Raw genomic sequence first — 111,552 nt, 5'->3', positions numbered from 1 at the left:
GGCGCAAGGAGATGTGACGCCTTACAGCGGGGCGGAAGTCGCTGACAACATAGCCGTCTTACGAATTGAAGACGAAGGCATTCACCTGGATCTGGAAATATACCCTCGGGACTTAACGGCCTTCGCTGCGACTCTGTCATCTGGAGAATGGTTGGAACCACAGCCGGAATTGGTCACATATGACGTTGCATCCGACAAAGGCCTTGAAGATTTCTTGATAGTTCGGGGCGACGGAACTCCGTTGCCATTGCAATTCCTGACTGCGGAGCGCCGCAAAAGGATCGACCGCGCATCTCCTCTTGCCGGAATGACCGATCCTATCACCGGCAGCAAAATTCCAGCACCTCCTAATGATCCTGAAGTAATCTACGTTAGAGCATTCTATGACTTTGAGGGCCTGAAACCCGAGAAGTTGATCATCCGCCCTCCGCTGGCCAAAGACGAAAACACTGCGGTATCGATTGGCTTCATGGTCTTTGATCGCGCCGTTCCGGTCACACGGTTCAGTTTTCTCAGCAAAGAATCGCGATTTACGATCAACTGGTCGGACCCCTGGTTTACTGCATTTGCTAACGCAAACCTCAACCGTTCAGCCCAAAGCGGGACGACATCCTATTTGTATGTCGCTCCACGCGAACTCCGCCACGAGGTCCTGATCCGGTCTCGTGATCTTGCGCCCTGGATCGATCAAACCCTGGGTACCGGATCAAATCTGGATCCTGCGTTACAGTCACAGATTCTTGCGGATGCACTGAACGAATTCGCAACCAAGAACCCAGTCGCCATCGAGGGCGAGCAGGTAATGCCTTCGAACGTGCGCGGTTCGTTCCTGACGCTCGGGGAACGCGGGTTTCAGGTTGTTGATGGCCCCTCAACGCTTAATGCTGATACGACGTTCATCGGCGTGATATCGTCTTATCCTATTCCAACTTTGCCAAAGGAGGCGTCTGTCACCTGGGACATGTTCGGCGATACGATCCACGAAGTTCCTGTGACGCTGACGGATGTTGCTGGTCCGTTCCTGGATTGGGCGACGCCTGAGAATGCCAAGATCACGTGGGAAAATCACCTGAAACGATATGCCGAGCCTGAGGTTTTTCGGGTGAAGGCTCAAGGTGTTGTGTTTGTGCCTCTGTGGACAATGTTTACCGTTGGCCTTTCAGCTCTGGTCGGCCTGATCGCCATACTAACTTCCCAGAAGCACCTGCGGGTCAGATTGGCCATGCTGTCAATCGGTTGTTTTCTTCTCGTTTTGGTATTTTGGAATTCACGATCCATCTCATTGATAAGCCCGACTTATGATCAAGCTGCAGATCATGTCGCTGCGGATGCTTTTTCCCAGCTCATAGCCAACGTCTATGTTGCAGCCCTCGAAGTGTCGCCAGAAAAACGCAGCGAAGCGCTAGCACCAATCGTTCTGAATGTTGACCTTGTTGAGGTGTCTGCAGAACTGGAAGCAAGCTTGGGGATCCGGGTACCCGGTGGGGGCCTCGCGCAGATCGCTGAGGTCACGGATGTCGTCATAGTAGACGGTGGATTGAATAGATACGGAGCGTTTGAAGGCGTTGCGCAATGGCGGGTCGACGCGCGCGCGGGCCATTGGGGTCATGATCACCGTCGAAGGGTGGAATACCGCGCAAGGGTCGAGTTCCGACCTGAGCGAGGTAGCTGGAAACTTAGAGCAATCACTGTGTTGGAGGCGCGTGCACCGGATGTCTAAGCGGATAAGCAGAGCTTTGTTGGTTTTTGTCACGACCTGCCTGATTGTGTTCGCGGTTGCGAGCCACGCGCATTTTCTACTGAACCTGAACGTTCGGGTGTTCCACGTTGAACACACCAGCGACGGGTTGCGTATCCATCTTCGACTGCCCATGCCTTACCTTGTCGCGGACAAAACGGGAGCAATTGGAACAGATGGCCTTCCGTCCGCTGCTCCGTTTACGACAAATGCCCTTGAGGACGGCAATATCGTGCATTTTGCCGACCCCGTTCAACTGGATGCTGACCCGCTCGGGCTTGGTCGCATCGCTGAGGCCGGAACAATTGTCAAAGTGCAAGGTCAACGCGCAACGGGCAACGTGGAGTCTGTGGCAATCCATCGGGTGGGCGAAGAACCGGGATTTGCGACGCTGAACGAGGCCCAACAGGCGGTGTATAAGGGATCAACCCTGCCGCTTGATCTGCCCGTATTTGTTGGCGATGTCATCGTCGATGTCATCATACGGTATGACCTGAAAACCGCCCCGTCGACCTATGCGCTGTCAAACGCTCTGGACCCAGGTTTGCCGGATCAGGAAATGACCGCGAACCTCATCCTCGATTACGGTTCCAGCGATCCACTTATCTTTCGAACGCGGGGCCTGATGGAAGACCCGGTCGAGGTTTCAAGGTCCAGTTTCGCAGGTATCGTGTCGTTCATTTGGGAGGGCGTGCGCCACATTCTCGAAGGCATCGATCATGTATTGTTTGTAGTTTGCCTTGTCATCGGCGCCCCTGAACTGCGCGCGCTACTCTGGCGTGTCACCGGGTTTACAGTTGGCCACAGCGTAACACTTTCGCTTGGCTTCTTTGGCTATGTTCCATCCGGTGCATGGTTTGTCCCTTTGGTAGAAACAGGTATTGCGCTCTCAATCATCTATGCAGCTGTTCTGGCCATAAAACGAGAAGATTCGGGACCAAGCGCCAACAGAAAAGTTTTCGTGGTGACCGTCCTGATGGGGCTACTTCACGGCCTGGGCTTTAGTTTCGTGCTGCATGAAATTCTGCAAGTGACGTCGCCCAATATTTGGCAGAGCCTATTGGCATTCAACTTCGGCGTGGAAGTTGGTCAGGTCGCAATCGTTCTGGTAACGTGGCCGCTTCTAAACGCGATTTCAAAATTTGGTCCAACTCCTGAGTTTACGCTCAGAGTTTCGATTGCAATCGGCTGCGGCGCAATTGCGAGTTGGTGGACATTCGAACGTGGGAAAGACTTTCTGGACTTACTTTCAATTTAGCCGGTTACGAACGACAGCTTTGGGCTGCGACCTGCCGACTGCGACTGCAGGAGACAGATAGCCTCGGGATGGCCGGTTTGGGCTCAATCTGCTTGTCCAAACTCTCCATAGAGAAAGTCGGCAACGAGACCAAAGCTACCTCTCAGGCTCCTTGCTGATCACGGTCGTCACAGTTCGAGTTGAGCGACTTTGAGTGAGAGCTATCGCGCCCAAAACCAGCGCGCAGGCCAGCGCCTGTGTACCCGTGATTACTTCACCGAATGCAAGAACGCCAACAGCAAACATCGTGGGTAGTTCAATACTTCCGACTACAGCAGTGCGCGCTGCCCCAATAATAGGCGAACAGATCGTGTAAATCAGTTGCGGAATTAGCGCCGTCACAAGGCCCAACCCGACAACTAGAACCCAGTCGTTCCCACCTTCTGGTAGAATTTCGCCGACCTCGGATGAAAGAATGAGAGGGGCAAGGCCAATGACCGACCCAAGCGAGACTGACGCCATTCTGGCTAAAGGCGCAATACGTGACAGGCGGTGCACGAGAACACATATGCCGAAGCCAAAACCGAAAGGTGCCGCTAATGAGACGAGAAGGATTGGAATTTGGTCCGGTGGCACAGATGCCGGAGAACCTGCGAATATCGCAGCAGCGACGATCAATCCAGCCGCAACAAAGCTGCGCCGCGTTGGTTGATCACCAAAAAGCGCCCATGCTATGGCAATCGTAAACACCGGATAGGTCATGTAGAGTACGCCAACCGTCGATGCAGGAACAGTCTCAAGAGCAGTAACATAGCCGACCCAGCCAAGACCCATCACTGCGCCCGCAACCATACCCCAGACGATTTCTCGCCACTTTGAGTGATGCATTACAAGTGCGGGCAAAAGGACAACCGCTGCCAAGATGTACCGATAAAAGGCAACCGCATAGGGAGCGAGACCCTGATCGGTGAGCCCACGGCTAAAATAGGGTACAAGGCCAAAACAGATGGATGCAAAAAGCACACCAACGACCGCAAGGGCATAGGGTATGGCGTTCCGCTTGGCTGAGGTTAGTTGGTTCATTGCTGACAACTAACACGCTATGCCGCGGTTGACATCGTCAAGACAAATGAACGGCAACTTTGTACGCGTTCGCGACCTGCTGCATGAGCGAAAGACCGAGGTGTGATCAAGGTCTGGTAAGGGCTCATCGCAGGTCCGCAATCGTTCTGTGAGCTTAAAGATCTAGCGATCAGTCTTGTGGCGAACATGGCAAAGAGCGAATGCTTGCTTGGAAGTCCTGGATAAATACTTGGAGAATTTTAGAGAAAATCTGTGATGTCTTTCGCACTTCGATAACGGATTACTTGCTGGCGATCTTCTTGCAAATTCGGATGATGTCGTCTGCCTCATGTTGAGTAAGGCCAATTTGGGAAAAGACTTCAGATGATATCCCGCAGCTTTTTATCCAGATGCTGCGTCCTGTTTCAGTTAGAGTGACAATCTTCTGGCGCTCGTTCCCGTCCCGCGTCTCACGCCGTAACAGATCTTTTTCCTCAAGGCGCCGCAACAACGGCGTCATTGTCGCTCCGGATACGTCAAGCCGATTTGCCAAAGTAGAAATGGAGACACCATCCTCTTCGGACAATGCCATCAAGACCAAATACTGGGTGTAAGTTAGTCCCTGGGCCTTCAGAAGTATCTGGTAAAGCTGCTCTATCTTGTGCGAGGCCGCGTAGACCGCAAAACACAACTGATTGTCTAGCCGAACATCTTCGTCGGTCTCAGGCTTTTTCGTCTTGGGCACGATGGCGACTTTCATTTTTGATCTCGGGCACCTTTTAGCATCTGAAGTTTTTACTTGCAAATAATTAGGAAGCTAAATATTAGCTAGCGAATAAATGAAAATGGAGGATGTAATGATCAGACGCAGCATTATAGCTATTGGCATTTCTGTGGTGGCGGCACCTGCCGTCGCAGAAGGTGACTTTGACTTTGAAAAGGGTTTCGCTGCCTTCGAAGACTTGTTTGGTGTGACTGAAGGTAAACGCCGCAATCACACCAAAGGATTTTGCGTTGAGGGCACGCTTACACCCTTAGACGAGACGATTGAAACGTACTCCAAGAGCACTTTGTTCACTAGTGAATCTTCGGTTATTGCTCGGGTGTCCCACAAGGTGGTAAGGTGAATCCAGCAGACGACAAATACGGGCTACTTGGGCTATCGATGGAGATCACGACGCCGGATGATGACCTGCACGTGATTGCCATGAACACCGAACACTTCTTTCCGGTGCCGACGAGCGAAGCGTTCATCGAACTACTGCGTGCCAAGGCCGCTGGAGCGGAAGCAACCAAGGCGTTTGCAGCCGCCAATCCTTCATTGAAGACCTACAGTGAGTATCATGGCGCGTTGGATAAATCGCTTCGACCCCATGAGGGTACAACCTACTACAGCGTGAATTCTTTCCTCCTTGTAAATGACGGGGTCAAGAAACTGCGATGCGATTCATTTCCGCCCATCGGGGCAGGAGGATATCGTTGTTGACACTCACCCCGACTTCTTCATTGAAAACATGCAGGCCAATATCGCCAACGGGGGCGTGTCCTGGGACATGGTTATCGTTCTGGCTAACGCTGATGACAATGTCGAAGATCCCTCTGTTCAGTGGACCGGCGATCACACAGAAATCGTTGCTGCGCGTTTCACAGCGAATGCTGCGATGACTGAGACTGACGGGCAGTGTGACGAGATCAACTTTGACCCGCTGATCTTGAGCGACGGCTTTGCGCCATCCAATGATCCCATGTTGAAAGCACGATCGTTGATCTACGCACATGGTGTGGGAAAACGGCTGTCTGAAAATAATAACTTCGAATCCACTGAATCAGCGGATCAATCGATTTCCTGTGATGCTTTGCGCTGCCGGAAATACGAATTCTCAATGAGCAAAATGCATAGGCAATAAAGCCATCTCAAAGAGGGTTTCCGGCCTGCTCGATAACTGATCAAGGAGGGCGTCATGTCACAGGCAGTAAAGCTGATCGACGCATTGAATGGAACGTTTGGCCGTCACAATGGCTATCGCGCGTCACACGCAAAGGGGTTTACAGCACAGGGGCGTTTCTGTCCTGCTGCGGAGGAGCCGAGAGTTCAAATCCCGATGTTGAACAATGAATGCAAGGCTACGGCGCGCTTCTCCGTTGGGGGTGGAAAACCGGGCATCAGTGACAAAAGCCCTACGGTGCGCGGGATTGGGCTGGAGATCGGAAATGGATCAGACTCTTGGGTTCTGACGTTAATTTCGAACCCGGTTTTCTTTGCCAACTCTGCTGCACAATTCCGGGCTTTTCTTGCCGCTCGTATTCCTGATCCGGACACCGGTGCCCCGGATCCGAAGTTGGTAGAAGCCTTTAATGAGGCAAACCCCAACACGGTGCCACACCAACAATATCTTAGGTCTGTTGCACCCTGCCGTTGTTATTCGTCTGAACAATACCACTCTGGTCATGCTTATCGGTTTGATTGGAGTGGAAGGGAAATCTGCCCGAATTCTGCTGGAGCCGGAGGGTGGGCGTTTGGCATTGAGCAAGGAAGAGATGGAAACCCTCTCGGATGATTTCCTTCATGACAGGTTCCTGGAAAAGCTCTGCGATGGTCCCGCCCGTTGGTCGTTGAAGTTGGTGATCGCGAACGCCGCTGACAATGTGTCTGATCCGACTGTGCCTTGGAGTGGGACACATACCATGGTTGATCTTGGGACAATTCAGGTTGAGCTACCTGATGATCGTTCTGAAAGCACCAAAAGGTGTTCGACCCAACCCGGATGCCTGAAGGAGTTAGGGCACCTGGATGATGTTTTTTCCTGCGAAGTGGAGCTTACGCGGAATCTGCGGCAAGACGATCCGTCTGAGAGGCGGGTTGAATATCTGTGGTACCAGTGTCCCCCTTTAATAGGTATTGACAATACCTATTAAAGGGGCAGAAAGGAGCCCGAAATGGAGTAGATTCTGATGACAGCTGCGATGGTTGCCAAACCACAGATGTTTGAAATTTCCGCTGAGGAAATTGAGATATTGGTTTGCCGGTTTTACGCGCAGATAAGGTGCATCCTGTATTGGGGCCCGTGTTCAATGAGGCCATTCAGGATTGGAAAGCGCACGAAGAAAAGATCGCTTCGTTCTGGCGCGGCGCGATCCTCAGGGAGCCCGGGTATTCCGGAAATCCAATGCAGGCTCATCTGGCGAATTCAGACATCCTTCCCGAGCATTTTCCTTGTGGCTCGATCTGTTTGGCGAAACGGCACATCAGGTTCTGCAGCCAGATACCGCTCAAGCTTTTACTCATTTGACCAACCGGATCGGTAAAGGTTTGACCTTTGGGATCGAGAACTTTCGTCGCGAGGTGGGTGCCCCGCCGGAGTTGTCATGACCATATCGGTATATTCAAAGCGCAGGTCATTACCGAGCCGCCAATCCAAGTCGTGAAACGTTGGTTGCGAGCGGGATGGCGCGATTTTAGAGCGAACCTTGAGTATTCGATATGTTACGGCATTGCGCTTGTTCTGTTGGGATGGGCATGTGTCGCGGGTCTTGTGTTTAGCGGTCAAGGTTGGGTTCTGCTGCCACTTTTGGCTGGTGGTGTGCTTGTTGGACCCATTGCCACCGTTGGTTTGTATTCGATCGCCAGCGGTGACACTGGACCCGCCGTCGCTAAGGGGCAGATTGCTCTGGTCGGCGCGATCCTCATGGTGTTTGCCCTGACTTGGATACGTGCCGCGACAGTCATGTTCGCCATTGTTTATGGTCTGCGCCCGTTCTCAGGCTTCGCTGACACTCTACTGCTGATGATCAGCACACCGTCCGGCTGGGCTTTATTAGTCTCTGGATCTTTGATCGGCGGATTGTTTGCATCGTTGGGGTTCGCTGTCTCAGCCTTTTCGCTTCCGATGCTTGTAGACCGCAAGATTGATGGCTTCTCAGCCATGGGGCTGAGTTTTAATGCCACCACTCACAATTTTCGTCTTTGCCTGTATTGGGGCAGTGCGATTACCGCGCTGACTTTGTTGGGGATTTTAACGGGCCTGCTAGGGCTGGCCGTAGTTTTCCCTTTGCTGGGATATTCAACCTGGCATGCCTATGCAGAGCTTTTCCATGGAGACGCACAATGACAGAAGCCCTTCCAGAAGGCGTGGTGCACTATGCGACTTCGCAATTCACGCACGACACTCTGCCAGAAAAATTGCGCAAGGATCACAGCACGAAAGCCGGTGTCTGGGGCCAATTGGCGGTGCAATCTGGCCAGCTTTTGCTGCGTCGAGACAACAAAGATGACTTGGTGTTGGCTGCGGGTGATACGGCGGTCTTTGCGCCCAGGAAACTCACTCTGTGAACCCCATGGGAGAGGTCGCATTGGAAGTGCGTTTCCACCGGCAGGAGCGGCCAGATGCTGAATAACAATACTGTCGAAAACGTTTTGGTCCTGTGTGCTCTTGCCATTGTTCTGATCGGCGGAGTGGCCATTCTTGGTTGGGGTGTACCTATCGCCTATGTGCTGCATGGCTGGATGATCGCCATCTTCGCCGGTTGGGGTTGATCTGGATGATCACCCGAATGAGTGAAGAAATCCGGGACATCCCGCTTGAGTATAATGACAAGGTCACGCGTTTCGGTGTCATAGCTGCTCTATTTTGGGCCTTGGTTGGTTTTACCGTCGGAGACATTCTAGCTTGGCAACTGGCCTTTCCGGCATTGAACGGGGATATTTTCTGGTCGAACTTTGGCCGGTTGCGTCCGGTACACACGTCTGCGGTCATTTTTGGATTTGGCGGCAATGCCCTAATCGCAACTTCGTTCTACGTGGTGCAGCGCACCTCGCGGGCAAGACTGGCCAGTGAATCGCTGCCTTGGATGGTGTTTTGGGGCTATAACCTTTCATGGTCCTTGCGGCGACCGGCTACCCCTTGGGGATTACCCAATCCAAGGAATATGCGGAACCGGAATGGTACGCGGATCTTTTGTTGCTGGTTGTATGGGTAGGGTACCTCGCGCTTTACCTAAAGACCCTTTCGCGTCGGGCAGAGCCGCATATCTATGTGGCCAACTGGTACTATCTGGCATTCATCGTCGTCATCGCGATGCTGCACACGGTGAACAACCTCTCGGTCCCCGTCTCCATCGCTTACCCCAAAAGCTACTCGCTTTTTCGGGGACGCAGGATGCCATGACGCAGTGGTGGTACGGGCATAACGCGGTTGGTTTCCTGCTTACGGCAGGGTTCCCGGGATGCTCTATTACTTCCTGCCTAAAGCTGTGAACCGGCCGATCTATTCATACCGCATGTCGATTGTGGGGTTCTGGGGATCACTTTTCTCTACCTTTGGGCCGGTTCGCATCACTTGCATTATACAGCCCTGCCTGATTGGGTTCAGTACCTTGGTATGACCATGTCGATCATTTTGCTGGTTCCCAGCTGGGCCTCTGTGTTCAACGGCATCCTTACGATCAACGGGGCTTGGGATAAAGTCCGGACGGACCCGGCGGTCCGGTTCATGATGGTCGCAATTCTGTTCTATGGGCTGTCGACATTTGAAGGTTCGTTCATGGCGATCCGCCCGGTAAACTCGCTAAGCCACTATACCGACTGGACGGTTGGGCACGTTCATGCCGGCGCCTTGGGTTGGGTCGCCTTCATCACCTTTGGTGCCTTGTACAAACTGGTGCCCTGGATATGGAAGCGGGACGGCGTATATTCCTTGCGGCTGGAGGCCTGGCACTTCTGGCTCGCCCTGAGCGGAACGCTGATTTACGTCGGCGCGATGTGGAACAGCGGCATCACGCAATCGCTGATGTGGCAGACCTATGATGCGGACGGCGCTTTCCTCTATTCCTTCCTCGACAGTGTGATCGCGATGCATCCCTACTATGTCGCCCGCGCGATTGGGGGCTGTTGTATCTGATCGGAGCCTGCATCGGTGCATACAATATTTACATGACTGTAAGTGGGCCGAAGAAGGCCCAAACCCGGGAAGCCGGACCATTGGTCCAGCTGCCAGCGGAGTAAGTCCCAATGAGCACTCAGCACCAAAACTCGAACGCCATTCACTTGGGTTTGCAATGGCAATCCTGATGGTTGCATCGATCGGTGGAATTGTCGAAATCGCGCCGTTGTTCACGATCGAAAACACAGTGGAAAAGGTCGAAGGTATGCGGCCCTACACGCCGCTGGAACTTGCCGGGCGTGACATCTATGTCCGCGAGGGGTGCTATGCCTGCCATAGCCAGATGATCCGCACCCTGCGGTCGGACATAGAACGCTATGGACATTACAGTCTGGCTGCCGAAAGCATGTATGACCATCCGTTTCAATGGGGCTCGAAACGTACAGGGCCGGACTTGGCGCGCATTGGTGGCAAATACTCTGACGCATGGCATGTGGCGCATTTGGAAGCGCCGCGAGACCTCGTCGAGGGGTCAATCATGCCGGGTTATGCGTTTTTGTCCGAGACGCGTCTTGCGACTGGACATTTACCTGCCTCGCTGAAAGCCCTCAGCCGGGCTGGTGTGCCCTATACGGACACCCAGATCGAAAACGCCGAAAAGGACGCCGCATGGCAGGCGGATGCTGAGCAGTACTTTGAAGGAGAGTTGCAGGCAAGTTACGGTGAAAACGTTCAGGTTCGGGATTATGACGGGCAACCGGGCAGGCTGACGGAAATGGATGCCCTTGTAGCCTATCTTCAGGTTCTTGGCACATTGGCCGATCTGGATTCGTTAAACCTTGAGGAGGTTCAGCGATGACACATGATACGGTTCTCGTTTTCTCCAAGACTTGGGGCGCAATCTACCTGCTGGCCGTCTTTTAGCTGCAGCTGTTTGGACCTATTGGCCCTCGCGCCGGAAGGTTTACGACGATGCCGCCCAATCCCCACTCGACAGCCGGGAGGATCAGCCATGTCGATGAAAAAGGATCCCGTTTCCGGCACCGATCTGACTGGCCACGAATGGGACGGTATCAAAGAGTTGGATACACCTGTTCCTTGGGCTGCCCGATGGGCGCTTTGGATCAGTATCATCATAGCAGCGCTGTATTGGGTGTTTTACCCATCTTTCCCGAGTGTGCGTGACTACGCGAAGGGGATGCTCGGCTATTCCTCGCGTGCAGAAGTTGCGACGGCACTTCAACAGGCGGATGCGAGTCGAGAAATGACATTCGCGCCTTTCGCGTCCGGGGATATAGAGAAGCTGGCCGCCGATCCGACGCTTGAGGCGCGATATGGCGCGTCGATTTCCAAGCTTTACGCCGACAACTGTGCGGCTTGTCACCGGAATGATCTGAAAGGGCAGGTTGGCTTTCCCGACCTGGTGGACCGTCATTGGCTATGGTCAGGCACGCCGGAAGAGATAGAGGCGACCATTCGATATGGAATCAATGCGCAGCATGACGATACACGGATCGCACAGATGCTTGCCTTTGGTGCGGATGGCATGATCGAAAATCAACAGGTTGAGGAAGTCACGGAATTTGTCTTGTTCCTCTCTGGACAGCAGCATGATGCGACGGCGGCCGAAGCCGGTAAATTGGTTTTTGAAGAAAACTGCGCGGCCTGCCACGGAGATGACGGCCGCGGGGGCTACGAGATCGGCGCGCCAGATTTGGGCGATGAAAGTTGGATCTATGGGGGCGACCGGGACGCCATCTATCACAGCATCCATTTTGGCCGACGGGGGGTGATGCCGGCGTGGGACGGACGTTTGAGTGACGCTCAGATCCGAATGCTGACACTGTACTTACTCTGGAATGCAGAAGATGTACCAAGCTGAAGAGAATCCACGATTCCGAAGGGCAATGTATCTGATGATAATGGTCCTGTTGGCCGGCTACATCGGGTTCAAGGCATGGCACCTGTCGATGGCATTCGAGGCCTGGGAAGGGCAGGCGATTGAGGGTGCCGTGCCTGGTGCAGCTAAATGAAAATCGTGGTTTTATACGATTTCAATTTGCGTATTAATGGTCTGAAGCCAGCGCATGACTAACTTCTAGCGCTCGGATCAGGTTTTTCATTCCGCGATTTCCTTCCAAAACATCCTGCAATGTCTTGCTGTCTAAGGCAGTAAAAACGCCTCCTGAGCTTCAGTCAGGATTGGCAGCAACCCACAGGCAGGCGTCATCACACAACAGCCGCCGTCTTCTTTCATACACTCAACCAAAGGGTGCCGCGTTCGGATTTTCGCAGCAGGCCGCCAATCGAGATCGCATTGGGAGGCAAGGCCATTCGCATTCCTCCGTTGCGTCCACGAACGGATTCTACGTAGCCCTCGTGTGTGAGCCACTGGGAGATCTTGGCCAGGTGATTGAAGGGCAAGTTTTGCATAGCCGCAATCTCGCGGGTCGACATCAACCCCTCTTCGTGGGTGGCAAGGTGGATCAGGATGCGCAGGCATAGTCGGAAAACTTGGTAATTTGCATAGTTATATCTCTCATAAAAAATAGGCTTTGAAAATGCCTATTTTGTTGACATCTTTCCGGTCTTTATAATAGGTATTTAAAATGCTTAATAAAGGAGATGGCTCATGCAGCCTGTTGTACTTTTGATCTCGCTGATCCTGATGGCAGCGCTGTCACTTGTCTTCTGGAAGGCCGCGCGCGCCTCGAACGGGGCGGAAGCAGGACCCAATGCCAACTCGAAGCGTGCGGGCTTGATCTGGGCAATGACGATAGTTGGAGTAATCGTGGCAGTCGGTTCATTGCGACCATGGCCGCACGCTTTGGCCAGTACAGACGATGCCATCACCGTTTCCATCACCAGCGGGCAGTGGTGGTGGGATATCGACACAGTTGAGATCCCTGTTGGAACGCCCATCAATTTTAGCGCCACGACCGAAGATGTTACCCACGGATTGGGCATTTACACTTCAGACCTCCGCCTTCTGACGCAGGTCCAAGTGATCCCCGGTTACATAACCGAAGTTTCTTACACGTTCGATGAACCCGGCACTTACCAAGTCCTGTGCATGGAGTTCTGCGGGGTGGCGCATCAGGACATGGTCAACGAATTCGAAGTCGTCGCGGTGGAGGACTAAATGAGCGCTGTATCTGAACTTGTCGCGGAAAAATCAATCGTCACTGAACCCCAGGCTGGGGCAGTCAAGCTTACCATGATCCTCTCAGGCGCGGTCTTTGCCTTGATGATGGTCTTTGGTCTGATCATGCGTGCTGCGCAGGGCCAATGGATCGAAGTGGATCCGGCTTTGTTTTACCAGTTGCTGACGGCCCATGGCGCCGGAATGGTTGGTACAGCTGCACTGTCTGGCGCCGCAATCATGTGGTATTTTGCGGGCGTCATATCGTTCTGACGGCTGGAATCTTTTGGGCTTTCCTTGCTTTGTTTCTGCTGGGCGTCGTCCTGATCTTAGGCTCGATCTTCATCGGCGGATATGGCGGCGCATGGACATTCCTGTTTCCCTTGCCCGCGATGTCAGGCGGAGCGTGGGAAGCCGGCGCGGCTGCTGCGTTCATGCTTGGATATGTTTCGATCGGCGTTGGCTTTCTGCTGTATTATCTGGAGCTCGGTCGTCAGATTCATGCCCGTTATGGCAGCCTTTGCGCGCCCTGGCTGGAACCTGATCCTAGGGCGAGAGGATAAAATCCTCCGCCGCCAACAATCATCGCGGCGGCGGCCGTGACTATTTTCAATTCGATCGGGATAATCCTAGGTGCCGCGGTGTTGGTGGCGAGCCTTGTCCACCTGCTGGTGCCGGGTTTTGAAGTAAACGCGCTGTTGGCCAAGAACCTGATCTATTTCTTTGGCCACGTTTTCATCAATGCCTCAATCTACATGGCCGTCACTGCGGTGTATGAAATCCTGCCGGAATACACCGGCAAACCGTGGAAATCGAACCGTCTGTTTGCGATTGCCTGGAATGCAGTTCTGATCTTCGTGATGGCTGTTTACTGGCACCATCTGCTTCAGGATGTGGTGATGCCACCCTGGATGCTGGTGGTCGGGCAACTGGTCTCATACTTCAGCGGCATTCCCCTCATCGCGGTCACAGCATTCTCTACGTTCCTCTATGTGCGAGGTTCGAAAATGACCTGGGATCTGACGTCCTCACTGCTGGTTCTGTCCGTGGCAGGCTGGTCGGTCGGCTCAATCCCCGCGTCAATCGACGGGATGATCAGTGTGAACAAAGTGATGCACAATACAATGTGGGTCCTGGGCATTTCCACACCTACCTGCTGCTGGGCGAAGTGGCGATGGCCTTTGGGTTCATGGCCTGGCTGGTCCGAGGCAAAACCATCGCCCAGATGAGCGGGTTGGACCGGGTCGCTTTTTGACCTACCTCGCAGGCGCCGCTGGGTTTGTGACGGTGTTTCTCTTCTCTGGTGCGGCTTCGATCCCGCGTCGCTGGGCAGTGCACTACGAAGAATGGCTGAACCACGACCGCATTGGCACCTTGTTCGGCGTGCTGGTCGTGTTGGGAACATTGCTCTTTGTTCTGCGCTTTGTACTGCGTTTTGGGCGGAGTGACAGCTGATGATTGCGCGCGCTCTTCCCTCGGTTCTGGTCGCGAGCATCGGCTTGGGAACTCTCTGGCATGCCACAGATGGAGGGCAGGCTTTCACCAGCGAAGCCGCTCGGAGATTGGACGTGGTGCGCACCGCGTCCAGTTCCAGCCCTGCAACTGGAAGACATGTCAGGTCAGTTGATGCCCCTGTTGCCGCAAGGGGAGGAGGTGGTTTTGGTCGAGTTCATCTACACCGTGTGCGGCGACATCTGCCAGATTGCAGGCGCAGACTTTGCCGAGATCCGAGATCAATTGGAACAGCGTGGAGAGCCCGTCCGGATGATCTCGGTCAGTTTTGATCCTAAGCGAGACACGCCCGAGCAGATGACGATTTACGGGGAAGCCCATGAGGCAGACGGAAAAATGTGGACCGTCGCGCGGCCGAGGCCAGAAGAGTTGCCGGCATTGTTGAAGCTTTTTGATGTGACTGTAATTCCCGATGAATGGGGCGGGTTTCAGCACAATGCCGCAATCCATGTGATTGACAGCGAGGGCCGCTTTTCGGCGGTGTTTGACACCGATGCGATCGACGCTGTTCTGACCCATTTGGAGGAGCGCAGCTCATGAAGTTGCTTGGCTTGGCCTTCCTGGCTTCTACCGAGGCCGTTGCACTTCGCTATGCGGTTGTTGAAAGTCCGATCCAGCATGTCCTGGTGCAGATGCCATTGTTGGTTCTGGCCGGGGTGTTGTTGGCTTGGAACAGGAAGGTCCGGCGTGAATGGGCTGTTCCATTGCTACTTGTGGCCTTGACCGTATTTCTGTTCTGGATGCTGCCTAGAAACGTTGATTGGGCGCTAACGCCGACAGGGAAATTGCCAAATATCTGAGCTTGCCTTTGCTGTTGGGGGCACCGCTGAGGTTGTCCTGGCCCTGGCTGGGCCCGGTGCTTTGCGGGTTTCTGAAGGCGAATGCGCTGTCGATGCTGGGTGTGCTGGGTTTTCTGTATACGCATGCGCCGGTCAGGATTTGCAACTCCTACCGGTCTCGGCTCAGAAGGATCTGGGCATGGCCTTTCTCTACCTCGCTGCATGCTTGGCCTGTCTCTGGGCTATCCGATCCTGTTTGGAAATCCAAGTGGCCAAAGGTTTAACGCGACCGGCTGCGCAAGCTGTGGAGTGTAATACGAAATGACCTATGCTGACACAGTCATTGGGTTCGCAGAACTGGCGCAAGAGAAAGGCGTCAACCTGCGTGCAGATCCAATTGCCTTTCTGATCCTCGCCTTAAAAGCCGGGGCGTTTGTTGGTGCCGGTATCTTGCTGATCCTTTCTGTTGGGCAGGGCGCGGATCCATCCATCCGTCCCATCGTCATGGGGGCCAGCTTCGGTATCGCCTTGACCCTTGTGGTTTTTGCAGGGGCCGAGCTGTTCACTGGTCACACCATGTACATGACGCACGGATTGCTGGCCAAAAGTATTGCTTGGTGGGATGCGCTGCGCTGCTGGTTGGTCAGTTGGGCAGGAAATCTGATCGGGGCCATATTGCTGGCGTTGCTGTTCGTCGCAGGCGGTGGTGGACTTATCTTAGGGGCAGGCGAAGAGGCTTTGCTTTATAAGGTGGCCATCAAGAAGATGCACGACACCGAGTTAGAGCTGTTCGCCAAAGCGATCCTGTGCAATTGGCTGGTTTGTCTTGCCTTGTGGTGTTCGGCGCGCGCAAAAGACGACGTTACCAAATGCATCGTCATCTTCTGGTGTCTTTATGCATTTATTGCTGCGGGGTTTGAACACAGCGTTGCGAACATGACCGTGTTTTCACTGGCGCTGATCTCAGATCACCCCGACAGCATCACCCTGGCCGGAGCCGCCCACAATTTGACGTATGTCACCTTGGGCAACGCATTCGCCGGTGCCGGGATCATGGGCTACGGCTACTGGCGAGCGGCTTCTAAACCCACGGTTAGGGGCGCCGCAGCACACGCGTCAACCAAACACCCTGTCTAGTGAGGGCGCGATCATGAGCGTGACACAACCTGTCAAAATCTCTGTCTCAAAAACAGACTGTCCCATGCCGAGCCTCTTTTGAGGCCGCCCACATTGCACTGATTGCGACTATCTCTGTTTGGATGGGCGCCGCAGTTGGCGGTAACTTGATCGCGGCTCCGGCCAAGTTCCAAGCCCCGTCATTGACATTGCCGGTCGCCTTGGACGTTGGGCGGATGCAATTCCTGTGGATTGGCGTATTCGAGGCGTTTTGCACGCTACTAATTGCAGTTCTTCTTCTGTCGTTCCGGCAGAAACCGTCGTTGTCATTAATTGTCGCGCTCAGCGTGTTCGGATTTCAAAGGCTTTGGCTCCTTCCTTTGCTGAACGCGCGGACGCTTTTGATCATTGCGGGTCAACCAGTCGAGGACAGTTCATTGCATCTGCTCTACGTCGCGTCTGAATTTCTGAAGATCGGTTTTCTTTTTTGGGCTGACATTCGGGAAATGAGAAGCCTGTTCCGAAAAGCAAGACCGACTGCAGTTTCGGTCCAAACCTGAACTCTCAACTATCTGCAATCAAAGGAAGGGATGATCTCATGCGAGGTATTCTTGTGGCTGTAACAATAGCGCTGGCGGGTGCTCAAAGCGTTGCCGCAGAAGGCGACGCGGCGGCAGGCGAAAAGTTTTCAAAAAATGTGCCGCATGTCATGCAGTTGACGAAGGTAAGAAAAAGTGGGCCCAACGATGTTTGGTGTTTGGGGCCGAGAAGTTGGCGCTGTTGATGGTTACAAATACTCAACAGCGATGGGGGAAGCCGGATTTGTTTGGGATGAAGAACACTTATCAGGGTTCCTAGCGTCTCCCAAAAAGTACCTCCGGGCACGAAGATGTCCTTTCCCGGAATAAAGAAGCCGGAGCAAATCTCAGACCTGCTGGCCTATCTAGAATCCCTGCAGTGACAGACCAACGGCGTTTCTTTGATGATGACTTGCACGCTTGCCCTCAAAGAAACGCTAAATTGCCTTTTCCGTGGTTGGTCAGGCTCTAAGCTTTTCCGTTCAAATACCGCGCCATTTCCGGGGCAGCCATAAGGGTCTGAATGAAAGTCCCGAAATGTTCAAGCGATCCCGTGCGTGGGTCACTGTCGCGCCATGCCAGCCTGATAGAACGGCCAAACACCCCATCCGCAATGGGATGTGTTGTTGCCAGGCCGCCGAAACGGTCGGGGCCACTCACAGACAATGCCGGAAAAAGCGCGCAACCCTCTCCCAGCGCGACCATTTGCCGGAGCATCTCAAGACTGCTGGCCACTCTTTGTCCTGGTCGGTCAATCCGGTCGCAAAACGCAACGGTCTGATCCCGTAGACAGTGTTCTTGAGAAAGTAAAACGAGCTGTGAGGACAAAACCTTGGACCAACGAACCTTTTCATTGGGTTTGAGATCCAGATCCTTGGGACAGGCAAAAACAAATGGTTCATGAAACAGCTCAAGCGCACTTAGTGCAGGTTGTTTCGGGTTAGTTGCGATCAGCGCAGTGTCCAGCGCCCGATTGGTGAGCATCTCTTCAAGAACATGCGTGGGTTCTTCGAATAGTGACAGCCTTAACTTGGGATAAGCGGCTTTGAGTGACTTGAGGATGAGCGGCAATAAGTAAGGACCAAGGGTCGGAAGTACACAAACTTCAAATCACCTTCCAGATTGTCACTCAGGCTCAGCGACAATTCCAACAGCTCACGGGCCTCGGTCAGAAGGATTTCTGCTTTTGCAGGACTATCCGGCCATTTTGCGTCAAAGAGACATGCCTGCCCTGACGTTCGAAAATCGAAAATCCAAGTCGGGCCTCTAGCTTCAATACCTGTTGGCTGATTGCAGGTTGTGAAACCCCACAGATATCAGCCGCTCGGCCAAAATGACCTTCTTCGGCAATGCTTTGAATGTACTCAAGATCTCTGAGTGAAAGACCGGCAACCGAGGTTCTTCTTGCCATGCATCACCTCTGATTATCGATCGGATAATTTATATAAGTTGGAGTAATTTGGCGGTTTTCGGTTTTGTCCTGCCAATACCAACTCAGGAGATTGGCATGACCAGCAAACCGAAACTGACCACCGCATTTGGCGCGCCAGTGCCCGACAACCAAAACACTCTGACGGCGGGGCCGCGTGGCCCTGCGCTGCTTCAGGATGTCTGGTTTCTCGAGAAGATGGCTCATTTTGATCGCGAAGTGATCCCCGAACGCCGGATGCATGCCAAAGGGTCTGGCGCTTACGGTACATTCACAGTGACCCACGACATCACACGCTATACACGCGCCAAATTGTTCTCTGATGCTGGCAAGAAGACGGATCTCTTCCTGCGCTTTTCGACCGTTGCAGGAGAACGCGGTGCGGCGGACGCGGAACGGGACATTCGCGGCTTTGCAGTCAAGTTTTACACCGAGGAAGGAAACTGGGATCTGGTGGGCAATAACACTCCAGTGTTTTTTCTTCGCGACCCGCTGAAGTTTCCCGATCTTAACCACGCGGTCAAACGCGATCCGCGGACCAACATGCGTAGTGCGGATAACAACTGGGACTTCTGGACCAGCCTTCCCGAAGCTTTGCTTCAGGTGACGATTGTTATGTCTGATCGCGGCATTCCCGCAACCTACCGGCACATGCACGGCTTTGGCAGCCACACATTCAGCTTTATCAATTCGGACAGCGAACGGTTCTGGGTCAAATTCCATTTCAAAACCCAGCAGGGGATCAAAACCTTACCGACGAAGAAGCTGCGCAAATCATCTCTGGTGACCGTGAAAGCCATCAGCGTGATCTTTATGATGCTATCGAAGACGGTGATTTTCCCAAATGGACGCTCTACGTCCAAGTCATGCCAGAGAAGGATGCGGGTACATACCACCTCAACCCATTTGATCTGACCAAGGTTTGGCCGCATGGGGACTATCCGCTGATTGAGGTTGGCGAGCTGGAATTGAACCGCAACCCCGAGAACTACTTTGCCGAAGTGGAACAGGCGGCCTTTGCGCCTTCTACAATTGTACCTGGTATCAGCTTTTCGCCGGACAAAATGCTGCAAGGACGTCTGTTTTCCTATGGCGACACTCAGCGGTATCGGTTGGGTGTCAACCATTCCCAGATCCCGGTGAATGCGCCGCGTTGCCCGTATCATTCCTACCATCGTGATGGAGCGATGAGGGTCGATGGCAATGCCGGATCTCGGATTGGCTATGAACCCAATATGCATGGCGAATGGTCCGAGCAACCGGATTTCTCCGAACCACCTTTGTCCATCGAAGGTGCTGCGGATCATTGGAACCACCGCGAGGATGATGACTATTTCTCGCAACCCGGTGATTTGTTCCGCCTGATGACGCCGGAGCAGCAAAAGTGTTGTTCGCAAACACTGCCCGCGCGATTGGCGCTGCAAGGAAGGAAATTCAGATCCGCCACATATCGAACTGTCTCAAGGCCGATCCTGGTTATGGTGCCGGTGGCAAGCGCGCTTGGTTTGAGCATCGAGTGTGTAGACCTGGCATAAAAACAATTGGCAAGTCCCCGATCTTTTGGGACTTGCCTGACGCTGTGGGTTGTTGGGTAGCGAGCACCGTTTGGTGTTTTTGGGCTTTTCGTCGCCGTGTAAGACAAAACTACGGTTTGGCGATGGCGCTTGGAAAAACGATTTCCATATGTGGGCACCTTGGCCCGATCACATTGCAGCTACTGGTTTGCATTCGCTTTGATCAACAGTGACGGTGCCGCCTTTGGTCGACACGACCTCCTGTGTCAGAAGACTGCCAATCTCGGACCCCAATTGAAGTTCCGAAACCTGACCAAGGTGATGCGCAACGATCTGCCCCGCCTGATCTAATAGGACAAGGCTTGGTGTGCCGCGCATGCCAAAGCGAGACATCGTGTTTGGCAACGGTCCTGCGCCCTGTTTGTCCACGCCGACAGGGAACGTGATGCGATATTCATGCAGGAAAGCTTGCAAAGACACCGGTGTCATAGCGTTGTGATGCTCGAACACGGTGTGCAGGCCAATTACGGCTACCTTCTCTTCAGGAAACGTCCTCTGAATCGACTGCGCCAGGGGAATACCGTGCAGGACACATCCTGGGCACAACATTTGAAAGGCCTCAATGACGACAACCCGTCCTTTTAGGTTTTCTAGGGTTAGGGGCGTGTCTGTGTTGAACCATTCCGTGACGTCTAACTCTGGTGCTTGCATTTTCTTTGTCCTCAGTAGCAGGCAGCCGCCGTGGGTTCGGCGGCTGCGCAATCGAATGTTAGTGAATCTTGCCCGGCAGGCTCAGATCACCGGATGCGACGTCGAAGACATCTGTGACGCACAGCAAGGGAGCATGGATATTAGCGTTCACACGCAAGGCCGAAGTGACGCCATCGTAAGCGACACCTTCCAGTTCGACGTCGCTGGCGAAGCCTGCGTTCACCGAGATTTCAGGGCCGTCAAACAAAGGCGTAAACCAGGGCTATCCAGAAGGATTGGAAACCAGGCCATGTCGCAGGTAGCTTGGGTGTGGAACCTTCGGGATGTCACGCACCGCAAGCGCGTCGGGTCCGCACGCTTCGGTCGGGGTCAACACAACCCAATGGCTGTGCCATTCGATGCCGTCGTTGGCCGGATCTCCGTCACCGTTCTCGTCAAAGAGCGGTGTGTCATCAAAATCTGGATGACTGGTTGCGGCCATTGCAAGGATGCCTGTGCCGCCTTCGAACCCAACGGCCGAAGGGTCCAAAGACGTAGGCCAGACATATGACCAGACGTCTGAACCACCGACCTCTCCAGTTGCCGCCGGAACCGAGGCACCAGCCGATCCATTCGTGGTCATGTGAAAAGTGACCGTGTTTCCATTGCGGTGCGCGTGCGCGGCAGAATGTCAAAATCCGCGACTTTACTGGCGTCAGCAGAAGATATGATCGCGCCATCCTGATGAATGGCATGGTTCCCATCAGCAAGAGCTGTGCTGCCGATGAGCAGAGCCAAAGTAGAAGTGAGCGTTGAAAGTTTCATGGGTGCCTCCAATTAAAAGATAGCGAGTCGCTACTATAATGAGAAATACATTGCAACTATAATTTCGAGTCGCTACTAAAAGTGTTATGAACACAGATCATCGCATACGCACACTGATCAACCGTCTGGCCCGAATTGATGCTTCCGAAGGATGGGCGGGAGATCTGAACCCGACTCAGAGGATGGCGCTCGAGTACCTCGCTGAGGCGAACATGTTCTCGCGCTCGCCGTCGCATGTCGCAGAGTACATCGGTACAACCCGTGGAACGATGTCACAGACGCTCAAGGCTTTGGCACGCAAAGGCTATGTAGAAGAGCACCGCAAAGAACACGATCAGCGGTCGATATCCTACGAACTCACAAAAGAAGGGGCCGAGATCGTACGTCAGCCAAATCCTGTTGCTCAGGCAATTGGAGATATGCCCTTAGAAAACCAAGCCATGCTTGAGCAGGGTCTGATGCAAGGCCTCAGTCTGGCTTTGGCCGTAAATGGAGGCCGATCCTTCGGACAATGCAAATCCTGCGCCCATCATGATGTCACGACGGAAAACGGTTTTTGCAAATTGTTGGGTGTTTCATTGGAGCCCGGCGAAAAGACAAGATCTGCATTGAGCACGAGGAAGCCAGATGAACCATCCTGAACTGTCGGCAAACATCGACGGCATTTTCCTTGGAACCATCAGAGATCGCTGGGAAGGCAAACCGTCTTCGGCCATTCAGAAAGATCGGGTGGACGGCCGGCAGGTTGTTACCTCGCTCGGTTTTGCAGGCGATGCGCAGGCGGATTTGACCGTACACGGTGGTAAAGACAAAGCCATCCATCATTATGCACTTGATCACTATTCAGCCTGGCAAGCAGAGGGCCTAATGGCACCCGGCACAATACCAGCGGCGTTTGGTGAGAACATTTCAACAACGGGGCTGACCGAGGAAAACCTCTGCATCGGGGACATCCTGTCACTCGGGACGGCTGTAGTTCAAATTAGCCAGGGCGGCAGCCGTGCTGGAAACTTGGACTACATACCGGGCGCAAGGAAATGCCGTACCAGTTTCAGAAGACGGGCCGAACCGGATGGTACTATCGTGTACTCGAACCTGGCGAAGTTGGCGCCGGTGATCGGATCACCTTGTCTGAAAGGCCAAATCCCAATTGGTCTGTTTTGGCTGTTACACGCGCACGGTTGACTCGTCGCATTCTGCCGGAAGATGCCGAGGCTTTGTCTCAGATGGAAGAACTTGCTGAGGGTTGGCGAAAAGCTTTCCGCCGAATGGCTGAAGGCAATGCCAAGGAGGATACATCGGCAAGGCTTGGAGGCTCAGCGTAAGACACCCAACGCGGTTCTGTCGCGACGTAATTTCCTTGATCTTACTAACCTTCTCAATTCCATGACAGTCAAATCCCCGTTTGTCAGTCGCTGGGTGGGGCAGGTAAAAAATGAGACATCAACTCCAGCACCGATGAAATGCCATTAACCGCTTTGGGCCAGAAATGCTTGACGTTTGGGTCAGAATTGAATGACGTGATTTGCCCATTTGTTGAGGTTTTGACAGTCGATTGAGTCAAATATCAGTGACGTTCCACATTTCCTGTTGAACGTCACACGAACCTGACCCAACCGTCACAGTTGGACCAGAAACTAGGTGAACGTTCGACATCAGAAGGCGCCCCCAACGTTGGACATCAGTTGAATTTGACCTTTGCGTTATCAACTAACACGCCGCCTCCATTTCATACTCCCGCAGACAGTTTGGTTTGATCTGACTTCCCTTTCGGAAAATCAGAGCCGCTACTTTTTCCGGAAAGCAGTCGGTGTCATTCCGGTCTGGCCTCGAAAAAGCGAGTGAAGTGGGACTTGTCGGAATAACCGAGCATCAAACCAATCTCCGCAATTGTCATCTGGCCTTCTTTGAGGTGCTCCTTGGCGACATCGACACGCAGCCGTTTGACTTCGCGTGGGAGCGTTGTGCCTTGCCGCTGAAGCGCTTTCAAAACCGTTCCGGCTGTATTCCCAGTAGTCCCGCCATCGCCTCCGGCCCCAAATCGGTTTCATCCAGTTTGTCGCGTAATACAGATCGCAAAGCGGCTACCACTGTTACTTCTTCATCTTGTCGCTGTGAGGCGATGGGCTTGGCAGGGCCCTCAGAGACATGGTGCAAAAACAACCATTCCACAGGAAAACTAATTTGCATTCCGGGATCGGTCCCAAGGCCAACCTCGATCCCTTTGTAGTTGATAGGCAGACCGTTGATGTATCTGCTTTCCCATCGTACACGGGAAGAATCCCAGGCATCTCCGACGACGGTCTGAAATAGGCGTACATAGATTGCCGCACCAAATCCGGTCACCTGAATGGGTGGGACAGTAGGCTCTTGTTGCCTCTCGATACGATAAGTCGCTTTGTCCGCTTCAACGACAAGGCTGTGCCGCACAGAATTGGACTCCTGCGGTACAAGTCCGACGAAACGGGTAAAGAACTCGAACAGCGTCTCGGTCGATTGGAGGGCCTGAGCGAATGGAGGCCACTGATGCAAGTCAAACGTCTCTCCGACATTCAGGCCAAGATATCGATCCCCTGACACTTCTGAGAAGGAATTCAGCAATCCATAGACCAACTCAGAGTGAACGAACACGGATGGGTCAGACAACAGTTCGGCTTTCAAGCCGACCTGATCCAGTGCTGGTTGCGGATTGATCTTACGTTCGGTGAGATATTGCAGGAACGGAGCAGCTAAGGAGAGGCGAATAAAGCCTTCGCTATGCTCTTGAGAGGTGGAGTTGAAAGGCAAGCTCGTCACCCCCGTTTGGACTAGATTTACAATGTGGCCATTTTTGCAGTCACATTCGAACATCCTAATGCGAAACTGGCAACCTAGGCAAAGATTTCCGGGCTACAGTTGGCAAAACATGAATATGAAGGGAGTGCTTATGTCCGGTCTACGAATGTCGCTTTGCTCGACGGCAATTGTCGCTGCAGGACTTTGTTTTTCAGCGTCCGCGCAGGCTCAGGATCAAGAAGAGCTCCAGACGCTGTTTACTAACGTGCATATCTTCGATGGCGTGAATGAACAGCGTATCGAGAATGCCAGCGTATTGGTCGAGGGCAACCTGATTACGACTGTATCAACTGAAGCGATTGACGCCCCTAATGCTACGGTTATTGACGGAGACGGGAGGACACTGACCCCCGGCTTTATTGAAAATCATGCACACCTGATGCTGCCCGGACCCACGTTGCCCGCAATGGAAGCCAACAGCACTTGGGAAGACCTCGCGATTCACGGCACTCAAATGGCTGAGATGTACTTAATGCAAGGCTTTACCACTGTAAGAGATGCAGGTGGCGCTAATGGAGGTCTTCGTCGCGCAATCGACAGCGGGACCATTGCCGGGCCGCGTTTCTACCCTGCGGCTGCTTTTCTAAGTACACGTGGTGGCCATGCTGATTTCGCTAACTTTACGGCGCCTGTTGGCCAGTCTTCAAACTTCAGCCGTCTGAATATGGCCCAAGAAGTCGACAGTGTCTCCGAAATGTACAAGTTTGCTCGCAACAACTTCCGGATGGGAGCAACACAACTGAAGTACATGCAATCAGGCGGTGTAGTTTCAGCGTTTGACCCGTGGCAGTTGTTGGCTGGATCGACGGCAGAATTAGAAGCGGCCGTGCAGGTTGCAAACGAATACGAAAGCTACGTCATGGCCCATTCCTACCGCAAGGAAACGATCATGGCGGCACTGAATGCTGGTGTGCGATCAATTGAACACGGGTTCATGTTTGATTGTGAAATATCAGCGCTGATGGAAGAGAAAGGAGCCTACATCACAACCAATCTCACAGCATTTGATCCAAATCTCTTTGATATTCCTGCCATTCGAGATGTCCCAGCCAGCTTACGAAAGGCACAGTCCGCTACGCAGGCTTTTGGCGACTACATAAAAAACATGAATGAGTGCCCAGCTAAAAGAGGGTTTCATACGGATTGCGTAGGTTCTGTGGCAGCCTGCAACATTCAAATTGCCTATGAAAAGCATCTCAATAATGAGTTCTTTGGTTCCCACGCCTCTTTGGTCGCAATGACATCTACTGGCGGTGAAATCGCTGCTTTGTCCGGGTCGTTTATGAACCCCTATCCCGAAGGCAAATTGGGCGTGATTGAGGAAGGAGCCTATGCAGACATTCTGCTCATTGACGGCAACCCGCTTGAAGACTTCTCGGTTGTTGGCACGGGTAATCAGTGGTTCGGTGCCGATCCGAGGCCTGAAAGCCCAGATACGATTCGCCTGATCATGAAGGACGGCGTCATCTACAAAAACACACTGGATTGACCTGCCTAAACAGCCGGAGAGAATTTATGCACCATTGGTTTCGCTCCTTAGTATTTGCAGGGTTGGTTTGGTGTGGTCATCCTGTCATGGCGACGCCAGGAACCGCGTTGGACTGGTCTGACCTACCTGACCCGTCCGCGCAGGTCTTTGAAGACCCCTATCGAGATCTCAGCCCCGAACAATTCGACGATGTCCTCTACGTCGTACGACTGCGCGGCAGGCTGCAGCAGGATGGCGGCAGCGAAGAAGAGCGTCAGAAGTGGCAAATGCTTTTGACCGAGACTGAGGATGCCTTGGCAACTGATGGAATTGATGTCGACTGGCTGCTCGATCAGCGCGAAGTTGTGATGGAACGTCGAAGAAAGGCTGGAACGAACGGAAATCCACAATTCGATGGTCAGACAATCACACTGGCGGGCTTTGCCATTCCTGCTCCGAATGATCCAGACGGTCGGCCTGTCGCATACTTGGTGCCAGAACGAGGGATGTGCAGTCACATGCCTCCACCTCCGCCCAACCAGATGATCCGTGTGCGGTTGAACGGGGACTGGGCACCCAGCTATTTCCATGAACCCGTTCGGCTGACAGGCACGCTAACGATCGATCCGTCTGTTCAGAATATGATGGTTGTGGATGGCCAGATGCCCATGAGCGCGACTTTCCAGTTGGAAGCAGAAAGTGTCGAAACTCTGGAAACCAAGGCAGATAGGCTGGAATGGAAGCAGCGTGCCGCTGATCGCATCCGCGCGGCAGGCAATCGCAAGACCGGCGGGGCAAAGGCGTCTGAATGATAAGACTTCTGGTTGCCGCATTGAGCATTGCCTTCGCTGGCGCAGCGTCGGCTCAGGGACTATCCGGGCCATCTTCGGTCGAAGCTGATCTAGAGCCCGGAGATGGGCTAACCGACCCACAATATCGTTCCGATTTTCCGCGCAATATCGCACCGGGTTGGTTTCAATGGAAAGACCGACTGGCTGTGGGTGGGATTCGCTTCAACATTGATTACTTGGCACTGGGCCAATCCACAAATGCTGATCTGGGAACCGGCGAAGCGGCCAGCGGAATTGCGCGTTTCTACGGTAGTTGGCAGGCAACTGAACGCGGCTCTCTGACATTCAAGATCGAAGATCGGCACAGCTACACCGATGTTGCCCCACAGTTTTTGGGGCTGGATGGCGGAGCCCTTTCAATCACGGGAACAGCCTTCAACGATAATGGTCTGCTGCTGACCAATCTGTTCTGGACTCAAAGGGCCGAGAACGGTTCGTGGACGCTGCAAGTTGGCCAGATTGATGTAACGGACTTTGTGGATATCTATGGGTTGGTCAGCCCCTACAGTGGTTTCCAAAACCTGTCTTTCAATACCAATCCGACTATTAACACACCCAATCAAGGCCTTGGCATTGCCGGTGGGGTAAAGCTGAGCGAAAACTTCTACGCTGTTGCCAGCGTCTCAGACGCAAACGCCGACCCGTCTGATCCAAACTTTGATGTGTTTAGCGACGGCAATCTCTTCAAATCACTCGAATTTGGTTACACCTCCGGCTTTGATCGCATCTACTTCGACAACATCCATTTGACCCTCTGGCATGCGGATGCGGCTGACGATGGCAGTCGAGCGGAAGATTACGGCGCTGCGTTCTCTGCCGCATGGTTTGTTGACAATAAGTGGATGCCGTTCTTTCGGGCTGGGGCCTCAAAGGGTACCGCAGCGCTTTATGACCGGTCCGTCTCAGCAGGTCTGGGCTACTATGGTCGCAACACCGATTTGGCCGGGCTGGGCCTGAATTGGGCCGAGGCAAGAGGCATAGACGGTGACCAGTTCACGCTCGAGGCATTCTACCGGTTTTCAATCTCGCCCGGACTGCAGATCACGCCATCACTACAGTTCATTTCTGACCCGCTGCTGAACCCCACTCAGGATAGCATTACGCTGTTCGGTCTAAGAACCCGGATCGTCTTCTGAGGCGGTTCGAAAGTAGCAGCTAAGAACAAAACAGTTAGGAAGTTTATGTCATGAAGACCCTGTTGGCCGTAAGCGCTATCGCGATCACTCTAGGTTGCGCACTACACGCGAGCGAGGAAAGCAAGACTTGGGGTGCATCAGAAGAGGCGAAGCAATTCGTACAAGACACCATCGTCCTCGGCATGTTGGCCAGCCCCTACGGCACTGGTTGGACCGACTACGACCAGCTTCATACTTACTTCGCGCGCGCTCGGGACAACGGCATTACGGGACACGAGATGACGCTGGCTGCTGCGGATATGTCGTTTGAAACCCTGCTAGAGCAGCACTATCACTTTCGCTCAGCCATGGCGCAGCAACCGGAAAACTACCTGATTGTCAATGAAACCCGAGATATCGAAGCCGCCCATATACAAGGCAAGACGGCCGTCATCTGGAACAGCCAAACCGCCACAATTCTGAACGGCGATCTTAAGAAAATGGCATTGCTAAAGGATATGGGGATCAAAAGTATGATCCTGGCTTACAATGACATTTTCCGAACCGGATCGGGGCAGTTGGCGGCCTATAACGGACGCGACATTGGTCTGACACCTTGGGGGAAGTCGGTCATCGATGAAATGGTGCGGTTCGGTATCTTGCTCGACCTAAGCCACACGGGTTCAAAAACGGCCAACGACGCCATGGACTACATGGATGAAAACTATCCCGGCGTGCCATATGTCTATACGCATTCTGTCCCAGCAGGGCTTTATGCGAACGAACCCAATGCCACGACACGCGGTTGTTATCGGGCCATTCCCGACGACGAGGCGCTGCGTGCGGCCAAATCGGGCGGCTATATTTCTCCGACCTTCACCGAATGGATGATGGACGGTGTTTGGCCTGAGGATATCTCACCCGAGCAAGCTGCTGATATGATCGACTACTATGTCCAACTTGTGGGGGTCGACCATGTTGGGATTGCAACGGACGACATGTTCTCGACTGAACTAGTCGTACAGTTCGCAACTGCAAACGCGAGCATGTACGACGACGGCGGCTACATGATCGATGCGTTCAACAAAGGGGCCACTGGCAACGGTGAACTTGCCAAAATCCTTGCGGCGATTACCGATGACCTTTGGGCGAAGGGTTATTCCAATGAGGACCTTGCGAAGATTTATGGCGGTAACAAGATGCGAGTTTATGCGCAAGTTTGGGAGGGCAAACCACCCGAACTATTCCTGAAAGAGTACCCAGAGCGTCTGCGCCTAAGGCAAGAACTCCGTGATGGGTTCTATTCGCGTTAGAGACGAAAGACCTAGCAGCAAGATACTTGGCGCGTAGGCGAACAGCTCGATTGCTAGCTTGCAAAATAGAACCTCTACGGCTGTTCATGCTTCCAAATCACTCGAATGAAGGGATCCGCTGATCTGTACCTGTCGGACCATCGCGCGCAGAATAGCATCGGTGAATCTGGGACTCTGGTTGAGAGTTCTTATCGGGCAGCTTTCAGTAAATCAGCATTGTTCCTTCCGTAAATCCTCAACTCTGGTACAAATGCAATTATTCGAAGATGAGGGTGCAATGAATTCACTGACCAGAATAACACGAGGAATTGGCGTCGCTTTCAAGGACGGTAGAGTGAAAGGCATTCTTGCCTTCACAGTTGGAATGATTTTATGGGCCTCGGTCTTTTACCACTTTGTCGAAGGTTGGAGTTGGCTCGACTCAATCTACTTTTCTGTCGTGACAATTTCGACCGTGGGGTTTGGTGACTTCTCACCTGAAACTGCGGCAGGGAAGATCTTCACAATGGTATACATCATCGTGGGTCTCGGTGTCTTCGTGACCGCGGCGACGACAGTGGCAGATACAATCTTGTCCCAAGACGACACAAAAGCGGACAAGTAGATTATCCCAATTTGGCCAAATCGAGTTCACGCCCAGGCATTGGTTTGACTGGGCACCTCAAGCTGTGGCCCAGATTCATTCGTGTCTTCAAGCTGATAGATGATCACTAAAATTCAAAAAAATATACATATTATGTTTTTTGAGTGTAACATTCGAAAAACACATGGAGGGATGGAATGGAAAAGACACAGGACGCAAAGATTGTCGATCTGGCAATACGATTGCTCTTTCTCGGACTATTCCTCTACAGCGCCCTAGTCATGGTGGCCCCGCTTGCGAGCGTGGTTATCTGGGCAACGATCCTCTGTGTGGCGCTATACCCGGCATTTGATTGGCTGCAGTCCAAGCTGGGAGGGCGGAAAAAACTTGCCACGACGATCTTGGTTTTGTTGGGCCTTGTTCTGACCCTCGGGCCAGTCGCTACTGCGGTGTCTGGTGCCGCAGAACTTGGGTCTGAATTCGCGGAACAAGCAGACAAAGGTGAGTTGAAAGTCCCACCTGCGCCCGAGGGTCTCAAGGAGTTGCCCTTGGTGGGAAACAAAATAGCCGATGTCTGGGGAATGTTTGAGCGCAATCTTGACGGCGCGCTTGCAAAATATGGCACGCAAATCCTTGAGATCACCAAATCGCTCTTCGGAAAGGTGCTGGGCATCGGAATCGGCCTGCTTGGGTTAGCTCTGTCCGTGTTGATTATGGGGGCATTGTTCAGCCCCGGGCCAAATTTGGTCCAGGGTCTTCAGCGCTTTGCCAACCGTGTCTTTGCACCGCGCGGTGGTGAATTCGTGACACTCGCGGGCGCAACGATCCGGAACGTTACAAAAGGCGTGATTGGCGTAGCAGCCATTCAGGCGGTTTTCGTTTGGATACTGTTGGCATTGTTTGGGATTTCTTCGGCCGCCACGCTGGCATTTATCTGCCTGATACTCTCGATTATCCAAATCGGGCCCGGATTGGTTCTTATACCGGTTATTATCTATGCATGGAGTTCCATGTCCGGCGGAACAGCTTTGATCTTCACCATACTGGCCGTTCCAGTCATGATAATGGACAGTTTCCTAAGACCCGTGTTCATCTCAAAAGGCCTTGAGACTCCCATGTTGGTCATCCTCATCGGTGTTCTCGGAGGTATGATGGCGTACGGTTTGATCGGCGTCTTTATGGGGCCGGTACTCTTTGCTGTGTTCTATGAGCTGTTCAAGGTTTGGATTGATACCTCGCCCGAAGCCGAGGCCGCTGCAGAAGGTGCCGCGAAATGAGGAAGACGATATGGACTACCCTGGCTGTCATTCTGATTTTTCTTGTCTGGTATCTGGTCGCTGATCGAAAAACGCCATTTACCGGGAACGCCAGAGTAAAAGCTGTGGCCACACAAATTGTGCCTCAGGTGACCGGAACGGTAACTGAAGTTCTGGTAGAAAACGGACAGGTTGTTTCGGCGGGTGATGTTCTGGTCCGAATAGATTCCAGACCCTACGAAATCGAACGTTCGAAGGCGGAAGCTGATCTTGAAGCGGCGACCCAGGAGGTAGGCGCGTCTTCGGCAGAGGTAAGTGCGGCACAGGCCAAACTCGCAAGGGCGCAGAGCGATCTTGATACGATGCGCATTCAAACGGAACGCGTATTTGCGCTCGAAAAGAAAGGGTTGATTGCCGTCTCAAAGGCTGATGATGCACGAGGGCAATTGGCAGAGTCTGAGGCAAACTTTGAGAACGCAAAAGCGGATCTGGAAAAAGCAAAACAAAGGCTTGGTGACGACGGGATTGAAAACCCGAAAATTCAGCGCGCGTTGGCGGCCTTGGCGGATGCAGAACTGAACCTTGAATGGACGGAACTGCGTGCTCCGGCGACAGGTGTCATCACTAATTTGCTGATAGCCCCCGGAACGTATGCGCGATCCGGCCAGGACCTTTTGACGTTTCTTGATGCAACGGACGTCTGGATCGAGGCGTATTTTACCGAGAACAACTTAGGAAGAGCTTCGATAGGGTCTCCGGTTGATGTAGTGTTGGACATGCATCCCGGTAAGATTGTTCCGGGCGTCATCGAGAGCTTTAGCGCGGCCGTTTCCTTAAGTGGCGGTGATGAGCCCGGGCAATTGGCGAGCCCGCCAAGTACCAAAGGTTTTTTGCGGGAGCCTGAAAGGTTCCCAGTCAGGATCGTTTTGCCGGGCTATGAAGCCGGAAGCACCGAAGATGATCTTCGCTTTCAGCTGAACGGGCAGGCCGATGTGATTATGTACCTAAGCGACAACTCGTTACTGAACTTCGTAGGCCGCACCTACATCCGCTTGGTCTCAATTCTGTCCTATGCGTACTGAGGACCAACGCTCTGTCGCCCGGCTTGCGGTTGGTGTTACCGGCGTCTTTTCGTTGGGCTTATTTCTTGGCTGGCCACTCGCCGTCGTTGGGGCGGTGTTCACCGCACTGTTTTTGCAGGCGCCCGCTGCATTGCCTCTGGCAGCATTTGCTAAGCTGTTTGTCTTTTCGATTGGATTGATGTTCATTTCATTCTTGGTGTCGTCAATCTTCTCACCATATCCTCTTGTTTTTCTCATTCTGGTGGCCATTGGAATAATCCTGTCTTTCATGTGGTCGGTTTCCGGAGCCGGAGTTTTACCGGGCGTCATAGCTCTCATGGGAGCGTTGATGATTCCGAACTTGGTTTTGCAATCACAGGATCTGGCTTTGGTGCTCGTGTATTGGATACCGTTGAACCTGCTGTTTGCAGGCTTTGTATCGACGCTGATGTTCGTGTTGATACCCGCTGAACCTCAAACGCCAGCTCAAAAGAAGGCCGCATCGTCGCCGAACTTCGACCCACATCGCCGAATCGTCAGGATGTCGCTTGTAACAGTGCCGTTTGCCTTGGCGTTTTTTGTTTCCGGCGCATCTGCACTACTGGTTCTGTTTTTTGTCGCCCTGCTGAGCCAGCAGCTTGCGGCAATGCCCGCTGCAGGCAAAACAGTTGCAAAAGCTATGCTGACGGCAAACCTTCTTGGGGCGGCAGTATCCATCATATGCTACGAAATAAACGTAGTAGCTCCGGTTATTATAACCCCCATTCTGTTGTGTTTTTTCTTTTGCCTAACACTCGGAGCACTTGGAAAGTCAAAAGTACCGCTCGCCGCCGCCGCCGGTTCCGCTATTACAACAGCTCTGATTGTATATGGCGGTTCGGTTGCACCGTTTTCAGACGAGGCTGACGTCAAGAGCATCACTCGCGTATTGCAAGTTGCCAGCGCCGCTTTTTTTGTAATCATCGCATATGTCGTGGTTGATGAATTCTGGCCGGAAAAAGAGCGCCGGGCAATTCAATGAGGTTAGCTGCGATGAGGCTTGGAACCGAAACCAACAGAGATCCTCCAACTGTATGCGCGCACTGCACAAAACCACAATGACCGCCTTGGGCTCGAAGCGGACCTTTGCTGCAACTTAAATGGGTGTCTGCTCTGCGGACAAACCTGCCTTCCAGTGTATTAGGCGAACGTCCGCTTTCCGCGCTTTGCGGCAACCGCTAAAAAACCAACAGGGCGGATACCCGATGTGAAAGTACTCACTTTACATGATCAATATGTCCCTAGCAGCAGTGAAGGACCCGACCCAAAAGTGTGACCGCTGACACTACGCTAGCGTCGCAACAATCCTAGCGGCACATCAGCTTCCCAGACGCACTGATTTGACCTCTCGCAAATGCAATCCGAGCATCAGTAGAGTCGGCCAGAGGAGATAGGTTTGGATTTCAACGTTCTCTCCAAAGGTCAGCAGGAGAACTGTGAGCAACAGTCCGAGCGGCAGCCTCCCGCGTTCCGACTTTATGGCGTCCAGGGTGACGATTGCTAAATGAACGAGGAAAGGAACGAGAAACGCTGTAAATCCGGTCAGCCCTTTCACGAATAGCAAACCGTACCAGGTGTGATGGCTGCCTATCGGCATGTACTCAACAAGATGCGCTCCGGGTCTGACTGTGCCGTGCCCGAAAACCACCGCATCCGATTGCCAGCGCTCATACGCAATACGCTGCAGAGTTTCGCGTACGCGGGTACTGTCGGCGCGCGCGGATTTGAAGCTGTAAAGGGCTCGGTTGCCGAACTCAACAAAGACTGCGCCCCAAACGGCTAAGGCGGTGGTGACTGCAGACAAAAGAATCCACCCCGAGCTGCGGGCGACAAGTGGCAAGAGGCTGGGTGACAGCGAGCAGATCACCAATCCAACCATGCCCATTCGGGACTTGGACATAAGGATCATCAGAACTCCGGCAGCCAAGCCGACGACCTTCCAGCTGCGGTGCTTTTCTTCCAGGGCAAATAGGACCATGCAGACGCCCAACAAGGCCGCGAATGGCGACCAGGGCGCAAAGAACTGCCACCGTGGCGTGCCGCTGGCGGGGTCGATTGTATACAGGTAGACCGAGAAATATTCAGGTCCCGGGCCGCCCACTGCTTTAAGGGGAGATGTAAACAGCAGATGCGGCAGACCGGCATAGGGGGCGGCAATGAGCAAAGGCAGAAGGCACAAGGTCCAAAGGCCAACCACGCATTGCCCTCTGACCAAAACCTCGCGCCGTATTGGCAAAACCGCCCCTGCTAGGATAAACAACGGGATCAGCGCCCAACCCTTTGCCCATCCGATACTCGATTTGATCGTATTGGTGGTGCCGAGGTTCCAATCCGCGTGGCCTGCCCATAGTGAGACCAGCATCACCAGCATGCCAACGCTCCAGATCCAGACCAGAGCAGGTACAGGGCCCGTTGCACGCATATCCAAGCGGATCGCCGGGCCGAGATAAAGTGACACCCCGGCTATCGCAGCCAACATCCAACCTAGCACCGGACCGACAACATACAACGCGCCAAGCCCGTAAAACGGCCATGTCCAGATCAGCGTACACCAGACGATCTTTTCGGCTGGCGTTTGAGGGGCCACACGCGTCAAACTGCGGCCTCTTTCTGGTCTTTCAGCAGCTTTGAGATCAGCGGGTTTCGGATCCATGCCAGAACCAAACCCATCAGCAGCATAAGGCTTGCAACGATCCCGGCGGCAATCGAGATCTTCTTGTTCGGCGAAGACGGGCGAGTCGGTAGAGACGGGTTCTCCAGCACTTGGATCAAGGGATAGGAGGCATAGACATCGGTCTTTTTCGACTCGGACCGAGCGATGGCAGAGGCGAACACGGCTTCTGCCACGGCGAAATCTCTCTGCCGGTCCTCCAATTCAGCGGCGATGGGGGCGAGGTTTGACAGGCGCAGGGTTTCCAGACGAACTTGTGCGCGCTGTGTCGCGACATGCTCTTCCAATCCGGCGCGCAAGGCATCTTCGCGCACCAACTCGCTGAGCAACTGCGCCCGTTGCCCTTCCGGCGCGCGATCCAGTCCACCGAGCTGCTCGACCTCAAGACCAGTCACCTGCGCCGCGCGTTTTAAAGCAACCGAACGCGCCCCTTCATAGTCGTTTTGGGCATTCACATAGATTGGGTGGCGCGATCCGTAGGTCGCGTCGGCTTGCGCCAGCTTTGCAGCCCCCACCGACACATCCTCAAGCAACGATAGGTATTGCGCATCAGCATAGAGTTTCAGCGTTGCCGCCGCTGCGTCAGAAGGCAGATTCAACGCGACTTGAAGCGCGGCGACGCGTTCCGATTGGCGTGCCAGCTCGCTCTCCTGCTTTCGCAGTTCCTGCTTTGCACGGTCATTAGCGGCGACCTGCTCTTGGTATTGCGCGACCGATATCAGACCGCTTTGCGACTGCAGCTGTTTGATCTCGGCCCGCGTGGCCTGAATTGCGCGCGTGTAGTCTTCGATCGCACCGGTATTGCTGGCCTCGCGAGTGGCAATTTCATCGGCGCGCAGGGCGTCAATCTCAGCGAAAAAGGCGGCCACCAAGGCGTCACCATATTGCTGAGCGTCTGCCGGAGAGGCCGCCTGAAGCTCGATATGGATCAGGCTGGTTTGATCGACCAGTTGCACCCGCGGCTTTCCAAACGCGTCCCGGTCAGCCTCTACCGCCTTGGCTGCCGCGTCGAGTATACGGTCGGCCGACAACAAACGTTTATACGTCTCGGTCGGGCTGATTGACCCGTTGGCAAAGGCGGAATTCGCGTATGAGGATGCCTGACCGATATTGGCCAGATTGACCGATGCCGAAGCGCCAGATCCTGGCAGGATCAATGATGCGTGAGAGGTGTATTTGACAGGCGCGGTCGCCAAATAACCGCTGATCGGGGCCCAGATGCAACTCGCCCCAAGAATGTATAATGCCACGTAGCGGGGCAGGCGGCCTACATCGCTAAGGCGCCCGCCCTTTACGAAGCGACGCCACCCGAGCGTTCTGAAATTGGATCGGGAAATGCGCACCCAATGCAGAAATTGTATGTCGCGCGTGGACTCAGAGGAGTTTGAAATCTGTTGCGGCATGGAAAAACCCTTTCTTACAAGGGTGATACACCGCATCTGATTGCTGATCATTCGCTCAGCAGGCTAGGGGCCGAGGGGATTGGGAGCGTCCCCTATCCCTTCGGATAGTGAGGCCTAGAACAACCCAGCCTCGCGCGCGGCCAGGGCGGCCTGCGTTCGATTGCTGACACCAACTTTACGGTACAAAGTCTTCATATGCAGTTTGATTGTCGGCTCTGACAGATCCAGATCACGAGCGATTTCCTTGTTGGATTTGCCCTCAGTCAGCCCTTTCAGAACTTGCCGCTCACGCTCTGTCAGTTTTTGAGCCATGGGGTGGGAGTCTTCCGGCTGCTCTGCGTTCATGAAACCCGCAGGAAGGTATTGTTCCCCCATCGCCATAAAGCGGATCGCGTTGACCAGAGATTTAGCCGGTAAAGTTTTTGGGACGAAACCGGCTGCACCAAGCTCTAGCGCGCGTTGCGCCAGATCACGCGAGGTGTCGCCGGTAAACAGGGCCACATGCTGGGCACCGTCCAAAGCGATGCAGGTTTCAAGTCCGGCCAACCCGTTCATGCCGGGCATGTTCAGGTCCAGAAGAACCAGATCAAAGGCTCCGTCGTTCTCAATCAAAGTTTTCGCGGCTGGGAAATCCGGCGCGGTCTCCACCTCAATCCCGCCTGCTGCATCTATGAAGGCAACGAGCGTGTCCAAAATAAGCTCGTGGTCGTCAGCAATAAGAACTTTCATTTCAAACCTCCGTCTGCCCCCAACCACACCCAAATGCGTCATTAAATCATTGAACCCCTGGCATGAAGCCTTCCTGACGGACAGGTGAATATCCAATCGGATAGGTCAGCGGGCCGTTTTCACCACGCTATGTGCTGCGGGGTCGTTTGAATAGACCTATTCTCCGATCCCTCTCCGGATGCTCGCCTATCGGTTGCAGGGTCTCATTGGCAGTCTGAAGCCACAGATTGTCATTGTTGATCGGAGAGTTCTATGCAGTTCCTGTCAGTCCAAGATATGTATAAAGGCGCGCAGCCAACACCCATACCAACTCTGGAAAAGATTGAGGTAATGGGTCTGCCAGTTGTGAACGCTCGATCCGGACAGGTGATCTCCAAACTGCTGGATGGGACACGCCGGACTGTGTTTTTCCTGAATGCACATTGCGCAAACATACGGGCCCGCAACCATACCTATCGAGCAGCATTGGCCCGGGCAGATATGATCCTACCTGATGGAATTGGTGTAGACGTCGCGGCAAAGTTGCAAGGCGTCCAGTTGACCGAGAACCTAAACGGCACGGATTTTGTGCCCAAACTGCTGAAACGCGCTGCGCGTTTTGGGCAGTCGGTCTACCTTTTGGGGGGAAGTCCCGGAACAGCTCAGGCGGCGGCGGCGCGGTTGCAGCACATGATCCCCGATTTGGCTGTGGCTGGTACGCGTGATGGCTACGCGGGGGCCGCGCGGGTTGATGAGGCGATTGATGATATCAACCAGTCTGGCGCAGACATCCTGTTGGTCGCGATGGGCGTCCCGCTGCAGGAGCTGTGGATTATGCAGAACCGCCACCGGCTTGCCCCTTGCGTCGCGCTGGGCGTGGGTGCTTTGTTTGACTTCCTGGCTGGCAACGTGCGCCGGGCGCCGCGCCTTGTTCGGCGCTTCCGGATGGAGTGGGCATGGCGGTTGGCGATGGAGCCCCGCCGTATGGCCCGCAGATATCTATTGGGCAATTTCGAATTCCTCGGGCGTGCCGCGCACAATTCTGTTCCCAAGGTCTCAGCATGTCGCCTGCTGGACCTCACTTTGGCGGTGGTCGCGCTGTCTCTTCTGGCCCTGCCCATGGCCGCAATCGCCGCATTAGTGCGATTGGACAGTCGCGGCTCCGCCTTTTTTCGGCAGACACGTATCGGTCGAAACGGGGTGCCCTTCACGATGTACAAGTTTCGCTCAATGACCCCGGACGCCGAAGCGCGACGTGCGGATCTGCTCACCCATTCGGATCGAGACGGCGTGTGCTTCAAAGCCAAAAATGACCCACGCATCACCCGCGTTGGGAAGGTTCTGCGCCGGTTCTCGCTGGATGAATTGCCGCAAATCTTCAATGTGCTGAAAGGGGATATGTCGCTGGTTGGCCCGCGCCCGGCTTTGCCCGAAGAGGTTGCTGCCTATCCCGAACAAGCGCTGGAGCGCCTGCAGGTGCGTCCCGGCATCACCGGCCTCTGGCAGGTTTCGGGCCGCGCCGGCATCGGCTTTGACCACATGATCGAGCTGGATACAGCCTATGTCCGTTCCCGTTCGCCCCTTCTGAACGTCATCCTCATCGCAATGACCGCACGTGCCGTCGTGTCAGGTCGCGGCGCTTACTGATCAAACCTAGGAGCATTGAAATGACACGTATTCGCAAAGCTGTTTTTCCGGTCGCGGGTCTCGGCACAAGGTTTCTGCCCGCTACCAAATCGGTGACCAAGGAGATGTTGCCGCTGATTGACCGCCCCTTGATTCAATATGCGGTAGACGAGGCCCGCGCGGCCGGGATTGATGAGTTCATCTTCATTACCTCAACCGGCCAATCCGCGCTGGAGGCGTATTTTGGTCGCAACTCGGGACTGGAGCGTAAACTGAAGGATGGCGGCAAAACCACCCTGCTGAACCGTTTGCGCCTCACGAACCTTGAGGATGAGACATATAGCTTTATCCAACAAGACAGCCCACGCGGTCTGGGCCATGCAATCTCTCTGGCACGTGACATTGTCGGTGATGAACCCTTTGCCGTGATCCTGCCTGATGATGTGATCTACGCGCAGCGCCCGGTTCTGGCGCAAATGGTCCAGAACTTTGAAGGCAGCCATATGATCGCAACCGAAGCCGTCCCATCCGACCGGATCAGCGCCTATGGCGTGGTCGATATTGAGCATAGGACAGGGCAGGTGCAACATCTGAAAGGGTTGGTCGAAAAGCCCACTGCCGATCAAGCTCCGTCAGAATTTGGCATTGTCGGGCGTTATCTGATGCACCCTTCTATTTTCGATCAGTTGGACGGATTGGCGCCCGGTGCGGGCAATGAAATCCAACTGACCGATGCGATCGCGGCCGATATCGAAGCGACCGGATGCCGCGGTTTCGCTTTTCAAGGAGAGCGCTTCGATTGTGGGTCGATCGCCGGGTTTCTTGAGGCAACCACCGTCTTTGCATTGGAACGTGCCGAGCTGCGTGACGGGTTCAAAACCATGTTGCGACAGCGCATGAATCTGCTGACTAGCGCCGCATGAGACCGAGGCACCTATCCGTTCGGATAGGTGCTTATCCTCATGCCCATCTGTCGCTACGGACCTCTTTCTGGTTTCTTAAGGTCACAAAAATGGAGACCGAGATGCGCCTTTTATTTGCGATTCTCACAGCGGCGTTCACCATTTGCCTGACGCCTGCGCAAGCCGAAGACTTGGGAACTCCGAAAGGAGAAGTCGTCCTGACCGTATCGGGCAACATCGCACAGACCGGCCCCGACGGGACGGCGCAGTTCGATATGGAAATGTTGCAGGCGCTACCGCAGCGCAGCTTTGAAACCTCGACGATCTGGACTGAAGGCGAGACCAGCTTTGTCGGCGTTTCCCTCTCTGTGTTGCTGGAACAGATCGGAGCAGAGGGTGCTACGATCCGGGCAACGGCGATCAACGACTACGCGGTTGAGATACCTGTGGGCTCAATATCGGCACAGGACCCGATTGTCGCCTATGAGATGGATGGCGCGGCGATGTCCCGGCGGCAGAAAGGTCCGCTATGGATCGTATATCCCTATGACAGTGATACCAAGTACCAGACCGAGGTGATTTACTCTCGCAGCATTTGGCAACTCGACAGGTTGGAAATCGTTAAATAGCGTGGGGTTACAATACAGTATGAAGTGGGTGATACGGGCTAGACTTTGAAAAGAAATTTGCAATACCACTCGCGGCGCCGGTGGGCTTTCGGGCTCCTCGGTATCGCCGTTTTGGGTGCCCTTGCTTTGGTCGTGTTGCTTTCTGTCAAGGTGATATCCGACCTGCGCGACCGGCAGTCAGCCCGAACTGATAACGTGCAATGGACGCTGACGCAGGTCGAGGTCGAGTTCCTGTTCTACCTCAACGCGCTTGAGGCAGGTGTATCGGACGCAGAGCCAAGCACAGAAAACCTGGACCTTGTCCGGCGCCGTTTCGATCTTTTTTACAGCCGAATCGATATTCTAGACACCTCGCGTTTGTTTGAAACGCTGCGAAGCGACCTGAAATTCGCTGAACCTCTGAACGACGTCTCCGCATATCTGGAGGTCTCGGTGCCTACAATCGATGCTGAGGATCCTGGGTTGAAGGCGGGGCTGCCGGTTCTCTATGACGGCGCGCAGGGGATCGCTCAAAAAGTGCGAGAGCTTTCGGTTTCGGCGATCTCGTACTTTGCAAGCCAGTCGGATCAGCGCCGTGAAGAAACTGCGCTCAGCCTGTTTCAACTGGCCGTTTTGTCCGGGGGATTGTTTCTGACGCTGACCGCGGTCAGCGCCTATCTCCTGGTGGTCAATCGCAAGGCAGATCGACGCGGTGGGGCAATCCAGCAGGCCAACCAGCGCATGAATACGATCCTTTCCACCTCATTGGATGCCGTGATCGTGGTGAACGCCGCCGGCGAAGTGCTGGAGTTCAACCCAGCTGCACAGGCGATTTTCGGGTATTCCGAAGATGAGGCCAAAGGGCATTCGATCGGCGACTTGATTGTGCCTGCGCATCTACGCGCGGCGCATGATGAAGGGATGGAGCGGATGCAGAGCGGGGGCGACCGCCACGTGGTTGGCAAGGGTCGCGTTCAGCTTGAGGCGTTGCGCAGGAATGGCGATGTTTTTCCCGTCGAACTCGCTTTGCAATCCGCTCAGGCCGGGGACGAGGAAATTGTTATCGGTTTCGTCCGCGATATCTCACAAAGCGTTGCGGATCAGAAAGAGCTTGTCTCGGCCCGCGACCGTGCCCTTGCCGGGGAAAAGGCCAAGTCGGATTTTCTGACTGTTATGAGTCATGAGATCAGAACCCCGTTGAACGGGTTGCTGGGCAACCTCACCCTTCTCAAGAATACACGCACGACCAAACAGCAGTCTCAGTTTGTCCGCAACATGGAGATCTCGGGCCAGGTTCTGCAAAATCATGTGGATGCGGTGCTGGATATTGCTCGGTTCGAGGCCGGCAAGCTGTCTGTCGCGCACGAGCCAACCGACCTGAACGCGATGCTGCAGGACCTTGTGGATGGTCAAAGCGGCAATGCGGCCTCGCGCGGCAATTCAATCTCGTGGCAATGGGTGGGCGGAGCCTATCCGCATGTCGCGACTGACGCGCAAAGGTTGCGGCAAATTCTGCTGAACCTTGTGGGTAATGCGATCAAGTTTACCGAAAATGGCCGTGTGTCGATCGAGGTCGAAAGATGTGAACCTTCCGGTCAGGGTAAGGCACATGTCTACGAAGTGCGTGTGATCGACAGCGGGGCTGGCATCGCCGAGGATGAGATCGACGCCATTTTTGATGACTTCTACACCAGCGATCCCTCTATCGGTCGCACGGTCGGAGGGACCGGGCTTGGCCTGGGAATTGCCCGCAGGTTCGCGCAGGCCATGGGTGGTGAGGTGGGGGCGGAAAGCACATTGGGCGAAGGAAGTGTTTTTTGGCTGCGGATACCGTTACAGCCGTCAGCGCGCGACCAACTGCTAGAAGCTGCTCAGATCAATACCGAGACCGCTCTCCCGCTGAACTTGTTGGTGGTCGAAGACAACGAGATAAACCTCGAGGTCATCTGCAACATGCTGGCGCTGGACGGTCACCGTGTAACTACGGCGGAGAACGGGCAGGTTGGCGTCGACAAGGCCAGCAGTCAGAGGTTCGACGCGATCCTGATGGATATCAGCATGCCAGTGATGGATGGGCCAACCGCTGCGCGCCATATTCGTGGCGGTCGGGGGCAGTCGACTGATGTGCCGATAATCGCTGTGTCGGCCAATGTCCTGCCAGATGCGGTTGAGACCTTTCGCGCCGCCGGTATGACGGCTTTCATTGGCAAACCGATCTCGCTGAATGCCCTGCGCAGGGCGCTTTCGGTGGTCACGCGCGCCGACGGGCAGATTTCGGAACATGCGCAGCCAGATCCGTTAGCGGAGTTGAAAGGCAGCCTCGGCCCTGAAGTCTTTGCCCGCCTGCATGCCAAGTTCATTGCCGAAGGGGATGAATTGGTTGAACAGCTTGAAACCGGGGCATTTGACCAGACAGATTTAAATCAAATCGCTCAGGCCTGTCACAAACTGGCTGGGAGTGCAGCAACCTTCGGCGTGGAAGAGTTTCGAGAGGCGTTAGTTGCGGTAGAGACTGCAGCCAAAGAACACAAAGACATCACTAACAAACTCGCTGCAGTCTCCACTGCTTGGGAGCGGGCGAAATCATCGCCCGCTAGGGATTGACTTAGGGCGCCAGCAGCGCCGCTGCGCCGACGATGCCAACCGCGCGGGCGACCTCGGTCAGGCCGGTCACCTTACTGTCGTAGCATGCAATCGCATCTCCTGGCAGAACATAGGGGTCATAGTCATCGCGATCCCCACGTCGCAGCAGCTTTTCGATATTGCGTTCAATGACGATCGAGTTCCCGGTCATCGGGTTGCGGGTGAACAGGACCGCGCTGCGATTGGCATTGGTGGTTTTGGCCCCACCGACGCAATTGGTATCGACTACGGCCTGCAGGTAGCGCGTCCCATAGGGTACCTCACGCACGTCTCGTCCAATGGCCGACTCTGCGTTGCCGGTGGCAGGTTGCGTGAGGTTGGACATATAAAGCGTTACGCCGGGCGGGCTGATCGGGCTGGGACGCATCAAATCATCCTGGAAACACCCTCGGCTGTTGACCACGATCTGATCCCCGGTCAGCAGCATGATGTCGGTCGGATCCGAGCCTTCGAACACCCCGCGCAGGTCCATCCGGTAGATCGTGCCCTGCCGGTGCAGCTCAACCGCTGACAGATCCGCATCCGGGCGCACACCTCCGGAAGCGCGAATGGCGACCGAGAGGTTGCGCGCCTCGGTCGAGGCACCCAGTACGCCCTGACGCCCTCGATCCAGCGCGTCGCCGGGGATGCCTCCGATCTCGACCGAATGGGGTTCAAACACCGCGCCTTTCACGCCGACAGTGACCGAGGCGAAATCGCTGATGCGCGCCGTGACGCGCGGGGTTCTGTCGTAGAACTGTGCGGCTACCAGAACCCGGGCCACCTCTCGCTCGACCTGCTCGGTCGTTCTGCCCTGCGCGCGCACCGGCGGCAGGTACGGCAGCTTCAGGTCGCCATCGCGGGACACAACATAGGTGTCGCTGAGAAGCTCATCCCCGTCGATGGTGATCTGCACCATATCATTGCGCGAAAGTTTCTCGCCCAGCAGAGGGCTAAGCGCGGGTTTAGACCATTTGGCAAAGGCGTTTGTGCCCTGATCCCCGGTCGGAGGCATACAGGCGCGCCCGTTCAAATGTTCCGCTTGCAGCAAGGGCGCATTTGCCCGGCGCCGTGATGGGGCACGGTACTGCGCCTGATAGCTTTCGCCTTTTGCAACGGGTTCGATGTTGCGCGGGGTCTTCATGCTGCTGCAACCCGACAGAGCAATCGCGCTGACGGCCCCTAAAACCAAAACTTTGAAATGTCGTTTCATTTTGAACTCTCCTGAACTGCATCCACAGCTACAGCAGTGTCTTGATGTGCGTCAGACCGGCATCGGGATTGCCGTTTATCCCAATCGGATAGGTCGCTCGCCCGATGGTTCGTCTGTCTGTCCGCCCGCGTCTGGGACAGGGATGACGCTGCCAATTAGAACTGATCCCAATACTGTTTTGGACACTTGGCGACATGACTCAGCGATTGGCACATTCCAGTTTCCTGCGGCACCTGCTAGCCTATGCGGCGTCCGAAGTGGCGGCAAAAGCCTCACGTCTTGCGGTGGTCGTGGTCGTGGCCCGCACCCTCAGCCCCGAGGCAATAGGGCTGGCTGCCGCTGCCCTCGCGGCAGGGGATATCCTAAAGGCGCTAACCGAGAACGGCGTGGGGCAGAGGATCATCCAAGCCCCGCAGTCCGAGCTGGAACAGCGCTGCAACACCGCGCATCGTATCTTCTGGGTCTGGTGCGGGGCGCTGTTTTTGCTGCAGGTGACCATCGCCATTGCCCTCTATGCGATAGGGCACCAGACCCTGGCGCTGCTGCTCGCTATTCTGGCCGGAGAGTACCTGTTCATGCCCGCCGGCCTGGTGCAGGCCGCGCTTGCGATGCGTGAGGGCAAGCTACAAAAGACAGCCGCTGTTGCCGGAGGGCAGGTGGTTGGCGCAAATGTTATGGCCGCGCTACTGGCGCTGCTCTGGGCATCGCCGCTGGCTTTGGTTCTGCCCCGATTGCTGGCCGCCCCGATTTGGCTGGTCCTGATGCGCCGTCTACGTCCCTGGGCATCAAACGCGGAGCGCGGGTTTGCCGCCCTTCGCCCGTTTGTTGGCTTCGGCTGGGCCGTTCTGGGGGTTGAGGTTGTCAAAGTTCTGCGTTTGCAGGCCGACAAGCTTGTCGTCGGCGCGATGCTGGGGGCCGAGAGCCTTGGCATCTACTTCATGGCTTTCAACGCTGGGCTCGGCTTGGCGACATCGTTCACGCAGGCCTTTTCAGTCGTTCTTTTCCCACATCTTTGCGCAGCCCCGGACAAGACCAAGGCGTTGCGTCATGGGCTCGGTACGTCCCTCCTGGTACTGTCCCCGCTGGTTTTGCTGCAAGCCGCCCTTGCGCCGGTCTACGTGCCGCTGCTGCTGGGTGCTGAGTGGCAGCAGATTTCACCGGTGGTCTCGGTCTTGTGCCTTGCCGCATTGCCCAGCGTCATCTGGTCCGCCGTGGCCGGCTGGCTGCGGTCCGAGAACCGCGCGATCACCGAGCTACGAGTCAGCACTGCCCTTGCATTCGCATTGATCCTCAACACCGCGATCATGGCCCCGTTCGGGTTGATGCCAGTGGCGATGGGATACCTGATGACCAGTGCTTCCCTCATGTTGATCGCCTCTTGGGTGCTGCTGCCTCGGGATCAAAAGACAACAGAGAGGTTCGGCTTCCAATGACCCGCTTTACCATCATCGTGCCGTTTCACACCGATGCGGACACAATTGCTGACACGCTGACCAGCATTCGCGCGCAAAGCTTCACGGAATGGGAGGCGATCTGCGTCGGCGACCGTCCCTCGAAGGCGTGCCTGTCCATCGTGCTGGATCACATTGCCCAAGACCCCCGTATCCGGGTCGCAAGCAGCCCCTTCGATGGCCCAAGTGCCGCCCGCAACTATGGGGCCGAACTGGCCAAGGGAGACATGCTGGCGTTCTGTGATGCAGACGATCTGTGGCACAAGGACAAGCTGGCGCAGCTTAACGAAGCCTTTCAATCCTCTTCGACGGATGCTGTTTTTGGGCAGATCGGGTTCTTCGCCGATCAGCTCGGAGATTCTCAGACATGCTCGACCGTTCCTAGCGCACCACTGAACATTCAGGACCTGTTGGCTGAGAATCCCGTCTGCACCATGTCGAATCTTTCGATCCGTCGCGAGGTCTTCAACGCCATTGGCGGGTTGGACACGAGAACGGTGCATAACGAAGATTTGGAGCTGTTAATCCGCCTCGTAGGCAAGGGGTTTACCGTCAAAGGGGTCAATCAGTTCCAGGTCTGGTATCGCACCAGAGCCGGGGGCTTGTCCTCGGACCTGAACGCAATGCGCGCTGGGCGGGCCTATGCGGTGAAAACGGCTGCGTCTTTTGGCGTGTTCCCGTTGAGGTCGTCCGAGGCCGTCTATTTGCGCTATCTTGCCCGCCGGGCGCTGCGGTTGGGGCATCAGGGTCAGGCCCTGTCTTACACACGCAAAGGCTTGAGCCTGCATGCGCGCAGTTTCCTGCTGCCCCTGCGCCGAGGACTGCCTACCGCCGCAGGGGCCGCGCTGGCCCCGATCCTCCCGCAAGCGATCAAACGCGCGTTGTTTTCTTAACAATTCTGAAGGAGATCACCATGCCCACAGCATCCATCGTCGTACCCGCCTACAATGCCGAAGCAACCTTGGTCGAAACGCTCGCCTCACTGCAGGCGCAAACCTATGACGATTTCGAAATCATCATCGTCGACGATGGATCGCAGGACGCGACCTCTGAGATTGCCCGCGCGCACCAAGGCGACCCGCGCGTACGACTTGTCGGGCAGGCCAATCGTGGGCTGGCGGGGGCTAGAAATACTGGCATCGCTGCCGCGCGGGGTACGTTCATCGGCTTTTGCGACGCCGACGATCTGTGGATGCCCGAGAAGCTGGCGGCTCATATTCACCATCTCAAGGCCGAACCGGATGTGGGAGTTAGTTTCTCCGGCAGTGCCTTGATCGACGAGGCGGGGTTCATGATGGGGATCAAACAAGCACCCCGCCTGAAGGATGTGACCTCAGCCCATGTTCTGAACCGCAATCCAATCGGCAATGGATCGGCGGCCGTTATTCGAAAGACGGTACTGGAGGCTCTGGCCTACCGCCCGAGTTTTGAGATCGAGCGGGATTGGGTCTTCGATGAGACGTTCAGGCAGTCCGAAGATATAGAATGCTGGATGCGGCTGATGTTGACGACCGATTGGCAGATCGAAGGCGTTCCGGGGCTGTTAACCTATTACCGGATCAATGCAGGCGGGCTGTCAGCGGCTTTGGACCGCCAGTTGGAGGCGTGGGAGCGGTTGGTCGCGAAGTTGCGCCCGATTAACCCTGAGTTCTTTGCCCAGCACGAACACTCAGCGCGGGCCTATCAGTTACGCTATCTGGCACGGCGGGCCATCACCAACCTCGACCGGGACACAGCTTGGGAGTTGTTTGCGCGAAGCGTCCAGGAAAGCCTCCGCCCGGTGCTTGAGGAACCTGTGAAGTCGTTCAGCACCTTCGCCGCGGCCCTTGTGTTGAAAACGTTTGGACCCGGCCCGATCACCCGGCTGAGGCAAATGAAATCCAAACTACAATCGATTTGAGAGAGGCATCATCATGGAACAGAAAAAGGTCCTCCACCTGGTAGACGACACGACAGCGGGCGGCGTGATGCGAATGCTCGACCATCTTTTGGTGCAGTCAGATCTTTCCGGCGCGATCGAGCAAAAGGTGTTGAAGGTCAAACGGACCGCGTTTTCTTGGGGCAAACTGGATGCGGATGTCATCGTGTCCCACGTCGCACCAAGTTGGAGAAGCCTGCCCGCGTTCTCGGCCCTTCGCGCAATGCATGTTAATACTCGACTTGTCCATGTCGAACACAGTTACACCCGGGCATTCACCACCCTGAATGTCCCTCACAAACGTCGGTTTTTTGCAATGCTACGGGTGATCTATTCCTTCTTCGATCAGTTGGTGGCGGTCAGCCATGCACAGGCGGACTGGATGCAAGAACGACGCCTAGCTGCTTCAGAAAAACTGGCCGTCATTCCTCCGACCGTTGATCTTGAGCAGTTGTCACGAAAGACGATGCCTCCCAAGTCAAAGACCACAATTGGCGCCATCGGGCGGCTTGAGCAGCAGAAAGGCTTCGACATCCTGATCCAAGGCTTTCGGTCAACCCGAACGCCAGGCGCGCGCTTGTTGATCTTTGGCGAAGGCAGTCAAAGGTCATACCTTGAGGCGTTGGCTGAGGGTGACCCGCGCATCGAATTTCGGGGTCACGCCAAAGATCCGGCAGAAGCTTATCAAGCCGTCGATGTCATTGCGATTCCCTCGCGTTGGGAGGCTTATGGACTTGTGCTGGACGAAGCGCTTGCCGCGAAGCGCAATGTGATCGCCAGTAAAGTTGATGGGTTACGTGACCGTGAAGGAGATACGAGAGTTTCATTCTGCAACCTTGACCCTTATGATTGGCGACTTGCGATCAATAATTTTCTGCTTTCCGACACTATTGAGAAAAGCAGCTGAATCAAAATCTGACACTAGATCTTTTGCCTTTTTGCCGAGTCATTCGCAGCAAAATCAATTGTGATTTCAAGGAAATTGCCTAAGGTCAGCTTTGTGTTTTGTACGCGCGTACTTAGCGCAATACATCTTGGTGTCCGCTTTGGACTAAGAGCGGTAATTGCCTTGTGCTAAGTGGATGGCGGCTCTGTCCGCACCTCGGACGTAGCTCCGTCTTGTGTGAACGTCCCCTGTCGGGCTGAAGCGGGCATTCGTCCCGAGCCCCCAATTCGACAGCCTTCAAAGAACACCTAGAGCTTTACTTAAGAGAGGATGGTCCTTTGAAAATCATGCCCCGCAAAGTCGGCGAGCCTCAATGGCACACGCAGGGCTGACTGAGGGGGTAGGCCGGGGGGCGGGTTCGTCAGTTAGGTGCAGCCTATCATCGAATGCTCAAGCCAATCGGCGCAACGTAGCCATCGGATGAGGAATCCTGTGCGATGGCCCCCATGTGGTCGCCATGTGGTCGCCTGTCCCCTATGGGGGCACGCCGACAATTCTATAAGTCTTTGATTTTATGGTGCTGCTGGAGAGAATTGAACTCTCGACCTCTCCCTTACCAAGGGAGTGCTCTACCTCTGAGCTACAGCAGCGCTGTGGGCGGGTGATTAGACGCAAACGAAACAGGGCGCAAGGGTCTCTGGACGGTTTTTTTCACCTCCTGTAGAGAAAGATTATGGCAGATAGAAATACACCCAAAAAACATGGCAAATCCGCGGACGCTCGGGAAGAGCGACTGAAGGCGGCGCTGAAGGCGAATATGGCGCGGCGCAAGGCGCAGGCCAAGGCGCGCGCAAGCTCGGATAACGATGCCGAAAAGGACGAGGGATAAGAGCAGATGGATTCGATTCTGGTGACGGGCAATGGGCCGCTGAACGGTCAGATACCGATTGCGGGGGCCAAGAATGCGTGTTTGACGCTGATGCCCGCAACCTTGCTGAGCGAAGAACCGCTGACGCTGACCAATGCACCAAGGCTCAGCGACATCAAGACCATGACACAATTGCTGCAGTCTTTGGGGGCTGAGGTGTCGTCGCTGCAGGACGGGCAGGTGATCGCGATGTCGAGTCATGATCTGACCAGCCACACTGCGGATTATGAAATCGTGCGCAAGATGCGTGCGTCCAATTTGGTGTTGGGTCCGATGCTGGCGCGGTTGGGGCAGGCGGTGGTTTCGCTGCCTGGCGGTTGTGCGATTGGCGCGCGACCCATGGACCTGCACGTTGAGGGGCTTGAGGCGCTGGGCGCTGAGATCGAGCTGAAGGACGGCTATCTGCACGCCAAGGCATCCGGCGGGTTGAAAGGCGCAGTCCACGAGATGCGTTTTGCATCCGTGGGCGCGACCGAAAACATCGTCATGGCGGCCACCTTGGCCAAGGGCACCACGGTTCTGAAGAATGCCGCGCGCGAGCCTGAGATCGTCGACCTGGTTGAGTGCCTGCGCAAGATGGGCGCACAAATCTCGGGCGAGGGGACCTCGACCATCGAGATTCAGGGCGTTGATCGCTTGCACGGTGCAACCCATCAGGTTGTGACCGATCGGATTGAGCTGGGCACCTATATGCTGGCCCCGGCTATTTGCGGTGGTGAGGTAGAGTTGCTGGGCGGTCGCATGTCGCTGGTTAATTCCTTTGCTGCCAAGCTTGACGCGGCGGGTGTCAGCGTCACGCAAACTGAAAAGGGTCTGAAAGTGGCGCGCAAGAACGGGCGCGTGACCTCGGTGGATGTGGTAACCGAGCCTTTTCCGGGGTTTCCGACCGACCTGCAGGCGCAGATGATGGCGCTGATGTGTACGGCCGAAGGCACCGCGGTATTGGAAGAACGCATCTTCGAGAATCGCTTTATGCACGCCCCTGAACTGGTGCGCATGGGCGCGAATATCGAAGTGCATGGCGGCACGGCCACTGTTACAGGTGTGGATCAGCTGAAAGGCGCGCCGGTGATGGCAACGGATCTGCGGGCCTCAGTCTCGTTGATTCTGGCGGGTCTGGCAGCCGAGGGCGAAACCACGGTTAGCCGGGTCTATCATCTGGACCGCGGATATGAGCATGTGGTGCGCAAGCTGGAAGGCGTGGGTGCAAAAATAGAACGGATCAAGGGCCAATGACAGACGCAAGTTTCCACGACGGGCGCGAGGCCCCTCTGAATCTGGGTGCCGAGGATGCAGAGGATCTGCAGGTGATCTCGACCCTGGCGCAGGATGCGGTATTTCCTGTAACCGAGATGACATGGCAGCCCTCGCAGCGCCGGTTCGGCCTGCTGCTGAACCGTTTTCGGTGGGAAGATAAGGATGCCGCGACACGCCGTGATCGTCCGTTTGAGCGGGTTCAGGCGGTTCTGGTGTTCGATTCGGTGCTGTCGGTGGCCAGTCAGGGCATCGACCGCAGGGATAAGGAGATGGTGATGTCCCTGCTGTCGATTGATTTTGAGGCAGGCGAGGACGGAGCGGGTCAGGTTTTGCTGACGCTGGCAGGGGATGGTGCCATCCGACTGAAGGTCGAAGCACTGGACGCCACGCTCAAGGATGTGACGCGGCCGTACAAGGCCCCTTCGGGTCAGGCGCCGCATCACCCCGAATAGATGCAGAACAAGCGCGGCATTTCACAGGCATTCTCGCAATTTCCGGCTGGAGTATCCCTGCGCCGCGCAACCGTTTTTGATGTGTTCGATCTGAGTCGGGTGTTGATCCGATCGATCACCCAGCTTTGTGTCGCGGATCATCGGGGCGACCCACAGGCCATCGCGCATTGGACCGCAAACAAGGACCCTGCATCCATCCGGGGTTGGATCGTGGCGGGTGCGCACATATGGCTGGCCGAACATGCAGGGCAGGTTGCCGCCGTGGGCGGTTTGCGCGACGACGAAATCACGCTGCTGTACATTGACCCGGATCACACTGGTCATGGCATCGGGACCGTCCTGCTGCACCGGCTTGAGAAAGACCTGATTGCCTCAGGTCAATTCGATGCCAGACTAGAGGCGACAAAAACCGCGCAGGACTTTTACCGGCGGCACGGCTGGCAGGCCACCGGGCAATGTGGCGCGCGTGGCGACGTGTCCTGTTTCGCGATGCGCAAATCGCTGCACTCAAAGGACTAAGGGTTGAGGCCAACTCATCCCGGCGATATGTCCCCATCAAACGCCCCGGAGTGCCTGATCATGCCCGTTTTCCTTGATACCACGTCGTCTGAGTTCGAAACCGCCTTTCAAGCGCTGTTGTCGGCCAAGCGCGAGGACAGCCCGGACGTAGACGCCACCGTAGCGCAAATCATCGATGATGTGCGCAGCCGGGGCGACGCGGCTGTGATAGAGTTGACCGCCAAGTTCGATCGGCTTGACCTGACGCCCGTTACTTTGACCTTTTCCGCAGAAGAAATCGACACTGCGGTTGCGCAGGTTTCGGATACGGACCGCGCTGCGCTGGAACTGGCCGCCGAGCGCATCCGCGCCTATCACGAAAAACAGATGCCTGAGGATCATCAATGGACCGACGAAGCCGGGGCGACACTGGGTTGGCGCTGGTCGGCGGTGTCGGCAGCCGGGCTTTATGTGCCGGGCGGGTTGGCCTCGTACCCCTCGTCAGTTCTGATGAATGCAATTCCGGCCAAGGTGGCGGGGGTTCAGCGGTTGGCTATTACGGTGCCAACGCCAGACGGGCAGGTGAATCCACTGGTCCTGTTGGCCGCGCGGCTTTCCGGAGTCGACGAAATCTATCGCATCGGTGGCGCGCAGGCGATTGCAGCGCTGGCCTATGGCACCGCATCCATCGCGCCAGTGGACAAGATCACTGGCCCGGGCAATGCCTTTGTCGCGGCGGCCAAGCGCCGAGTGTTCGGCAAGGTCGGGATCGACATGATTGCCGGTCCATCTGAAATCCTCGTGATCGCGGACAAGGACAATGACCCCGATTGGATCGCGTTGGATCTGCTTAGCCAGGCCGAACATGACGAAAGCGCCCAGTCGATCCTGATCACCGATGATGCCGACTTTGGGCAGGCAGTGGCGCAAGCGGTTGAGAAGCGACTTGAAACCTTGCAACGCCGCGCCATCGCAGGGGCCAGCTGGCGCGACTTTGGGGCAATAATCACCGTGCGCGATTTGGATGAGGCCGCCGCCCTGTCCAATCGCATTGCGCCCGAGCATCTGGAGCTGTGCGTCGCCGATCCGGTCGGGCTGAGTGAAAAAACCATCCATGCGGGTGCGATTTTCCTGGGCCAGTACACGCCCGAGGCCATCGGTGATTATGTTGGTGGCCCAAATCACGTGCTGCCCACCGCGCGCTCGGCCAGGTTCTCATCCGGTCTCAGCGTGATGGATTTTCTAAAACGTACCACGCTCAGCCAGATGACGCCCGACGCGCTGCGCGCTATTGGCCCTGCGGCGGAACAACTGGCGCAATCCGAAAGCCTTGAGGCGCACGGTCTGTCGGTGACGGCCCGCCTCAACGGGCTGAATTGATGCAAAGACCTATGGCACGTGGCGTTTCTGTGCGTTGCTCAATGAAAACCATTGCTATAGGTCTGTGCTGAACTGAACGGACCACACGCGACATGACCCGCATTTCACATATCGAACTGGATGATCGAAACCTGCCGCCGCCGACCCCCGAGATCGAGCAAGAGCGCAAGGTCGCCATCTATGATCTGCTGGAAGACAACAGTTTTACCCTTCCTCAACGGGATGGGCGCACGGCGCCGGACGGGCCGTATCACGTGCAACTGTCGATCCGTGAAAAACGTCTGGTCTTTGACATCGCCACCGAGGCCGAGGAAAAAGCCGCCGAGTTCCACCTTTCGCTTGGCCCGTTCAAGCAGGTGGTCAAAGACTATTTTCAGATCTGCGAAAGCTATTTCAATGCGGTCAAGAACCTGCCACCCAGCCAGATCGAAACCATCGATATGGCCCGGCGCGGAATTCACAACGAAGGCAGCCGCGTGTTGCAGGAGCGGCTGGAAGGAAAGGCGGATATTGACACAGACACCGCCCGCCGTCTGTTCACGCTGATTTGCGTGTTGCATTTTGGGGGCTGACGCGTGAAGCCTTTGCCGCAGTCGGTCCTATTTTGTTGCGACCACAACTCGGTCCGGTCTCCGATGGCCGAAGGTATCATGAAGAAATTCTATGGTACCGGCACCTATGTACAGTCTGCTGGCGTCCATAACGACCTTGAGATTGACGGGTTTTGCATTTCCGTTTGTCACGAGATCGGCGTCGAGCTGTCCCGGCATCGCTCGCGGTCCTTTGATGAGATGCAGGAATGGGGCGACGATCTTAGTTCCTTCGACCTGGTCGTGGCTCTGTCGCCCGCCAGTCAGCGTCAGGCGCTGGAATTGACACGGGTTTTTCATCTGGATGTCGATTATTGGCCAATAATGGACCCTACTGGACTGGGCGAGAATCGCGAACAAAAGCTACATCACTACCGACAGACCCGCGATCAGATCATCAAGCATCTGAAAGATCGCTGGGGCGAACCTACGGAGTGACCATGAACCAGACCGTCCAAACCTATTTCGATGCCTTCAACGCCGGCGATGTAGAGGGCATGTTGGCCTGCCTGTCCGAGGATGTGGCCCATCACGTGAACGAAGGTCAAATTCGTGTCGGGAAAGAGAAATTCACGGCCTTTTGCGATCATATGAACCGCTGCTATCGCGAGAACCTGACTGATATCGTGGTTTTCGAGGCCAAGGGCGGCACACGTGCAGCGGCCGAATTCATCGTGAACGGCACCTATCTGGAAACTGACGAGGGCCTGCCCGAGGCCCACGGTCAGACCTACCGCCTGCCAGCGGGGTCGTTCTTTGACCTTAAGGATGGCAAGATCACCCGCGTCACCACCTTCTACAATCTTGCAGACTGGACCAAGCAGGTGTCCGGTGGCTGAGGTCACCGCCGTCCGCCCCCTGACCGGTGCGGCGCTAGAGGCCGCTCTGGACGATGTGGCGCGCTTGCGGATCGAAGTGTTTCGAGCGTGGCCCTACCTTTATGATGGTGATCTGGCATATGAGCGGAAATATCTGCAATCCTATCGTGACAGCGACAAAGCAATTGTCGTCGGCGCCTTTGACAGCGATCGCCTGATTGGCGCGTCAACTGGGGCACCGCTGACTGACCACGCCGACGATTTCGCGGCGGCGTTTGAGGGCACCGGGCTGGATCTGTCGCAGATCTTCTACTGCGCGGAATCCGTTTTGCTGTCCGATTATCGAGGTCAGGGCGTTGGCCATAAGTTTTTCGATCTGCGTGAGGAGCATGCCCGCGCACTAGGTTTCAGCAAATGCGCCTTTTGCGGCGTACAGCGCCCGGCGGATCACCCGATGCGGCCCGAAAAATACCGGCCGCTGGACGCCTTCTGGCGGGCGCGGGGATATGAGCCGCTGTCAGGCGCCATCGCCCAGTTCTCGTGGAAGGATATCGGGGAAAAAGGCGAGACGCTGAAGCCGCTGCAGTTCTGGATACGGGATATCTAACAGACGGTGCTGACCCGTTAGCATGTAGCAATCCCGCAAATTGGCCGGCCTTTCCGATCTTCAGGGGAAACTGATGGTCGCCAGAACGAAGTGTTATGCCTTCTTTTCCCATCCTCGCTTTACGCCAGCCAAAATTGCTGGTCCTGCTTCTGCAGTTGGCACAATTTCCATGATGTCATTGTGAAAAAGCGGCCAGAATTGCGCACAGATCCCAATTACTTCGGCTTTGGATTCCGCCTCAAGGAGAACATAGCCCTCAGTATTGCTTATCCAACCTGTGAATTTGACTGGGCCTTCCCCTTCCACAAGTTCGCTGGCATCACCGACCATATCGGTCCACGCAGCGATCTCCCCCTCGCGGTCTTTTGGCCATGTCGCCGCCGAGCAAGTGAAGTGATTAATGTAATGAGGCATGTCAATTTCTCCCGTTATGAAAAACCCTAAGCATCGGTTGAGTGTTACACAGTCTAACACCGCCAGATTACGCGCCGGTAAGGTGCTTTACAATTTTGCCGACAGCGTCCGATTTGACAGCTTGGTAACGTTACCGAAATTGGTTAATGCAAATCTGGACAGTAATGCAGGTTTATTGGGTCGTCCAAACCAACTCTGTACTGGGTAATTTGCGGGCTGGCGCACTTACTTTTGGTTCAATTGAGCTGTACAGGCTATCCATTTGCAATCTACTGTCGCGTGACCAAAAGATCTGGGTTTCAAAAAATGAAAGTCGCAACCGCTGCCTATAACCTCGATTGGCTCGACAGTTGGGCGCAGTATGAGGACAAGCTAGGCCGCTGGGTCTCAGACGCCGCCGGACAGGGGGCTGAGTTGCTGGTCTTTCCTGAATACGGTGCAATGGAGTTGTCGACATTGGATGGGGTCGACGTCGCGGGCGATCTCGAGCGTTCGATCCGGGCAGTGTCTGATCGGATGGAGGCGGCGCAGGCCCTGCATCAGCGTCTTGCGCAGGAATACAAGACCTACATTCTGGGCGCGTCGGCCCCGATTGTGGATGGGCCGGGCGGACCGGTAAACCGTGCAGCACTGTATGCGCCCGATGGTGGGCAGGATCATCAAGACAAACAGATCATGACCCGCTTTGAGCGCGAAGACTGGGATATCGCGCCGGGCGGACCGCTGAAATTATTCGATACCGCGTTGGGCAAGATCGGCGTGTTGATCTGCTATGACAGCGAATTTCCCCTGTTGGGCCGTGCGCTGAGCGAGGCCGATCTGATCCTGGTCCCCTCATGTACCGAGGCGTTGGCAGGCTATTGGCGGGTTCGGATCGGCGCGATGTCACGGGCGCTGGAAAATCAATGCGTTACGGTGATGGCGTCTCTGGTCGGGGACAATGACTGGTCCGAGGCGGTGGACAAGAATACCGGCACCGGCGGCATTTTCGGCCCACCCGACAAGGGGTTTCCTGCGACTGGTGTGTTGGCCGAAGGCGCTTTGAACCAGCCGGGATGGACCTATGCGGATATCGACCTTTCAGCAATTGCCGAAGTTCGCACCGATGGGCATGTTCTGAACCGCACTCATTGGGAGGAGCAGTCGCCGCGAGTCGATTCCGTCACATTATCGCGCCTTTAGGTGATTCTGGCCTTGAAATAAGCCCAAAATGGGCTCATTTAAGCGCACATCCCCGTAGATTCTGCGGGTGCAACGTAATGATGGAGACAACATGGCCAAGGAAGATACGCTCGAATTTCCCGGTGTCGTGAAGGAACTCCTGCCTAATGCGACGTTTCGGGTCGAGCTGGAAAACGGCCATGAGATCATCGCGCATACGGCAGGCAAGATGCGTAAGAACCGCATCCGTGTTCTGGCCGGCGACAAGGTTCAGGTCGAGATGACCCCCTATGATCTGACCAAGGGTCGGATCAACTACCGCTTCAAGTAACGCCTGCCGCAATGGCGTTTATCTTAGGATCGGGCAGCCCACGGCGGCTGGACCTGCTGGCCCAGCTTGGCGTGCAGCCCGATGCAATTCGCGCCCCCGACATTGACGAAACGCCTTTGAAAGGCGAATTGCCAGTACCTTACTGTAATCGTATTACACGGGCAAAAGTGCAGGCTATTCAGGCGGATAGCGATGATGTCACCCTGTGTGCGGATACGACCGTTGCGCTTGGCCGTCGCATTCTGGGCAAGCCCGAAGATGCGGGGCAGGCGGCCGAATTCCTACATGCGCTGTCCGGTCGGCGGCATCGCGTGATCACTTCGGTCGCTGTGCGATGTGGCGATCGGGTGTTGCAACGTGATGTGGTCTCGCAGGTCAAGGTCAAGCGCCTGTCGGACGTTGAAATCAATGCCTATCTGGCAACCGGAGACTGGCAGGGCAAAGCAGGTGCTTACGCCATTCAAGGCCCGGCCGGAGCGTTCATTCCCTGGATTTCAGGTTCGTTCACCGGCATCGTAGGGCTACCCCTGTCTGAAACTGCCGCCCTTTTGCAGGGTATCGGCTATCCTTTGTATCGTGAGGTGTCATGAAGGGCCGCACCATCGTTCTGGATCATATCGACAACCGCGAAGCTGCCGCCTTGATGGTGGATGGCAAGCTGGATGATTTCCTGATCGCGGGGGGTGCCCCCGCACCGGGCACGATCTACCGCGCCCGGGCCGACCGCCCCGTCAAAGGGCAGGGTGGCATGTTCCTGACAACTCCCGACGGTCCGGCCTTCTTGCGGCAGGTGAAGGGATTGGCCCCGAGCACCCTGATGCTGGTGCAGATCACTGGCTATGCAGAGCCGGGCAAGGCGCTGCCGGTCACAGATCGCATCCTGTTCAAAAGCCGCTATGCGATTGTCACACCCGAAGCGCCGGGCCTGAATATTTCACGCTCAATCCGTGACGAGGACGAGCGCGACCGTCTGCTTGAGATTGCGCATGACTGCATGGACGGCAGCACTTATGGCCTGATTCTGCGCTCTTGTTGTCTGGGTGAAGATGCGGGCGAGATCGCCGAGGACATCAACGCCATGCTGGCCCATGCCAATCAGGTTTTGAATGATCCGGGAACCGAACCCGAGCTGTTGTTGGAGGGCGATGGCCCTCACGTTCTGGCCTGGCGCGACTGGACCGACCCGGCCGAAGTGGTGACGCAGGACGGAAGCTTTGAAACACAGGGCGTGTTGGATGCGTTGGACGAGGTGCGCGGTATTTCCGAGCCGCTTCCGGGCGGCGGGCATTTGTATATTCAGCCCACACGCGCCCTGGTCGCAGTGGATGTAAACACCGGATCCGACACCTCAATGGCCGCCGGAACCAAGGCGAACTTCGCCTGCGCCAAGGTGTTGGCACGTGCGTTGCGCGTGCGGGGTCTGGGCGGGCAAATCACCTTGGACCTTGCCCCAATGCCCAAGAAAGATCGGCGCGGTTTTGAATCAGCCCTGCGCGCCGCGTTCAAGGCAGATGGAATTGAAACCACCCTGGCGGGTTGGACACCATTGGGCCATTACGAACTGCAACGCAAACGCGGCCGTATTCCACTGACGGAGGTGTTGAAATGAGCTGCCCGATCTGTGGTGAAGACACGGTAACCAAGTTCCGCCCCTTCTGTTCAAAACGCTGTGCTGACCTCGATCTGGCCAAGTGGTTGAACGGCTCATATGCGGTTCCGTCGCAGCGGGAAGAGGACTTGGACACGGTTGGATCCGAAGGTCAAACCGAGCAATCGCGCCCACACTGAAAAAATCTGAAAAAGCCTCTGGACACTGCCTGTGGCAAGTCATAGAAGGCCTCCACCCAACGATGAACATCGTTCCCATGCCCGGGTAGCTCAGGGGTAGAGCAGTGGATTGAAAATCCTCGTGTCGGTGGTTCGATTCCGCCCCCGGGCACCATTTATACTTTCAGCAGCATCCAGCACTGTCCGATATTTTCGGTAACGCCATGATTTTGCTGTATTCTGAGTCCAGCGTCGTTCAGGTGATTCCGGGTGCAGCCAGACGATCTGGGGGTATTTCCGGGGGTATTTTCAAAACCACATTAATTCGATTCCTGTTCTCATGCCATTGACCGATACAGCCATCCGAAATACCGCAAGCCGCGAAAAACCTTACAAAATATTTGATGGGGGCGGTTTGCACCTGCTGATCAATCCCGGCGGGTCCAGGCTCTGGCGGCTCAAGTACCGGTTTGGGGGTAGAGAAAAGCTCCTGTCTCTTGGTCCTTACCCCCTCGTCAGCCTCAAACTTGCACGCGAAAAACGTGATGCCGCGAAGTTGCTTTTGCTGGAAGACAAAGACCCGGGAGAGGAGCGGAAACTGGCACGGATTGAGGCCGAACGGGAACGCGCGGTGACCTTTGGCGTGGTGGCCCGGGAGTATGTTTCAAAGCTCGAAAAAGAAGGGCGGGCGCCTGCTACTCTGAAGAAGCTGAACTGGCTCATCAGTCAGACTGAGCCGATGCTTTCAGAACGCCCCGTTGTGCAGATAGAGACCCCGGATGTTCTGCGCCTGCTGCGGCAGGTTGAGAGCAAAGGAACCTATGAAACAACCAGTCGGCTCAGGAGCACGATCGGGTCAGTGTTCCGCTATGCAATTGCGACCGGGCGCGCGCATAAGGATCCGACAGAGGCACTTAAAGGCGCGCTTATCCGTCCGCAGGTGCGTTCCAGATCAGCGATACTTGATCCGAAAGAACTTGGCCTGCTTCTGAACAGGATCGATGCTTTCTCGGGTCAGCCTGCGACAAAACATGCGCTGCATCTGCTTGCCCTTCTGGCCCCGCGCCCCGGAGAGCTCAGACTGGCGACATGGGATGAATTTGAGTGTCAGGAGGCGACATGGCGTGTTCCGGCGGAACGAATGAAAATGCGCCGCCCTCACCGTGTTCCGTTGCCGCAGCAGGCGCTGGATCAGCTGAAAGAACTGCACCGGCATACAGGAACAAGTGATTACCTTTTTCCCTCCGCGCGGTCCTGGAAGAAACCCATGTCGGAAAACACTCTGAACGCTGCACTCCGACGGATGGGGTACTCGTCCGATCAGATAACCGCACACGGCTTCAGGGCAACGTTCAGCACCTTCGCAAACGAAAGCGGTCTGTGGGCTGCAGACGCGGTTGAACGTGCTCTGGCTCATGTTGAGGGCAACGACGTGCGACGCGCCTATGTTCGGGGAGAACACTGGGAGGAACGGGTGAGAATGGCAGACTGGTGGGCGGGTGAGTTAAGCAGAATGAAAGAGGCGGCTCAGGATGATCGGTGAAGTGTTAAAATCTGAAAAGTTTATTACCCTGAGTCAGGAATCGATCGGGTGGCAAAGACTCCTGACCTTTGTTGATGTGAAGAACATCATCGTAAAAACAGAGCTCCCTCTTCTGGATGAAGTCGCCGAGAAAAGTTTTCACCATTGGCTAAACGATTGTGTTGAATGGACGATCAGAGAGCAACTGACTGCGCGCCTGGATTGGGATCAGGTTAAAAAGGTCAGTGATGTCCTTGCGATCTATCGGGGTTCTCCAGTAGCTTTCTGTACAATGAAGACCCTCCACCCCGCTTCCGCGAGCATGGGCCGTTGAAGCAGAGAAGTGGGTGGCTGATGCACAGTGTGTTTTGAAGCATCGTAGTTCTGGTGGTGCCCGGCCAAACGCTGAAAAATGGGTTTTCTATCCCCGGGCGATTGGTCTTTTCACGCGGCTTTTGGTGTAGAACCAGATGCGGTCGTTTCCCGAAAGTCAAAGGGAGTCGGGGAGCTGTGTTTCGGTTTTGAATGCAACTACAGAGACTGTGAACGAGAGGATAGAAGAGCGGAGCTTCTCTGTTTCGGTGCCGGACGACCTCAGGGCGATGGCACTTTGGCACCCCGTACAAGATGGCACATTCAGGAAGCGACTTAAGGCTGTTCTTGAAATGAAGATGAGTCTGGGTCCGGAACCTGGTTGCGTCGAATATCATCCGATCACCGGGAAAATGGATCCGCAGGTCGCTGGATTTGAAGGCCCGGCCGGAGAATTTTCTCAGAAGAGTTCCGGGATGTTTTGTCAGGTCATGGAAATTAAAGAGGAAAATACCTCCGGATTTTGGCAGGTTTGTTCCCGTGAAATGCGTAAAGGTTTCTGTCAGCCTTTAGTGGCCGGTACGACGTTTTGTCGGCCACTTCAGGAAAGGACACAAATGCAACAGGATACAACGCCCTGGCAGAACGTGCAGCCCACCGGGCGCTTACTTCGGCCCGCAGAGGTTGTTGAAAAATCGGACTGTCGCGCAGTCAGATTTATCAGATGATTTCCGAAGGACGCTTTCCTCCGTTTATAAAACTAAGTGACCGGGCGTCCGCCATGCCCGATCCTGGTTGAGCGCGTTTGTGGAAAGCTGTGCGAAAGTCAGCATCGGTCAGGGCTAAAAGCAATGAGCAAATCAATCGTCATGCATCCCGACGACATGGGGAAGGTTTTTCCAAAACTCTTGAAGACCTGCGCTGGGCAAGGATCTCGGAACTGACGTATAACGGCGCGGACGAGCGCAGTGCGGACCTTTCGCGCGACTTGAAATCGAGAAGAAAAACAGCTCGCGGCGGAAATCGGCCATAACCGAGCATTGCTGTCCAACCTTGTTCACGAGTTTGAAGGGAAGCATTGCTGGTACTGTTCCGTTCGATACGAAGCGCCGCCGGAAGGCTTTTGGGACAGGGTTTTCTGTGGCTTTCGAAATTGAGCCGATAGCATAGAACGGCCGGGGCCGACTTTCTCCGGCCCCACCGTGCTCTTTCTTTAACTTGTGGTTTTGGCTTCTGGTTTCGTCCAGTTCCACGACGCTTTTGCGGTTCGCGTTGCGACCGGAGAATCAGACAGGAAAGACAAATGCAGGGATCCACAGTCAGTTCTGCCGGTCGAACAAAATCCGTCAATGAAAAAGCTGCGTTACAGCTTGCTGAATCCGGATACAGAATTTTCCCGTGCAACCCCAATAATAAGGCGCCGCAAAACGGTGTGAAATGGAAACAGGTTGCCACTTCTGATGTGCGGCAGATTGAAGCCTGGTGGGCAAAATGGCCTGATGCACTTCCTGGACTGCCGACCGGATCAGTCAATGGAGTAGCCGTCGTCGACCTCGACGTGCGGGAGCACAAAGACGGAGTCGCCGCATATCTGGATCTTGGTCTTGATGCCGAAGACGCAGCAATGGTTGTTCGGACCGCTGGCGGAGGTAAGCATCTCTATTTTGAAAACGCGGATGGTATCCGAAACTCGACGACCAGCGCCGGTATAGATGTCCGAGGAGAGGGGGGCTACGTCATAGCTCCGGGCGCAGTCAGCAAAACCGGTTCTTATACGGTGGAAAAGGTGACCCAAGGGTTGCTCAGCTGCTGCTGACCGCGTTCCCGCAGGCGCTCACACGGTCTGTCAGCAGCCCTCAGAAACGTGAGTCCATTCATTATCGGTATAAGCTGGCTGAGCTTGCAGAAGCACTCTTCAGGATCCCGAATGACTTGCCGTATGCGCAGTGGGTAAGAATTCTGATGGCAGTTCATCATGCGACGGCCGGATCCGGGCCGGGCTCAGTCTCGTACAGGCCTGGAGTGCTGACTACACCGGCTACGACTCTAAGGAAGTAGCAAGGAAGTGGCGTAGTTTCGGAAAAGCCGAGGCTCCTGCTGTGACTGCTGATACGCTGTTTGCAGAAGCGAGAAGCTTTGGCTGGCTGGCAGTTTCGCCAAACGATTTTGATGACGACCCGGAAGAGTTGCCAAGCATCGAATTCCTGCTCGGTGAAGACGCCTCAAAGTCAGCTGATACCGGTGGGCTTACGTTTCTCACCCTGACCAATGTGCCGATCTGCCCATCCGTGACTACGTCATCAAGATGTTGATCGCACCCGGGCAGATAGGATGCATCTTTGGTGAGCCCAGGGCTGGCAAATCTGTTTGCTCCGCGGCTTGGCTACGCTGTCGCTCGTGGAGAGGATGTCTTTGGTTTGCGAACTAAGCAGGGCAGGTGTTCTACATCGCTTGCGAGGATGAAGATGGTATGGCCGGGCGCGTCGCGGCTCTCTGTGGTGATCTTGGCATAACAGATGGTTTCCAACTGGTTCAGGGTTGCGGAGATCTGTTTTCGCGAGGTCAGGTGGAGGGAAAGGGCAGCCCCGACCTGGAGGCTCTGGTGAAACAGGTCAGATTGGTCCGGCCTTCCCTTATTGTGATCGACACACTTGCCATGGCAATGCCCGGACTGGAGGAGAATGACGCTGCAGGTATGAACCGCGTTGTGCAGATTGGAAAACGCCTTGCACAATCTGGGGCGGCGGTCATCTTTGTTCATCACGGAACCAAAGCTGAGGGCAATACACCCAGGGGCACTCTGTATTTAACGGAGCCCTCGACTTTTCAATAATGGTCAGGACTGCCGACCGGAACGGAATTGTTCGGGGCAAAATCCGCAAGAACCGAAACGGATCACCTGACCTCAACTTTGCGTTCAGAATCGGCTCTCGCCACCTTGGTTACGACATAGACAGCGAACCCGTGGATGCACCGATCTGTCTGCCGTGCAGCCCGGGGGATCCAGACGGCAATCCGATACTCACGTCCGCTGAAGCGGCGGCTTTCACGCTTTACATGGAAATGTCGGACGGGGTTGAGCTGAGCGTAACTGACTGGCGAAAGGCCGCTACTGATGGATTGAGCGTTTCAGGCAGTGATAACCGCGCCAGCAGACAAAAGGCGGTATCCAGAGCTCTTTCAGGGCTTGTGAAGAAAGGGAGGATTGCTGTCGAGAACGGTTTGATGTTCGTTCCACGGATAGTGGAAAACGATGATTGGGATGACATCGAAGAGGATCAGGATAGTGCAGGAGACTGAGCGGACATTAAGACAAAGTCTGCTGATTGTCCTGTCTGTCTGAAGGAAGCCGGCCCCTCGCATGACGGACAGACAGGACACCCCCTTTAGGGGTGTCCCTGTTGTCAGGTCTGCGGGGCGTCTGCAGAGCAGGATTACGACGGAGTTATCGATCAACAAACGGGTCCCTCCGGTTGTCAAACGCTCACCGTGGTCAGCGCAGAGCTCGGCTTTTGAGAGTTTTCCTTCCAGCCTAAGCGACACCCGTTTGCAGGTGTTTCGCTGACGTCTCCGTGGTGTCGCCTGACAGCAGAATAAGATGTTCGTTTTGTTAACGTCCCGGACCTATTCCGAATTGCTGTAGCGTGCTATTTCTCAAGGGAAGTTCGCATACGACGGCAATAGAAATGTGCTGTCGCAAAGCACAGGCAATTGGTGGCAAAAGCCTGGATCAGGTGTGCGTTAACGAGAAATCCACCAAATGTGCTCATAATGTTCTTGCGGCTAGGGTGGCTCCCAGCCATAATGACAGAAAAATTCCCAGCGAAGCGAGCAGAGATGACGGACTTTGAGATCCTTCTCAGGAAGGCGGGCTATTCGGTACCCCAGGCAGCAGAACACCTCGACTATTCTGAGAGCCACATTTATCGCTGGGTCAGAGGTGAAGAAAACCCAGAGACGGTGTCATTCGTTTGCTGGAGTTGGAAGTCGATCGGCGGGGCCTACCGAAAACAAAGGTGGCTTCACCTTTATCGATTTGTTTGCAGGGATTGGTGGCTTGCGCAAAGCTATGGAGGGCGCAGGTGGGCGATGTGTGTTTACCTCCGAATGGGATAAATTCGCCCAACAGACCTATCTTGCGAACTTTCCCGACAACCGGCCGATCGCGGGCGATATCCGGGAGGTGGATGCAGCAGCAATCCCTGAGCATGACGTCCTGGTGGCGGGTTTCCCTGTCAGCCTTTTCAATTGCAGGTGTTTCAAAGAAGAATGCGCTAGGCCGACGACACGGCTTTGATGACGGACTCAGGGCACGTTATTTTTTGACGTTCTAAGAATCTTGATGGCGCACCGCCCGGCAGCTTTCCTGTTGGAAAACGTCAAGAATCTCAGAAGCCACGATCGGGGCGGACGTTTGAGGTGATCAAGCGCAAGTTAGAGGATGAGCTTGGGTACAAGCTTCAGACACGGGTAATTGATGCGGCACACTATGTGCCTCAGCATCGCGAGCGGATCGTAATGGTCGGGTTCCGAGAAGACGTGCCATTCTCGTTTGATGATATCGATCTGCCAAGACGGGGTCGTTTTGTGATGGGGGACATTCTTCATCCGGAGAATGGGCTGGAGGTACCGGAGCGTCACTATACGGTGGGTGCCAAGGCTGTCGTCAGCGATAAGTATACCCTGAGCGACAAACTTTGGCAGTACTTGCAAAATTATGCGGCTAAGCACCGCGCAAAAGGTAACGGGTTTGGGTTTGGTTTGGTGCAGGAGACAGCATATCCCGGACCCTATCCGCTCGCTACTACAAGGATGGCTCAGAGATTCTTGTCAATAGGGGCGAGGGCCGGAATCCGAGGCGCCTGACGCCACGGGAATGTGCCCGCCTGATGGGATACGACGAAGAATTTCGGATTCCGGTGTCAGACACTCAGGCTTACAAGCAGTTCGGAAACTCTGTGGCTGTGCCGGTATTCTCAGATGTTGCGCGCCTTATGAGGCCACATATCCTGAGTTTGACGAATTACAGGGCGGAAGCGGCTATCCAAGTTGGTTGACATTCATGACATCAAGACGCGTAGCCGGAACATGGCGGCGATACGTGGGTCAGATACGAAACCGGAAATGATAATTCGCCGTGCACTTCATGCACGCGGCTTCCGTTTCCGGCTACATAACAAAGCCTTTCCGGAAAGCCTGACCTGACTTTACGCAAACATCGCGCGGTCATCTTTGTGAACGGGTGTTTTTGGCACGGGCATGGATGCAACCTTTTCAAGTGGCCTGGACTCGGGAAGAGTTCTGGAGAAAAAAAATCTATGGGAATATCAAGCGAGATCGCAAAACGTATTCAGCACTAGGTGAGGCTGGGTGGCGCATTGCATTGGTCTGGGAATGTGCGGTTAAAGGAAAACGGCGACTGCCGTTGGAGGAAACAATGGATCGTCTGGTTCAATGGCTGCAATCGGAGAAAGAAATGTTAAGCATCAGCGGAGAGGGAACATGACGCTGATCCGATTGCGGGTATACCCTTCATAGTCGTAGCTTCGAATTATCAATTATTTCCGACAGGTTAGAATAACAGATGATAGATCTGACAAACCCACCTGATGCTCCTCGCCTGATACACGGCCTGCGAGACACGGGCTATGATTTCAATACCGCTGCGGCCGACATCGTGGATAACTCGATCGCAGCGCACGCTTCGAACATTAACATCGAAGTGGTGCTCACTCCTGAAGGCAGGAAGTTCGTTTACTTCGGGGATGATGGCGATGGTATGAACTTCGACGAGCTTTATGATGCTATGCGCTATGGTGCGAAAGCACGACCGAACCTCGCCAGCCTCGGAAAGTTCGGGCTTGGTCTGAAGACAGCGTCAAGCTCGGTCTGCTTGCGGTTTACAGTTATATCGAGGCGTAATCCTGCAGACGAGCTGGCGAAACTTACGGGATCTTCTCCATGTTTCTGAAGTGAACTCCTGGGATATGTTAAAGGAAGACATTACCGCGGACGAGCATGAAGCATTTGAAGAATATTGCGGCGATACTGGTACGCTGGTGATTTGGTCGAATTGCGATCGACTGCTGCAAAGAAACTACGAAGAACCGGGGGGAGCGAAAGAGAAGGCTGCAGTGAAGCGTGTAACAGAAAATCTCGCTTCTCATCTGTCGCTGGTTCACCATCGTTTTCTGGATCCCGATGATGCAACGGTTCCGAATGTGTCGATCTTTGTAAATGGTGACAACCTCGAAGGCTGGAACCCGTTTTATCCCGAAGGGTCAGAGCAGGTTCTTGGGCCAAAGCAGCAAAACTGGAATGCATTCTGGAAGATGGCTCCGTTGAAACAGCAATACTGAAAGCCTGGATTTTACCCCACAGCAGCGATTGCACCGACGAGCAAAAAGAAAAATCCGGCATTCTAACAAAGGTCAGGGTTTTACGTCTTCAGAGAAAACCGGCTGATACAAACCGGCGGGTGGCTTGGAATTCATGGCTGGAGCGCGATGGAGCCACACATGTCTTTGCTTCGGGTAGAACTCGACTTCTCCCATGAGCTCGATGAAGCGTTCAGAGTAGATGTGAAAAGTCTCGTATATTGCTTGATCCTGCTCTTGAGACACGGGTTAAATCACTGATCACTCCGGTCAGAAGAGAAGCCGATGCCAGAAACCGCAGGATTTCAAAGGCGGCTACTGCAAAACGCGGGATCGACCACTCCAGTTCAAACAAGAGTGTTCAGAAAACCCTAATGTCAAAAAACCATCAGTGGTTTCTGCAAACGTCGAAGGCGGTACCGCTGTCGTATCCAACACGTTTGGTCCGACAATCAAGTTGAAAGCTCCGGTTCAGAACGATGTAAACGCGGAGAGCGTCTACATTGAAGCAGTAGAGGATATGCACTCTGGCGGGTTGTGGGAGCCGGCACTGAGAAGTTCAACGGACAAAGACCACGTCGTCTCGGTTAGGATTAATAAGTTCCACGACTTTTATCAGAAGATTTATCTTAGAGCTAAAGACCCGGCTACCCGTTGAAGGTATGGACTTGCTGCTGTGGGCTCTGGCCACGGCTGAGCTGGATCACAAAACCCGGAGCTCGAAGCTGTTTTCGAAGACTTTCGCGAAGAAGTTGCACTTAATCTGAAGCGGTTACTAAGAGAAGTGTCATTGCCGGCGGATCACGAATTAGGCGACGCGCAATCTGAACTAGATGTTTAACGACAAAGCAGAACTCGTCCGAAGAACTCTGGCCGTCGGGACCGGTGCTGAAATCAGCCTAAAGTCCGACAAGTCAGGGCTTCAGACATCTCTCCAGATCTGGTTTGCGGACCGGGCCGGCGCAACGGGCCAGTTGTGTCATTGGGGCCCTCTGGCTTGCGCCGGCACCGCGTTGTGCTGAGCTTCGGATCTGCATCTGAGGCAGTTATTTTGCAGATGAATCAAGCGGATAACGAAGCCAAAAACTTGCATTCAGTCTGACGGGAAGTATCGGATCAGAAATTGACCTCTATTTTCCGGAAGGGATGACCTCAGAGAACTGGGCGGTTGATGATATCAGCTTTTCAATTACGGCTGAGAGACGAGGGATAAACTCCGTTGTTGACGATGGAGAGGTCTCCCGAACCTGTGAAGAAATTGTTGTGCCCATGTTGGCCGCAGTAGCTGAACTAATTGGATATGATGAGGTGCATCCGGACGTTGAGCGCGGCGACGCCGAAATCTTCGAAGGCGCAGTATCTCTGAGTGCCGTCAAACGAAGAGAGCGCAATCCAAGAAACCGTCTTCTGGCAATTCGTCTTCATGGGCATCGTTGCGGAATATGCGGCGTGGATCCGCGAGAAACCTACGGCGAGGCAGGTGAGGTCATTGAAGTGCACCACCTTCAGCCACTGGCGAGCTTGGATAAGCCAAGTACTTACGATCCGGTATCGGACCTGATCCCATTGTGTCCGACATGTCATCGCGTCGTGCACACACGTCGTCCGGTTCCCGGACCCCAAGTGAGGTTTCGGAGATGATGGAAATGAAGAAGACTGACGTATCAGCGTTTCCGAATGACTTTGCTATGAAAGAAAATCCTCCGGCCGGGTTCACTTTGTCCGAACGTGTCGGAGACCCGACTTTGCTAATTGAAAAGTCGGGCATTAGCTACAAGGCGAGCCTCCGGCCGGCGTAAGGTGAAAGGAGAGATTGTTACCGGACTGGCGCCTTCGCTCAAGCATAACTGGTATGTTGAAGGAAGTGTTATTCGGCCCCTACCTCACGACCGGCAGAGACAATTGAGCGCCTTTTTGCGGTTACGATCTCGAGAATCTTTCGTTCCCTGAGGTTCTGGCTTTGCGGCGGCTTTCTCAGGATCTCATCTCGGTAGAACTTGAAGATGATGTCCTCAAACCTGCTCGCGATCAGGCTGGGGCGTATCCTGTTGAAGCTTCGATCCCGGGCTTAGATGCGACGTTGTTCGGATACCGTGCCACCGGAGTAGCCTGGATGAAGGAAACGCTTTCTCACACTGGCGGGTTGATCCTTGCAGACGAAATGGGCTTAGGCAAAACAATACAAATTATTTCACTTCTGTTGCTCGACCCGCCTACAGAGACTGCACCGGCTCTAATTGTGTGCCCAACGAGCCTCATTGCAAACTGGCGCAGAGAAATCCATACCTTTGCACCGGAATTGTCCGTTATGGTCCATAGGGGGGCTCATCGGGCGGGGATTTTTCGAGATCTTCAGGTGGCGCAGGTTGTGATCACTACCTATGAAACTGCGGTGAACGACATCTCAATTTTCAGTGCATTTGAATGGGGTTGGGTGATTTGCGATGAGGCACAGGCTCTAAGAATCCGGCATCGGCCCGAAGGAGCGAGCTGGCGTCAGTTCCGCGTAAGCGGTGTATCCCAATGACCGGAACGCCGGTTGAGAATAGCCTTTAGATCTTTGGTCGATTGCCGACTTCGCAATACCGGGACTGCTTGGTACGCAGTCAGAATTTGAAGCGGAATTTCCGGATGGGGTGGCCTCAGCGAAGGAGCTGAAAAAATATCTGAACCAATAATACTGAGAAGACTTGTAGGCGACGTTGCAGGAGACTTGCCTGAGCGCGTGGACATTGATCTCCCGATAGAACTAGGTAATTCACTTGCTGCCGAGTATGAACGTATCAGGTCCGAGACACTTGAAAAATATCCGTCTGCCGGCGCTCTTGTTGCCACGGGTCAGCTTCAGATGTTTTGTGCTCATCCTGGTTGCGATCACAGACTTCATTTGCCGAGCTATACGAGGAAAACGCACAGATCGACTGGGGCAGTTCCGAAGCTCTTGTCACACCGAAGTTGGAGCGAACTGTCGCACTGATACAGGAGGCGTTCTCCAACGGTCGCAAGGTTTTGGTTTTCGCTTCTTACAACCGGTGTGGAGATCTGATCAGGCAAGCTCTCCAACCCGCATCCGAAGTGTTCTGGTCTGCAATTAATGGTTCAACCTTGCAAGAGGATCGTCAGATTATTGTTGACGACTACACTGCCCACGATGGCCCTGCTTGCCTCATTCTGAATCCGAAAGCTGCCGGCGCAGGCTTAAACATCACTGCTGCAACTGTAGTCATACATTATACGCAAGTTTGGAATCCCGCCTTAGAAGCTCAGGCCAGTGCCAGAGCACATAGAAGAGGGCAAACCGAACCGGTGACAGTGTACCGGTTATACTATGAGGACACAGTTGAAGCTGTGATGTTGGAACGCTCCAGTTGGAAGAGGGAACTAGGGAATGAAGCTATACCGATAGCAACACGAGACGATTTAGACCTGAAGCGCGCGCTGGAAATTACACCGGACAGAACAAATGACTGAAAAAACATTCACCAAACAATTAACGGCAAATGACACTGGGGAGTCAGGTGCCCATCAGGCAGGCATTCACGTTCCCAAAGGAGAAAAGGAACTGATTGCATTTCTTCCCAAGTTAGACCCGAGTGTAAAGAACCCGGACGCTTGGCTCAGCTGCGTTGACGTGGATGGTGGGAATGGTCGTTCAGGTATGTATTTTATAACAACAAATTTCACGATCCTAAAGGAACGAGAGACGAGTACCGAATTACTCATATGACCAAGTTTTTTAAAGCTTTTGGAGCAAGTGAAGGTGATTTGTTCAAGATTTCCAGTAAGGAGGGCGAATCCAAATTTCAGATAAGTGTTATTCCAGCTGCCATAGAAGAATCGTCTAGCCAGTCAGGCAAGATCAAGCTTACGGGTTGGAACCGGGTACATTAAATTTGTCAAATCTCTTTGAATTAATCTCGGCTTAGAATGGCTAAAAACCGTGAGAGTTAGGTTTCAGTGAGGTACAAGCGACAAACTCGTTCTCACTGCGCCCAAGATACTCCTTCTGGCGATACCAATCCAAAGCCGCCGGTATTCATCCGTCGAATGCAACTCGTGACGCATCGCCCAAACCAGATCTTTGCCGCTCATATAGATGTACCGGTGCTTGCCACGATCGGACGATCAGATACAGCTCTCAAAGGGTAAACAGCGACGTATTCCGTCATCTCGTTCATTCGCATTGGGTCTCGAATTATGACAAGCAAGCCACATCCAATGAGCAATGAATGTCGAGCTTCGTACATAACTGCAACAGCCAGTTAAGGCCAGATATTGATAATTTTTAGGTTAGCTTCCCACACTCTTTCAGCAAGCAAATCGCGGTCTCCAACCGATCCGGTGTCGGTTCGGGTGGATTGCCTTGTCTTGTGGTGCCCGGGGTAAGTGTCCATCCACCTTCATCCATTACGACCTTCAATCTTAGTATTTGTTTCCCACGCGTTTTTGCGTCCGCGAGTCCGCGACCCACTGCCCAATAGGCATGCTGGGCCATAATCCAAACGTCAAAAATCCGAGTTAGGAATTCAGCTGGTCTCAAGGTATTCCATACTTCGGCGTCCTGCTTTGCGCGGCGAAGCGGGAGCCTATCCGCGCTTTCGAAGGTATTGGATTGTTCAGGGCTTCACTTAGACAGAATACCAGAGCGCGGAATATTGCGCCGGTAAGTCGATTGCCGTTGTAAGGTTTTCTGTGCAACTCGACTTGTAATTGGCGAAGGAAATCGACAGGGTTTCCTTCCACATTCACGGTCCGCATCCATTCGTTTGCTGTTTTCGGAATTTCTGCCGTCGGCTCCAGCTCATCCAGAAAAGCCCGTGCGATTTGACCGCTTCTCATCGGTCCTTGAAACAGCAAACCAATGGCCCAGAAAAGCACACTTTCCAACGCAAGACGGAACAACTGACGAACTTGCAACGTACGCCATTCATCCGAAGCCGCAGGCCTGCTAGACGCATTTCTCCACGATTTCGGCAAATCCGCCATTCGCGTACGGATAGCCTCTGGTGAAGGATCGGGCTTGGAGATCCGAATAAGCCGCGGCCAGCAGCGCAATCCCATCACGCCGGATGTTGTTTGCCTCCCTGCCGCCGAGCCGGCAAAACATCGTTTTCTTCTCTGTTTTTGAAATATCTTTCATGCCCCAAAGTGCGCCCCATCGGCTGGCGTCACTTCGATTGACTTTCACCTCACCAAATTTGTTGAACGCTTCGTGCCCCAGTTCATCGCGAATTGCGTTCTCGAATTCATCAAGGAGAGGAGTTAGCCGTGGGTCGGGTTGAAACACTCCCAATCCTTTTCAATTGGGATTAGCCATCCGAGAGTGCGGAGACTTGGGCCGTAGTTCAAAGGGGAAATGAATCCTGTTGAATAGCGGCGCATATTCTTTCTGGCTTCCCACTCGCTACCGCCGAAAACGTAACTCTCTTCTGATATCAGGGTTTGCATTGCTTGCCGTCCTGGAAGATCTGCATTGGGGTCGTTAAGGAACTGCGACCATGCATAGATCGCTTCAATTCGATCAACGAAATCCCGCATCTCAGCGTCGCTCGCATGGATTTCATTTCCAGTTTCGACTATCGTCCTGACGCGTCGCCAAGCCCAAGCCATAACAACGTAGGGGCGGATATGCCTAGCCACGTTATTAAGGTCGGAAATATTCGATCCATAAGGCCAAAGTTAATCTGTCTCAAACCAAGAGGGTCAACGCCGCCGAGCTCGGTTTTAGATGGTGCCACGATGCATGGCTCGCTTTGCTGGTGGGCCTCTTCCAGTAGGAACTCGAGTGTCAGCATACCTTAGCAATCCTTGTTGAGTATGATGCGCGCGCAGCAATCGCAGCGGGTGACACCATTTGTGCGCAGTTCCGAGCGCGCTATCGCGGGGAGACGGATACTTTTAGCGGACAGTAGTCCGTTGGCGCTTCGACAATAGTGAACTTGGCGAATTCGTCCGGGTCCTCGATTGCACGCCGTAGTTTTGGCCAAAACTTAGAGGCTTTTAAGCTGTCGAAACCACTTTCGGGACCAGATGCGGTCGCAGCTGCAACGTAAGCGCGAATCTGTTCCCCCATCGTTTTGGCTTCGCATACTTTCGAGAGTTCCGATAAGAGATCGGCTTTGGGGTTTAACACGTCGACAAAAGCGGAAATGCACGATGGATCGACCGTCAGTTTCTCGGGTCCAACCCGCGTTTGAGCAAGAAGCGTCGCGCAGTTATTTCTCCTGAGCGGTGATGAGGTAAGCTATGAAAGAGAAGTGCTGTGGCAATGATGATGTCGGCCTCCGGTCCCTCCACTGCAACAATCTGGCTCAGGATCCTCCAGACCCAAGATTGAACTTCTGTGGATTCAGGTCGGATGCGATCTGTTAGAAAATGAGCAAGCGACAAGGCGATCGGAGCATTTCGTCCCTCAGAAGCAGGATCGAGCATCTTTTCAAGTAGTTGACCAAAAAACTTCCGCGACTTTTCATTGTTCTTATCGTCTTTTGAAACCTGCTTGGAGCGCGCCGCCGTACCCTCCTCCTCGCTATCGTCGTCCATGGTATCGCCACTTGGCCATGGCCCTCGGTTTTGCGCGAATGCTGCTCGAAGTAGATCCATCGATCTTCGCCATGCGTAGTTTTGGCCTGCATCCTGCATTGCCATTGAAGCGTGCATGGATTTCGACACGGAGCTGAGATCGCCAACTGTTATTGTAGTTGCTTTCCGAACAGCGCCCTCGGTCGATTGTCCGCTCAGTCCATTCATTGGAGCATTGGGTAATCGCGCGGGGTCCTCGTTGAACCACGCGAGTATTGCGGCAACATCTTCTGGGGTATCGGTGCCTGTGAGCACTGCGATGAGCTGGGTCGCTAGGGCACCAGAGCGCCGAATCAGCTCCAGCGCGATAGTGACTGATAAGAATCCCTCCCAAACTTGTGGTCCTTGTTGCAACCGAAGAATATGGCGTCCGGTTTGGAATGAATCCAATTCGACACTGCTCACATTGATGCAGAACTGACCTTTTCATCTACATGAACTTCGCCAAGTTCGTCAGCTCGCCGAGGGCTTCTGAGATGCGCCTCAGTTGTCCCCGCTCTAACATGCGTCAACACATTGCCAACAATGATATCACCATCGAGCTTCGCGGAGAGCATACCAACTCCATCTGAGTAAACGGTATCCGCCTCATTGTCGCCGGCTGGCAAAATCGCGGGAGGTACGCCAGGAGAGGTTTGCCAGTACGATTTTGCGTCTCGTTGTACGCGAAGCACGTTGGCCTCGACGTTTCGCCCATACAATCCGGCTTCAGTAGCGTTTGCACTGCCTGAAAGGACAAGTCGCCCTCGCCGACAAACAACTTCGATTGCTTTTCCATGTAGCTGTCGCTCATCACTGGCAAGGTGTTGAACACCAATCGCTTTCCATGCCTGCAGCGCATCAATTGGCCAGTCAGGCGTTGAGTCACCCCAAACGCTTCCTGCCGGGTGTGCGTGGAGCTGGATGTTGTCGCAGCCCGTTTCTGCAGCCAACCTTGTCAGCCCCTTTCCGTCCAGATCAAAGTAGGGTGAAACGATTATGATCTGTGTCGCGCCGCCGAGGTCGTCGGCATATACTGCGATTTGTTCAGCAATGGGCGCATCCAGACTGTGTAGCAGTCGAACCCGACCATCACGAATACCTCTTTAGCCGCTTTGCGCAGATCCTCGGCGATCTCGTTGCTTGCATCCCCAGCTGAGGTTGCGACTTCGTTCGAAGAGCCAAGTGCTTCAAAAATGCTGCGGTATCTTCAAAAGCATCAGCGGCGAAGCTCGGGTGAAGATGTTCCACAAACTCTAGGTTCCCGCCCCAGCCAGAGAATGTTAGGTTTCCTGAACCCACAAGCAAATGTGCGTCATCTTCTCGCGATAGAACACTAACTTTGGGGTGAAAAACGCCAGAACCTTTCCGGACGACCGGCGCAACTTCGTAGTCACGGCCAACACGCCGCGCGCCTTCCTCGCTCAGCGCGGCGCGAATACCTTCAGGATCGGAGAGTATCAGAGAAGTCGAGCTGCGCCCGCGTACCAAAGCGTCCAAAATTACCGCCTCAAAGAACGAAAGGCTAAGAGCGTATGTCGTGAACGCTGCGCGGCTCCAAGAAGCGGCGGCAATGAGGTCAACTGGTTTCAAGGAAAAATTTAACCTTATTAATATATTGGCGTCTATCTGAGAATCCTGCATGAAACAGGTTCGACCGGACGCGATATTGTTTTGGCCTCAAGCAAAAAACAACGGCTATTTGTTCCCAGTAACAAGCAAAATACATACAGCAAGTTAGACACGCACTTGAGCTTCCCAACCAGGCTGCCAACGCGCCATATTTTTTGCCTACTCACAAACTCGCTCGCATCGCTTCAATTTCTTTGCGTTCAATCTCAGAAATCTCCAAGTTGTACTTCCGTGTCACACGAACAAACCTAGTTACGTATTCACATTGAAACCCACCTGATGGTGGAACCCAATCAAGAGGCCCTTTGGCTCCTTTGTCTTGATTGACGTTGCTCGATACTACAAACAAGTTGGTCGGGTCATTGGCAAAACTGGCTCTTTTTCGGCAAGCCAAGAGTGAGCACCTCGGTCCCACGCCCACTTTAACGGAACCAAATGATCGATCTCTACATCCTGAGCAATAGTCTCGACATTGCCAGTATAAGGATCGAGCCACCTTCCTCGAACGACCGTACAATTGCTCTGCGATAAGGTTACGTCTCCTGTAGACATCTCCTGCAAAACTTCTTGCCGAGTGTTTTGGCAGTCGCCATCATTGTCGGACCAGCCACCGAACAGCGAGCGGTCGTAGCGGGCAATTTTGCCTCCGTCTCGATCTCTTCGATTAAGGATTGTCTGTTTGGTGTTGCACTGAACACCACTCTGCGCGAAGAAATTTGGTCCTCTTGTCCGTCTTCACTAAGTACGGGGCGAACGGACGAGTAGCCAACTGCAATTAGGTGCTTCCTCGACCATTCCAGAAGCTTGGTGTCCGTAACGAAGTCCAGGCAGGTACGTAAGACAGCTTGTGACCTTCGTTGACTAAGGTCCAAATTTCCTAAAAAGGCCTCCCGCGGGGATGAATTTCTTCGCCACTCTGACGAAGCGTGACCTTCGATTTTTACCTCAGCGATATCGACCCCTGAATTGCGAAGTGTAGACAGCCACGGCTGGCAAGCATCCGCTAGGAACTTAGCGAGGCTCGGGGTAATGTTTGCTTTCCCTTGATCAAATAGCACCCTGTCAGGCAGGATTATTGCACCGGCGTCATCTATATGGCCACCAATGTTGGCAACTATACCGCCAAGCTCCGACTTCAACGCGCCAACGAGAGCAGCTTCTTGGGCTTCAGCATCCTGGATTTTTCCGGATATTCCCTCCAACGTCCGCCCAGCTTTTATCAGGTCGTCAAGAGCGGCCATTTCGCGCAGAAGATTTTTTGCCTGCCCCGCTTCGACAAGGTCAGCAAGATTTCGTTGGATATCTTCAGGCAGGCTTGCTGCAGCATCTGTTAGGCGCCTCAATTCGTCTTCGTCGATGAAGCGCCACTTTTCTTGAGGATTTTCAACGCTGTCCGGCGTAGAAAAATCCATGCCGTTTTCTTTGAGCGCTACGAATGCTTCAATTGATCCATCATTGATAGAGGTCAGCACGGTCTGCCTTTGCACCTCTGTGAGTTGCCTGAATGCAGTTACATCTGGTGTGTTTTTCTTTTCTTCCTCCCATTGCCAAAACGCAAATAAGAAGAAGCGCAAATGCAATCAGGATAAACGCTTCCGCCATCGTGAGCCCCATGATAGCTCCGCGACGGTAGTTTCGATCTGACTGTTGAACACTAGTCACTAAGTATCAGACCTCTTGGCACCCCAAAACGAGGCCTTTGGGGAGTGACAGTGAATGGCTCTTCTACAGCCGCCTCTAGATCTTCCGCCGACGCGTTTTGCTCAGGCACTCCATGCTCAAAAACTGCGTCCTTAGGCAACTCGTCCAACCTTTCTTTGAAACGGTCCAACGCTGGGACAATCCTCTTTTCCATTGCATCTGCGGCTCGTCGAGTGATTTTGATGTAATTCAACATCGCTTCGTCCTGAGCCTTAAGCCGTTTTCAGCGGTCTCCAATTCAGCATTTAATCGCTTCCGGCGGTTTTGAATTTCTTCGAAGGACTGGCTTTCTTGCTCTTTCAAACGGTTTTTTAGGTTCTGAATTTCAGACACCAGTTCAGTGAGTGCAGCCTGGTTTTCTTTGTTTGCTTGCAGAATTGACGCCGTAATCTCAGTTATTGCTCTCTTGGACGCCTCTGAGAAGGACTTCTCGATGTTTTCCGCCAATGTGCTAGCCGATTGTTGTAACGCTTCCCGATGATCCTTCACAAAGTCTTCAGTTGCTTCTCGGAGCCTATTGTCCCGTTCCGTTGCCATCTGAATCGACTCTGTGGAAAATGCTTTCATCTGCGACATCGTACCGGAGAGATCTTTGCGAAACTCCGCATATGCCCGATTGAGGTCTGCACGAACCGCTCGATCCTTCGCAACGAAATCAGGGCGCATTTGCATAAGTAGAACCCGCAAAAATACGCCAAAAATCGTCGATGACAATGCCACTCCAAAGCCAGAGATAACTTCCGGGATCGCTATAGGCTTGCCTTGATTGGCCGCTGGATCAGCCATCTGATAGAGAGTGAACGCCAAGCTAGCCAAGGTAAACAGAAACCCAAGGTAATAGCAGTTATCACCAATCGCTTCGGGCTCAATTTTAAGGCGGCCGCCGGCCCAAGCGACAAGTGCATAAGCTGACAAAACTGCGGCAGAATACCCCGCTGCAACGAACGGGTGGACACCCATGAGTTTGAGAATAACTCCTCCGAAGACCCCAAGAACGAAGGCTAGCATAAATGCTACTCGGTCTAGGTTTTCACGTGGTGCCACATCATGAAATTTGGAAGTTCTTGATCCCATCTTAAAGGTCCCCCAAGGAAGTAACACTGGGAGGGCGACTGCCTTGTTTGTCGAAGTACCTCGTCCAAAAATCTTCAACAGCAGTATTTGAAGGAGCGTTTGAAATCAGCCTTGGAACGCGCAGGATTTGAATGGAAACACCTGAGAGGTTTCCAGCTAGCCTTTGCGGGCCACCTTGTTGCACAAAGTAATCCCATCCTTGGTTCCGGTAAAAGCTCAAATTATCACTGTGTTGGAGCATGTCGGACACTACGATTATTTTTCGGTTGCCAGATGTGTCTGCAAAGTAGGGGTTTCGGAAACAAGGGCCTGAAGCGCTTCCATGATTGGAGATTGATTCTCTTTCTCACCAGACATCATTGATTCCAGAGTGGCCTCAATAGGAACAGTGAACTCGCGCTCGTAACGTTCCGCGATTATTGTTGGGTTCTCATAGAGTCCATTGGCATCAACACCAGTCGCGGGCTTGCATTTTGCGAATTTGGCACCCCAGTTGACGCTCGATTCACTCACCACACCTAAAGCAATCATGGTATCAACAGATGCTTCACGCACTTCGCGGGCGATAATTGTCTTTAGTCGAGCTTGCTGCGTTTCACTCAATGGATCAGTCAAATCAAGAAGAATTGAGACTACATTGTGAACGCCTCCAGTGTGACATAGCGTTACCTCGTCAACTTCAGCTTTTGAAATAAGCTTTGGGAAACGAAACCTATGCCCGCCATCAATCCGATACAGGCAACGATAACTATTCCCAAACGAGGTTGTTTGCCTCGGCGCCCTTTCGACGTTGTGTCCGGCGGCGTTTTGAATAACCACGTTTTTGGCCATTATGCCGATCCAAGCCTCTCATCAGAAACCACCTTGAGAGGCGGCTCTCCGTCGACGTCGAAACTTCCCAATGAAGATTTTTGGACCGGTCGATAAATGTGCCTTCTAATTCGTCAATTTCATAGTGTGATTTCACGGCTTCATGAAAACTGCAAGATTTCATGGATCGACTTCGTCACCATTTCTGAGACTTCTTTCGCCTGCTCTTCTGCCTCCTTGCGTCTGGTTAAATCTTCTTGAGTGGTTTCGAATTTCTCAAAGGCGTAGGGTTCGTTGAAGTACTCAGGCGGCCCTTCATTCCTTGCGGCTCTGTTCGCGTCCCGATACATCGAAAGAAGGTAGTTGGCGGCTATGTCGCACTGTTCCAAGAACGGCTTCAGATTTGATTGAAGAGCTTTTTGACCATAAAGCGCATCGATTGAATCATTGATGTTTCTGCGAACCTCATCATTGGCAGCGCGCAAACCGTTTACAGCATCGTCTCGATGCTCCGCTAGCGTCTCAATGGATTCCTCAAGATTAGCGACATAGTCATCCCTAGCGTCAATCACATCCTGAGAGACTTTCGAATATCCGGTATGGGTCTGAATGATTGTAACCTTTAAGGAATGACAGTATCGAAATGAACAATCCCAAAGTAAATAGTACGTAGGACTCCATGGTGTGCAAAACGATTGGGTTTGCCACCATGGTCTGAACAACTGCACTACCAGCTTGGCGCCAATCACCAATACGTTCCACGGCATCCCTGAAATGTGCGACGCCCGCGTTATATGTCAGGGCAAACACAAGGAAAGAAAGAAAACGAGGCCGCAAAGTTTTTTACGAGATTGGCGATACCCTGACAGTTTATGTATCTAGTACCCATTCCCAAAAGGGTGCTTAGGGATACGTTGCCCACTGAAACGAGAAGAGCCGCGAGTAGCCCGCCCAAAAGACCTAAAGTGTTCTTCTGAGCAAAAGGTAAGCGTTTCCACCAGATTCTAAAATGACCAGTACGAGCGACAATCCGATCAAAGCTACCCAACTTGAGGCGTTTTTGCAGGCCTCTCCAGTTGGTTGATTTCTCTAAACTTGTTGCGCCATCGGAAGGTCTCTTGAACCCGCTCTCGGGGGTGACCATCATGGATTTCCATTTTGTCACCTCCTCAGCAAATTTTGCCTTTGAGTCACTTGCTTCTGTTTCCACCAGCATTCGGGCAGATACCGCCTTGTTCAGACGTTCAGCGTAAACTCGGCGATTGGTTTCGTAGTTCTCAAGACCTCGCCGCCGGAGATCCTCTACACGCGCGATCGCTTTGAGTTCAACATGATCAAGTGTCTTCGCATTCGGTTCGGTTGATTTGCCGAACCCTAGATGCTCCCTCAGACTTTAGATCTAAGTCTGTCGCCAACCGATCTTTATCAATGTCGGGAAACACTGCTGCTGTCGGTAGAAACTCGTCCGACTTAAAAATTTCTGACAATGATTTCAGCAAAGGAGTTCCCTCTTACCTAACTCGCCATTGGGCTTATCGAAATGTCGCAAGAGTGGCTTGATCCAGGCAAACCGCGTCCGCGAAGTAACTGATTTTGATACAACAGAAACGCTCGGAATAGCCGCGCATCAGCCCTGATGAATCGTCCATGGCGACGCTATCACACTGATACTTAGCTGCAAGATTGATCAGCAAAATCAAATTCATCCACCTGCTAAAACAGCGCACCGCGACCTTTGACTGCTGAGCGCAAAGAGAAACCGCCTTTCCATTGCAAACTTCGCTCAATTGCCTCAGTTTCTGCAGTAGCCGGCCTGTTTGAGTTTCGAACGAGCTGCTCGAACTTCATACTGTTTGTATCGACCACCTGAATACCGCGCGCAATCCAAAGCAAATCCGTTGGCAATCAAAACCGCAGCCACATCATTGCCGTTCACATAGCAGATTCCAATCATTCGATCGTATGATCGCTCTCCATTGAGCTCACAGGTCACAGTCTTTCGATGCACCATCTTCAACATCTCAGCCTTTGCTTGCTGTCCAGCCTCAGTACCAAGCTCCATGGCATCAACACCATTTAGACGTACTTTGATGCCTGCAACAATGATTGTGTCACCATCAATAACACGGGCTTTGCCCTCAATTTTCTGGCCTGCTGATGCTAAGCTGGCTGCCGTAGCCGCTACCGCAAGTATCCCGTAAACCAACTCTTCAGGTCGAACACCTCAAACATAGATGAACTCAATTATTTTAGTGGCAATGGTAGGGTTTTTTCCGGCGTGGCAGCACTGGCTAGGCGGGCTGTTTTTACGGCACCCGCCGCTATGCTCTATATCTTCTGTAGTTGAGAACTTCGGTTCAACCGTCTGTCTGGCATAAGCCGGAACCGCAAATAGAATGGCTACAGCGCTAAAATAAGCAAAAAGTTATTCATATGAACGTGCTCCTACAATTTACACAGTTACACAAATTAATTGTGGGCCGTTAGATCTTGATGCATTTTGTGATCGGACATTCTTTTGTGATTTTCTGCCAATCTTCCTGTGTCTACAGCCTTGCCCAAATGTGTTTGTACTACTGATTTTCCAGCAACACGTGAGCCGTTTGGTGCCTTCGCTCTACAGATCGTCCAGCACGAACCGACTCTTCTTTTCAGCCGAATAATGCTTGAAGGTAAATGCTCCGAAAACCAAGACGACTTCAGCACTCATCAATTGACTATAGTTTCGTTCTCCGGTCGCAGTCGGAACAGGATATGGGTTGCGCTATCGCAGCATCGAAACCTTCCTAGATGGAGGGCCGGCAGCAGATTTTCGCTACGCTAGGTACTAACCACCTCGCAGAAAGCAGGCAGCGGACACGCCGTTCTGCACTAGTGGACCTGTGCAGAATGCCTATCGCATTGCTTCTAGTTCACGGTGTGAGGGAAATTCTTCCAGTGCCGCTTTAATCAAGCTTTCGCGCGAGATGCCCGCACCGCCACCACCCAAGGAAATCAATCGGAGCGCGGCGAACCACTGCGCCCTTCCATTGCCGTTCAGTCTCAGTCGTGAGATATCGCCACCAGCCCGCAGCCAAATATCTTGATCCGACGGCCCAAACGGAAATAGATCCGGCATGATCTGCTCAAGATCGCGATGACGTTGAAAAGCTGCCGACGACATCGTTTTGGCACCGCCAAATGCGAGCGCAACAGGGAAATTCTCCTCCAGCCCGCTCGCCTTGAAAACTGGATGCTGTTGTCCTGGGACAGCCCGTCTGACCTGCTCAGCCACGTAGTTGAAAAGGTCAAAAACCCGCACTGTTCCGTCGTTAGAAGCTGCTGCTGCACCCTTGAGACCCGATAGCATCGCAGTCGTAAAAACGCTGTTTCGCTCGCCACCAAGCACCAGAGACGTCTCGGTTGCGCGTGACGACGCGAAAACGACACGACCAGCCCCTTGTGCCAATTCCTGCAGTGACTTCTCGTCGAACCCATCGCCTACAACATCAAGGCCAGCCTCGCTCAAGCCAGACTTCAGCGAGGTGGAACCCGCAGCATGGCATGCATCAATCGCTATGACGACGCGCGGCGCATTGATTGCGGCGATCGCCGCAGACAGCTCGGTTTCTCCGAGTGACGTCCCGGCAAGATCCACTGGGTCGCAATCGTAGGGGATCAGCGCGCTTGTCAGGTCGGCTGCACTACCCAGTCGTGCGCCATGACCAGAAGAAAACTGCGACTGTGTCGTCGCTTGTCGCCGTCGCCGCAAGATCAGCCAGCGCACTTCGGATGTTGTCCAATGTAGCTTCGTGGTCGGCAAGGACAGTAACGTTCTCCTCCGGATAACCGCAGTATGCGGGCGACTTTAACATGTCAGCAGTGTCGACTGCGTCGTTGTGCACCGCGATCGGAAGGCTGCTAACAGTCTCGTACCTAGCGACGCCGATGACCAACGCACGTCCCTGAGTGAACTTCATTTCCATCTCCATTGAGAGAATTGTGAGCCAGCCGAGTCCCGAAACAGCGGATCTGCGGCCAGACGGCTCAGTTTCTGATTTCCAGGATAGTCAATCTGCATCTGCTTGATCAGCTTCTGCGCAAGTGGAGACTTCCCACTCTTTACGGCGCGGATAGCATGACGCCATCGCTCTTGGCCAGTTCCATGGTTTAGCAGATCAGCAGTCCGACCACCCGCACGTTCCCACATAGAATCTTGATCTGGGCCGTTGGGAAAGAGTTCGGCTGCCACTTTTATAAGCATTTCCCACTTCTCTTCGGAACTAGGTGGCGACATCCCCAGCACAAGACGATCAAAAAAACCCATCAGAGCGACGCATTGGCGAAGAGTAGGCTCAACGTCTTTACGGCCAGATCGATAGATTAAAATCATGTCATCGACAGCGTAGCGTAGCTTCCTCAATGACAAGGTACGTCCTAGCAGATCCGCATCTGTACTCGAGATCGGGTTGGTCGCGTTGACAGCATCACGAACCCAGCCGCGGATCCATGCATCGTCGAGACCGTCCAGAGAATTAATGATATCCAGACCCTCTGCAATCCTCCCGACCTGAAGACGCTTCATGAGCTGGTTGAACCTCGGGTCAATCACGATGCATTTGGCCAGTTCGGTTTCGATCATTGCGTTTGGTTCGACGGACCCATCTGTATCAAACCAGGCATCTGCCGTTGCCATTAGCATGCGTTCTCGTGTCGCGTGGGGCAATTTTCTCCAAACCTCGGCCCTCCGCGAATAATTCGAGAGATCCGCTAGCGGCGTTTCGGATAGCAGATGTAAGATATCTACAGACGGCCTAATGCCGTTGATCTGTTTTTCAAGCAAACCTTCTAGAATCTTCTTTGGGTCTTTGGGTCCACGCCATGCGTCCCGGTCAATCTTTAACGCCGCAGACCATATACTCTGGTTGCTAGCGATATCCATATCACGCATCTCCAATAGCGACGGATCTTTGGCAACCTTCTCGCCTGCGATCGCCAGTACACGACCATCGGGCACGCTTTCCACCGCGTCGAGGATCTCAGCGGGCGTCGCACGTCGCATAGCGAGTTCCATCCCGGCGGTGTCTTCACCGGGCTCTAAGCCACATTGAATTCGGGCCGCCTCAACTGGTTCCATGCTCGCGCCCGCTGCGATGGCATGAAGCCGGAAAAGCCGCCGTTTCGCGGCGACGTTCATGATCGGTTTCGCTGTCTGGGTGCCAAGGCTTCTCGGGGCCGCGGCTTCAGCGCAGCCAACCGGCTTTGTCCTTTGAGACAAGGGTGATTAAAGGGAACCAAGCTTGGCTCAGAACTCACCCAACGCCAAAATCCGGCAGCAAACTGACCGTGAGTTGCAGAACTCGATTGCTCTAAACCCTTTCTTGTTGCTTCACGCCATGGAGCGACAGCACTATCGCCAACCAATGCTTCGGAGACGATCGTTACCAAGTCTGCATCGTCTGTTGAGGCGAACTGGTTCCGTTCCAGCCAACTCTCCATGGCCCGCCAGACACGATCGCAGGTATCGAAACTTGATAACGGCAGATTTCGAAGTGCCAGAATGTCCGAAGGTCGGGCGTTGGGGAATGCTCTCACGAGACGGTCAACTATGGAACGTTTCTCAACCTTCCCCAACTTAGGGTTCGGCGATAAGCGCTCAATGAGCCGGGCAGCAGAAATAAGGCTTTCAACAGCATCAGGTGTCCTGACCACCAAAGCGAACGCCTGCTCGAGCAGTCGGAGATCTTGAAAGCTGTCAAGACTTGCACGGATCCTATCACCGAATGCGCGTAGTTCAGCCCCCTCATCGGATCCTGCCAACATCCATGCGGCTTGAGACCGATCATCCCCACACTGACCGACAAGCCGCTTCTGCTGCCACCGCCCTCTTAGAGCTTCGGGTGTGCAGACAATATCTGGTGCCGGAGTATCCGCCACGTCCCTGGGACCGAAGCTCAGTCGAAAGTAGAATGATCTGCGCAAGGAAGGCCAAAGTCGAGCCCAAAGGGCCACCATTAGCTCCTCAAATCCCTCTGTTCCTATGCGCACCACAGGACCGGTACCGCGCGAGACCAGAGCCATCGCGGTGGCCGCCAAGTCAGGAGTCACAATAGGTTTTCCAGATCCAAAGTTCACTTCCAACGGTGCAACCGCTGTAGGCAGCGCGTCACAGGAAGTGAGGAGGTATTCAAGGAGCGGTTGAAGGTTATCGACAACCTCAATCTCATTTAAGTCACAAACCAACGCGTGAGTGACAGCCATACCTGCACGTTCAGCCGTGAGATCCCTGAACATCCGCGCGATGACATACCGGTCACCGATAGGAAAGCCCGACGTAACCGGCGACCAGTCGGAGCCAGGCGGTTCAGTATCGGGAAGATCCAAGCGCTGTGCAAGTGCGGCCGCAAACTTTTGGTCGCCGCTCGCGCATCTGAGAGCGAAACCATGCTTTGTGTTACCGAAGAAGGCTTGATCGACGCGCATGCTAATCTCCACGTTTGATCAAGCGCCAGCTGTGAGCAGCTGGTGGATTGGCAACGTGAGGTCTCGATCTTTTTGCCATCAGGCTTGATCACATAGCCAAAATGCTCTGGCCCCAAGCTCGCATAATCCACGTCGCCTGTCGTCGGGCTAAGAGGACGTTCCAGAGAGGAAAGACCCATGATAAGCGCGTGCTTCCAGTTCGAACGAATGAACGCCGAAACCAATGGAAGTCGCTCTTCCAGTGCCTCCGAGGGTGTAGTTACGATCTGGGTTTCGTCCCAACAGGTGAGGAGTATGCCGAAACGAGGGAGGTGCTGCGCCTTGGTCGTAGACCGATGCGTGAAGATAAGCATCTGTAACAACTCAACTAGCCTCGCTTGGTCAGAAAACTCGACTGCGTGATTGTCGATCCGAAGGTCTCTCAGATCAGATAGCGGTTTAGAAGATATCATCGCCAACTCTGGTCTGTTGAAGTCGAACAAGCAGTAGCCACGCGTCCGCTTGATCGACACGCTTTTGCCAGTTTTCCGTGAGCCGTCGGCTTTCGATCATGGACTTGATTTGCTCGCCACCGTATTCAGGCCACACTATGTCTGCCTCGTACCCATTAGAATCAATGACGGGCCAGACACTGTCGACGCTAACGGCGCGGGCAGTGTGACCAGCCGCACGCCCCTCATCAAGCTGCTCCAGAGCCGCTTCAAATGCCTCGAGGTTCGTGGCGGCGCCGTTCATTTGCAATGCTCCGGGGCCTGCATGAGACGGCGGAGCAACTGAGCACCGTAGTGGGTTTTCCCGACGCCGCTTTCGCCAACGAGGAGAATTGAGTTCGATGTTGCGTTCAATACTTCTCCCTCCCGCACATAAACAGGGGGTCGAGAGAGACTGACGTGGGTGGCGGCAGCCGAACGCCGGGTCTCTTCACGCCCAACGCCCATACAAGGAGTTCAACCAATCCTGTACCGGTGTTCGACGACGCATCACCGTCAGTAGCACCGATCACGCTGACGGAATGTTCGACAGTATCGGGCATGGCACGGGTTACAGCACCGCGCACAGCATCCTCCATTTGTTCAGAAATTTCGACGTCTGACTTGGTCCAAGCGAGAGCAACGGGCCGACCATCTCGTTCAGAACCCAGTCGCATTGCGAGTCGCTGCAACGACCCACGTGCAGCGCCCTTGACTCGCCAGCCAGCGCTTCGCGGTCGGCCACAATGATGAAGGCGTCAGCGTAATCCGATACCCAGCGCGCACCTTCACCTAGGTCGGATTTCGTATTTACCGCCCACCTTTGGAACCATTCTCCAGGCGCGTCCGTAAATAAATAGTCCATCGGTTGATCACCGTTTTCGCTTCGAAATCTGAGGTGAAGGAGGCCGGGTGCCCGCCCACTTCGGCTGGTGGTGTGGGCTGGAAACTGCGGAGGCTGACCGGGCGCCCAACGGAGTGAGCCTGCGGCCGCCTCCCACCCCGAAAGGGTATAGGAACCTGCGAACAGCAAGTCTCTGGTACCTATCAGTCCTCTTCCGAGAAGGAGATACCACGCTGCAAGCAAAGTAGTTTTGCCTGCGTTTTGCGGTCCGATGACGCCGACAACAATTGGTTTCCCGCGCCCGGCAACGAAGCCCAAATCATTAAGACCAAATGCACTACCTGACCATGGCAATAGCATCTCTCCTGAAGTGCTCTCCTCAGACTCTTCGGACACCTTGGAGCCATTCCAAATATTACACTTCGAAAGGTCAGTATGGCCCAAGGCACACCGGTATCAGGTGCGAAGCACGTATCGTTCGAGCATTTTCCATGATCAGGACTTACCCGGGGAGCGACGCTTTGTAGGCAACGCGTCGTTTGCGGCTTGCGACGCCTGGAGCTCGCGGAAGATCCAGCTCGCCCACGACACCGCGTCAAGTTCGGAACTGGGCGAATACCCGGTCAGTCGTTGGAAATCATCCGCGTTTCGTGCATTGGCGTGCTCCGGATGGCCAATCAAGGACAGCAGTGGCCCACGTCCTTCCGGTGCTTCTGCGATTTTTGCAGCGACGGCGCGGAGCGCCGCGAGATCAACATGGTCCTGCGCTTCTTCCACGAGTTCGCGAACACTCTTCTTGGCTCCGACATCCGGTGTGTTCAGGCTCAGAACCGTCTCCCCTAAAAAAGCTGACACACTAGCTGGCGTGAAAAGTGGAACTGTTTCGAAAGGTCGAGCGCCATGAGCGCGGCGGCCGTTGTCGGGGAAAGTTCGCGATAGCTCTTTGCGGCAGATGGAGAATACAAAGCCTCACGCCACCAAAGAAGATTGGTTCGCCGCTGAAGGCCAGCAGTGGCTGCACTGAAGGATTTTAGTGTCTCACCGACAAAGTCGGAAATCGCCTCGGCCATGCCACTAAAGGGAGTAGACAAGTCTGCTTGACTGACATTGATATTGGACAATGCGGAATTGATCGCACCGGCAATCGCAGTCCCTGATCGATTTCGAATTCTTCATTCCATTGCGCATTTGAGTTAGGCCAAAACTGATTACCTTGCGTCGCGCCAGCTGATGCTTGCGGTCCTGCGGCGGCCTTCATAGAGTTCCGCAGGTATTCCTCTGATACCTCGGATATTGAGATCTTTGGACCGTCAATATCCGGATTTGTATACTTTAAAGGCTGGACCGAGATGCTCTCTGGCGTCGCCCACTCTTTCACAGCCCGAGTATCGACGCGGCTCTCAATCTGCTTGACGATATCAATCCAGATATCACGCTCGTTATCGACGGGGAGAAGCGGCAGCGCGTTGCGTGCTGACGCCACAAAACAAACGCCTACCCGATCGTCATTACTAGCTGCTTCGACGATTGCGTCGAGAAGAATAGCGCGAACTACAGAGATAGGCATAGTAGCGAAGGTGTTGCGATATGTCGCCCACCTCTTTTGGAGCGCGGCAAGAGCCTCTTGGACTACTGGATCGTTTTCCGGCGCTTCAGGGTCGAAAGCGATTAGAGAATAGCTTAGCGCTTTCGACGGCTTCTTTTTCAAAGCGCTCGCGAGGTCTTTAGCTGCCTGTGATAGTTTTTCCAGCTTGGCGTCATCTCCACCGACGTCGATCAAGCCTTTGATGAGAAAACCATGAAGAATAAAGTTGTCCAATCACTCAACCCCTTGTTGTTGAAATCGGACATTAAATGACAGTGCGGAGAAGCCAAGTCGAAAGTAGGCATAAGATACCTCTGCGCGTCTGCCCTCATTTGATACCATTCTGGCTGTTAGTCGCCTTCGCACGGTTTACGCCAGGTGGAGAGCTATCGGAAAGTATCAGGCGCAGCCGTCGTCCCCTCCTCCTATGCCAGATGCACGTGTCTTTGTATCACCTACCGGATAAGAGACGGCCGCGCCGCAAGAAAGGTTTTGTCCGTGTCTGTTTTCACTATTCGGAGCCGCCTTACACCGAAGACTTTGCAAAAGCCTGCTCTAAGCGCATTTTTGACTTTCTACAGCCGAGATGCTGCTAGGTAGCGAATTGGAGCTTTGTCTTAAGAGCAGTTAATCACGTCTGGTGTGGCGAATGTCTTCTTCAAATCCATGGTGTTGATCGCTGCAAGTGGATCGAAGGCAGCTATCTAACATCCGGCACATTGCTCCACTCAGGTATGTTTGCTAAGCAAAACCAAATTGGATGGGATCAAAGGAAAAGACTTTTTCTGCCAATTGTAGCCGGGACAAAGCAAGGGACCAAAATGCAAGGAACTGCGACCGACGTTGGATCGGTGCTGGAATGGTTTGACCACAAGCAGACTGAAAGTACAGTTCTTGCTTTTATCTGTGCTCACACGCCCGAATTTCGATCTAAAATCGAATACCTCATTACCAATTGGGCATCGGTTGATACCATGCTGTCTGCCGAAATCACACTCGTGCTTTTCGGACCTGATGCAAGTAACGCGCTGGAAATCAAGGAGTATCCCAGTCCTGATGCCAGAGATTGGGTTTGGGCGTTTCCGGTCCTCACATCGCGGTGCAAGGAGCAACGACTGGTGCGGACTTTCCATTTTGCGGTCCGGAGAGCTTTGGGACGAACTCGATGATGAGCAACGAAGTGCCTTCGTCTCCAAAACAATTCAGAACGTGGATGAGGTACGAGACCGGGCTGGCCTTTCGCGGAGGCAACTACCCGCGGTAGTGCTCTATCTCAAAGGACTAGAGAAACCCTTAGGGATTCCGATTCCTTCAATCGAAAGTAACGATCAGATTCTAAAGTTAATTTCAGACATTAGGCTTACATACGACGATCTTTTATTTTCTAGACTTAAGGTGGTGGCAAACACAAATTTCGAAATAGTCGAACTTAAGCGAAGGGTTGATCAATTTAAAACTCACGAAGCAAATCTAGACCGTCTAAAGTCTGCTTCGGTTCGTCTGCTAGAGGAACTTCGTGCCAAGTACTCCTTGGATGAGGGGATTATTGAGAACCTAAAGCTCAGTATTGAATCAATGAGATTTCCGGCCAACATTGCTCCTCACCTTGTCGATGCTGGCATGGCTGAAAGAGCATTTCGCGACTCGAGAACGCTTGCGCTTCAAAAGAACTTAACGGAAATGTCTAAGCGCTGCCTCGAGGTATCTAAGTTGGCGGTTTCTGATACTCCGCTGCTCACAAGATCAAACAAGTTTGAAGAAAAGTTGGCACTGCTCAAGGACCTACGGTCTCAGCTCGAAGTGTATTCGAATAGAATTAGCAGACTATCCGAATTTCGTAGCAGCATAAATCATGCGTCTGATGGCGTTGCCCTTGTCAATGAGCAGATGAGTATTCTTTCAAGTCTGTATCAGAGGGTCGGCACTTTGCTTAGGGTTTCTCTTGGTGGTCCGTAAGCAGTCCTTCAGTGAGAATGGACTAACGGCAGCTCGGCCAGTGAAGTAGTTGTTCACGGGGCTCGACGCGAATGGCAACTTAGATCTCAACCTGCAAGTGGATCAGCGGCTCGGAGTTGGCGAAGCGTAAACGGGTTCACCATACAGATGGGCGTATTTTCGAAAGAGATTTAAGCTAACTGGACGACGTTCATCGGTTGGACTAGCCTGCATTGAATAAGACAAAAATGGACGCAGAAGGACGCCTAGTGCGATTCCAAAACGAGGAATCATATAAATAAATCAAATGCTTGAAATGATATGAGAAACCTCTTGGGGTATTTTTGGGGTGTGGAGTGATGTTTAGTATGATTTCAGTAAGCAATTTGAAGCACTTGCAGATTAAAAGGATTCCGCCCCGGAATCGCACTGAGCCAAGCCTGATAATGGGTCTTCGAGCCGTCGTAGTACAAACCGTAGTACACAACGCGCCTGTTGACCTTGGCTTGGCTGTCGCGATACCCCTTACATTGCTGACGGGAGACCTGACGAGGGTGCCTGTAACGGGAATAGAACACTGCCCCGGGCACCACTCTCAATTCACGAAAAATATTTCTTGGTAAATCAAATAGATGTGTAGTTATTGATTCCTCGATTCTTCTCGGGGAAGCAACATTCGGCGTAATTGCTGCTCTTTTGTTGCTTATGCGAAGTCCAACAATTTCTAAACCTCGGCGGCAGATGAAGAGGAGAAGTCGCCATTCATCGTGCCGTTGCTTGGTTTCCGCAAGCAAGGCGAATTGCAGCTATTCAGCAAGGAGCATTTCCTTGACCTACTTTGGCGGCTTGATGAATGCGACGCCTCGGATATCGCAAACCGTTTCAAGATCGTTGATGAAAGCCAGGCTGGTCAGATCGACATATCCGAGAGTGGCAAGGTGGGGATCGACTTTGCACGGCGCGTCCAAGGTGAGCTTGCCGCTGTCATCCAAGAGCCAGCATGGACTTTGCCCAGACTGGCCAACTGGATCGACACAGGTATAAAGCATCCTAACATTACCAAGCCGAGCGCGGTGGTGTTTTTCAGGGGCGCCCTGAACAAGCTGCTGGCCAGCGGCCATGACTTGGACACCTTGGCACGGAACAAATACGATCTGCGCAATGTAGTGGCAGGTTTCATTTCCGATCTTCGATCCAATCGAGAAACCGACAACTATTCTGCCCTGTTTGCCGCTCACGCTGATCAGTTTGCCACCAGCGCAGAACTATCCATGATCTTCGATGAGCATAGTTACGCCTTCAACCAGCCCTATGCCGGGGCCACCAAGTTCAACAAGCATTACACCCCGTTGATTGGCGACTTGAAAGCCGGAGGTGAGGAGTTCGAGTGCGCCGTCTATCTGGACCGGTTGGATACGGTGAAATACTGGATTCGGAATATCGAGAACAAGAAAACCTCTTTCTGGCTCCAGCTACCACACGGAAAGTTCTATCCGGATTTTGTAGCGATGCTAGACGATGGGCGAATCTTGGTTGTCGAATACAAGGGCGCGCATCTTTTCGACTCGGAAGAAGCCAAGCGCCAGATTGGCGACGCATGGGCTGACGCCAGCGGTGGCCAATGCTTGTTCTGCATGCTGACTGACCGAGGATTCGATCTTATAGATAGGACAATCAGTTAGGTCCGCGTTAGAATCCCTTCCGCCGGGTTGCTGTCCCATTGCAGTCCCGGTGGATAACCTGCAGGGAGGATTTTGGCCACAGGACGTAATGTCTTTATCTTCAAGGGGATTTTGGTAGCGGAGGAGGGACTTGAACCCCCGACACGCGGATTATGATTCCGCTGCTCTAACCAACTGAGCTACTCCGCCATGAGTGAGTGGCGATTTAAGCGAGGGGCTGTGGCGGGTCAAGAGGGAAAACACGGTCAAAGCCGGATTCTTTTCTACGCCGTTCAAACCGTCTCGGGCGCCGCCTTGGTTTCGAAATACTTGGTTTCTGCGATCTGGCGGATGAATGCGGCGCATGTGTCCGGTGCCGTGATCAGGATCATATGACCTGCCCCGTCGATCCACTCGTTTGACAGGCCGAACTGGATCATTGGATCGCCGTGCGCGTGGGCTGCAAGTATAGCGTCCTGTGTGCCGTATAGAATGCCGCCGGGTACGGCTAACTCCTCATAGCGGGCGACCTGCGCCGCCATGCTGTCATCAATTCCCACAACGTCCTGCGATCCGGTGATGAAGGCCGACGGGCGCAGTCCAAGCGCACCGCCAGCACGATCCAGAAAGTCCGCAGGCGCAGGGTCGGGGGCGAAAACGACGTCCAGAGTGTGTGGTGCAGTTTTGGCGGCCACGGGTACAGCGATTGTGTTGCCGATCAGGCTGCGCAGCCATTCCGTGCGGATTTCCAGTGGTTTGAAAACCTGGGGTGTCGACGGCAAAACTTGCGTCAGAGGGGCTAGCAGAGCCAGGGCCTTGATCTTTTCTGGGTGGTCCAGCGCCATCGCCAACGACACCGCGCCGCCCAAGGAATGGCCTACAAGGACAGCGTCGGTGACGTCCTTGCTGTCCAGAAACTCTTGTATCATGCGCGCCTGTTCGGGCAGACGGCCCAGATCGGCACTGTCGCGGGTCGAATAGCCACAGCCGGGCCGGTCCACTGCGATGACGTGGTAGTCATCGGCCAGCATGTCGACCAAGGCATAGGTGAAATGCTGCAACTGCCCAGCCAGCCCGTGGATCATGACAAGGGTCTGCTTCGACGGATCGCCCTTTTCCACATAATGGATGCTGCCGCCGTTCACGGGCGCGATGACCCCAAGCTGCGGAACTCGGATTTGGCCTTGGCGAGTCAGTTTGCGGGTCCACAGTTTCATGCCGACAAAAAATGCGACGATCAGCAGGGCGATGGTTAGAAGAGTGGTCATGTCAACGATCTCCGGCTGGGGGAGGGGCAGGGTGATATTGTTCCAGCCCGGATCGGGCCATGCGCTTTTCATACTCGGATACGGTGCCGGGCCAAAGCGTCGTGTTACGGCCTTGGGCATCCTGATACCATGAGGTGCAGCCGCCCGCTTGCCAGACGCTGTCTGAGTGGCGGTCCTGCATTTCCTGCGTAAAGGCTTCTTGTTTCGCGGCGTCAGGTGTGATGGCCTGTAAGCCGTTGCGCTGCATCTGATCCAGCACCCGGCCTATATGGCGGACCTGTGCTTCGATCATCAGCACGACCGAGTTATGGCCCAATCCGGTATGTGGCCCCAACAGGATAAAGAAGTTCGGAAAACCTGCGATGGCAGTGCCCAGATTGGCCTGCATCCCATCGGTCCACGCTTGGCGCAGGGTCAGGCCATCGGTTCCGGTGATGTCCAGACGCTCGACCACGTCCGTCACATGAAAGCCTGTGCCCCAGATCAATACATCGGCCTGGGTCCGGCTGCCATCTGCGGCGATGATCTGATCTCCCTCGATTGTCGCCACCCCGTGCGGGATTACTGTCACGTTGTCTCGCGCAAGGGCCGTGTACCAATCATTCGAACTGAGGATACGTTTGCATCCAATCCTGTAGCCAGGGGTCAGGTGTTCGCGTTGTTCGGGGTCAGTTATCGCTTTATCCAGCCCGTTTCGCCACATCTTCATGGCAAAGTTGACCATCCGCTCTTCGCCCCGAAACACACGGTGTCGATACTCAAAAATCCAGTAGATCAGTTTGCGGCGTATCCGGGGCAGGATCGGGATGCGCCGATAGAAGCTGCGAACCCACGGTGCAATTGGCCCGTCGGGGCGGGGCAGGACGTAGGGCGCGGTCCGTTGGAAGATCGTGATTTGGGCTGCCGTTTTCGCAATTTCAGGCACAAACTGAACGGCAGAGGCACCGGTGCCGACCACCGCGATGCGTTTACCCACAAGTTCAACGTCGTGATCCCATTCGGCAGAATGGAACTTAGGCCCGGGAAAGCCGTCGGCACCGGGTATGTCGGGCACATCCGGTAGATGCAGTGCCCCAATGGCCGAGACTAAAAAGCGCGCCGTCCAGTGCTGCCCGCCCTCGGTTTCCACCTGCCATTGGTCGCCGTCCCAGCGTGCGGATTTTAGCTGCTGGTAGAAATGGCACAGGTCGTACAGGTCCTCATCCCGGCAGACCTTTTGCAGATACGCCTGAATCTCGGCCCCACCGGCATAGGCGCGGCTCCAGTCCGGGTTCAGGTGCGTGGCCATCGAATACAGATGCGAGGGAATATCGCATGCCACGCCGGGATAGGTGTTTTCGCGCCATGTACCGCCGATATCACCCGCTTTTTCAAGGATGGCGATATCGCTGATTCCACGTTTGCGTGCCTCGATTGCCATGGTCAGCCCCGAGAACCCGGCACCAATGATCAGCATTTCCGCACTGTGCGCCATGCACCTGCCCCTCCCAAAGCAACCGTGACGGTTTCATTTGACTATAGGGGACCTAAGACGTCTGAACAGCTTCCCGTGGGGTCAAATAAAGTTTGGATGGCCTGGTGCGCATTCGCCCTGACGTGACACCAATCTTAAAATTCGAGACGATGTGCCCGACCATGCGCGACAAGGCGTGCATTAAGTGTCTCGGCCTCGGGCGCACCGGATTCTAGCGCGAAGACAAAGGCGTGGGTTAGGTAAAAACAAGCGGCATCAATGTCCTGTGCCGCCTCGCGCTCATCCGCAGCCATTGTGTAATAGTGGATCAGGGCAGCATGATCGTCCTGCTCATGGGCCTTTAACAGCAGGCGATCCAATTCGTCTTTTTCCATTGGACCTCCTGCCAAAAGGGGCCGGCCGAGAGGTTACTCCGCCCGTCCGTTTTCGATCTGCGTTGCGACCCAGTGATGGAAGTTATGGGTCGGCCCGTCCATTGCGGGTGAAAACCGTCCGCCATCGAACAGCACCCCGTGGCGACCCTTTTGCATACCTTCGACAACAAAGACATCTTCTTCGAAAATGGCCCGCCACTGTTGTGCGTTTGTGGTGCGAAGCCCGTCCAGATGCGGCGTGTCCTCAACGCTTTTGGCATAGTACAGCCGGATATGCTCGACGGTGTTTTCGTGGTCGACCGGCTCAAGCAAGATTGCAAAGGCATGGTCGCGCTGCACCCCCAACAGGACGTTCGGGTATAAGGCTACATATTCCGCGCCTTCATCCCACTTGTCACTCAGGTCTTCAAAATCGGGAAAGGTGGTGCCGTCCTGATCCTTTAGCTGCCGGTAGACCAGCGTGCCCTGACCGGAGTAATGCCCGCGGACTTCGATGTTATAGTGATCTTCCAACCGGGAATAGCTGTTCAGGCCGGGATGCACCCAAGGCAGGTGATAGCTTTCGCAATAGTTCTCGACCGCCAGTTTCCAATTGGTTTTGACCTCCAGCTTGAACGAGGCCATCTCGCCGCCGTCATGCAGGGGGTGTTCGAATTCCTTCCACCGATCCAGCAGGGCACCATGGGCATCCTGAAACTCCGGTGCGTTGCCGTCTACGTTCACAAAGATCACATCGCGCCAGACATACGACCGGACACGCACCAGCCCCAGATCCTTGTGATCGACGTTTTCGTGCTTGTTCTGACCGGGGCCGCCGACATGCGGGGTAGCGCGCAGCTCACCTTTCAGGCTGTAGCACCAGCTGTGATAGGGGCAGCGGATCGCGCCTTCGATCTTGCGGGGCGTATCCACAAGGATCATGCCGCGGTGGCGGCAGGTGTTCTGGAAAACCCCGATCTCTCCGTCGCGATCACGGACGATCAGTAGTGGCATGCCCAGAAAGTCGACCGGTTTTGCATCGCCTACCTCGGGGACATCCAGACCAAACCCGATCCCGGACCAATTGGCAAAGAGGACCGAGCGCTTTTCTTCGGCAAAAACAACCGGGTCGATATAGTGTTCATTCGGCAGGCCATTTGCGATGGTCACATCGTTCAGAACGGATGACAGCGCGCTGTGCTTGTTCATCGGGCTCTCCTGTGGGTTGCTAGATGCGTTCTTTTCCGTATTGGCGGATGGTGTGGCCCTTTCTCAATATCAGAAAACCTCACCACTGGGTGATCTGATCTAAACTGAACCGTCCTGAACCTCTTGAATGATCCATGATTTTAAGGCACGGGCGCTGTCCGAGAGGTCTTCGTCCGGGCGGCCAACTATGTAGAATTGGTTGGGCGCAGTCAGATAGTGCGGGCCAATGGCGACCAGCTTTCCCGATTGCAGCATCGGCTGGATCAGCCGTTGCCAACCCAGCGTCAGCCCAGCCCCCTTGCGCGCCAGTTGCAGGGCAACCGAATAGCTGTTCACCCTGGAGTCAATCGGGATCGTGCCCACATATCCCAGTTGTTTGAACCATTCCGGCCAGGTGGTCCAAGTGCGGTCTTCCGAGGCCATGTGGATCAAGCGTTCGGCTGCCAGCGCGTCGAGGTCAGCACCAGCCAATCGTTCCGCGACCTCGGGGCTGGCGACGGGGATCAGGTGATCGCGGAACAGGGGTGTATGCGTCAAGTTCGGGTCGGGGTCGCGCCCGTAGCGAATAAAGAAGTCCACATCCGGTCGGTCCCGAAAAGGGCGATCCTGCGACAGCTGGTCCACGTTGACGTCCGGCATTTCGCGCCAAAATCGGATCACGGCGGGCGACAACCACAACGCCGCCACTGCCGTGGTCGATCCGACCGTGACCTTGCCGCCAGATTTGCGGTCACGGATCGTTGCCAGAACTTTCGAGATACGCCCGAATGACGACGACAGCGCCTCGTAAAGCGCATTGCCGTCTTCGGTCAGATCGACACCGCGATGCTTGCGCTGGAACAGCGTGGTTTCCAGATCGCCCTCCAACGCCTTGATCTGGTGACTGACCGCGCCCGGCGTGACCGACAGTTCCTCGGCTGCGTTCTTAAAGCTCAGATGCCGCGCCGCGGCCTCGAAGGCGGACAAGGTGGTCAGGGGCGGCAGGTTATAGTGGCGTCTGGACATGATGATTTGGGAAGCATTGCCTGATTTCAGATGAGCTCTCTTCATCCGAGTATTGGGCTTTTTATCGATGAAGGCCAGAACCACGTACGTAGCAATATTGTGTGTCGGTCAATTTGCTGGATAGGCGCGGTGAAATGTGGCCGTAAGCGGCGGGGGGAGCTGCTCTGCCCATAGGCGAGCCCGGTTGGTCAGGCGCTCACCCCCTTGGTCCCGCTCGTACCCCCTCGTTAAATTCAAACTCGTAAACTGATCAGCAGGATTAGGTATTCATAGATGCGGAAATGGGCATAACTATTACAAGATCGTGTCAGTTCTATGTATCTTTCGGTCGAAACCGCGCAATTTGCCCCAATCTTAATGTGCATGTTTTCAACATATCTGCTGGAAATTACATCCTTTCCGTCAGTTATGTTTGTGTTAAATGGCTGGTCATGACATTTTTATTTCGCCAACAAAGGGATGTTTTCTGCAAAAAATGGCGTTAAATCGCATTCGGATTTCCTTTAGAATTTCCATGTCCTCATTAGACTTTAATGCTGGAGGACATCTATGAATTTGGAATCCCACGAAGCCGCAACAGAGATTGCACCGCGTGTCATCTCGATCGCAAAGCGCGAGCGCGAGATATTCCGGGCATCCAAAGCCGCCGAGGCCGCGTTTGAACAGGTCGCCTGCGCAGCCAAAGATGGCGCCGCAGTACATGGTGAGTTGCAGGACCGTGTCTTTTCCATTTTTCGCTGGTATTTCCTGTCAGCCTTTTGCACCCGTATGCTGACGGGCGCTGCGCATCGGCTTGAGCATCAGACCTTGCAGGTTTCGATGGATATTTTCAGTGCCGTCAAAATGGTGCTGACCGATAGTGAGATTGAGCGGTCGATGGCTTTGGTCAGCGTCGAGCATACGTCGCCGACGATAGTTCGGGCGAATGACATTGGCAGTCGGGGGCATACTGTCGGATGGGTTGCCGCAGGGCTGCATGAAAAGGGGCGGGAATTCCCTGGCGAGATTCAGAATGCGCTGGCCGGTGCGCTGGCGGCGTCGACCCGGATCAACTGACCGCTGCGCAGTTATCCCAACGTCAGCGACTGACTACACAGTTTACACACATGCGAATCCTTGCGTACGATCCGATAGAATTTTTCCGATTGTTTTAACGCAAGGGTTTGATGCCATGTCAGAAACACTGGACCTGCATAAGTTCGAAAACCTAAGTCCTTTTCAAATCAAAGACGAACTGATCAAGCTGGCGCAGAAAGAGTCACGCCAGATGGCGCTGCCTTATCTGAACGCAGGGCGTGGCAATCCAAACTGGATCGCCTCCAAAGCGCGCGAGGCGTTTTTCCTGCTGGGGCAGTTCGCCATGACCGAAGCACAGCGCCATCGCAACGAAGTGCTGGTCGGTCTGGCAGGGATGCCGCAGGGGCCGGGTTGCTATGATCGGCTCAACGCCTATTGCGCGGACTCGATCGCGAAGAACGGCCCTCCGGGCGCAGATACTCTGGCCGCTGTGGTGGATTTCGCGATTGAGAAATTCGGTTTTACCCCAGACGATTTCGTGCTGGAACTGACCGATGGCATCGTCGGTGATCATTATCCAATGCCGGACCGGTGCATGGCGCATAACGAAGCCATCGTCCATGAATACGTGATGTGGGCGATGTGCGCGGGGCACCGGACCGATGCCAAGTTTGACATTTACGCGGTCGAAGGCGGCACTGCCGCGATGTGCTATATTTTCAAGGCGCTCAAAAACCAACGGTTGCTGAATGCGGGCGATACCATTGCGCTGGGCACGCCGATTTTCACGCCCTACCTGGAAATGCCGGTGCTTGAAGATTACGGGCTGAATGTGGTGGACGTGTCCTCGGAAGAAGAGGACCATTTCCAGCTGACCGATGACGATCTTGAGCAATTGTCCGACCCAAAAGTAAAAGCGTTGTTCCTGGTCAACCCGGGCAACCCGTCCTCGGTCGCCATCAGCCCCGAGGTCATGGCCCGACTGGTCGAATTCGTCAAAACCCGGCGGCCTGACCTGATCATCCTGACTGATGACGTCTATGGCACCTTCGTTCCAAACTTTCAGTCCGTTATGGGTCACCTGCCCGAGAACACCATCGGGGTTTATTCTTACTCTAAATATTTTGGCTGCACGGGGTGGCGTCTGGGGGCCATTCTGGTGGCCGAAAACAACATCTTCGACAAGATGATTGCCGAGGCTCCGGAGGAAACCAAGACCGTCGTCAATGCGCGATACGAGACGCTGACCCCCGATCCGTCGTCGTTCAAGTTCATCGACCGGATCGTCGCCGACAGCCGCGATGTTGCACTGAACCACACGGCAGGCCTGTCCCTGCCGCAGCAGGTGATGATGACGCTGTTTTCGCTGGTCGAGTTGATGGACGAAGATAAGGGATATCAGAAGTTCTGCTGGGGTATCCTGAAACACCGTTTTGATGAACTGGTCGAGGGGATGGGTATCGACGTGCCCGACAACCCATTGTTCGACAAATATTACGGCATCATTGATTTCGAATTCTGGCTGCGAAAATATGTTGGCGAAGAGGTGGTGGTGTGGATCAAGGAAAACGTCCACCCGCTGGATATCTCGTTCAAGCTGGCGCAGGACCACGGTATCGTTCTGTTGAACGGATCGGGCTTTGATGCACCGAACTGGTCGGCACGTGTTTCTTTCGCCAATCTGGACGATAGCGCCTATCGCCAGATTGGGCGTGCCGTGCGGGCGGTGGCTGTGGGCTATGTACAGGCCTATCGGGCCTCGAAAGGATTGCCGCTACACGGCTGAGGCAGAGCTGCAGGGAAGGGGAGCTTATCATGGAATTGATCGGGTCGATCCTAGGCCCTCATCCTGCGCTGGCCTTGTTCTGCAGCCTTGCCCTTGGCTATGCGCTAGGCAAGATCACCATCGGCTCGTTTACCGTTGGATCGGTAGCGGGCTGTCTTCTGGCAGGTGTTCTGGTCGGCCAGACCGGAGTGGTCGTTTCAGATGACATGAAACAGGCGTTCTTTTTACTGTTTCTGTTCTCCATTGGGTACCGAACCGGGCCACAATTTTTCCGGTCTTTGAACTTTGGTGCGTTGCCGCAGATTGCCATCACAGTGTTGCTTTGTGTTGTGGCGCTGTTGGTCGCGGTGCTGTTGGCTCCGCTTATGGGGCTGTCCGTTGGAATTGCTGCGGGGCTTTTAGCGGGTGGTGTCACGGAAAGCGCGACCTTGGGTGTTGCCATTGACGCCTTTGCAAAAGCTGGCGCCGACGAGGCCGCGCAAGCCATTTTCGACGGTGAGATTGCCACTGGTTTTGCCGTGGCTTACTTCGTCGGGGTCATTGCGACCATCTTTTTCCACACGCAGCTGGCGCCCAGGCTCTATGGCAGGTCGCTGAAAGAGGCCTGCGCAGAGTACGAGGCCGGGTTGAACAGCAACGACGCTCCGATGGTGTCCGAACACCGCGATTTCGAAGCCCGCGCTTATCGTATCAACCCCGAATTCGTCGGCCACAGGATTTCCGAGCTTGAGGCCCGCGTGCCTGAACATGTTCGCGCGTTTTTCGATCGTGTCCGCAGGGGCAATAAGATCCTGCCCACCACTCGCGATATGGTGCTGCAAGAGGGTGACATAGCCGCCATCGCCGGCGTGCGATCCTATCTGATCGAACACACTGCCTTACTGGGGGAAGAGGTTGAAGACCCCGAACTTCTGGACTTGCCGGTTCAAACCAACGACATCGTCGTGACCAACAACGAGGTGGTCAACAAGACCCTGGCTGAACTGTCCGCCCGTCCCGAAGCGCGCACCATCTACTTGCGCGGCATCATGCGCAGCGGCGAGCGTTTGCCAATCTTTCGCGGCGTGACCCTGCACAAGGGTGACGTGCTGACCGTTTCGGGCACTCGCAGTCATATCGAGGATGCCGCTGCACGCCTTGGTTATCTGGACCGCGAAACCAGCAAGACCGACATGGTTTTTGTGGCCTTTTTCATCCTGATGGGCGGGTTGATCGGTATCCCCGCGTTGAAGTACGGCGCGATAGAACTGGGGCTTGGGACGTCGGTCGGCGTGCTGCTTGGCGGTCTGGTGGCGGGGTGGTTGCGCTCGGTCCACCGCACATTCGGCTTTGTGCCCGAGGCAACGCTGTGGATATTCGACTCGCTTGGTTTGTGCGTGTTTGTGGCCTGCGTGGGCATCACCTCGGGACCGAGCTTTGTGACCGGGGTGATCGAAAGCGGGCCATCTTTGATCTTCGGGTCGGTGGCCATCGTGTTGTTAGCCCATGGGTCGGCGGTCATTGTTGGGTGCAAGGTCTTTGGCATAAACGAGGGCGTTCTGGCGGGCACCTGCTGCGGGGCAGGGACCTCGGCCCCCGGTCTGGCCGCCGTGCAGGAAGCGGCGCAGAGCCAGGTTCCAACCCTAGGCTATGGTCTTGGCTATGCCGTGGGCAACGTCTTGCTGGCCCTGTGGGGCTCGGTCATCGTTATTGTATTGATGTAGCTTACGGCACGAATGCCACAACCAACGGACCCCAGAGTGTCAGGAATATGTTCGCCACCGCATAAGTCATCGTAAACGCGGGCGTCGGGGTTGCATTCCCGGCTTTTTCCAGAAGCGTTGCAAAACCGGGATTACCCGACCGCGACCCTGTCACCACTGCACAAGCCTCGACCGGGTTTTTGATACGCAAGACGAAATAATTGATCGGGAACTGCACGATCATCGGCATAAGCGTGACCACGACGCCCAACAACAGCAAGGTGATCCCGTATTGCTGAATGGCTTCAAGCGCAGGTTTGCCCGCGTTCAGCCCGACAACCCCAACGAACACGGCCAGGCCAAAGCTTTGTAGGAAATTCGCAGCCCCACGATTGATCCCACCGATCTTGGGCCGCCGGATGCGCAGGTATCCGATGATCAGCCCGGTTACCAAGCAACCAAGCCCGGACCCAAGCGCCACTTTCGTACCGGCAATGACAAAACTGATCTCACCGATCAGATATCCAACAGCCACGCCGATCCCCAGTGCAATGAAGTTGGTGACTGAGGCTGCGGGCGGCACATAGCCCGCCATTTTAGCAACCCGGTTCAGATCATCCTTGTGACCGACAATGCTGACTTCATCACCCGCGTGGATTTCGGTGTTGTGCAGCACTGGCACTTCATGGCCCATGCGGATGATTTTTGAGATGTGGACGCCCCGCCGCTGATCCGCCGTCAACGCCTCGCGCAATTCCACTAGCGTCTTGCCGGTCAGTTTGCGGTTGGTGACCACGACATTGCGGCGCTCTTCCACAACGGTCAGTTCGGGCGGGTATTCTCCGATTTCACCGCTAGCTGTACCTTCGAATTGTGTCAGCGTTCCGACCAGGCCAGAAACCACGATCACGTCCCCTGCGCTGATCAAAGTATCCGGCGTCGGATCCACCGGGACGCCGTCCTGCAGCAGCTTTTCGACGACCAGATCACCGTCATAGCTGCCCTCGATGGATTTGACCGATTGGCCTGCAATCGCGGCGTCTGCATTCACCTGATAGGCGCGAGCATCAAATCGGTTCATTGGAAGGAATTCGCCTTCCTCCAGCTTGCGACCGCCACCGCTGAGTTTCTGAGCCAGCTTGATTGCCTCTTGTCGCAGGTCGACACGCATGATGATCGGGATAACGCTGACCGCTAGGATCGGACCGATTGAGCCAAAGATATAAGTGACCGAATACCCCACCGCGATATTGGTTTTAAGCTTTTCCGCCTCATCCGCTGCCAACCCCAGCAAGTCGATGGCATTGCCGGCGGTGCCGATGATCGCTGACTGCGTCAACCCTCCGGCGGCCAACCCGGCGGCCAGCCCTTTGTCCAACCCCGCCAATCGAGCCACGACGATGACGAAGAACAACCCCCATAGCGTCATCATGAACGCGGCCAGCAGCTTGGTCAGGGCGGTTCGGTTCAGAGCCGCAAAAAACTGCGGGCCGCCATTGTAGCCGACCATGAAAATGAACAGCGAGAAAAAGACGTTCTGAACATCCGTACTCAGGTTGATACCGCCGATCTGACCCACGAAAACGGCCACCAGCAAGGTTCCGGCGATGCCACCCAGTTCGAACTTGCCGACCCGGAACTTGCCGACGCCGTATCCCAGGCCAAGACAGAGAAAAAGCGCCATGATCGGAAAGGCGCGGAGCTGTTCAGTGATCAATTCCATCTTAAATTCTCCAGGGTTCAAGTCTGGCTTTAACGGCGCCACGAATGGTGCTTCAGAACGCTGATAATGCTTGGAAATTTAGATTATCTGTGTTGCGTCGCGCTCAGGTAAGCATCGGTTTTGTGATCTGTCAAATTGCCCAGTGAAATTCACCGCCTGCAATGGAATCGACCGAGACGCGGCAAATTGGGGTTCGAAGCGCTATAGCACCCAACAAAAGAAAGGAACGCCAAGCCTGTACTGCGCGAAATACGCATGCAGTTTCATTTTGTGCCACAACAATGTGTCACGCCGCTTTAACGCATACAGTCTTGTTGTTTTGTTGGCTCGACCCTCAAAGGTTTTCCTTTTTCGCCCGAAAAAGCACAATGAAATCAATGCGTGGTAACTCGATTGCTGCCCCCAACATTCCTTTTTTGCAGCAAAGTTCTTCCTTCCAATGGCAAAGAAAAAGCCAGCGATACGCTGGCTTGCAAGAACATTTATGATCTCAGAGTAGATCGCGTCGGCGAAATACTATGCGGTTTCTTCCGTTTATTGCCCAACTGCCCGGCCACAGGAGTGCCTTGGGCGAACCGGATTTCCGCTTCGCCGTCGGTTGGGACGTTCGCGCATCCTAGCCGTGTGTGCGCAACTTGCCGGGGTCGTAGACCGGGCAGGCGGTAATGTGGGCCGTAGTTTCTGCTAAGGGCTCTCACTGCCAATTCGGACTTGGTGCAGAGAAGGTCCGTGGCGAGCCCAAAGTGTCAAACATCGCATGGTACTGCAATGAACGCCTGCGACAGCAACTGAGATATACACTTTAGTGGTCAGGGGCTGCTCCTGATGTTCCTCGAATTGTCAGAGTCGCAGAATACTCGAAATGACGGACTGGCAGATCGGGTGTTCGCATTCGGTCCAGAAGGATCTCGGCCAACCGCTTGCCTAACTTCTTCGGGTCGATCGCCATGGTCGTGAGGCCGGGCGTCGAGACGGCCGCATCCTCGATGTCATCGAAGCCTACTACTGAAAAGTCATGCCCTGGTTTCAATCCGGACTGGATCAAGCCGAAGCAAGCGCCAAGCGCCACAACGTCTCCGTTGCAAACAATGCCCGTCACCTCGGGGTGTTGGTGACGGAGTGCGGCAATAGCGTCAACGCCAGCACTCTTATTCTCATCGCATGGCCAGACAATTGGTTGCACGTCATCCATCTGCTTTAAAGTGCCAAGGTAACCGGCAATGCGTTCTTCACGCACGGACGATTGCTCGGTGCCGCCAAAATAGGCGATGTGCTTGTGCCCTAAGTCTATCAAGTGCTGCGTGGCTTGTGCGAGGGCTTCGGTATTAAGAATGCCGACATGGTCGAAAGACTGCGACACCTTTCGCATGAATGTCACAGCGGGAACACCGTGAGCATTCAGAAGCTCTATAGATACTTCGCTTGTGTCGAGCGCCGGAACCCAGATCAATCCACGTCGGCCAAATCTGATGCAGGCTTCCAGAAGGCGGTCTTGACGTTGAAGATCGCCTTGCGCATCGAGGATCGACACCATGAACCCTTCGGTTTCGAGCAAGTCGACGGCGCCACTCACAACCTCTGCGTTAAACGGGTTTGCCAATTTGTTTAGGATAAAGCCGATCTCGCGATTGTCACCTGATCGCATTGTGGCCGCCGCTTGATTAGGGACGTAGCGCAGACGTTTAGCTGCGCTCAGGACTTTCTGACGTGTCTTCTCTGAAATTCGGCCGGTGTCACGCATAACTTGGCTAACGGTTGGAACCGATACGCCCGCTTCTTTGGCAACGCTGGATAGGGTGGGTTTTTTCTTCATGGTCACAGTTTAGATATATCGTTTGCCTAACGTCGCAATTGGTTTTGCAATTGGCAAGCAAATTATGGCGAAAGCTTGGCGGTAACAGGCTTGACTCAAGATACAACGATATATCATATTAACTGCATTCGCCCGCAGACTGACCCAAAGGTGTCGGCGAGGGAGAGAGGTTGTCGGGTTTCGGTCAGCCTCAGACATAGGGAGGAAATCATGTCGATTCATCTGAAACTGTCGGGTGCCGTGTCCGGTGTTGCGATGCTTGTTGGCGCAGCTGCCGTGCAAGCTGAAACTCTGTTCTGGTCGACCCAGGCCCGGCCCGCCGAAGAAGCGCAGGCTATGCGGACTGAGGTTCTTGGTGGCTTCGAGGGCGGGGTTGACTACCAACCGAACGAAGATGGCCCCTGGCTCACTCGCTTGCAAGCCGAGCTGCAAGCCGACTCAGGCAGCATTGACTTGCTGGGTTCCTTGCATGGCAACTTCTCGGCGATGAACCCTGATGACCTGATGGACCTTAGCGATCTTGGCGTCATGTCGGCGTCGGGCACTTTCAATGATCTGGCTAAGCTGGGAACCGACAGTCTGCAATATATGCCGTGGATGCAAGCGAGCTATATCATGGCCGCCAATACGGAAGCGCTGCAATACCTGCCTGAAGGTGCGGACATCAATGCACTGACCTATGACCAGTTGATCGCGTGGGCGGCGAACGTTGAAGAAGCGACGGGTCAGAAGAAGTTCGGCTTTCCAGCGGGACCCAAGGGTCTGAAGCACCGCTTTTTCCAAGGTTATCTTTACCCGTCCTACACCAACGGTGTTGTGCGGACCTTTGCTTCGCCCGAGGCTGTGACGGCATGGGAAAAGTTCAAAGAACTTTGGAGCCATACGAACCCCGCATCAACCAACTTCTCATTCATGCAGGAGCAGCTGTTGAACGGCGATGCCTGGATTGTCTTTGATCATACTTCGCGCCTTGCGCAGGCTTTCAATGAGCGTCCCGACGATTTCGTCGCCTTCCCGGCGCCTGCTGGTCCGACCGGTCGTGGCTTCATGCCTGTTTTGGCAGGCGTTGCCATCCCGCGAACCGCGCCGGATGCCGAAGGGGCCAAAGCTTTGGTGGCTTATTTGATGCAGCCGGAAACGCAGATCGCAACCCTTAAAGCCACAAACTTCTTCCCTGTGGTTGAAGTCGAGTTACCAGACGATCTGCCGCCTTCGGTCAAAGCTGCCGGCGAAGCGGTTGCCAAGATGAGCGGCTCAGCAGACGCCAATCCTGGCCTGCTACCTGCCGGTCTGGGCAGCATGGGCGGCGACTTCAACCGTGTATACGTGGATGCATTCGAACGCATTGTGCTGGCTGGTCAACCCATCGAGCAGGTTCTGGAAGATCAAAAGAAACAGCTGGAAAAGATCATGAACGAAACTGGCGCGCCTTGCTGGGCACCAGATGCGCCTTCGGAAGGTGCCTGCCCGGTCGAGTAAGACTTTCCTGACAGCCGGGCCGTCGAAGCAATGGCCCGGCTCCCCAGCAAAATCCCAACTTAAAGGAGCGGTCCGATGGAAGCGCGGCTATTGCCTTACTTTCTGATCCTCCCGGTGACGCTATTTCTCTGCCTTTTTTTCCTTTACCCATTTGCGCTGGTTGCGCAGCAGGCGTTTGGTACAGAGAACGGCTTTTCACTGGATAACTTTCGCGAGGTTGTGAACTACTGGAAGTTCCCGATCTCCATGAAGAACACCTTTCTTCTGGCTGCGGTCGTGGTGCCGATCCAGCTGGCGCTGTCACTGCTGATGGCCACGATGGTCACTAAGATGCAAAAGGGCCGCGATTTGGTTCTCTATATTTGGACCATACCGCTGGGCATCTCAGATCTTGCGGCTGGTATCATCTGGCTGGCGATCTTCGAGCAGTCGGGTTTCCTGAACTCGATGATGGTCGGGCTTGGTGTTACTCAGCAACCTGTGAGTTTGCTGAGCTATCAAACGCCGTGGGTAGTGTTTCTGGCGATTATGCTTGCCGAGATTTGGCGCGCGACCGCGATTATGCTTGTGATCCTTGTGGCGGGCATCGGTCTGATCCCCAAGGAATACTACGAGGCTGCGGATGTGTTTGGCGCCTCGCGCTGGAAACAGTTCACCCGGATCACTTTGCCGCTTCTGCGCCCATCGCTGCAAACTGCCCTGGTCCTGCGTGTCATTCTGGCCTTTGAAGTCTTTGCTGTGGTCGCAGCCCTTGGGGGAACGATATTCCCGGTGCTTATGGGCGAAATCTACGCCTATCAGTTTGACTTGCAGAATGGCGGAGCAGCAGCAGCGCTGGCGATCATCGTTCTGATCATCTCGATCGTCTTCACTCTGATCATCATGCGCGCTCTGCGCGTCCCGAAAGGAGCCACGATATGACGGCAGTTGCAGACGTTGTGGCCCCTGACGCCCGCAAAGCGGGAAGGGGGCTCTATCGGGCTGGGGTTATCCTGCTGTGCGCTTGGGTGATTATTCCGCTCTACCTACTGTTCGTGAACACGATGTCTTCACCGGATACGGTGAACAGTTTTCCCAAGAGCTTCATTCCGGAGTTCAATATGGGATCCCTGGAGTTCTTTATGGGGTTCCAGGGGATGCTGAGGGCGCTTTGGAACTCGGTTGTGGTGGCTTTGATGACGATGGTGATGTCCATCGCCATAGGCGCCCCGGCGGGCTACGCGCTATCGCGGTTCGACTTCCGAGGGAAAGAACTGTTCCGACTGCTGATCCTGCTGACACGGGCCTTCCCGCTTCCGCTTTTGGCACTACCCTTGGCAGTTCTCTTCATCCGTACGGGCTTGGATGATACGGCTTTTGGTCTGGCGCTGGTTCATACAACGTTGGCGATCCCCTTCGCGGTGCTCATCACCTTTTCGCTCTTCTCGGGTATCCCGCTGGAGCTCGAAGAAGCGGCCTGGACATTGGGCTGCACACGGCTGACCGCATTCACCAAGGTGATCCTGCCTCTGGTGCTACCAGGGATCACAGCCTCGGCGATTTTCGCCTTTGTGATCTCGTGGAACGAAGTGTTCGCGGCCGCCGTTCTGACCATCGAGAACCGGACGCTTCCCGCGTTCCTGTTGCAGACCCTGGGCGAGGCCCCTTTGCACCTGAAATTTGCAGGCGGCTTTATCCTCGTGGTGCCTGCGCTGATCTTCATCTTCGCCGTGCGCAAATATCTCTTTGCGATGTGGGGCATCGCCAACCGCTGAGCGGTGGCTGAAAGGAAACTGTTATGGCTGAAATACAGATCAAGAACGTCGCCAAGAACTTTGGATCTTACCAGGCTCTTCACGACATCAACCTGACCATCGCAGACCAGGAATTTATGGTCCTTTTGGGCGCCTCGGGCTGTGGTAAATCTACGCTTTTACGCATTATCGCAGGGTTGGAAACGGCTACGACCGGCGAAATCTGGATCGGTGGCCGCCGGGTAGATCACCTGTCGCCCAAAGATCGCGGCATCTCGATGGTGTTCCAGAACTATGCGGTGTTCCCACACCTGACTGTGTTCGAGAACATTGGCTTTGGTCTTCGGATGCAAAAGCTGCCCGATGATGAAGTCAAACGCCGGGTCGAGCGAACTGCTGGGTTGATGCATATCGAACAGCTTCTAAAGCGCTATTCGGGAGAATTGTCCGGCGGCCAACGTCAACGGGTCGCTGTTGCCCGTGCGTTGGCAATGGAGCCGGACGTGATCCTGATGGATGAGCCGCTGTCGAACCTTGACGCGCTCCTACGCATGGAGATGCGTGCCGAGTTGAAAGGCGTTCTGGCCGAAAGCAAAACCACCGCCATCTATGTGACACACGATCAGGTCGAAGCTATGTCCATGGCTGACCGGATCAGCGTTATGCATCAGGGCAAAATTGTTCAGGCAGCCTCACCCATCGAAGTGTACAGGGATCCAGCGGCCGAGTTTGTGGCCAGTTTCATCGGCAACCCTCCGATGAATTTCCTCCCCGCTGAAGCTGCGGGCTCTGGTCGCTGGACAGTGGCGGGACAGAGCTTTGACGGGCCGGCAAATGGAAAAGATCTTAAATGGGCCATCCGTCCAGAAGATCTGCGCATTGCGGATCAGGGTTTTGGAGCGCGAGCCAAAGTAGTGGAGCCTCTGGGCGCACATTTGCTCGTGACTTGTGAAGTGGACGGACACCAGTTCCGCGCCGTCCTGGACAGTGAGCTCAGCGTGAAACCTGGTGACGTACTTACGCTGGCGCCGCAAGAAGGCCGGGGTCGCTGGTTTGACCCCGAAACCACTTTGGCTGTCGCGTAAAGGAGAAGATATATGAGCCAAGCGCTGATTGATCAGGCTCGTGAAGTAATGGAAGGAAATGACCGGGGTAGCTATACAGTTCCCACCCATGGCCTCTATCCCTTTCAGTGGAATTGGGACAGCGCATTGTCCGCGCTTGGCTTCTCGCATTTTGACATGAATCGGGCATGGGTCGAGGTCGAGACTCTTATGGCTCATCAATGGGACGATGGTATGGTGCCCCATATCATCTTTCATGAACCCGATGACGGATATTTCCCAGGCCCTGAAGTCTGGAAAACCGGTCAAGTTATACCCACGACTGGCATCACCCAGCCAGCGGTCGCGGGCTTTGCTGTGCGGAAGCTCTACGATCGGTCCAACGACAAGGCTGTTGCGCGCGAACGGTTGGCTGAGCTCCTGCCAAAGGTTCATGCGTGGCACCAATGGTTCTATCGCGACCGCGATCCCGACGGTACGGGGTTGGTCGCAATCATTCACCCTTGGGAGTCTGGCCGAGACAACTCGGTGGATTGGGATGAAGCGCTGGAAGCCATGCCGATCGAGGGCGTCGCGCCATTTACGCGGCGCGATACGACACACGCCAACCCTGATCACCGCCCGTCGGACGAGCAATACAAGTGTTACATCTGGCTGCTTGAACATTTCCGAGGGCTTGGTTGGGACAATGCGAAGCTCCACGATGCCTCACCCTTCCGGCTGGTTGATCCGGGCTTCAACGGTATCCTGATACGGTCCTGCGACGATGTAGCGGATTTGGCCGAAGTCCTGGGCGATACCTCAATGGCTTTGGAGGCGCGAACAATGGCCGTGAAGAGTCGTGCGGCATTGGAAAGCCTTTGGAATCGGACACTTGGACAATACACGTGTTACAACCGCGCTGCTGGTCATCTGCAGAGCACGCCCACGGTAGCAGGGCTACTCGCAGCAATTGCCGATGTCCCTCATGGCCGCGCTGAGGAGTTGGTACGCAGGATCGCCTTGTTGGGCCAGCGATGCGGCTATCTGGTGCCCAGTCACGATCCGGCAGATGGCGCTTTTGACAGCCTGCGCTACTGGCGCGGGCCGACATGGTTAATCGTAAATTACTTGATTGCTGAAGGTCTAGGTCGATCCGGGCAGGGGGAAATGGCACAACGCATCCTCGCCGACAGCCTAAAGCTTATTCAGAAAAGCGGCTTTGCAGAATATTATGACCCGATGAGTGGTGAACCTTGTGGCGGCGGTAGCTTTACGTGGACCGCAGCCATGGTAATCGAAATCCTCAAAACCAAAAGAGTGCCGGCATGAAGCGTTCGCGCATCAATGAAATCATGGCCCAAGCAGATGAGATGATCCGCACTCACGGGTTCACGTTGCCGCCCTTTGCCTTTTGGACACCCAAGGAGTTTAAGGCCCGTGAAAGTGATGCCCGTCACGTGATTGACGCAAGGTGCGGTTGGGACATCACCGATTATGGTGACGGTGATTTTGACAAGATGGGCCTGTTCCTCTTTACCCTGCGCAACGGGTTACAGAGTGATTTGGCCAAGGGCGGCGGCATGTGCTACGCCGAGAAGCTGTTGATTTCAAGGCAGGACCAGCTGTCGCCCATGCACACGCATGTTCTGAAAGCTGAGGATATCATCAACCGCGGTGGCGCAACTCTGATTGTTGAGCTTTTCGGCTCAGGCAACGCGGGTGGTTTTGCAGAGGATCGCGGCGGTGTGGTCTGGCTGGACGGCTTCCGACATCATTATCAACCGGGCGAGAAGCTGCGCCTGGCACCGGGTGAAAGCGTTACCCTGCGTCCTGGTGATTGGCACGCGTTCTGGGGCGAAGGCGGGGATGTGCTAACCTTCGGGATTTGCTCCGAATGTACGCGGCAGGGCGCTTAGAGTTTCAGTTGGGTGAAGAGCTGAACCGGCGCGAAGATCCTTGTCGGGTAGACGATTGCGGAACTTCGTGACAAAGGCAGCGAACGAGAAGCAAGCGGGACAAACCAGCCGTTCGCCGCACGATGCCCGAACTGGTAGGAAGGCCACCCAAGCAGACCTTCGCTGCTAGTGCAGCACTAGGCCTTAGTGACGGCGGCAATGCACTGGAAACGGACTTTAGATCAAAGATGCAGTGTTTTGGAGCCTTGGACAGCAGCTATGTGGACAAAGCAGACATCACGCGGAATCGCGTTTTGACCCGCTACTCGGACAGCTTTCTGACTTGGGCGTGTTCAAATTTTCTCAAGATCACCCAATACCCAGCCGCTCTCAATCCAGCCTTCAGCAGGTCCGTACAGTCGAAACAGTAAGAAGTACGGTTCCGTCGTCGGTATCCAATTGCTCTCCTGTCCTTCGGGTGCTTCGGGAGCAAAGTAGATGTCATACGACCCATCTTCGTTGACCTGCATTGTTTCTACATCCCGCGACGACAGGCCGACTGGGTTCACATTGCGGATGAAGCTCTTGGTCTCCATCGAGTAGACAATCACGGACCAGAAATCCTCGGCGGGCGTGTCTGCAGGGATGTTCAGTTTGTAAGTCTGAGTATGGTCGTACATGTCTCCCGCGCTGTCGCGCAGACCAGTGAGATAGAAGGTGCCACCGCCCAGATTCTTGGGCAGATAGGTAATCCAGAAGTAACTTCCACCAGCCCGATCATCGACCAACACCTCGGTATCGGTCTCGTATGGGAAGCCAAGCTCGGCTTGCCCCTCGGCAAAGTCCCAGATCAGCCATTGCGACTTCAAGTCACCGCTTTCGTCGACCCA

General features: G+C 54.5%; 121 protein-coding genes, 3 tRNA genes and 8 pseudogenes (2 of these 132 running past the window's edge). 86 read left to right on the top strand and 46 right to left on the bottom strand.

The features are described 5' to 3' along the window. Together ACR3EP_RS11310 and ACR3EP_RS11305 are read left to right on the top strand one after the other, a co-directional pair. Positions 1–1,720: the 3' portion of a hypothetical protein gene (locus tag ACR3EP_RS11310; RefSeq protein WP_480637864.1), read on the top strand. Its footprint begins 89 nt before the window's first position; 1,720 of the gene's 1,809 nt are visible here — the last part of the coding sequence; its start codon lies off the left edge, out of view; the stop codon is at positions 1,718–1,720. Further along, on the top strand, positions 1,608–2,996 hold the full coding sequence (locus tag ACR3EP_RS11305) for a HupE/UreJ family protein (protein WP_480637863.1): 1,389 nt from the start codon (positions 1,608–1,610) through the stop codon (positions 2,994–2,996). The genes ACR3EP_RS11310 and ACR3EP_RS11305 overlap by 113 nt, the downstream gene beginning before the upstream one ends. A 135-nt stretch (positions 2,997–3,131) precedes the next feature. Here the strand turns inward: ACR3EP_RS11305 and ACR3EP_RS11300 are convergent, their stop codons facing one another. Together ACR3EP_RS11300 and ACR3EP_RS11295 are read right to left on the bottom strand one after the other, a co-directional pair. Next, the gene (locus ACR3EP_RS11300) at positions 3,132–4,058 is read right to left on the bottom strand and encodes a DMT family transporter (RefSeq protein WP_480637861.1); all 927 of its coding nucleotides are present in this window, start codon (positions 4,056–4,058) and stop codon (positions 3,132–3,134) included. A 280-nt stretch (positions 4,059–4,338) separates the two neighbouring features. Continuing rightward, entirely contained in the window at positions 4,339–4,797 is a 459-nt protein-coding gene (locus ACR3EP_RS11295) for a MarR family winged helix-turn-helix transcriptional regulator (RefSeq protein ID WP_480637860.1), read from the bottom strand. A 97-nt stretch (positions 4,798–4,894) separates the two neighbouring features. Between ACR3EP_RS11295 and ACR3EP_RS11290 the strand changes: the two genes are divergently transcribed. The 12 genes and pseudogenes from ACR3EP_RS11290 (at position 4,895) to ACR3EP_RS11235 (ending at position 11,949) form a co-directional block, all read left to right on the top strand. Continuing rightward, entirely contained in the window at positions 4,895–5,164 is a 270-nt protein-coding gene (locus ACR3EP_RS11290; RefSeq protein WP_480637859.1) for a hypothetical protein, read from the top strand. Continuing rightward, positions 5,161–5,523, top strand: coding sequence for a hypothetical protein (locus ACR3EP_RS11285; RefSeq protein ID WP_480637857.1), 363 nt, complete (start codon positions 5,161–5,163; stop codon positions 5,521–5,523). Before ACR3EP_RS11290 ends, ACR3EP_RS11285 begins: the two co-directional genes overlap by 4 nt. Continuing rightward, entirely contained in the window at positions 5,456–5,944 is a 489-nt protein-coding gene (locus tag ACR3EP_RS11280) for a catalase (protein ID WP_480637856.1), read from the top strand. Before ACR3EP_RS11285 ends, ACR3EP_RS11280 begins: the two co-directional genes overlap by 68 nt. 54 nt (positions 5,945–5,998) lie before the next feature. Beyond that, a complete protein-coding gene (locus tag ACR3EP_RS11275; protein ID WP_480637854.1) occupies positions 5,999–6,595 on the top strand; it encodes a catalase in 597 nt (198 codons plus the stop codon). A gap of 530 nt (positions 6,596–7,125) precedes the next feature. After that, the gene (locus ACR3EP_RS11270) at positions 7,126–7,407 is read left to right on the top strand and encodes a hypothetical protein (protein ID WP_480637853.1); all 282 of its coding nucleotides are present in this window, start codon (positions 7,126–7,128) and stop codon (positions 7,405–7,407) included. 52 nt (positions 7,408–7,459) lie between these two features. Then, on the top strand, positions 7,460–8,146 hold the full coding sequence (locus ACR3EP_RS11265) for a DUF2189 domain-containing protein (protein ID WP_480637851.1): 687 nt from the start codon (positions 7,460–7,462) through the stop codon (positions 8,144–8,146). After that, the gene (locus ACR3EP_RS11260; protein ID WP_480637849.1) at positions 8,143–8,367 is read left to right on the top strand and encodes a TehB-like domain-containing protein; all 225 of its coding nucleotides are present in this window, start codon (positions 8,143–8,145) and stop codon (positions 8,365–8,367) included. Before ACR3EP_RS11265 ends, ACR3EP_RS11260 begins: the two co-directional genes overlap by 4 nt. Before the next feature lie 54 nt (positions 8,368–8,421). Then, positions 8,422–10,038 (top strand): annotated as a pseudogene (gene ccoN / locus ACR3EP_RS11255) (cytochrome-c oxidase, cbb3-type subunit I). A gap of 53 nt (positions 10,039–10,091) precedes the next feature. Beyond that, entirely contained in the window at positions 10,092–10,775 is a 684-nt protein-coding gene (gene ccoO / locus ACR3EP_RS11250) for a cytochrome-c oxidase, cbb3-type subunit II (protein WP_480637847.1), read from the top strand. Positions 10,776–10,806: 31 nt separating this feature from the next. After that, positions 10,807–10,938 carry a cbb3-type cytochrome oxidase subunit 3 gene (locus tag ACR3EP_RS11245; protein WP_480637846.1) on the top strand — a complete coding sequence of 44 codons (132 nt, stop codon included), beginning with the start codon at positions 10,807–10,809 and terminating at the stop codon, positions 10,936–10,938. Next, positions 10,929–11,798: a cytochrome-c oxidase, cbb3-type subunit III gene (ccoP, locus tag ACR3EP_RS11240; protein WP_480637844.1), complete on the top strand. Its 870-nt coding sequence runs from the start codon at positions 10,929–10,931 to the stop codon at positions 11,796–11,798. Before ACR3EP_RS11245 ends, ccoP begins: the two co-directional genes overlap by 10 nt. A 25-nt stretch (positions 11,799–11,823) precedes the next feature. Then, positions 11,824–11,949, top strand: coding sequence for a hypothetical protein (locus tag ACR3EP_RS11235; protein ID WP_264187355.1), 126 nt, complete (start codon positions 11,824–11,826; stop codon positions 11,947–11,949). A 220-nt stretch (positions 11,950–12,169) separates the two neighbouring features. Here ACR3EP_RS11235 and ACR3EP_RS11230 read toward each other — a convergent pair whose 3' ends face one another. Beyond that, positions 12,170–12,373: an RrF2 family transcriptional regulator gene (locus tag ACR3EP_RS11230; protein ID WP_480637843.1), complete on the bottom strand. Its 204-nt coding sequence runs from the start codon at positions 12,371–12,373 to the stop codon at positions 12,170–12,172. Between the two features lie 175 nt (positions 12,374–12,548). Between ACR3EP_RS11230 and ACR3EP_RS11225 the strand changes: the two genes are divergently transcribed. From ACR3EP_RS11225 to ACR3EP_RS11190, 8 genes are all read left to right on the top strand, one after another. Continuing rightward, complete coding sequence (locus ACR3EP_RS11225; RefSeq protein WP_480637841.1) at positions 12,549–13,058, top strand: cupredoxin domain-containing protein; 510 nt, start codon at positions 12,549–12,551, stop codon at positions 13,056–13,058. Continuing rightward, on the top strand, positions 13,059–13,331 hold the full coding sequence (locus ACR3EP_RS11220; RefSeq protein ID WP_480637840.1) for a hypothetical protein: 273 nt from the start codon (positions 13,059–13,061) through the stop codon (positions 13,329–13,331). Between the two features lie 29 nt (positions 13,332–13,360). Further along, positions 13,361–13,621, top strand: a complete 261-nt coding sequence (locus tag ACR3EP_RS11215) for a hypothetical protein (protein WP_480637838.1) — start codon at positions 13,361–13,363, stop codon at positions 13,619–13,621. A 36-nt stretch (positions 13,622–13,657) separates the two neighbouring features. Next, positions 13,658–14,287, top strand: coding sequence for a cbb3-type cytochrome c oxidase subunit I (locus tag ACR3EP_RS11210; RefSeq protein WP_480637836.1), 630 nt, complete (start codon positions 13,658–13,660; stop codon positions 14,285–14,287). A 22-nt stretch (positions 14,288–14,309) separates the two neighbouring features. After that, positions 14,310–14,513: a hypothetical protein gene (locus ACR3EP_RS11205; RefSeq protein ID WP_480637835.1), complete on the top strand. Its 204-nt coding sequence runs from the start codon at positions 14,310–14,312 to the stop codon at positions 14,511–14,513. A 60-nt stretch (positions 14,514–14,573) separates the two neighbouring features. After that, positions 14,574–15,110, top strand: a complete 537-nt coding sequence (locus ACR3EP_RS11200) for an SCO family protein (RefSeq protein WP_480637833.1) — start codon at positions 14,574–14,576, stop codon at positions 15,108–15,110. Then, positions 15,107–15,370 carry a hypothetical protein gene (locus tag ACR3EP_RS11195; RefSeq protein ID WP_480637831.1) on the top strand — a complete coding sequence of 88 codons (264 nt, stop codon included), beginning with the start codon at positions 15,107–15,109 and terminating at the stop codon, positions 15,368–15,370. Before ACR3EP_RS11200 ends, ACR3EP_RS11195 begins: the two co-directional genes overlap by 4 nt. A gap of 300 nt (positions 15,371–15,670) precedes the next feature. Next, entirely contained in the window at positions 15,671–16,486 is an 816-nt protein-coding gene (locus tag ACR3EP_RS11190) for a formate/nitrite transporter family protein (protein WP_480637830.1), read from the top strand. A gap of 1,025 nt (positions 16,487–17,511) precedes the next feature. Here the strand turns inward: ACR3EP_RS11190 and ACR3EP_RS11185 are convergent. Together ACR3EP_RS11185 and ACR3EP_RS11180 are read right to left on the bottom strand one after the other, a co-directional pair. Next, positions 17,512–18,114 (bottom strand): hydrogen peroxide-inducible genes activator, encoded by a 603-nt coding sequence (locus ACR3EP_RS11185; RefSeq protein WP_480637828.1) that lies wholly within the window; start codon positions 18,112–18,114, stop codon positions 17,512–17,514. 97 nt (positions 18,115–18,211) lie between these two features. Continuing rightward, on the bottom strand, positions 18,212–18,454 hold the full coding sequence (locus ACR3EP_RS11180; protein WP_480637826.1) for a LysR family transcriptional regulator: 243 nt from the start codon (positions 18,452–18,454) through the stop codon (positions 18,212–18,214). 96 nt (positions 18,455–18,550) lie between these two features. Here ACR3EP_RS11180 and ACR3EP_RS11175 point away from each other — a divergent pair. Continuing rightward, positions 18,551–20,007: pseudogene (locus ACR3EP_RS11175) on the top strand (catalase). Between the two features lie 168 nt (positions 20,008–20,175). On the opposite strand, the gene ACR3EP_RS11170 reads toward ACR3EP_RS11175, so the two are convergent. From ACR3EP_RS11170 to ACR3EP_RS11155, 4 genes are read right to left on the bottom strand one after another with little or no spacing between them, the layout of a single operon-like run. Beyond that, positions 20,176–20,697, bottom strand: coding sequence for a redoxin domain-containing protein (locus ACR3EP_RS11170; RefSeq protein WP_480637825.1), 522 nt, complete (start codon positions 20,695–20,697; stop codon positions 20,176–20,178). A gap of 58 nt (positions 20,698–20,755) precedes the next feature. Beyond that, positions 20,756–20,944 (bottom strand): hypothetical protein, encoded by a 189-nt coding sequence (locus ACR3EP_RS11165; RefSeq protein WP_480637823.1) that lies wholly within the window; start codon positions 20,942–20,944, stop codon positions 20,756–20,758. Positions 20,945–20,959: 15 nt separating this feature from the next. Beyond that, the gene (locus ACR3EP_RS11160; RefSeq protein ID WP_480637821.1) at positions 20,960–21,319 is read right to left on the bottom strand and encodes a hypothetical protein; all 360 of its coding nucleotides are present in this window, start codon (positions 21,317–21,319) and stop codon (positions 20,960–20,962) included. After that, positions 21,316–21,501 carry a hypothetical protein gene (locus ACR3EP_RS11155; RefSeq protein WP_480637820.1) on the bottom strand — a complete coding sequence of 62 codons (186 nt, stop codon included), beginning with the start codon at positions 21,499–21,501 and terminating at the stop codon, positions 21,316–21,318. The genes ACR3EP_RS11160 and ACR3EP_RS11155 overlap by 4 nt, the downstream gene beginning before the upstream one ends. A gap of 86 nt (positions 21,502–21,587) precedes the next feature. Here ACR3EP_RS11155 and ACR3EP_RS11150 point away from each other — a divergent pair, with 86 nt between their 5' ends. From ACR3EP_RS11150 to ACR3EP_RS11140, 3 genes and pseudogenes are all read left to right on the top strand, one after another. Further along, on the top strand, positions 21,588–22,142 hold the full coding sequence (locus ACR3EP_RS11150; RefSeq protein ID WP_480637819.1) for a MarR family winged helix-turn-helix transcriptional regulator: 555 nt from the start codon (positions 21,588–21,590) through the stop codon (positions 22,140–22,142). Beyond that, positions 22,129–22,568: pseudogene (locus ACR3EP_RS11145) on the top strand (MOSC domain-containing protein); the annotation flags it as partial. The gene ACR3EP_RS11150 and the pseudogene ACR3EP_RS11145, both read left to right, overlap by 14 nt. Before the next feature lie 60 nt (positions 22,569–22,628). Continuing rightward, positions 22,629–22,826 carry a 3-alpha domain-containing protein gene (locus ACR3EP_RS11140; protein WP_480639018.1) on the top strand — a complete coding sequence of 66 codons (198 nt, stop codon included), beginning with the start codon at positions 22,629–22,631 and terminating at the stop codon, positions 22,824–22,826. Between the two features lie 488 nt (positions 22,827–23,314). Here the strand turns inward: ACR3EP_RS11140 and ACR3EP_RS11135 are convergent, their stop codons facing one another. Next, positions 23,315–23,491, bottom strand: a complete 177-nt coding sequence (locus tag ACR3EP_RS11135; protein ID WP_480637817.1) for a helix-turn-helix domain-containing protein — start codon at positions 23,489–23,491, stop codon at positions 23,315–23,317. Continuing rightward, positions 23,488–24,288, bottom strand: coding sequence for an AraC family transcriptional regulator ligand-binding domain-containing protein (locus tag ACR3EP_RS11130; protein ID WP_480637816.1), 801 nt, complete (start codon positions 24,286–24,288; stop codon positions 23,488–23,490). Before ACR3EP_RS11130 ends, ACR3EP_RS11135 begins: the two co-directional genes overlap by 4 nt. Positions 24,289–24,427: 139 nt before the next feature. Here ACR3EP_RS11130 and ACR3EP_RS11125 point away from each other — a divergent pair, with 139 nt between their 5' ends. The 8 genes from ACR3EP_RS11125 (at position 24,428) to ACR3EP_RS11090 (ending at position 33,004) form a co-directional block, all read left to right on the top strand. Beyond that, the gene (locus tag ACR3EP_RS11125; protein ID WP_480637815.1) at positions 24,428–25,825 is read left to right on the top strand and encodes a metal-dependent hydrolase family protein; all 1,398 of its coding nucleotides are present in this window, start codon (positions 24,428–24,430) and stop codon (positions 25,823–25,825) included. Positions 25,826–25,911: 86 nt separating this feature from the next. After that, on the top strand, positions 25,912–26,616 hold the full coding sequence (locus ACR3EP_RS11120; protein WP_480637813.1) for a DUF3299 domain-containing protein: 705 nt from the start codon (positions 25,912–25,914) through the stop codon (positions 26,614–26,616). Then, positions 26,613–27,791 carry a carbohydrate porin gene (locus tag ACR3EP_RS11115; protein WP_480637812.1) on the top strand — a complete coding sequence of 393 codons (1,179 nt, stop codon included), beginning with the start codon at positions 26,613–26,615 and terminating at the stop codon, positions 27,789–27,791. The genes ACR3EP_RS11120 and ACR3EP_RS11115 overlap by 4 nt, the downstream gene beginning before the upstream one ends. Before the next feature lie 50 nt (positions 27,792–27,841). Next, positions 27,842–29,083: a membrane dipeptidase gene (locus tag ACR3EP_RS11110; RefSeq protein ID WP_480637810.1), complete on the top strand. Its 1,242-nt coding sequence runs from the start codon at positions 27,842–27,844 to the stop codon at positions 29,081–29,083. A 277-nt stretch (positions 29,084–29,360) separates the two neighbouring features. Continuing rightward, positions 29,361–29,687 (top strand): potassium channel family protein, encoded by a 327-nt coding sequence (locus tag ACR3EP_RS11105; RefSeq protein ID WP_226689145.1) that lies wholly within the window; start codon positions 29,361–29,363, stop codon positions 29,685–29,687. Positions 29,688–29,863: 176 nt separating this feature from the next. Then, positions 29,864–30,943 carry an AI-2E family transporter gene (locus tag ACR3EP_RS11100; RefSeq protein ID WP_170397411.1) on the top strand — a complete coding sequence of 360 codons (1,080 nt, stop codon included), beginning with the start codon at positions 29,864–29,866 and terminating at the stop codon, positions 30,941–30,943. Next, on the top strand, positions 30,940–32,004 hold the full coding sequence (locus ACR3EP_RS11095; RefSeq protein ID WP_170362165.1) for an HlyD family secretion protein: 1,065 nt from the start codon (positions 30,940–30,942) through the stop codon (positions 32,002–32,004). Before ACR3EP_RS11100 ends, ACR3EP_RS11095 begins: the two co-directional genes overlap by 4 nt. Next, positions 31,994–33,004 (top strand): DUF2955 domain-containing protein, encoded by a 1,011-nt coding sequence (locus ACR3EP_RS11090; protein ID WP_480637807.1) that lies wholly within the window; start codon positions 31,994–31,996, stop codon positions 33,002–33,004. The genes ACR3EP_RS11095 and ACR3EP_RS11090 overlap by 11 nt, the downstream gene beginning before the upstream one ends. Before the next feature lie 336 nt (positions 33,005–33,340). On the opposite strand, the gene ACR3EP_RS11085 is transcribed toward ACR3EP_RS11090, so the two are convergent. From ACR3EP_RS11085 to ACR3EP_RS11075, 3 genes are all read right to left on the bottom strand, one after another. Further along, complete coding sequence (locus tag ACR3EP_RS11085; RefSeq protein ID WP_480639017.1) at positions 33,341–34,609, bottom strand: O-antigen ligase domain-containing protein; 1,269 nt, start codon at positions 34,607–34,609, stop codon at positions 33,341–33,343. A gap of 5 nt (positions 34,610–34,614) precedes the next feature. Continuing rightward, positions 34,615–35,889 (bottom strand): GumC domain-containing protein, encoded by a 1,275-nt coding sequence (locus ACR3EP_RS11080; protein WP_480637805.1) that lies wholly within the window; start codon positions 35,887–35,889, stop codon positions 34,615–34,617. A 321-nt stretch (positions 35,890–36,210) separates the two neighbouring features. After that, positions 36,211–36,825, bottom strand: a complete 615-nt coding sequence (locus tag ACR3EP_RS11075) for a response regulator transcription factor (RefSeq protein ID WP_170350203.1) — start codon at positions 36,823–36,825, stop codon at positions 36,211–36,213. A 252-nt stretch (positions 36,826–37,077) separates the two neighbouring features. Here ACR3EP_RS11075 and ACR3EP_RS11070 point away from each other — a divergent pair, with 252 nt between their 5' ends. The 4 genes from ACR3EP_RS11070 to ACR3EP_RS11055 all read left to right on the top strand — a co-directional run bounded on the left by ACR3EP_RS11070 (position 37,078) and on the right by ACR3EP_RS11055 (position 42,544). Beyond that, on the top strand, positions 37,078–38,451 hold the full coding sequence (locus ACR3EP_RS11070; RefSeq protein ID WP_480637803.1) for a WecB/TagA/CpsF family glycosyltransferase: 1,374 nt from the start codon (positions 37,078–37,080) through the stop codon (positions 38,449–38,451). Positions 38,452–38,471: 20 nt separating this feature from the next. Further along, on the top strand, positions 38,472–39,353 hold the full coding sequence (locus ACR3EP_RS11065) for a UTP--glucose-1-phosphate uridylyltransferase (RefSeq protein WP_480637801.1): 882 nt from the start codon (positions 38,472–38,474) through the stop codon (positions 39,351–39,353). A 101-nt stretch (positions 39,354–39,454) separates the two neighbouring features. Then, positions 39,455–39,961 (top strand): putative pterin-binding protein, encoded by a 507-nt coding sequence (locus ACR3EP_RS11060; RefSeq protein WP_480637800.1) that lies wholly within the window; start codon positions 39,455–39,457, stop codon positions 39,959–39,961. A 132-nt stretch (positions 39,962–40,093) separates the two neighbouring features. Then, entirely contained in the window at positions 40,094–42,544 is a 2,451-nt protein-coding gene (locus ACR3EP_RS11055) for an ATP-binding protein (protein WP_480639016.1), read from the top strand. Position 42,545: 1 nt separating this feature from the next. On the opposite strand, the gene ACR3EP_RS11050 is transcribed toward ACR3EP_RS11055, so the two are convergent. Then, positions 42,546–43,775, bottom strand: coding sequence for a polysaccharide biosynthesis/export family protein (locus ACR3EP_RS11050; RefSeq protein ID WP_480637798.1), 1,230 nt, complete (start codon positions 43,773–43,775; stop codon positions 42,546–42,548). A 194-nt stretch (positions 43,776–43,969) separates the two neighbouring features. On the opposite strand from ACR3EP_RS11050, the gene ACR3EP_RS11045 reads away from it, so the two are divergent. From ACR3EP_RS11045 to ACR3EP_RS11030, 4 genes are read left to right on the top strand one after another with little or no spacing between them, the layout of a single operon-like run. Then, positions 43,970–45,208 carry an oligosaccharide flippase family protein gene (locus ACR3EP_RS11045; protein ID WP_170377270.1) on the top strand — a complete coding sequence of 413 codons (1,239 nt, stop codon included), beginning with the start codon at positions 43,970–43,972 and terminating at the stop codon, positions 45,206–45,208. Continuing rightward, positions 45,205–46,119, top strand: coding sequence for a glycosyltransferase family 2 protein (locus tag ACR3EP_RS11040; RefSeq protein ID WP_480637795.1), 915 nt, complete (start codon positions 45,205–45,207; stop codon positions 46,117–46,119). Before ACR3EP_RS11045 ends, ACR3EP_RS11040 begins: the two co-directional genes overlap by 4 nt. Before the next feature lie 20 nt (positions 46,120–46,139). Then, positions 46,140–47,126 (top strand): glycosyltransferase family 2 protein, encoded by a 987-nt coding sequence (locus tag ACR3EP_RS11035; protein ID WP_226688874.1) that lies wholly within the window; start codon positions 46,140–46,142, stop codon positions 47,124–47,126. A gap of 13 nt (positions 47,127–47,139) precedes the next feature. Further along, entirely contained in the window at positions 47,140–48,051 is a 912-nt protein-coding gene (locus tag ACR3EP_RS11030) for a glycosyltransferase family 4 protein (RefSeq protein WP_480637793.1), read from the top strand. 554 nt (positions 48,052–48,605) lie between these two features. On the opposite strand, the gene ACR3EP_RS11025 is transcribed toward ACR3EP_RS11030, so the two are convergent. Continuing rightward, positions 48,606–48,680: transfer RNA gene (locus ACR3EP_RS11025), tRNA-Thr, on the bottom strand. Positions 48,681–48,763: 83 nt separating this feature from the next. On the opposite strand from ACR3EP_RS11025, the gene ACR3EP_RS11020 reads away from it, so the two are divergent. From ACR3EP_RS11020 to ACR3EP_RS10980, 9 genes are all read left to right on the top strand, one after another. Beyond that, positions 48,764–48,919: a hypothetical protein gene (locus ACR3EP_RS11020; protein WP_170350212.1), complete on the top strand. Its 156-nt coding sequence runs from the start codon at positions 48,764–48,766 to the stop codon at positions 48,917–48,919. Between the two features lie 6 nt (positions 48,920–48,925). Then, entirely contained in the window at positions 48,926–50,194 is a 1,269-nt protein-coding gene (gene murA, locus ACR3EP_RS11015) for a UDP-N-acetylglucosamine 1-carboxyvinyltransferase (protein ID WP_170350213.1), read from the top strand. Then, positions 50,191–50,667 carry a DUF2948 family protein gene (locus ACR3EP_RS11010; protein WP_480637791.1) on the top strand — a complete coding sequence of 159 codons (477 nt, stop codon included), beginning with the start codon at positions 50,191–50,193 and terminating at the stop codon, positions 50,665–50,667. The genes murA and ACR3EP_RS11010 overlap by 4 nt, the downstream gene beginning before the upstream one ends. Further along, on the top strand, positions 50,668–51,186 hold the full coding sequence (locus tag ACR3EP_RS11005) for a GNAT family N-acetyltransferase (protein WP_170350215.1): 519 nt from the start codon (positions 50,668–50,670) through the stop codon (positions 51,184–51,186). 60 nt (positions 51,187–51,246) lie between these two features. After that, positions 51,247–52,545, top strand: coding sequence for a histidinol dehydrogenase (gene hisD / locus ACR3EP_RS11000; RefSeq protein WP_480637789.1), 1,299 nt, complete (start codon positions 51,247–51,249; stop codon positions 52,543–52,545). A 92-nt stretch (positions 52,546–52,637) separates the two neighbouring features. Continuing rightward, positions 52,638–53,117: a UPF0262 family protein gene (locus ACR3EP_RS10995; RefSeq protein ID WP_170350217.1), complete on the top strand. Its 480-nt coding sequence runs from the start codon at positions 52,638–52,640 to the stop codon at positions 53,115–53,117. Positions 53,118–53,120: 3 nt separating this feature from the next. Beyond that, positions 53,121–53,573, top strand: a complete 453-nt coding sequence (locus ACR3EP_RS10990) for an arsenate-mycothiol transferase ArsC (protein WP_170350218.1) — start codon at positions 53,121–53,123, stop codon at positions 53,571–53,573. 2 nt (positions 53,574–53,575) lie between these two features. Further along, positions 53,576–53,974 carry a ketosteroid isomerase-related protein gene (locus ACR3EP_RS10985; protein WP_170350219.1) on the top strand — a complete coding sequence of 133 codons (399 nt, stop codon included), beginning with the start codon at positions 53,576–53,578 and terminating at the stop codon, positions 53,972–53,974. Beyond that, positions 53,967–54,560 carry a GNAT family N-acetyltransferase gene (locus ACR3EP_RS10980; RefSeq protein WP_480637788.1) on the top strand — a complete coding sequence of 198 codons (594 nt, stop codon included), beginning with the start codon at positions 53,967–53,969 and terminating at the stop codon, positions 54,558–54,560. Before ACR3EP_RS10985 ends, ACR3EP_RS10980 begins: the two co-directional genes overlap by 8 nt. Positions 54,561–54,653: 93 nt before the next feature. On the opposite strand, the gene ACR3EP_RS10975 is transcribed toward ACR3EP_RS10980, so the two are convergent. Continuing rightward, complete coding sequence (locus ACR3EP_RS10975) at positions 54,654–54,974, bottom strand: hypothetical protein (RefSeq protein ID WP_480637786.1); 321 nt, start codon at positions 54,972–54,974, stop codon at positions 54,654–54,656. 306 nt (positions 54,975–55,280) lie between these two features. On the opposite strand from ACR3EP_RS10975, the gene ACR3EP_RS10970 reads away from it, so the two are divergent. The 10 genes from ACR3EP_RS10970 to ACR3EP_RS10925 all read left to right on the top strand — a co-directional run bounded on the left by ACR3EP_RS10970 (position 55,281) and on the right by ACR3EP_RS10925 (position 60,866). After that, the gene (locus ACR3EP_RS10970; RefSeq protein WP_480637784.1) at positions 55,281–56,156 is read left to right on the top strand and encodes a carbon-nitrogen hydrolase family protein; all 876 of its coding nucleotides are present in this window, start codon (positions 55,281–55,283) and stop codon (positions 56,154–56,156) included. Positions 56,157–56,247: 91 nt separating this feature from the next. Beyond that, positions 56,248–56,466: a translation initiation factor IF-1 gene (gene infA, locus ACR3EP_RS10965; protein WP_005978431.1), complete on the top strand. Its 219-nt coding sequence runs from the start codon at positions 56,248–56,250 to the stop codon at positions 56,464–56,466. 11 nt (positions 56,467–56,477) lie between these two features. Next, positions 56,478–57,056, top strand: a complete 579-nt coding sequence (locus ACR3EP_RS10960; protein ID WP_480637782.1) for a Maf family protein — start codon at positions 56,478–56,480, stop codon at positions 57,054–57,056. Beyond that, positions 57,053–58,075: a ribonuclease E/G gene (locus ACR3EP_RS10955; protein WP_170507764.1), complete on the top strand. Its 1,023-nt coding sequence runs from the start codon at positions 57,053–57,055 to the stop codon at positions 58,073–58,075. The genes ACR3EP_RS10960 and ACR3EP_RS10955 overlap by 4 nt, the downstream gene beginning before the upstream one ends. Next, the gene (locus tag ACR3EP_RS10950; protein WP_480637781.1) at positions 58,072–58,254 is read left to right on the top strand and encodes a DNA gyrase inhibitor YacG; all 183 of its coding nucleotides are present in this window, start codon (positions 58,072–58,074) and stop codon (positions 58,252–58,254) included. Before ACR3EP_RS10955 ends, ACR3EP_RS10950 begins: the two co-directional genes overlap by 4 nt. A 79-nt stretch (positions 58,255–58,333) precedes the next feature. Then, positions 58,334–58,408, top strand: a tRNA-Phe gene (locus ACR3EP_RS10945). Positions 58,409–58,573: 165 nt separating this feature from the next. Next, positions 58,574–59,776: a tyrosine-type recombinase/integrase gene (locus ACR3EP_RS10940; protein WP_480637779.1), complete on the top strand. Its 1,203-nt coding sequence runs from the start codon at positions 58,574–58,576 to the stop codon at positions 59,774–59,776. Further along, complete coding sequence (locus tag ACR3EP_RS10935; protein WP_480637777.1) at positions 59,766–60,089, top strand: hypothetical protein; 324 nt, start codon at positions 59,766–59,768, stop codon at positions 60,087–60,089. The genes ACR3EP_RS10940 and ACR3EP_RS10935 overlap by 11 nt, the downstream gene beginning before the upstream one ends. A gap of 268 nt (positions 60,090–60,357) precedes the next feature. Further along, on the top strand, positions 60,358–60,795 hold the full coding sequence (locus ACR3EP_RS10930; RefSeq protein ID WP_480637776.1) for a hypothetical protein: 438 nt from the start codon (positions 60,358–60,360) through the stop codon (positions 60,793–60,795). Continuing rightward, the gene (locus tag ACR3EP_RS10925) at positions 60,792–60,866 is read left to right on the top strand and encodes a hypothetical protein (RefSeq protein WP_480639015.1); all 75 of its coding nucleotides are present in this window, start codon (positions 60,792–60,794) and stop codon (positions 60,864–60,866) included. Before ACR3EP_RS10930 ends, ACR3EP_RS10925 begins: the two co-directional genes overlap by 4 nt. Positions 60,867–60,927: 61 nt before the next feature. On the opposite strand, the gene ACR3EP_RS10920 is transcribed toward ACR3EP_RS10925, so the two are convergent. Beyond that, positions 60,928–61,320 (bottom strand): hypothetical protein, encoded by a 393-nt coding sequence (locus tag ACR3EP_RS10920; RefSeq protein WP_480637775.1) that lies wholly within the window; start codon positions 61,318–61,320, stop codon positions 60,928–60,930. 50 nt (positions 61,321–61,370) lie between these two features. Between ACR3EP_RS10920 and ACR3EP_RS10915 the strand changes: the two genes are divergently transcribed. The 14 genes and pseudogenes from ACR3EP_RS10915 to ACR3EP_RS10850 all read left to right on the top strand — a co-directional run bounded on the left by ACR3EP_RS10915 (position 61,371) and on the right by ACR3EP_RS10850 (position 70,171). Continuing rightward, a complete protein-coding gene (locus ACR3EP_RS10915) occupies positions 61,371–61,883 on the top strand; it encodes a bifunctional DNA primase/polymerase (RefSeq protein WP_480637774.1) in 513 nt (170 codons plus the stop codon). A gap of 130 nt (positions 61,884–62,013) precedes the next feature. Beyond that, entirely contained in the window at positions 62,014–62,379 is a 366-nt protein-coding gene (locus ACR3EP_RS10910; protein WP_480637772.1) for a PriCT-2 domain-containing protein, read from the top strand. 125 nt (positions 62,380–62,504) lie between these two features. After that, the gene (locus ACR3EP_RS10905; protein ID WP_480637770.1) at positions 62,505–62,900 is read left to right on the top strand and encodes an AAA family ATPase; all 396 of its coding nucleotides are present in this window, start codon (positions 62,505–62,507) and stop codon (positions 62,898–62,900) included. Then, a complete protein-coding gene (locus ACR3EP_RS10900) occupies positions 62,900–63,367 on the top strand; it encodes a hypothetical protein (protein ID WP_480637769.1) in 468 nt (155 codons plus the stop codon). The genes ACR3EP_RS10905 and ACR3EP_RS10900 overlap by 1 nt, the downstream gene beginning before the upstream one ends. Before the next feature lie 471 nt (positions 63,368–63,838). Beyond that, complete coding sequence (locus tag ACR3EP_RS10895) at positions 63,839–64,183, top strand: helix-turn-helix domain-containing protein (protein WP_480637767.1); 345 nt, start codon at positions 63,839–63,841, stop codon at positions 64,181–64,183. After that, a pseudogene (gene dcm, locus ACR3EP_RS10890) lies at positions 64,137–64,933 on the top strand (DNA (cytosine-5-)-methyltransferase). The gene ACR3EP_RS10895 and the pseudogene dcm overlap by 47 nt, the downstream one beginning before the upstream one ends. Positions 64,934–64,956: 23 nt before the next feature. Next, positions 64,957–65,124, top strand: a complete 168-nt coding sequence (locus tag ACR3EP_RS10885) for a DNA cytosine methyltransferase (RefSeq protein WP_480637766.1) — start codon at positions 64,957–64,959, stop codon at positions 65,122–65,124. A 31-nt stretch (positions 65,125–65,155) separates the two neighbouring features. After that, positions 65,156–65,427: pseudogene (locus tag ACR3EP_RS10880) on the top strand (hypothetical protein). Positions 65,428–65,651: 224 nt separating this feature from the next. Further along, positions 65,652–66,038 (top strand): ATP-binding protein, encoded by a 387-nt coding sequence (locus ACR3EP_RS10875; RefSeq protein WP_480637764.1) that lies wholly within the window; start codon positions 65,652–65,654, stop codon positions 66,036–66,038. 16 nt (positions 66,039–66,054) lie between these two features. Beyond that, positions 66,055–66,426 carry a hypothetical protein gene (locus ACR3EP_RS10870; protein ID WP_480637763.1) on the top strand — a complete coding sequence of 124 codons (372 nt, stop codon included), beginning with the start codon at positions 66,055–66,057 and terminating at the stop codon, positions 66,424–66,426. A 1,164-nt stretch (positions 66,427–67,590) separates the two neighbouring features. Next, on the top strand, positions 67,591–68,085 hold the full coding sequence (locus tag ACR3EP_RS10865; RefSeq protein ID WP_480637762.1) for an HNH endonuclease: 495 nt from the start codon (positions 67,591–67,593) through the stop codon (positions 68,083–68,085). A 472-nt stretch (positions 68,086–68,557) separates the two neighbouring features. Further along, entirely contained in the window at positions 68,558–68,971 is a 414-nt protein-coding gene (locus ACR3EP_RS10860; protein WP_480637761.1) for an SNF2-related protein, read from the top strand. Positions 68,972–69,312: 341 nt separating this feature from the next. After that, positions 69,313–69,915 (top strand): C-terminal helicase domain-containing protein, encoded by a 603-nt coding sequence (locus ACR3EP_RS10855; RefSeq protein WP_480637760.1) that lies wholly within the window; start codon positions 69,313–69,315, stop codon positions 69,913–69,915. Next, positions 69,908–70,171, top strand: a complete 264-nt coding sequence (locus tag ACR3EP_RS10850; protein WP_480637758.1) for an EcoRII N-terminal effector-binding domain-containing protein — start codon at positions 69,908–69,910, stop codon at positions 70,169–70,171. Before ACR3EP_RS10855 ends, ACR3EP_RS10850 begins: the two co-directional genes overlap by 8 nt. 809 nt (positions 70,172–70,980) lie before the next feature. Here ACR3EP_RS10850 and ACR3EP_RS10845 read toward each other — a convergent pair. From ACR3EP_RS10845 to ACR3EP_RS10755, 19 genes and pseudogenes are all read right to left on the bottom strand, one after another. After that, complete coding sequence (locus ACR3EP_RS10845) at positions 70,981–71,346, bottom strand: hypothetical protein (RefSeq protein ID WP_480637756.1); 366 nt, start codon at positions 71,344–71,346, stop codon at positions 70,981–70,983. A gap of 46 nt (positions 71,347–71,392) precedes the next feature. After that, entirely contained in the window at positions 71,393–71,731 is a 339-nt protein-coding gene (locus ACR3EP_RS10840; RefSeq protein ID WP_480637755.1) for a hypothetical protein, read from the bottom strand. Positions 71,732–72,612: 881 nt separating this feature from the next. Continuing rightward, positions 72,613–72,987, bottom strand: a complete 375-nt coding sequence (locus tag ACR3EP_RS10835) for a hypothetical protein (RefSeq protein ID WP_480637753.1) — start codon at positions 72,985–72,987, stop codon at positions 72,613–72,615. Between the two features lie 440 nt (positions 72,988–73,427). Beyond that, positions 73,428–73,958 carry a phospholipase D-like domain-containing protein gene (locus ACR3EP_RS10830; protein WP_480637752.1) on the bottom strand — a complete coding sequence of 177 codons (531 nt, stop codon included), beginning with the start codon at positions 73,956–73,958 and terminating at the stop codon, positions 73,428–73,430. 1,212 nt (positions 73,959–75,170) lie between these two features. Next, a complete protein-coding gene (locus ACR3EP_RS10825; protein ID WP_480637750.1) occupies positions 75,171–76,217 on the bottom strand; it encodes an OmpA family protein in 1,047 nt (348 codons plus the stop codon). A gap of 310 nt (positions 76,218–76,527) precedes the next feature. Next, positions 76,528–77,412: a hypothetical protein gene (locus tag ACR3EP_RS10820; protein ID WP_480637748.1), complete on the bottom strand. Its 885-nt coding sequence runs from the start codon at positions 77,410–77,412 to the stop codon at positions 76,528–76,530. A gap of 255 nt (positions 77,413–77,667) precedes the next feature. Next, positions 77,668–78,243, bottom strand: coding sequence for a hypothetical protein (locus ACR3EP_RS10815; protein WP_480637747.1), 576 nt, complete (start codon positions 78,241–78,243; stop codon positions 77,668–77,670). A 140-nt stretch (positions 78,244–78,383) separates the two neighbouring features. Further along, complete coding sequence (locus ACR3EP_RS10810; protein ID WP_480637745.1) at positions 78,384–78,971, bottom strand: hypothetical protein; 588 nt, start codon at positions 78,969–78,971, stop codon at positions 78,384–78,386. Positions 78,972–79,012: 41 nt separating this feature from the next. Beyond that, positions 79,013–79,438, bottom strand: coding sequence for a hypothetical protein (locus ACR3EP_RS10805; RefSeq protein ID WP_480637743.1), 426 nt, complete (start codon positions 79,436–79,438; stop codon positions 79,013–79,015). 576 nt (positions 79,439–80,014) lie between these two features. Beyond that, entirely contained in the window at positions 80,015–80,428 is a 414-nt protein-coding gene (locus tag ACR3EP_RS10800) for a thermonuclease family protein (RefSeq protein ID WP_480637741.1), read from the bottom strand. 687 nt (positions 80,429–81,115) lie between these two features. Beyond that, positions 81,116–82,024: a caspase family protein gene (locus ACR3EP_RS10795; protein WP_480637739.1), complete on the bottom strand. Its 909-nt coding sequence runs from the start codon at positions 82,022–82,024 to the stop codon at positions 81,116–81,118. Beyond that, positions 81,906–82,181 (bottom strand): caspase family protein, encoded by a 276-nt coding sequence (locus ACR3EP_RS10790; protein WP_480637737.1) that lies wholly within the window; start codon positions 82,179–82,181, stop codon positions 81,906–81,908. The genes ACR3EP_RS10795 and ACR3EP_RS10790 overlap by 119 nt, the downstream gene beginning before the upstream one ends. Beyond that, positions 82,178–83,398 (bottom strand): effector-associated domain EAD1-containing protein, encoded by a 1,221-nt coding sequence (locus ACR3EP_RS10785; RefSeq protein WP_480637735.1) that lies wholly within the window; start codon positions 83,396–83,398, stop codon positions 82,178–82,180. Before ACR3EP_RS10785 ends, ACR3EP_RS10790 begins: the two co-directional genes overlap by 4 nt. After that, on the bottom strand, positions 83,395–84,684 hold the full coding sequence (locus ACR3EP_RS10780) for a GAP1-N1 domain-containing protein (RefSeq protein WP_480637733.1): 1,290 nt from the start codon (positions 84,682–84,684) through the stop codon (positions 83,395–83,397). The genes ACR3EP_RS10785 and ACR3EP_RS10780 overlap by 4 nt, the downstream gene beginning before the upstream one ends. Before the next feature lie 80 nt (positions 84,685–84,764). After that, positions 84,765–85,136: pseudogene (locus ACR3EP_RS10775) on the bottom strand (TRAFAC clade GTPase domain-containing protein); the annotation flags it as partial. Then, positions 85,123–85,518, bottom strand: a complete 396-nt coding sequence (locus ACR3EP_RS10770) for a TRAFAC clade GTPase domain-containing protein (RefSeq protein WP_480639014.1) — start codon at positions 85,516–85,518, stop codon at positions 85,123–85,125. The gene ACR3EP_RS10770 and the pseudogene ACR3EP_RS10775, both read right to left, overlap by 14 nt. A gap of 7 nt (positions 85,519–85,525) precedes the next feature. Next, positions 85,526–86,358, bottom strand: a pseudogene (locus ACR3EP_RS10765) (TRAFAC clade GTPase domain-containing protein). A gap of 135 nt (positions 86,359–86,493) precedes the next feature. Continuing rightward, positions 86,494–87,119, bottom strand: a pseudogene (locus ACR3EP_RS10760) (GTPase-associated system all-helical protein GASH). Beyond that, positions 87,029–87,817 (bottom strand): GTPase-associated system all-helical protein GASH, encoded by a 789-nt coding sequence (locus ACR3EP_RS10755; RefSeq protein ID WP_480637732.1) that lies wholly within the window; start codon positions 87,815–87,817, stop codon positions 87,029–87,031. The pseudogene ACR3EP_RS10760 and the gene ACR3EP_RS10755 overlap by 91 nt, the downstream one beginning before the upstream one ends. 822 nt (positions 87,818–88,639) lie before the next feature. On the opposite strand from ACR3EP_RS10755, the gene ACR3EP_RS10750 reads away from it, so the two are divergent. Continuing rightward, entirely contained in the window at positions 88,640–89,539 is a 900-nt protein-coding gene (locus ACR3EP_RS10750; RefSeq protein ID WP_480637731.1) for a hypothetical protein, read from the top strand. 752 nt (positions 89,540–90,291) lie between these two features. Continuing rightward, positions 90,292–91,200, top strand: a complete 909-nt coding sequence (locus tag ACR3EP_RS10745) for a hypothetical protein (protein WP_480637729.1) — start codon at positions 90,292–90,294, stop codon at positions 91,198–91,200. A gap of 112 nt (positions 91,201–91,312) precedes the next feature. On the opposite strand, the gene ACR3EP_RS10740 is transcribed toward ACR3EP_RS10745, so the two are convergent. From ACR3EP_RS10740 to ACR3EP_RS10715, 6 genes are all read right to left on the bottom strand, one after another. Next, positions 91,313–91,389, bottom strand: a tRNA-Met gene (locus ACR3EP_RS10740). A gap of 83 nt (positions 91,390–91,472) precedes the next feature. Further along, on the bottom strand, positions 91,473–92,447 hold the full coding sequence (locus tag ACR3EP_RS10735) for an alpha/beta fold hydrolase (protein WP_170377306.1): 975 nt from the start codon (positions 92,445–92,447) through the stop codon (positions 91,473–91,475). A 1-nt stretch (position 92,448) separates the two neighbouring features. Then, the gene (locus ACR3EP_RS10730) at positions 92,449–93,921 is read right to left on the bottom strand and encodes a flavin-containing monooxygenase (protein ID WP_480637727.1); all 1,473 of its coding nucleotides are present in this window, start codon (positions 93,919–93,921) and stop codon (positions 92,449–92,451) included. 134 nt (positions 93,922–94,055) lie between these two features. Continuing rightward, the gene (locus tag ACR3EP_RS10725; RefSeq protein WP_170359617.1) at positions 94,056–94,295 is read right to left on the bottom strand and encodes a hypothetical protein; all 240 of its coding nucleotides are present in this window, start codon (positions 94,293–94,295) and stop codon (positions 94,056–94,058) included. 33 nt (positions 94,296–94,328) lie between these two features. Continuing rightward, positions 94,329–95,483, bottom strand: a complete 1,155-nt coding sequence (locus ACR3EP_RS10720; RefSeq protein WP_480637725.1) for an aromatic ring-hydroxylating oxygenase subunit alpha — start codon at positions 95,481–95,483, stop codon at positions 94,329–94,331. Between the two features lie 99 nt (positions 95,484–95,582). Continuing rightward, the gene (locus tag ACR3EP_RS10715; RefSeq protein WP_170359619.1) at positions 95,583–96,488 is read right to left on the bottom strand and encodes a LysR substrate-binding domain-containing protein; all 906 of its coding nucleotides are present in this window, start codon (positions 96,486–96,488) and stop codon (positions 95,583–95,585) included. 549 nt (positions 96,489–97,037) lie between these two features. Between ACR3EP_RS10715 and ACR3EP_RS10710 the strand changes: the two genes are divergently transcribed. The 3 genes from ACR3EP_RS10710 (at position 97,038) to ACR3EP_RS10700 (ending at position 100,994) form a co-directional block, all read left to right on the top strand. Next, the gene (locus tag ACR3EP_RS10710; RefSeq protein ID WP_480637723.1) at positions 97,038–97,544 is read left to right on the top strand and encodes a hypothetical protein; all 507 of its coding nucleotides are present in this window, start codon (positions 97,038–97,040) and stop codon (positions 97,542–97,544) included. A gap of 115 nt (positions 97,545–97,659) precedes the next feature. Continuing rightward, entirely contained in the window at positions 97,660–99,291 is a 1,632-nt protein-coding gene (locus ACR3EP_RS10705) for a bifunctional aspartate transaminase/aspartate 4-decarboxylase (RefSeq protein WP_480637721.1), read from the top strand. Between the two features lie 29 nt (positions 99,292–99,320). After that, positions 99,321–100,994, top strand: a complete 1,674-nt coding sequence (locus tag ACR3EP_RS10700) for an aspartate:alanine exchanger family transporter (RefSeq protein WP_480637719.1) — start codon at positions 99,321–99,323, stop codon at positions 100,992–100,994. Between the two features lies 1 nt (position 100,995). Here the strand turns inward: ACR3EP_RS10700 and aspT are convergent, their stop codons facing one another. Next, a complete protein-coding gene (gene aspT / locus ACR3EP_RS10695) occupies positions 100,996–102,696 on the bottom strand; it encodes an aspartate-alanine antiporter (RefSeq protein WP_170411565.1) in 1,701 nt (566 codons plus the stop codon). Positions 102,697–103,498: 802 nt separating this feature from the next. Beyond that, positions 103,499–104,509: a LacI family DNA-binding transcriptional regulator gene (locus ACR3EP_RS10690; protein ID WP_480637717.1), complete on the bottom strand. Its 1,011-nt coding sequence runs from the start codon at positions 104,507–104,509 to the stop codon at positions 103,499–103,501. Between the two features lie 210 nt (positions 104,510–104,719). Here ACR3EP_RS10690 and ACR3EP_RS10685 point away from each other — a divergent pair, with 210 nt between their 5' ends. The 6 genes from ACR3EP_RS10685 to ACR3EP_RS10660 all read left to right on the top strand — a co-directional run bounded on the left by ACR3EP_RS10685 (position 104,720) and on the right by ACR3EP_RS10660 (position 110,683). Then, positions 104,720–105,988 (top strand): ABC transporter substrate-binding protein, encoded by a 1,269-nt coding sequence (locus tag ACR3EP_RS10685; RefSeq protein WP_480637715.1) that lies wholly within the window; start codon positions 104,720–104,722, stop codon positions 105,986–105,988. Between the two features lie 75 nt (positions 105,989–106,063). Beyond that, complete coding sequence (locus ACR3EP_RS10680) at positions 106,064–106,909, top strand: carbohydrate ABC transporter permease (RefSeq protein WP_480637714.1); 846 nt, start codon at positions 106,064–106,066, stop codon at positions 106,907–106,909. Continuing rightward, positions 106,906–107,742: a carbohydrate ABC transporter permease gene (locus ACR3EP_RS10675; protein ID WP_117871523.1), complete on the top strand. Its 837-nt coding sequence runs from the start codon at positions 106,906–106,908 to the stop codon at positions 107,740–107,742. Before ACR3EP_RS10680 ends, ACR3EP_RS10675 begins: the two co-directional genes overlap by 4 nt. A gap of 23 nt (positions 107,743–107,765) precedes the next feature. After that, complete coding sequence (locus ACR3EP_RS10670; RefSeq protein WP_170350239.1) at positions 107,766–108,806, top strand: ABC transporter ATP-binding protein; 1,041 nt, start codon at positions 107,766–107,768, stop codon at positions 108,804–108,806. Between the two features lie 12 nt (positions 108,807–108,818). Then, positions 108,819–110,096, top strand: coding sequence for an MGH1-like glycoside hydrolase domain-containing protein (locus ACR3EP_RS10665; RefSeq protein ID WP_480637711.1), 1,278 nt, complete (start codon positions 108,819–108,821; stop codon positions 110,094–110,096). Beyond that, entirely contained in the window at positions 110,093–110,683 is a 591-nt protein-coding gene (locus ACR3EP_RS10660) for a D-lyxose/D-mannose family sugar isomerase (protein ID WP_480637709.1), read from the top strand. Before ACR3EP_RS10665 ends, ACR3EP_RS10660 begins: the two co-directional genes overlap by 4 nt. A 332-nt stretch (positions 110,684–111,015) precedes the next feature. On the opposite strand, the gene ACR3EP_RS10655 is transcribed toward ACR3EP_RS10660, so the two are convergent. Next, positions 111,016–111,552, bottom strand: partial view of a DUF1214 domain-containing protein gene (locus ACR3EP_RS10655; RefSeq protein ID WP_480637707.1) — the final stretch only. The gene runs 948 nt beyond the window's last position; the window shows 537 of its 1,485 coding nt (coding positions 949–1,485); its start codon lies beyond the right edge, outside the window; the stop codon is at positions 111,016–111,018.

It is taken from the genome of Ruegeria sp. BB10, from assembly GCF_056535725.1.
Note: the sequence above shows the minus strand (reverse complement) of the source record. Positions and strands in the feature narration are given on the sequence as shown.

What these genes read in the sequence shown, in the direction of transcription:
- ACR3EP_RS11305 (WP_480637863.1), top strand. Translation starts at nt 1,608, where the DNA reads ATGATCACCGTCGAAGGGTGGAATACCGCGCAAGGGTCGAGTTCCGAC.
- ACR3EP_RS11300 (WP_480637861.1), bottom strand. Translation starts at nt 4,058, where the DNA reads ATGAACCAACTAACCTCAGCCAAGCGGAACGCCATACCCTATGCCCTT.
- ACR3EP_RS11295 (WP_480637860.1), bottom strand. Translation starts at nt 4,797, where the DNA reads ATGAAAGTCGCCATCGTGCCCAAGACGAAAAAGCCTGAGACCGACGAA.
- ACR3EP_RS11290 (WP_480637859.1), top strand. Translation starts at nt 4,895, where the DNA reads ATGATCAGACGCAGCATTATAGCTATTGGCATTTCTGTGGTGGCGGCA.
- ACR3EP_RS11280 (WP_480637856.1), top strand. Translation starts at nt 5,456, where the DNA reads ATGACGGGGTCAAGAAACTGCGATGCGATTCATTTCCGCCCATCGGGG.
- ACR3EP_RS11275 (WP_480637854.1), top strand. Translation starts at nt 5,999, where the DNA reads ATGTCACAGGCAGTAAAGCTGATCGACGCATTGAATGGAACGTTTGGC.
- ACR3EP_RS11260 (WP_480637849.1), top strand. Translation starts at nt 8,143, where the DNA reads ATGACAGAAGCCCTTCCAGAAGGCGTGGTGCACTATGCGACTTCGCAA.
- ccoO (WP_480637847.1), top strand. Translation starts at nt 10,092, where the DNA reads ATGGCAATCCTGATGGTTGCATCGATCGGTGGAATTGTCGAAATCGCG.
- ccoP (WP_480637844.1), top strand. Translation starts at nt 10,929, where the DNA reads ATGTCGATGAAAAAGGATCCCGTTTCCGGCACCGATCTGACTGGCCAC.
- ACR3EP_RS11235 (WP_264187355.1), top strand. Translation starts at nt 11,824, where the DNA reads ATGTATCTGATGATAATGGTCCTGTTGGCCGGCTACATCGGGTTCAAG.
- ACR3EP_RS11230 (WP_480637843.1), bottom strand. Translation starts at nt 12,373, where the DNA reads ATGTCGACCCGCGAGATTGCGGCTATGCAAAACTTGCCCTTCAATCAC.
- ACR3EP_RS11225 (WP_480637841.1), top strand. Translation starts at nt 12,549, where the DNA reads ATGCAGCCTGTTGTACTTTTGATCTCGCTGATCCTGATGGCAGCGCTG.
- ACR3EP_RS11220 (WP_480637840.1), top strand. Translation starts at nt 13,059, where the DNA reads ATGAGCGCTGTATCTGAACTTGTCGCGGAAAAATCAATCGTCACTGAA.
- ACR3EP_RS11200 (WP_480637833.1), top strand. Translation starts at nt 14,574, where the DNA reads ATGCCACAGATGGAGGGCAGGCTTTCACCAGCGAAGCCGCTCGGAGAT.
- ACR3EP_RS11195 (WP_480637831.1), top strand. Translation starts at nt 15,107, where the DNA reads ATGAAGTTGCTTGGCTTGGCCTTCCTGGCTTCTACCGAGGCCGTTGCA.
- ACR3EP_RS11190 (WP_480637830.1), top strand. Translation starts at nt 15,671, where the DNA reads ATGACCTATGCTGACACAGTCATTGGGTTCGCAGAACTGGCGCAAGAG.
- ACR3EP_RS11180 (WP_480637826.1), bottom strand. Translation starts at nt 18,454, where the DNA reads ATGGCAAGAAGAACCTCGGTTGCCGGTCTTTCACTCAGAGATCTTGAG.
- ACR3EP_RS11170 (WP_480637825.1), bottom strand. Translation starts at nt 20,697, where the DNA reads ATGCAAGCACCAGAGTTAGACGTCACGGAATGGTTCAACACAGACACG.
- ACR3EP_RS11160 (WP_480637821.1), bottom strand. Translation starts at nt 21,319, where the DNA reads ATGACCACGAATGGATCGGCTGGTGCCTCGGTTCCGGCGGCAACTGGA.
- ACR3EP_RS11155 (WP_480637820.1), bottom strand. Translation starts at nt 21,501, where the DNA reads ATGAAACTTTCAACGCTCACTTCTACTTTGGCTCTGCTCATCGGCAGC.
- ACR3EP_RS11150 (WP_480637819.1), top strand. Translation starts at nt 21,588, where the DNA reads ATGAACACAGATCATCGCATACGCACACTGATCAACCGTCTGGCCCGA.
- ACR3EP_RS11125 (WP_480637815.1), top strand. Translation starts at nt 24,428, where the DNA reads ATGTCCGGTCTACGAATGTCGCTTTGCTCGACGGCAATTGTCGCTGCA.
- ACR3EP_RS11120 (WP_480637813.1), top strand. Translation starts at nt 25,912, where the DNA reads ATGGCGACGCCAGGAACCGCGTTGGACTGGTCTGACCTACCTGACCCG.
- ACR3EP_RS11115 (WP_480637812.1), top strand. Translation starts at nt 26,613, where the DNA reads ATGATAAGACTTCTGGTTGCCGCATTGAGCATTGCCTTCGCTGGCGCA.
- ACR3EP_RS11110 (WP_480637810.1), top strand. Translation starts at nt 27,842, where the DNA reads ATGAAGACCCTGTTGGCCGTAAGCGCTATCGCGATCACTCTAGGTTGC.
- ACR3EP_RS11105 (WP_226689145.1), top strand. Translation starts at nt 29,361, where the DNA reads ATGAATTCACTGACCAGAATAACACGAGGAATTGGCGTCGCTTTCAAG.
- ACR3EP_RS11100 (WP_170397411.1), top strand. Translation starts at nt 29,864, where the DNA reads ATGGAAAAGACACAGGACGCAAAGATTGTCGATCTGGCAATACGATTG.
- ACR3EP_RS11095 (WP_170362165.1), top strand. Translation starts at nt 30,940, where the DNA reads ATGAGGAAGACGATATGGACTACCCTGGCTGTCATTCTGATTTTTCTT.
- ACR3EP_RS11090 (WP_480637807.1), top strand. Translation starts at nt 31,994, where the DNA reads ATGCGTACTGAGGACCAACGCTCTGTCGCCCGGCTTGCGGTTGGTGTT.
- ACR3EP_RS11075 (WP_170350203.1), bottom strand. Translation starts at nt 36,825, where the DNA reads ATGAAAGTTCTTATTGCTGACGACCACGAGCTTATTTTGGACACGCTC.
- ACR3EP_RS11070 (WP_480637803.1), top strand. Translation starts at nt 37,078, where the DNA reads ATGCAGTTCCTGTCAGTCCAAGATATGTATAAAGGCGCGCAGCCAACA.
- ACR3EP_RS11065 (WP_480637801.1), top strand. Translation starts at nt 38,472, where the DNA reads ATGACACGTATTCGCAAAGCTGTTTTTCCGGTCGCGGGTCTCGGCACA.
- ACR3EP_RS11060 (WP_480637800.1), top strand. Translation starts at nt 39,455, where the DNA reads ATGCGCCTTTTATTTGCGATTCTCACAGCGGCGTTCACCATTTGCCTG.
- ACR3EP_RS11050 (WP_480637798.1), bottom strand. Translation starts at nt 43,775, where the DNA reads ATGAAACGACATTTCAAAGTTTTGGTTTTAGGGGCCGTCAGCGCGATT.
- ACR3EP_RS11045 (WP_170377270.1), top strand. Translation starts at nt 43,970, where the DNA reads ATGACTCAGCGATTGGCACATTCCAGTTTCCTGCGGCACCTGCTAGCC.
- ACR3EP_RS11040 (WP_480637795.1), top strand. Translation starts at nt 45,205, where the DNA reads ATGACCCGCTTTACCATCATCGTGCCGTTTCACACCGATGCGGACACA.
- ACR3EP_RS11035 (WP_226688874.1), top strand. Translation starts at nt 46,140, where the DNA reads ATGCCCACAGCATCCATCGTCGTACCCGCCTACAATGCCGAAGCAACC.
- ACR3EP_RS11030 (WP_480637793.1), top strand. Translation starts at nt 47,140, where the DNA reads ATGGAACAGAAAAAGGTCCTCCACCTGGTAGACGACACGACAGCGGGC.
- ACR3EP_RS11020 (WP_170350212.1), top strand. Translation starts at nt 48,764, where the DNA reads ATGGCAGATAGAAATACACCCAAAAAACATGGCAAATCCGCGGACGCT.
- murA (WP_170350213.1), top strand. Translation starts at nt 48,926, where the DNA reads ATGGATTCGATTCTGGTGACGGGCAATGGGCCGCTGAACGGTCAGATA.
- ACR3EP_RS11010 (WP_480637791.1), top strand. Translation starts at nt 50,191, where the DNA reads ATGACAGACGCAAGTTTCCACGACGGGCGCGAGGCCCCTCTGAATCTG.
- ACR3EP_RS11005 (WP_170350215.1), top strand. Translation starts at nt 50,668, where the DNA reads ATGCAGAACAAGCGCGGCATTTCACAGGCATTCTCGCAATTTCCGGCT.
- hisD (WP_480637789.1), top strand. Translation starts at nt 51,247, where the DNA reads ATGCCCGTTTTCCTTGATACCACGTCGTCTGAGTTCGAAACCGCCTTT.
- ACR3EP_RS10995 (WP_170350217.1), top strand. Translation starts at nt 52,638, where the DNA reads ATGACCCGCATTTCACATATCGAACTGGATGATCGAAACCTGCCGCCG.
- ACR3EP_RS10985 (WP_170350219.1), top strand. Translation starts at nt 53,576, where the DNA reads ATGAACCAGACCGTCCAAACCTATTTCGATGCCTTCAACGCCGGCGAT.
- ACR3EP_RS10975 (WP_480637786.1), bottom strand. Translation starts at nt 54,974, where the DNA reads ATGCCTCATTACATTAATCACTTCACTTGCTCGGCGGCGACATGGCCA.
- ACR3EP_RS10970 (WP_480637784.1), top strand. Translation starts at nt 55,281, where the DNA reads ATGAAAGTCGCAACCGCTGCCTATAACCTCGATTGGCTCGACAGTTGG.
- infA (WP_005978431.1), top strand. Translation starts at nt 56,248, where the DNA reads ATGGCCAAGGAAGATACGCTCGAATTTCCCGGTGTCGTGAAGGAACTC.
- ACR3EP_RS10960 (WP_480637782.1), top strand. Translation starts at nt 56,478, where the DNA reads ATGGCGTTTATCTTAGGATCGGGCAGCCCACGGCGGCTGGACCTGCTG.
- ACR3EP_RS10955 (WP_170507764.1), top strand. Translation starts at nt 57,053, where the DNA reads ATGAAGGGCCGCACCATCGTTCTGGATCATATCGACAACCGCGAAGCT.
- ACR3EP_RS10950 (WP_480637781.1), top strand. Translation starts at nt 58,072, where the DNA reads ATGAGCTGCCCGATCTGTGGTGAAGACACGGTAACCAAGTTCCGCCCC.
- ACR3EP_RS10940 (WP_480637779.1), top strand. Translation starts at nt 58,574, where the DNA reads ATGCCATTGACCGATACAGCCATCCGAAATACCGCAAGCCGCGAAAAA.
- ACR3EP_RS10935 (WP_480637777.1), top strand. Translation starts at nt 59,766, where the DNA reads ATGATCGGTGAAGTGTTAAAATCTGAAAAGTTTATTACCCTGAGTCAG.
- ACR3EP_RS10930 (WP_480637776.1), top strand. Translation starts at nt 60,358, where the DNA reads ATGGCACTTTGGCACCCCGTACAAGATGGCACATTCAGGAAGCGACTT.
- ACR3EP_RS10915 (WP_480637774.1), top strand. Translation starts at nt 61,371, where the DNA reads ATGCAGGGATCCACAGTCAGTTCTGCCGGTCGAACAAAATCCGTCAAT.
- ACR3EP_RS10900 (WP_480637769.1), top strand. Translation starts at nt 62,900, where the DNA reads ATGGTCAGGACTGCCGACCGGAACGGAATTGTTCGGGGCAAAATCCGC.
- ACR3EP_RS10895 (WP_480637767.1), top strand. Translation starts at nt 63,839, where the DNA reads ATGTTCTTGCGGCTAGGGTGGCTCCCAGCCATAATGACAGAAAAATTC.
- ACR3EP_RS10885 (WP_480637766.1), top strand. Translation starts at nt 64,957, where the DNA reads ATGGGATACGACGAAGAATTTCGGATTCCGGTGTCAGACACTCAGGCT.
- ACR3EP_RS10875 (WP_480637764.1), top strand. Translation starts at nt 65,652, where the DNA reads ATGATAGATCTGACAAACCCACCTGATGCTCCTCGCCTGATACACGGC.
- ACR3EP_RS10870 (WP_480637763.1), top strand. Translation starts at nt 66,055, where the DNA reads ATGTTAAAGGAAGACATTACCGCGGACGAGCATGAAGCATTTGAAGAA.
- ACR3EP_RS10865 (WP_480637762.1), top strand. Translation starts at nt 67,591, where the DNA reads ATGACCTCAGAGAACTGGGCGGTTGATGATATCAGCTTTTCAATTACG.
- ACR3EP_RS10860 (WP_480637761.1), top strand. Translation starts at nt 68,558, where the DNA reads ATGAAGGAAACGCTTTCTCACACTGGCGGGTTGATCCTTGCAGACGAA.
- ACR3EP_RS10850 (WP_480637758.1), top strand. Translation starts at nt 69,908, where the DNA reads ATGACTGAAAAAACATTCACCAAACAATTAACGGCAAATGACACTGGG.
- ACR3EP_RS10835 (WP_480637753.1), bottom strand. Translation starts at nt 72,987, where the DNA reads ATGGACGACGATAGCGAGGAGGAGGGTACGGCGGCGCGCTCCAAGCAG.
- ACR3EP_RS10820 (WP_480637748.1), bottom strand. Translation starts at nt 77,412, where the DNA reads ATGGGATCAAGAACTTCCAAATTTCATGATGTGGCACCACGTGAAAAC.
- ACR3EP_RS10815 (WP_480637747.1), bottom strand. Translation starts at nt 78,243, where the DNA reads ATGGCCAAAAACGTGGTTATTCAAAACGCCGCCGGACACAACGTCGAA.
- ACR3EP_RS10805 (WP_480637743.1), bottom strand. Translation starts at nt 79,438, where the DNA reads ATGCTGGTGGAAACAGAAGCAAGTGACTCAAAGGCAAAATTTGCTGAG.
- ACR3EP_RS10790 (WP_480637737.1), bottom strand. Translation starts at nt 82,181, where the DNA reads ATGAAGTTCACTCAGGGACGTGCGTTGGTCATCGGCGTCGCTAGGTAC.
- ACR3EP_RS10785 (WP_480637735.1), bottom strand. Translation starts at nt 83,398, where the DNA reads ATGAACGTCGCCGCGAAACGGCGGCTTTTCCGGCTTCATGCCATCGCA.
- ACR3EP_RS10780 (WP_480637733.1), bottom strand. Translation starts at nt 84,684, where the DNA reads ATGCGCGTCGATCAAGCCTTCTTCGGTAACACAAAGCATGGTTTCGCT.
- ACR3EP_RS10750 (WP_480637731.1), top strand. Translation starts at nt 88,640, where the DNA reads ATGCCAGAGATTGGGTTTGGGCGTTTCCGGTCCTCACATCGCGGTGCA.
- ACR3EP_RS10735 (WP_170377306.1), bottom strand. Translation starts at nt 92,447, where the DNA reads ATGACCACTCTTCTAACCATCGCCCTGCTGATCGTCGCATTTTTTGTC.
- ACR3EP_RS10730 (WP_480637727.1), bottom strand. Translation starts at nt 93,921, where the DNA reads ATGGCGCACAGTGCGGAAATGCTGATCATTGGTGCCGGGTTCTCGGGG.
- ACR3EP_RS10725 (WP_170359617.1), bottom strand. Translation starts at nt 94,295, where the DNA reads ATGGAAAAAGACGAATTGGATCGCCTGCTGTTAAAGGCCCATGAGCAG.
- ACR3EP_RS10720 (WP_480637725.1), bottom strand. Translation starts at nt 95,483, where the DNA reads ATGAACAAGCACAGCGCGCTGTCATCCGTTCTGAACGATGTGACCATC.
- ACR3EP_RS10715 (WP_170359619.1), bottom strand. Translation starts at nt 96,488, where the DNA reads ATGTCCAGACGCCACTATAACCTGCCGCCCCTGACCACCTTGTCCGCC.
- ACR3EP_RS10710 (WP_480637723.1), top strand. Translation starts at nt 97,038, where the DNA reads ATGAATTTGGAATCCCACGAAGCCGCAACAGAGATTGCACCGCGTGTC.
- ACR3EP_RS10705 (WP_480637721.1), top strand. Translation starts at nt 97,660, where the DNA reads ATGTCAGAAACACTGGACCTGCATAAGTTCGAAAACCTAAGTCCTTTT.
- ACR3EP_RS10700 (WP_480637719.1), top strand. Translation starts at nt 99,321, where the DNA reads ATGGAATTGATCGGGTCGATCCTAGGCCCTCATCCTGCGCTGGCCTTG.
- aspT (WP_170411565.1), bottom strand. Translation starts at nt 102,696, where the DNA reads ATGGAATTGATCACTGAACAGCTCCGCGCCTTTCCGATCATGGCGCTT.
- ACR3EP_RS10690 (WP_480637717.1), bottom strand. Translation starts at nt 104,509, where the DNA reads ATGAAGAAAAAACCCACCCTATCCAGCGTTGCCAAAGAAGCGGGCGTA.
- ACR3EP_RS10685 (WP_480637715.1), top strand. Translation starts at nt 104,720, where the DNA reads ATGTCGATTCATCTGAAACTGTCGGGTGCCGTGTCCGGTGTTGCGATG.
- ACR3EP_RS10680 (WP_480637714.1), top strand. Translation starts at nt 106,064, where the DNA reads ATGGAAGCGCGGCTATTGCCTTACTTTCTGATCCTCCCGGTGACGCTA.
- ACR3EP_RS10675 (WP_117871523.1), top strand. Translation starts at nt 106,906, where the DNA reads ATGACGGCAGTTGCAGACGTTGTGGCCCCTGACGCCCGCAAAGCGGGA.
- ACR3EP_RS10670 (WP_170350239.1), top strand. Translation starts at nt 107,766, where the DNA reads ATGGCTGAAATACAGATCAAGAACGTCGCCAAGAACTTTGGATCTTAC.
- ACR3EP_RS10665 (WP_480637711.1), top strand. Translation starts at nt 108,819, where the DNA reads ATGAGCCAAGCGCTGATTGATCAGGCTCGTGAAGTAATGGAAGGAAAT.
- ACR3EP_RS10660 (WP_480637709.1), top strand. Translation starts at nt 110,093, where the DNA reads ATGAAGCGTTCGCGCATCAATGAAATCATGGCCCAAGCAGATGAGATG.